The organism is Vreelandella mediterranea, assembly GCF_970647075.1.
On sequence record NZ_OZ310198.1, the window covers coordinates 2781005 to 2896347 of the forward strand.

Genomic DNA, 115343 nt, shown 5'->3' on the forward strand with positions numbered 1-115343 from the left:
ACCCGCAAGCGGCGCATCGATCCCCTCGCCGCTGGGCGCGGCGGGTTGGCTGGCAGGCTGCTCGGCTGGCGCGCCGCTGGCTGGCGTTTCGCTGACCTGGCTGATATCGCCACCTTCGGCGACCTCGACCACGTAGGCCTTGCCGTTGAGCTTGACGGTGTAGGTCTCGGGCCCTTGGGCGGGGGCGGCTTTGGCCGGCGCTTTGGTTTTTTCTTCGCTTACGGCCACGCTTTGCGGGTCGGCCTGGGGCGCGGGCTCGAAGACGTCCGGGTTGTCGCGGTTTTTCAAAAACTTGAGGCCGATCTGCGGGAACAGCGCATAGGTCAACACGTCGTCGATGCGCGACTCACCTTCGGCCAGGCGGATGTTCTCGGCCTGGGCTTTTTCTTCAAGCTCACTGTCCAGGCGCTCCATCTCCGGGGCGAGGTTGTCCGCCGGGCGGCAGGTGATCGGCTCACCGCCGTCCAATACGCGCTTTTGAAGCTCCGAGCTAAACGGTGCGGGGGCAGCACCGTACTCGCCTTTCAGTAGCGCCTGTACCTCTTTGGAGATCGACTTGTAGCGCTCTCCCATCATTACGTTCATCACCGCCTGGGTGCCCACGATCTGCGAGGTCGGGGTAACCAGCGGAATGAAACCGAGATCCTCGCGCACCCGCGGAATTTCGCTGAGCACGTCGTCGAGCTTGTCGCCGGCGCCCTGCTCTTTTAGCTGGCCTTCCATATTGGTCAGCATACCGCCGGGCACCTGGGCGACCAGAATCCGCGAGTCGATACCCCGGAGCGAGCCCTCGAACGCCGCGTACTTTTTGCGCACTTGGCGGAAATAGCCCGCGATATCCTCGAGCGCTTCCAAATCCAGGCCCGTGTCGCGGTCGGTATCCTTGAGCATGGCGACCACGGACTCTGTCGGACTATGGCCATAGGTCATCGACATCGACGAGATCGCGGTATCCACGTTATCCACGCCCGCTTCGACCGCCTTCAAAATGGTCGACGTCGAAAGCCCGGTGGTCGCGTGGCAGTGCAAATGCACGGGAATCGAGAGCCTCTTTTTGAGTCGCGTGACCAAATCAAAAGCGGTATAGGGCGTCAAAAGCCCGGCCATGTCCTTGATCGCCAGCGAGTCAGCGCCCATGTCCGCGATGGTGCTGGCAAGCTCGACCCAGCTGTCCAGGGTGTGTACCGGGCTCACCGTGTAGGAGATGGTACCCTGGGCGTGGCCGCCGACCTGGCGCACGGCCTTGATCGCGCGTTCCAGGTTGCGCGGGTCGTTCATCGCATCGAAAACGCGAAACACGTCGACGCCGTTGGTTTTGGCGCGCTCGACGAATTTGTCGACCACGTCATCGGCGTAGTGGCGATAGCCCAGCAGGTTCTGGCCGCGCAACAGCATTGCCTGAGGCGTGTTGGGCATCGCCTCTTTCAGCGCGCGAATGCGCTCCCAGGGGTCTTCCCCCAGGTAGCGGATACACGAATCAAACGTCGCCCCACCCCAGGTTTCGAGCGACCAGAAGCCGATGTTGTCGAGTTTTTCGGCGATAGGGAGCATGTCGTCCAGGCGCAGGCGGGTAGCGAACAGCGACTGGTGGGCATCGCGAAGGACGACATCGGTAACTCCTAGAGGGCGTTTGTTCTCGTTCATGCTCTATTCTCAAAAATAGGTGTTGTATTAGTAAACTTAACAAAATACAGCGCTGGGCTTTTGTAAAGTTCGCTAGGGCTTCCTGTCGTTACCGAGTACTTGATGTGCGGTAACGATGCACGGCAGCCGAGATGATGGCCATGGTTTCGTCATCCTGACCCGCAGGCTCCGGTGGGGCTGCTCGCCCGGCGGGTTGGGTGGCGGCTTGCGGGGTGGGCTGAAAGCGCCGTATGACCGTCGACATCAGCGTGACGCTGATCACCAGGATGGTAAGAAAAACAAAGACGAACCCCATCCCCATCGCCATTAGGGCCAGTCCTTCCTGGAGTAATTCTCCTTCTTGCATACTTCCCCCGCCTGGTCATGTCATTGAGTGGCACACCAAACGCCTCTAAAGGCGCTTGGCGCAGTGAGGACAATCCTCTAACCTGCCACATTCAGAATAGAATGCAATGACGCTAAAGTGGAAGCCATGGTTGTTAATTTACTACAAAAGGGGGAGATCGGCCTGGCGCCGATGGAAGGTGTGATCGACGCCCTCACCCGCGATCTACTGACGCGTCAGCCCGGTTTCGACTGGACGGTCACCGAGTTTGTCCGCGTGGTGGATGCCCGCCTGCCTCCCCGCGTGTTTTACAAGCACTGCCCCGAACTCGAGCTCGAGCACGTGACCACGCCCAGCGGCGTGCCGGTCCATCTGCAGCTTTTGGGCTCAAGCCCCGAGGCGCTGGCCGAAAACGCGCGCCAGGCGGCTTCCTTGGGCGCAGTCAGCGTGGATCTGAACTTTGGCTGCCCGGCCAAACTGGTCAACCGCCACGATGGGGGTGCGTCGCTATTGCGCCGCCCCGAGCGCGTCTACCAGGCCGTCGATGCGGTCTACCAGGCGCTCGAAGGACAAATACCGGTGACGGCGAAGATTCGTCTGGGCTTTTCGGACCGGCGCCTGGCCGTTGCCTGCGGCCAGGCCGCCGAGGCAGGTGGGGCCTCGCGGCTGGTCGTACACGGGCGCACCCGCGACGAAGGCTACCGCCCACCGGCACACTGGGAGTGGATTGGCAAAATTCGCGCACGCCTTGGCATCCCCGTCGTTGCAAACGGCGATATCTGGACGCTGGAGGATTACTGGAAAGCGCGCACACTCTCGGGCTGCCAGGATGTGATGCTGGGACGCAGCGCCCTGGCGGACCCCTGGCTTGCGCCGCGCATTCGCCACTGGCTCGACACCGGCGAGCGCCTGGGCGAGACAACCTGGGCGATGCGCGCCGGGGTCATTGCCGACTACGCCAGGCGCCAGCGCGAAGCGCTACCGGACCGTGTGGTCGTGTCGCTGGTCAAGCAGTGGCTTGCCCAAATGCGCCAGTCAAACCATGAGGCCAATCAGCACTTCCAGCGCTTAAAGCGGGTGACCGACCTCGACACGCTCTTGCGCGAGCTCGTCCCGGCGACGCCACAACCCATCACCACCACCCCCGCCTAACCCAAAAGCGCCCGGCCAAAAAAAACGCCTGACCACGTAAAGTGGCAGGCGTTTTAAACGACCGCAGAGAGCGCGAGCCGCCCTCCTGCGTCAGGTTCCATCCTTTTGAACCGACTCGATATCCGGCGCCTAAGCAGCCGCCTTACGCGTACTGACTCAGGGCACCAACGCAGAAAACCCGCCTTTGAAAAGGCGGGTTTTCCTGGAATCTGGCGCGCCCGGGAGGATTCGAACCTCCGACCCTCTGATTCGTAGTCAGATACTCTATCCAGCTGAGCTACGGGCGCTTGATCGTCGTTAATCGACGAAAAACAGTGTAACATCAATCACTTGGCAACGAAAGGCTTGTTAGATCAGACATTGAACTAAAAGCACTGAAGGCTTACAAGATGGCGCGCCCGGGAGGATTCGAACCTCCGACCCTCTGATTCGTAGTCAGATACTCTATCCAGCTGAGCTACGGGCGCTTATCTTAAAGCAACTGCTCTTCAAGCAATCATGTTACGGGTTATGCGGTTGGCGGAGAGAGAGGGATTCGAACCCTCGATAGGGCTATAAACCCTATACTCCCTTAGCAGGGGAGCGCCTTCAGCCACTCGGCCACCTCTCCTCAACGGCACGGCGCGAATATTACCGATAATACTGAGGCTTGTCCAGACTTAAGCAGAAATTTTTTCGCGCCGGCTTTGGGTTAGCGCTTAAACGCCCTTTAGTGGACGTGGTATAAGGCGCCATTTATTCGGGTTCGCTTTCAGTATCGCGCTCGCGCTGGATTCGCTGGTAAATCTCTTCACGATGTACGGCGACATCCTTGGGGGCGTTAACACCAATTCTGACTTGATTACCTTTTACACCTAACACCGTGACGGTGATCTCATCACCTATCATCAGTGTCTCGCCTACGCGGCGCGTTAGGATGAGCATGGCTGATCTCCTTCTCAGACGTTTGTACAACGGTTCGTGTCCGCCAGAGGCGTCAACGCCGCCATTATGCGGCAAAGCGGCACCAGTCACCAACGACTGATGCCTCTGGCTCCATGACACTTGAACTTCCGTTGCAAGAAAGCTCACCACCTACGGTAGCAAGTTACCTCTTAGCGTAGAAGGTTTGGAGCACAAATGTTATTCGGATTCTACATTTGCATTATCCAACCCGAACGCCTTGTGCAGTGCGTTGACCGCCAGTTCCATGTGCTTTTCGTCGATGACCACCGAAATTTTGATCTCCGAGGTGGAGACCATACGGATATTGACGTTCTCGTCGGCCAGCACACGGAACATTTTCGAGGCCACCCCAGCGTGGGAGCGCATGCCCACACCCACCAGCGACACCTTGGCGATATTGTCATCGCCGCGCAGCTCGCCGCCGCCGAGATCCGGGATCACGGTTTCTTCCAAAAGCCTTTTGGTCGCCTTGTAATCGCCCTTGGCCACGGTAAAGGTGAAATCGGTGTAGTCGCCGGCCGGCGCCACGTTCTGCACGATCATATCGACTTCGATATTGGCATCGGCAATGGGGCCTAAAATGCGCGAGGCAACACCGGGAACATCCGGGGTGTGCAAAAGGGTCAGCTTGGCTTCGTTTTTGGTAAAGGCAATACCGGAGATCAGCGGTTCTTCCATGGAATCCTCGTCTTGGTCAGCATCTGCGATAATCAGGGTACCGGGGCCATCCTCGAAGCTCGAGAGCACCCGTAGCGGAACGTTGTACTTGCCGGCAAACTCCACCGCGCGAATCTGCAGCACCTTGGAGCCCAGGCTTGCAAGCTCCAGCATCTCTTCGACGGTGATGCTTTCAAGGCGCTGAGCACGGGAGCATACACGGGGGTCGGTGGTGTAAACGCCATCGACGTCGGTATAGATCTGGCATTCGTCGGCGCCGAGTGCGGCCGCCAGCGCCACGCCGGTGGTGTCCGAGCCACCCCGGCCCAGGGTGGTAATGTTGCCGTCTTCATCCACGCCTTGAAAGCCCGCCACGACCACCACCTTGCCGGCATCGAGATCACTTTTCAGATCGTCGGTTTCGATACGCTGGATGCGCGCCTTGGTGTAGGCGTTATCGGTGTGAATACCGACCTGGGCGCCGGTGTGGGACGTCGCCGGGACACCCAACTGCTGAAGCGCCATGGCAAGCAGCGAGATAGTCACCTGCTCACCGGTGGAGAGCAGCATATCCATTTCCCGCGGCGTCGGGTCGTCGTTCAAGGCCTGGGCCATGTCGGTGAGACGGTTGGTCTCGCCGCTCATGGCAGAAACGACCACGACGATCTGGTGGCCCTGATCGCGAAAGCCTTTTACTTTTTCCGCCACGGCCTTGATACGGTCGACCGAGCCGACCGACGTACCGCCGAACTTTTGTACGTATAGTGCCATATGCCATTTTCCCTATGGGTTCGGAGTAAAAGAGTAATAGTAGACTAGCCCGGCATTGGCGTTGGAAAACCGTGCCAGTTACTACGCCGATGAATATAAAAAAAGCCGGTGGCAACGCTGCCACCGGCCTCTTGCTTAGAGCACGCTTTCCAACCAGGCCGGCACGCTCTCGAGCGCCCCCGGCAAGGCATCGGGTTGGCTGCCCCCGGCCTGAGCCATATCGGCCCGCCCGCCGCCTTTGCCGCCCACCTGGGCGGCCACGTGATTGACGAGCTCGCCGGCTTTCACGCGGTGAGTCAAATCGTCGGTGACACCGGCGATCAGGCTCACCTTGCCCGCCGCCTGGTCGGCCACCGCCAAAAGGATCACCCCGGAGCCCAGCTTGTTCTTGAGCTGGTCGAGCATACCGCGTAGATCCTTGCCGGAAACGCCTTCGAGCTGGGTGGCCAGCAGCTTCACGCCGCCGACTTCCTGCGCCTGGCTCAACATATCGCTGCCCGCCGAGCTTGCCAGCTTCGCCTTGAGCTGCTCGAGCTCTTTTTCGAGGGTGCGGTTACGCTCGAAAAGCGATTCGATGCGGGATTCGACCTGCTCGGGCTTGGTCTTGAGCCGCGCCCCCAGCCGCTCCAGGGCGGCTTCTTGCTGGTAGAAGTACGCCAGCGCGTTTTCGCCGGTGATCGCCTCGATACGGCGAACGCCGGCGGCGGTGCCCGCCTCCGTCACGATATGGAAGCAGCCGATATCGCCGCTTCGCGCCACGTGGGTGCCGCCGCAGAGCTCGATGGAGAAATCGTCAGCGCCGATGGTCAACACGCGGACATTGTCGGCGTACTTCGCCTCGAACAGAGCCGCAGCCCCTTTGGCTTTCGCCTCATCGAGGCTCATCTGCTCGGTTTTGGTCGGCGCGTTGGCCAGCACCTGCTCATTGACCAGCCGCTCGACTTCCTTGAGCTGCTCCGCTGTCAATGCCTCGAAGTGACTGAAGTCGAAGCGCAGCCGCTCGGCGTTGACCAGCGACCCCTTCTGCTGGACGTGGTCGCCCAGCACCATACGAAGCGCCTCGTGCAGCAGGTGAGTGGCCGAGTGGTTGCGCACGGTGGCAGCACGCAGGCCAGTGTCGACCTCGCCGCGCACATCCGCCCCCACGCTGAGCGTGCCTTCGACCATCACGCCCTGATGCAGATGGTGACCACTTTGCTTTTGCGTATCGTTGACCTGAAAACGTCCGCCCTCGACATGCAAGTAGCCGGTATCGCCTACCTGCCCGCCGGACTCGCCGTAAAACGGCGTGCGGTCCAGCACCACGATGCCCTTCTGACCTGCCTCGAGCGCGGCGAGCGCGTTGCCTTCGCTATCCACCAGCGCGGTGACTTTGGCGTCATCGGCCAAAAGCTCGTAGCCGGTGAAGTTCGTGGTGCCGTCGAGCTCGATATTGGCGCTGTAATCGGCGCCGAACTGGCTCGCGGCCCGGGCACGTTCGCGCTGGGCCTCCAGTGCCTGCTGAAAGCCCTCTTCGTCGAGTTTGACGCCGCGCTCGCGGCACACGTCGGCGGTCAAATCGAAGGGAAAGCCGTAGGTGTCGTAAAGCTTGAAGACCGTCTCGCCGGGCAGCGTATCGCCTTGTAAAGAATCAAGCGCCTCACTCAAGAGCCCCATACCGTGATCCAGGGTGCGCGCGAACTGCTCTTCTTCCTTGAGCAGCACCCGGGCGATTTGATCGCTGGATTCGCGAAGCTCCGGGTAGGCATCCCCCATCTCGGCGTCGAGGGCGGCGACCAGCGTATGGAAAAACGCGCCGGTCGCGCCGAGCTTGTGGCCGTGGCGCACCGCGCGGCGGATGATCCGGCGCAGTACGTAGCCGCGGCCTTCGTTGGACGGCAGTACGCCGTCAGCGATCAAAAACGCGCAGGAGCGGATATGGTCGGCGATGACGCGCAGCGACGGCGCCTCCAGGTCGCTGTAGCCGGTGGCCTGGGCCGCCGCCTTGAGCAGGTTCTGAAAAAGGTCGATCTCGTAGTTGGAGTGCACGCCCTGCATGACGGCCGCCACGCGCTCGAGGCCCATGCCGGTGTCGATCGACGGCTTGGGCAGCGGGTTTAGCGTGCCCTGGGCGTCGCGGTCGAACTGCATGAAGACCAGGTTCCAGATCTCGATGTAGCGGTCGCCGTCCTCTTCCGGGCTTCCCGGCGGGCCACCCCATACGTCAGCACCGTGATCGAAGAAGATTTCCGAGCTCGGGCCACAGGGGCCGGTATCGCCCATCTGCCAGAAGTTGTCTTCGTCGAGGCGCGAGAAACGCGCGGGGTCGATGCCGATCTCGTCTTTCCAGATCCGTTCGGCTTCTTCATCGCTTATGTGCACGGTGACCCAAAGTTTCTCTTTGGGTAGCCCCAGGGTCTCGGTCAAAAAGCGCCAGGCAAAGCGGATGGCGTCTCGCTTGAAGTAGTCGCCGAAGCTGAAGTTACCCAGCATTTCGAAAAAGGTGTGGTGGCGCGCGGTGTAGCCGACGTTATCCAGGTCGTTGTGCTTGCCGCCGGCACGCACGCAGCGCTGGGCCGAGGTGGCGCGTACGTAGGGCCGCGGGTCACGCCCCAGAAACACGTCCTTGAACGGCACCATGCCCGCGTTGGTGAACAACAGCGTCGGGTCGTTGCCCGGTACCAGCGAGCTCGAGGGAACCACGGTATGTCCGTGCTCCTCGAAATAGGTTAGAAAGGCCTGCCTGATCTCTGCGCTTTTCATAGGGGTTCCGTGACAATAAAACGTGATGCCTCGGGGCGCTGTCGCCACCACCCTGGGGCACGCAAAACATCTATTATAACGAAGTTGCCCCACGACTAAAGCCACGATGGGCGCGGCCGGGTCAAACAGAGGGAATTAGGCGAAAACCAGAGGAAATTAGGGGAAAACCAGAGAGACTGAATGCGCGCTTCAAGTGTCCAGCCGGGACAGCGCGTAGCGAATTTGATCGAAGTCGAAGCCGCGATTGGCGAGAAAACGTTCGCGTTTGGCGCGCTCTTTAGGGGGAACGAACGATTCACCGGCCGGCGCCCCGGAATCGCTGAAACGTCTTGAAAGCGTCTCGAAGGCAAGCTCGAACCAGTCGATTCGCTCCTGGGCCTGAACGGACTCGAAAGCCTCCGCTTGAAGATCGCTTTCCACACCGCGGCGCCTAAGCTCCATTTTGATACGCACCGGGCCCTGGCCGCGCAGAATGCGTGAGCGCACGAAACTCTCGGCGAAACGGCTGTCGCTTTGAAGCCCCTGCTCTTGCAGGGCGTCCAGACAGCTTTCGATCTCCACTTCATCGAAACTCTTTTGCGTGAGTTTCTCGAAAAGCTCGGCGCGAGAGTACTCGCGCCGCGCCAGAAGATCCATGGCGACCCCGCGCGGGGTCGCGTTATGAGTGCCAAACACGGACGTCTCCGAAGTTTTGCATTGCCAGCACTTAGATCAGGCTATCTTCGCCGTCGGCATCGACATCCGCCGGCGCCGCGACCTCTTCCTTTTCCTCTTTTTTAGGGTCGGGCTTGGCAAGAAGCTGCTCGCGAATCTGGCTTTCGATCTCTTCCATGATCTCCGGGTGCTCTTCCAGGTACTGGGAAGCGTTGGCTTTACCCTGGCCGATCTTGCTGCCCTTGTAGCTGTACCAGGCACCGGCTTTATCCACCAGATTACACTGCACGCCCAGGTCGATCACCTCGCCGGCGTGGTAGATCCCCTTGCCGTAAAGAATCTGGAACTCGGCCTGGCGGAAAGGCGGCGCGACCTTGTTTTTCACGACCTTGACGCGGGTTTCGTTACCGGTGACTTCGTCGCCGGACTTCACCGAGCCGGTACGGCGGATATCCAAACGCACGCTGGAGTAGAACTTCAGCGCGTTACCGCCGGTGGTGGTTTCGGGGCTACCGAACATCACGCCGATCTTCATGCGGATCTGGTTGATGAATACCACCAGGCAGTTGGCGTTTTTGATGTTGCCGGTGATCTTACGCAGCGCCTGGGACATCAAGCGCGCCTGAAGACCCACGTGGGTGTCGCCCATTTCACCTTCGATCTCGGCGCGCGGCGTAAGGGCGGCGACGGAGTCGATGATGATGACGTCGACGCCGCCGGAGCGTACCAGCATGTCGGTGATTTCGAGCGCCTGCTCACCGGTATCCGGCTGGGACACCAGCAGGTCGTCCAGGTTGATACCCAGCTTTTCCGCGTAGCTTGGGTCGAGGGCGTGCTCGGCGTCCACAAACGCACACACCTTGCCCTGTTTCTGCGCCTGCGCAATGACCGACAGCGTCAGCGTCGTTTTACCCGAGGACTCCGGCCCGAAGATTTCCACCACGCGCCCATAAGGAAGCCCGCCGATGCCGAGGGCGATATCGAGGCCGAGCGAGCCGGTTGATACCGATGGCATGACCACCCGCGGCGCATCGCCCAAACGCATGACGGTGCCCTTGCCGAACTGACGATCGATCTGGCCGAGCGCGGCGTTCAGTGCTTTTGTGCGGTTTTCATCTTGAGCCATTTAAAGCGTCCTCGTAACAACCTGTATAATTAGCCAGTATTATGCCAAATAATAGCGCTAAAACCTATCCCTGACACGCTATTTATTTACGTCAAACCAGGCCATGTTGGGTACTTCCAGCGCCTTTCGATTACCGCTTCGTTAGTCGGATAGGCGCAAAATCAGGGCCACCAGCGCCTCGCGTACCGCCTGCTCGCGCACCGCCTGACGGCTACCGGGAAAGACGAAGCGTTGGGCGTGTTGGCGGGCCTCATTGCCCACGCTAAGCCAGACGAGCCCGACGGGCTTATCGACGCTGCCTCCCCCCGGGCCTGCCACGCCGCTCACCGCCACGCCAAGGCTTGCACCGCTTTCCCGGCACGCCCCCTTGACCATTTCATTGACCACCGCCTCGCTCACCGCGCCGTGGGCGGCAAGGGTCTCTTCTGCGACGCCCAGCAGGCGGGTCTTGGCGGCGTTGGAGTAGGTGACCACGCCGGTTTCAAAGTAGCCCGAGCTACCTGGCGCGGCGGTAATCGCCGTGGCAATCCCACCGCCGGTGCAGGACTCCGCGGTGGTCAGCGTAACGTTTCGAGCAAGGCAAAGCCTGCCCAGGCGCTTCGAAAGAAGCGCCAGATCGAGATTTTTCAAACCAGACGCGTCAGCGGCCATGCAGACTCCTTCATGTAAGCGCTTCGTTCAGCGTAGAATACTGCGTTTCACTTGCCCATAGAACATGGCGCAATACGTTTGCGCCACGCTCAATCAGGACGCCCATGTCACAGGCCAGCCCCGCGCACACGCCAATGATGGCGCAATACCTCAAAATCAAACGCGAACACCCCGAGGTCCTGCTTTTTTACCGGATGGGGGATTTCTACGAGCTCTTCTTCGACGATGCCAAGCGTGCCGCCACGCTTTTGGATATCACCCTGACCGCCCGCGGCCAAAGCGGCGGTAAGCCGATTCCCATGGCCGGTGTACCCTACCACAGCGCCGAAGGCTATTTGGCCCGACTGGTCAGCGCTGGCGAATCGGTCGCGATCTGCGAGCAGATCGGCGACCCGGCCACCAGCAAGGGCCCGGTGGAGCGCCAGGTGGTGCGTATCGTCACCCCCGGCACGCTGCACGACGAAGCACTGCTCGATGCTCGCCGCGACAACGTGCTGGTGGCGCTGTGCCCGGGCAAGGAGCGCTTTGGCCTGGCCTGGCTCGAGCTCTCCAGCGGGCGCTTCAACGTGCTCGAAGTCGAAAGCGAAGCGGAGATGCTGGCCGAGTTGACCCGCCTGGCGCCGGCGGAGCTTTTGGTGCCGGAAAACCTGACCCTGCCCGAGGCGTGGTCGCAAAAGCGCAGCCTGCGCCGCCAGGGCGAGTGGCTTTTCGATCTGGAAAGCGCCACGCGCAGCCTTTGTGATCAGTTCGAGGTGCAGGATCTACGCGGCTTCGGCTGCGCCCACCTGACCACCGCGCTGGTCGCCGCCGGCGTGCTGGTCGACTACGCCCGGGACACTCAGCGCTCGCGCCTGCCCCACGTGACCGCCATTACCGTGGAAAACCGGGACGACGCGGTGGTGATCGACGCCGCCAGCCGGCGTAATCTGGAAATCGACCTCAATCTGGGCGGCAGCACCGACAATACCCTGGCAAGCGTTCTGGACACCTGCGCCACCGCCATGGGTTCGCGGCTTTTAAAGCGCTGGCTCAACCGCCCGCTGCGCCAAACCCAAATCGTTCAGGCCCGCCAAGCGGGCGTGGCACTGCTCACCCTGAACAGCGCCTATATGGCGCTGCGCGAAGCGCTTTCCGAACTGGGGGATATCGAGCGTATTTTGGCCCGCGTGGCGCTCTACAGCGCCCGCCCACGCGACCTGGCCAAGCTGCGCGACGCGCTCAATGCCCTGCCCACGCTGCAAGGGCTTTTAGAAGAAGTCGAGAGCGGCAGCGCCATCGATAGCCTCAAGCCGCATATTCGCCCCTACCCGGAGATAGCCGATACGCTGAGCCGGGCGATCATCGACAACCCACCGGTGGTGATTCGCGACGGCGGCGTCATCGCCCAGGGCTTCGATAGCGAGCTCGACGAGCACAGAGGGCTTGCCGAGAACGCCGGTGATTATTTGATCGAGCTCGAACGCCGCGAGCGAGAACGCACCGGCCTTTCCCACCTGAAGGTGGGCTACAACCGGGTTCACGGCTACTTCATCGAACTACCCCGCGCCCAAGCCCAACAGGCCCCGGCGGAGTACATTCGTCGCCAGACGCTGAAAAACGCCGAGCGCTTCATCATCCCCGAGCTCAAGGAGTTCGAGGACAAGGCGCTTTCGGCCAAGTCCCGGGCGCTCTCGCGGGAGAAGTGGCTCTACGAGCGGCTTCTGGGCGAGCTCAACACTCTGCTCCACGAGCTTCAGGGCACCTCCCAGGCGCTGGCGGAACTCGACGTGCTGTGCGCCTTTGCCGAGCGCGCCGAGGCGCTGGACTGGGTACGCCCGACGCTCACCGCCCACACCGGCATTCACGTAAGCGCCGGGCGCCACCCGGTGGTCGAGCACGTAAGCCAAACGCCCTTCGTGCCCAACGATATCGACCTCTCCCCCCAACGGCACATGCTGATCATTACCGGTCCCAACATGGGCGGTAAATCGACCTACATGCGCCAGACCGCGCTGATCGCCCTGCTCGCCCATAGCGGCAGCTTCGTGCCCGCCCAATCCGCGGAAATCGGCCCGCTGGATCGCATCTTCACACGTATCGGCTCCTCGGACGACCTGGCCGGCGGGCGCTCCACCTTCATGGTGGAGATGACCGAAACCGCCAATATCTTGCACAACGCCACCGAGCAGAGCCTGGTGTTGATGGACGAGATCGGCCGCGGCACCAGCACCTTCGACGGGCTATCCCTTGCCTGGGCGAGCGCCGAGCAGCTGGCCGCGACCAAAGCGCTGACGCTCTTTGCCACCCACTATTTCGAGATGACCGGGCTAACCGATCAGACCCAGGGCGTGGCCAACATCCACCTGACCGCCACCGAGCACGGCGACAGCATCGTATTCATGCACCGTATCGAAGCAGGCCCGGCCAGCCAAAGCTACGGCCTGCAGGTCGCCCAACTGGCCGGGGTGCCCGCCGGGGTGATTGCCCGGGCGCGGCAAAAGCTCGTGGCCCTGGAGCAGCGCGATATAGACGAGCAGCAACGCGATATAGGTGAGCCGCAACGAAGCGTACAGGGGCAACCGGTTGATGGGGGCGAGCGCCAACCCGGTGCCAGCCAAACGCCCCAGCAAAACGACCTGTTCGCCAGTGCGCCGCACCCGGTCGTGGAAGCGCTCAAGGGCATGGAGGTCGACGCGCTGTCGCCCCGCGAGGCCCTCGAGCTTTTGTATCAGTGGCGCGAGCTTCTATAAGCGGTGCAGTTGACGCTTGCCGCGGGGCATAGGCACCTCTAGAATACGGCCCATATTTTTTAGCTTCTAAAAAACGGCTGATTTATAACCATTCACGATTAACTATCATTCACGACACGCCATGGCCATACCGTGCGGTGGCCATGCAAGAGGGATAAACCGATGACGTTTGTCGTTACCGAAAACTGCATTCAGTGCAAATATACCGACTGCGTAGAAGTCTGCCCGGTCGACTGCTTTTACGAAGGTCCGAACTTTTTGGTGATTCACCCAGACGAGTGCATCGACTGCGCGCTGTGTGAGCCGGAGTGCCCCGCCGAGGCGATCTTCTCGGAAGACGAGCTTCCGGAGGGTCAGCAACCCTTCATCGAGATCAACGCCGAGCTTGCCGATGTCTGGCCCAATATCAGCGAGAAGAAAGACCCGCTGCCCGACGCCGAAGAGTGGGACGGCAAAACCGGCAAGATGGACAAGCTCGAGCGCTAGGTTCGAGTATCGCCCATAAAAAAAGCCACCCGAGGGTGGCTTTTTTTGGCCTAAAAGAAAGCGCTTTAGATCGCTTTGGGCTCGCCAAGCTCCTCGGAGTCCGCGGCGAAGACCGCGCCGTCGTGCTGCTTGAGCAGGCGGCTGGTGACCGTGCCCGCGGTCATCGAACCGTTGACGTTGATCGCCGTGCGGCCCATGTCGATCAGCGGCTCGATCGAGATCAAAAGCCCGGCCAGCGCAATGGGCAGATCCAGCGTCGAGAGCACGATGATCGCGGCAAAGGTCGCCCCGCCGCCGACCCCGGCAATGCCGAAGGAAGCAAGCGTTACCACCAGCACCAGGGTACCCAAAAACTCGAGCGAGAGTGGATCGACCCCTACCGTGGGGGCGATCATCATGGCGAGCATCGCAGGATAAAGACCCGCGCAGCCGTTCTGGCCGATGGTCGCGCCGAAGGAGGCGGCGAAGTTGGCAATCGCCGGCGGCACGCCGATGCGGTCCACCTGGGCTTCGATATTGAGCGGAATGGTCGCAGCACTCGAGCGCGAGGTGAACGCGAAGGTGAGCACCGGCCATACTTTCTTGAAGTAGCGCAGCGGATTGACGCCCGCCCCGGACAAAAAGAGCGCGTGCATGACCAGAATGAGCGCCAGGCCCACGTAGGAGGCCACCACGAAACCGAGCAAGCCCAGGATGTCGTCAAGATTCGAGGTCGCCACCACCCGGGTCATCAGCGCCATGACCCCGTAAGGCGTGAGGCGGATCACCATACGTACCAGGCGCATGATCCACTTCTGCACCACGTCGATGCCCTCGATCAGCTTGTCGCCGAGCGCGGCGTTTTCACGCTTGATGCCCAGTGCGGCCAGGCCCAAAAAGGTCGCGAAGATCACCACGCTAATGATCGAGGTGGGACGCGCGCCGGCCAAGTCCTGGAACGGGTTACTGGGAATGAACGACAGCAGCAGCTGCGGCACGGTGAGATCCGATACCTGGGCGCTGCGCTCGATGATGTCCTGGCCGCGCTCGAGTTCCCGCGCGCCCTGTACCAGACCTTCTGCGGAAAGGCCGAACAGCTGCGTCATGCCGATGCCGATCACCGCTGAAATCGCGGTGGTCAGCATCAAAATGGCCAGCACCCCGAAGCTGATCTTGCCAAGCGAGCTTGCGTCGTGAAGGCGCGTGACCGCCGAAAGGATCGTCACCAGTACCAGCGGCATGATGATCATCTTCAAAAGCTGCACGTAGCCGCCGCCGACCAGATTCACCCAGTCGAGGGTGCCGGTCAGCGTGGCGGTATCGGCGTAAAGCGCCTGCAAAATGGCGCCCAGCACGACGCCAGCGACCAGACCCACCAGCACCACGCGGGAAAGACTCGCTCCGCGGCGCTGCCAGCGCGCCAAAAACGCGATCGCTAACGCCAAAATCAATACGTTGATAACAACTAACCAGGGCATAGTAGCCGCCTCCTGATAGCGAGTGCGGTGCAAAAGCGCACCGGGAAAGCAGGCCAACTGGCTAGCCTGCTAATTCAGGCGCGCAATGGTAATTAATAGTGGAAAGGAATAACAATGCGTTTTTCTTATAACTACTGATAGATTTAGCGATTAGCCCACCGCCGGCGCCCATGCGGGCATAAAAAAGGCGGCCCATAGGCCGCCCGTTCCAAGCACTTTCTCTGACCACTCCCTGTGTCGAACTTCCTGGGTGCTTCTCCCTGCCGAGGCCACGATCGTCTGGTCACTCGGCGCACCTTCAACATTACGCTCTATACTGCCTAAAGCATCCTTGCCTCCCCTTGTCCTGATCACAGTGTGCCAGAGATCCAGCGCTGCACAAAAAGCGCCAACCGCCCAAAAAAAAGCGGGCCCGCAGGCCCGCCTTGATGACAAAAAACTTTTATTTCAAACACTTGGCGAAATACCGGTCGAAAAAACCGCTCGAATCCTAACGCTTATAAGCGGATATCGACGGCCTAAGTAAGCGATCTCTTACAAATTCTTAAGATAATGCTTACACCAGAGGCCTGGACTTTACTGTCCCTTGATCGCTTTCAAGCCCGGATACTCGACACTGCCAAGCTCGGCTTCGATCGCCAGCAGCCGGTTGTACTTGGCGACCCGGTCCGAGCGGCAAAGCGAGCCGGTCTTGATCTGGCCCGCCGCGGTGCCCACGGCCAGGTCCGCAATGGTGGTGTCTTCGGTTTCGCCAGAGCGGTGGGAGATCACAGCGGTGAAGCCGGCATCCTGAGCCATCTGGATCGCATCGAGGGTCTCGGAGAGCGAGCCGATCTGGTTGAACTTGATCAAAATCGAGTTGCCGATCTGCTCGTCGATGCCGCGCTTGAGGATACGCGTGTTGGTCACGAACAAGTCGTCGCCCACCAGTTGGATTTTGTCGCCGAGCTTGTCGGTCAGCGCTTTCCAGCCGTCCCAGTCGGACTCGTCCATACCGTCTTCGATCGAGACGATCGGGTAGTCATCGCAAAGCCCTGCCAGGTAGTCGGTGAAGCCCTGGGCGTCGAAGCTTTTGCCTTCGCCGGAAAGATTGTACTGGCCATCCTTGTAAAACTCGGAGGAGGCGCAGTCCAGTGCCAGTGTGACGTCCTGGCCCAGGGTGTAGCCGGCATCACTCACCGCCTGCTTGATCACCGCCAGCGCCTCGGCGTTGGAGGAAAGATTCGGCGCGAAGCCGCCTTCGTCGCCAACGGAGGTGGAGAGCCCCTTGGCGGCGAGCACCTTTTTCAGCGCGTGGAAGATTTCCGCGCCGACCCGCAGCCCCTCGGAGAAGCTGGAAGCCCCCACCGGCTGAACCATGAACTCCTGGATATCGACGTTGTTATCCGCGTGCTCGCCGCCATTGAGAATGTTCATCATCGGCACGGGCATGCTGTAGTGGCCAGGCTTGCCGTAAAGCTCGGCAATGTGGGCGTAAAGGGCCACACCCTTGGCGTTCGCCGCCGCCTTGGCCGCCGCCAGCGATACCGCAAGAATCGCATTGGCGCCCAGGTTCGCCTTGTTGTCGGTGCCATCGAGTTTCAGCATGGCGTTGTCCAGACCGCGCTGATCCCGGGCGTCCATACCGACGAGTGCCTCGCGGATACTGCCATTGACCGCACCCACGGCTTTCAAAACGCCCTTGCCCAGGTAGCGCGTCTTGTCGCCGTCGCGAAGCTCGAGCGCCTCGCGGGAGCCGGTCGAAGCGCCACTGGGGGCGCACGCCTGGCCTACCGCGCCGCTTTCCAAACGTACCGTGGCGCTTACGGTGGGGTTACCGCGGGAATCCAGCACTTCAAGCGCGGTGATATCCACAATTTTGGTCATGACAGCGTCCTTTGATTGTCGGTTTACTGAATAGCGATGTTTCCCGTTGACGCACGCGTGCGTCAGTTCAGGTCCTCGAACCTGATATCAGGGCCTGGCCGGCCGGTTAGCGAATGGCGAGCGGCTCGAAGCCCTTCACCAGTGCATCGAGCTTTGAAAGCTGGGTCAAAAACGGCGCGAGTTGATCCAGCGGCAGCGCGCAGGGCCCGTCGCACTTGGCGTTGTCCGGGTCCGGGTGCGCTTCCAAAAAGAGCCCGGCCAAGCCTACGGCAACGCCGGCCCGGGCGAGTTCCGCCACCTGGGCGCGGCGCCCGTCGGCGCTGTCAGCACGCCCGCCCGGGCGCTGCAGCGCGTGGGTGACATCGAAAAAGAGCGGGTAGCCGGTCTGTTTCATGTCGCCAAAGCCGAGCATGTCCACCACGAGGTTGTTGTAGCCAAAGCTCGAACCACGCTCGCAAAGCATCAGGCGGTCGTTCCCGGCCTCCTGAAACTTGGTGATGATATGGCGCATCTCGTGCGGGGCGAGAAACTGCGGCTTTTTGATATTGATCGCCGCCCCGGTTTCGGCCATGGCCACGACCAGATCGGTCTGGCGGGCCAAAAACGCGGGCAGCTGGATGATATCGGCCACTTGTGCAGCGGCGGCGGCCTGGTACGGCTCGTGCACGTCGGTAATGATTGGCACGTTATAGCGCGCCTTGATATCGGCCAGGATCTGGAGGCCCTTCTCGAGCCCCGGCCCACGATAGGAGTGCACGGAGCTACGGTTGGCCTTGTCGAAGCTGGCCTTGAACACGTAGGGCATGGCAAGTGCCGTGGTGGCCTCGACGTAGGCGGCGGCCACCTCATCGGCAAGCTCGGCAGACTCCAGCACGTTCATGCCGCCCAACAGCATCAGCGGCAAAGAATTGCCGGCGGTTAGGCCGGCAACGGAAATATGACGCTCGCTGGAAGTGGACGGCGAAGAGTCGTGTGAGGTCATGATCGTCCCCTTAATCGTGGTCGTGGGGCGCGGCGTGAGCGCGCGTACGTTGCGCCTTGTGTTCGACCGCGGCGTTCACGAAGCCCGAGAACAGCGGATGGCCGTCCCGCGGGGTGGAGGTGAATTCCGGGTGGAACTGACACGCCACGTACCAGGGGTGGTCAGAAAGCTCGACCATCTCGACCAGCGACTGATCCACGCTCTTGCCAGAGATCACAAGCCCCGCTTTTTCCAGCTCGTCGATGAACTGGTTGTTCACCTCGAAACGGTGGCGGTGGCGCTCGACGATTTCATCCGAGCCGTAAGCTTCGCGGGCACGGCTATTGGGTGCCAGGTGGCAGACCTGCCCACCCAGGCGCATGGTGCCGCCAAGATCAGAGGCCGCATCGCGCAGCTCGATCTTACCCTCGGCGTTGATCCACTCGGTAATCAAGCCCACCACCGGGTGCTGGGTGTCGTGGGTGAACTCGGTCGAGTTGGCATCCGTCCAGCCTGCCACGTTGCGCGCGAATTCGATGACCGCAACCTGCATCCCCAGACAAATCCCCAAGTACGGCACGTTGTTTTCGCGGGCGAACTGGGCGGTCTTGATCTTGCCTTCCACACCGCGCTCGCCAAAGCCGCCGGGCACCAGAATGGCGTCTTTACCCGCCAGACGCTCGGTGCCGTGGCGCTCGATGTCTTCGGAGTCGATGTAGTCGATATTGACCTTGATACGCCCCTGGATACCGGCGTGAATCAGCGCTTCGTTGAGCGACTTGTAGGCGTCCAGCAGCTCCATATACTTGCCGACCATGGCAATGCTGACCGACTTCAGCGGGTTGAGCTTGGAGTCCAGCACTTTCACCCACTCGGTGAGATCGGCGGGCCCGGCTTCCAAGCGCAGCTTGTCGCAGACGATATCGTCGAGGCCATGCTCGTGAAGCATCAGCGGAATACGATAGATGGTATCGGCATCCTGAAGCGGCACCACCGCGCGCTCTTCGACGTTGGTGAACAGCGCGATCTTGCGCCGCTCGCTCTCTTCGAGCTCGACTTCGCTACGACAAATCAGGATATCCGGCTGGATACCGATGGAGCGCAGCTCTTTCACGCTGTGTTGGGTCGGCTTGGTCTTGGTCTCGCCGGCGGTCTTGATGTAGGGCACCAGCGTCAGGTGCATGAACAGCGCGCGGTTGGCGCCCTGCTCGCTACGGATCTGGCGGATCGACTCCAAAAACGGCAGCGACTCGATATCGCCGACGGTGCCGCCGATCTCGACCAGCGCCACGTCGAAGCCTTTACCGCCGTCATAGACGCGCTGCTTGATTTCGTCGGTGATATGCGGAATCACCTGCACCGTACCGCCCAGGTAGTCGCCGCGGCGCTCCTTGCGCAGCACGTGCTCGTAGACCCGGCCGGTGGTGAAGTTGTTGCCCTGGGTCATCCTAGTCCGAATGAAGCGCTCGTAGTGGCCAAGGTCCAGATCGGTTTCAGCGCCATCCTCGGTGACGAACACCTCGCCGTGCTGGAAGGGACTCATGGTGCCCGGATCCACGTTAATGTACGGGTCGAGCTTGAGCATGGTGACCTTAAGGCCGCGGGCCTCTAGAATCGCCGCCAGCGAGGCCGACGCGATGCCCTTGCCAAGAGAGGACACAACGCCGCCGGTCACGAAGATATATCGTGTCATGGAAAACCTGTAAGAACGTGATCAATGGGTGTTGCAGAAAGCCACACCAGGATGGGATGGCAGAATAACAGAGTACGCCTAAAGGCTCAATTTGAACTGTCGGGTCAGCGGGGCGCCTGCCTCCTCAAACAGGCCGCTGACCAAAGCCTGCTCCTACAACAGCATTGCCACTGCCACCCTTGTAGGAGCCCAATTCCATTGGGCGATGGAAGGCGCCAGCCTTCCCCGGCCCAGCCACCCTTTTCCAGGCACCATTTCCAAAACACCATAAAAAAGCGGGCCGTGTCGCCACGGCCCGCTTTTGTCACACTAAAACGTCAAACTCAAACGCCCAGGTAATCCAGCATCCCCTCGGCGGCCTGGCGGCCTTCATAGATCGCGGTGACGACCAGATCGGAGCCGCGCACCATATCGCCGCCAGCGAAGATCTTTTCGTTGCTGGTCTGGAAGGCGTAGTGGCCGTGCTCCGGGGCCTTGACCAGACGGCGCTCGTCGACATCGACGCTCGCACCTTCGAACCAGGGGATGGAACTTGCCTGGAAGCCAAACGCGATGACCACCGCGTCCGCAGGAATCACCTCTTCGGAGCCGGGCACGATCTCCGGACGGCGGCGGCCGTTTTCGTCCGGCTCACCCAGTCGCGTGCGCGCCACCTTCACGCCTTCCACCTTCTCCTCGCCCACCACGGCGACGGGCTGGCGGTTGAAAAGAAACTCCACGCCCTCTTCCCGAGCGTTGGCCACTTCGCGGCGCGAGCCCGGCATGTTCTCTTCGTCACGGCGGTAGGCGCAGGTCACACTGGCCGCGTTCTGGCGAATCGAGCTGCGGTTACAGTCCATCGCGGTGTCGCCACCGCCGAGCACCACCACGCGCCTGCCTTCCATGGAGATGTAGTCGTTGGCGTCCTTCTCGAAACCCAGCCGGCGATTGACGTTGGCAATCAGAAAATCGAGCGCCTTGTACACGCCGGGCAGGTCTTCGCCAGGAAAGCCCCCTTCCATGTACTGGTAGGTGCCCATGCCCAAAAAGACCGCGTCATACTCTTGCACCAGGGTATCGAACTCGATGTCCACGCCGATTTCGACGTTCAGGCGAAACTCGATGCCCATTTCCTCGAATACCGAGCGACGGCGCTCCATGACGTTCTTTTCGAGCTTGAATTCGGGGATACCGAAGGTCAAAAGCCCACCGATTTCCGGGTGGCGATCGAATACCACGGGTTTGACGCCGTTACGCGCCAGGATGTCCGCCGCACCGAGGCCCGCTGGGCCGGCGCCGATGATCGCGACCTTTTTATCGGTCCATACCACCTTGGACATGTCCGGGCGCCAGCCCATGGCAAAGGCGGTATCGGTGATGTACTTCTCGATCGAGCCGATGGTCACCGCACCAAAGCCGTCGTTGAGCGTGCAATCACCTTCGCAGAGCCGGTCCTGGGGGCAGACCCGCCCGCACACTTCCGGCAGCGAATTGGTCTTGTGGGAAAGCTCGGCGGCTTCGATGATGTTGCCTTCCACCACCAGCTGCAGCCAGTTGGGAATATAGTTGTGCACCGGGCACTTCCACTCGCAGTACGGGTTACCGCAGTGCAGACAGCGGTGTGCCTGGCTTGCCGCGTCCGTTGGCTTGAACGGCTCGTAGATTTCGGCGAACTCTTTGGCGCGGGTGTACGCCTTTTTTTTCTGCGGGTCTTTACGACCCACATCGATAAACTGGAAATCGTTGTTCAAACGGTTGGGCATGATCTCTCTCCTCTCGGCGATGGACACATTGGATTACTGCGGCTGACGCCGAGATTGATCCAGCAAACTCCCCAGGCTCGCCGCCTTCGGCTTCACCAGCCAGAAGTGGCGCGCATAGTCGCTGAAGTCTTCCAAAATGGCCGCGCCGCGTTTTGAACCGGTCTCGGCAACGTAGGCCTCGATCATTTCACGCAGGTGGCGGCGGTACGCTTCCATCGCTTCGGTGTTCACGCGGTGGATTTCCACCAGCTCATGGTTGTACTTATCCACGAAGTTGCGCTCTTCGTCGATCACATAGGCGAAGCCGCCGGTCATGCCCGCGCCAAAGTTCACGCCGGTTTCACCCAGTACGCAGACGATACCGCCGGTCATGTATTCGCAGCAGTGATCCCCCGCGCCCTCGATGACCGCCATGGCGCCGGAGTTGCGCACACCAAAGCGCTCGCCGGCCACGCCCGCGGCATACAGCGTGCCGCCGGTGGCGCCATAAAGGCAGGTATTGCCGACGATCGAGGTCTTGTGGCTTTCGAACTCGCTCACCCTGGGTGGCACGATCACGATGCGCCCGCCGTTCATACCCTTGCCGACGTAGTCGTTGGCGTCGCCCTCGAGATATAGATTCAAGCCCCGCGCATTCCAGACGCCGAAACTCTGGCCGGCCACCCCGGTAAAGCGCGCGGTAATCGGTGCCTCCTCGAGGCCCTCTTCGCCGTAACGCTTGGCAATAGCGCCAGAGCTGAGTGCGCCCACGCTTCTATCGCAGTTGGTGATATCGAAGCTGAAGTCGCCGCCAGCGCGGTTTTCGATGGCATCTTTAAGAGCGCCCAATACCTCCTGGTTCTTGGCACCGGGGTCGTGGGGTACGTTACGGCTCACCGTGCAAAACTGCGGCGCGTCCGCGGGCACGTAATCGTTTTCCAGAAGCGGCGTCAGGTCCAGCCGCCGCTGGGCGGCGGTGTTGCCTTCGATCACTTCCAAAAGGTCCGTACGGCCGATCAGGTCGGTCAACTGGCGCACGCCGATCAGTGCCATCAGCTCGCGCACCTCTTCGGCGATAAAGCGGAAGTAGTTTTTGACCATGTCGACGGTGCCGCGAAAGTGTTCGCCGCGCAGGTAGTCGTCCTGGGTGGCGACACCGGTGGCGCAGTTATTGAGATGGCAAATACGCAGGTATTTGCACCCCAGCGCGACCATCGGCGCGGTGCCAAAGCCAAAGCTCTCGGCGCCCAAAATCGCCGCCTTGACCACGTCCAGGCCGGTTTTCAGGCCGCCGTCGGTCTGCAGGCGAATCTTGTCGCGCAGCCCGTTGATGCGCAGTGCCTGGTGGACTTCGGGAAGGCCCAGCTCCCAGGGGGAGCCCGCGTGCTTGATCGAGGTCATCGGGCTTGCCGCGGTGCCGCCGTCATAGCCCGAGACGGTGATCAGGTCCGCGTAGGCCTTGGCCACCCCGGTGGCGATGGTGCCGATGCCAGGTTCGGAGACGAGCTTCACCGAGACCTGGGCGTCCGGGTTGACCTGTTTGAGATCGAAAATCAGCTGCGCCAGATCCTCGATCGAGTAGATATCGTGGTGCGGCGGCGGTGAAATCAGCGTCACGCCGGGAACGGCGTAGCGCAGCCGGGCGATGAGTTCGTTCACCTTGCCGCCGGGTAGCTGGCCACCCTCACCGGGCTTGGCGCCCTGGGCCACCTTGATCTGTAGCACCTCGGCGTTGACCAAATACGAGGGCGTGACGCCGAAGCGCCCCGAGGCGATCTGCTTGATTTTGGAGCTTCGGATCGTGCCGTAGCGGGCGTGATCTTCGCCGCCTTCGCCGGAGTTGGAGCGCCCGCCGGCTTCGTTCATCGCCTGGGCCAGCGCCTCGTGGGCTTCCGGCGAGAGCGCGCCGAGGGACATGCCGGCGCTATCGAAGCGCGGCAGCAGATCCTCGACGGACTCCACCTCGTCGAGTTCGATCGAATCGCCGGTGAGCTTGAGCTTCAACAGATCGCGGATGGTCGCCACCGGACGCTCGTTGACGTGCTGGGCGAACTTCTTCCACTTGGCGTAGCTGCCCTCCTGCACCGCCGCCTGCAAGGTCATGACCACGTCCGGGTTGTAGGCGTGGTATTCAAACCCGTGCACGTACTTGAGCTGGCCGCCCTGGGAGATGCCCTTGCGCGGCGTCCAGGCGTCTTTGGCAATCAGCGTCTGCTGCATCTGTAGCTCGCTGAAACCCGCCCCCTGAATGCGCGAGGCCATGCCGATAAAGCAGATCTCCATGATCTCGTCATTGAGCCCGACGGCCTCAAACAGCATGGAGCCGCGGTAAGAGGCGAGCGTGGAAATTCCCATTTTGGAGAGAATTTTGAAAAGCCCTTTCTGCAGGCCCTTGCGGTAGTTCTCGCGGGAGTCGGCGGGGTTGCCGGTCAACTCGCCCACGCGGTGCATGTCCGCCATGACCTGGTAGGCAAGCCAGGGGTAAACCGCGGTGGCGCCCACCCCAAAGAGCACCGCCATCTGATGGGCATCCCGGGCGTAGCCGGTTTCCACGATGATGTTGGCGTTGGGGCGCAGCGCCAGCCTTCCCAGGTGACTGTGCACCGCGCCGACGGCCAACGCGGCCTGGATCGGCACTTCGCCTTTGGGTAACTCGGCGTCCGAGAGCACCAACAGCACGCAGCCCGCCTTGACCTGCTCTTCGGCCTTTTGGCAAAGCGCGGTCACGGCCTGCTTGAGACTCGTTTCATCCGGGTTATAGCCAAGGGGCAGCGGGCAGCTGGCAAACGCCGGATCATCCTGACTGACCAACGCGGTGAACTTGCGCGGCGAGAGGACCGGCGTGGTCAGAATCAGACGGTGCGCGTGTTCGGGGGTGGCCTTGAACACGTTGAGCTCCGCGCCGCAACAGGTCTCCAGCGACATCACGATCGCCTCACGCAGCGGATCGATCGGCGGATTGGTCACCTGGGCAAACTTCTGACGGAAGTAGTCGGTGAGCAGGCGCGGGCGACTGGAAAGCACCGCCATCGGCGTATCGTCGCCCATGGAGCCCACTGCCTCCTGGCCGCTTTCAGCCAGCGGGCGCAGCAACTGGTCGCGCTCCTCGAAGGTGACCTGGAACATCTTTTGCTGCACGTTGAGCGCATCTGAGTCCATGCTCTGAAAACGTGCAAGCTCGGTCAGCGCCGACTCCAGGTAGCTGGCCTGCTCTTTGAGCCAGCGCTTGTAGGGAAAGGCGGACTTCAGGCGGTTGTCGATATCGTCGGTGTGCAGTACTTCACCGGTTTGGGTATCCACGGCGAGCATCTGCCCCGGGCCCACGCGCCCCTTGGCGACCACGTCTTCGGGTTTGTAGCCATAGGTGCCGGTTTCGGAGGCCAGCGTAATGTAGCCGTTTTTGGTCATCACCCAGCGTGCCGGGCGCAGGCCGTTACGGTCGAGCATACACACGGCCTGGCGGCCATCGGTCATGACTACGCCCGCCGGGCCGTCCCAGGGCTCCATGTGCATGGAGTTGTATTCGTAGAAGGCGCGCAGTTCCGCGTCCATGGTCTCGACGTTCTGCCAGGCCGGCGGCACCATCATACGCACGGCGCGGTGAAGTTCCATGCCGCCGGTGAGCAGCACTTCGAGCATGTTGTCCATGCTCGAGGAGTCGGAACCGGTCGTGTTGACGACTTCGTCGAGCTCGGCGATGTCCGGCAGGTGCTCGCTTGCGAAGTTGGCCTTGCGCGAGTTGGCCCAGCCGCGGTTGGCCTCGATGGTGTTGATCTCGCCGTTGTGAGCGAGCAGGCGAAACGGCTGAGCCAGCGGCCAGCGCGGCGCGGTGTTGGTCGAAAAGCGCTGGTGAAAGACGCAGATGGCGGTTTCCAGGCGCGGGTCGTTCAGGTCCTTGTAGAACGCCGGCAGATCCTCCGGCATTACCAGACCTTTATAGGAGACCACCTCGGAGGAGAGCGAGGAGACGTAAAAGTCCTCGTCATCCTTGAGCGTCTGCTCGGCGTAGCGCCGAGCCATGAAGAGATCCACGGCGAAATTGCCGCTATCGCCGGGCTCGATGAAAACCTGCTCGATGCGCGGCAGACAATCCAGCGCCATGGGACCGCATACGCTGGAGTCGGTGGGTACTTCGCGCCAGCCAATACGCTTGAGTCCGCGCTTGTCGAGTTCACGCTCCAGGGTTTCGCGGGCACGCTGGGCGCGCGCCTCGTCAACGGGTAGAAAGATCACGCCCACGGCAAAGTGTTCGCCAAGCTCGACGTCCAGCGCCTCTTTGGCGGTTTCACGCATGAACCGAGTGGGCATTTTTAAAAGCAGCCCACAGCCATCGCCGGTTTTGCCGTCAGCGGCGATACCGCCGCGGTGCGTCATGCACGTCAGCGACTCGATGGCCGTCTTTAAAAGATCGTGACTGGCGTCCCCTTGCATATGAGCAATAAGCCCAAAGCCGCAGTTATCACGAAACTCGCCAGGCTGATGAAGACCTTTGTTCATGGGCGTGCCTCTAGTCAAGGTGTTTTACTGGCAGCGACTCTATGCTTTAATAGCGGGTTTTCTTTTTATTATGCTACGTATTTCCCGCCCGAGCCCCCTGTTCTGATGCGTTCGCTGCCGCAGGAAAATGGCCGATCAGCATAGCCACTCGCCCCTACCTGGCGCAATCGCCCGACCGCCTGAAATTTCTCAAAATCCTTGCCAAATCCTGCATTTGCATTAACCCTTGGGTAAAAAATATAGTCGGGTCAATCACTTAACCCAAAAAGCAGCGTCGCTTTTGCCGCCCCAACGGGCGCATAGACTTTAGTCTAACGATGACACAAAACCCCATGCCGATAGCGCATACCGCATACCGATTAACATAGGTGATGCAGGTTCCTGCGCCCTGAAACGACAAGACCCGCCATCGTGGCGGGTCTTGTCGTTTCAGGGCGCAGACGACTAACGCGGGTCGACGACACCTTTATTGACGGCTCTGGGGTAGCGCTGGAGCAGCGCTTCGAGCGTCGCGGGGGGTGTCTGGTCGCTGATCACCGCCTGCCCCAGGGCCTCAAGCAGTATCAGGCGAAGCCGGGAATCGATGTTTTTCTTGTCCAAGCGCATACGGCTCAAAAAATCTTCGACCTGCATGCCTTCGGGGGCGGCCAGCGGCAGCCCGGCGCTTTCGATCACCGCTCTGGTACGAGCCAGATCATCGGTACTGAGCATGCCGAGCGCGTGAGAAAGCGTGGCGGCCATGGCCATGCCGGCGCCTACTGCCTCGCCGTGAAGCCAGTTACCGTAGCCCTGGTGTGCCTCGATGGCGTGGCCAAAGGTGTGCCCCAGGTTCAAAAGCGCCCGCACGCCCTGCTCGGTTTCGTCATCGGCGACGATATCCGCCTTGGTCTGACAGCTTCGCGCGATCGCCTCGCTAATGGCCTCGGGCTCGACGCGGCGAAGCGCCTCCATGTGCGCTTCGAGCCAGCTCAAAAATGCCTCGTCGCGAATCAGGCCGTACTTGATCACCTCGGCAAGCCCGGCGGAAAGCTCGCGGCCAGGCAGTGTCGTCAGCGTATCGGTATCGACCAGTACCGCTTTGGGTTGCCAGAACGCGCCGATCATGTTCTTGCCAAGCGGATGATTGACGCCGGTTTTGCCGCCCACCGAGGAGTCCACCTGGGAGAGCAGCGTGGTGGGCACCTGAATGAACGCGACGCCCCGCTGGTAGGCGGCGGCGGCGAAGCCGACCATGTCGCCGATCACCCCGCCGCCAAGCGCCACCAGCGTGCAGCGCCGGTTGAAACCAGCGCCGAGCAGCGCATCCCAAATGCGCTCGACCTGCTCGATACTTTTATACTGCTCGCCGTCGGGTAGTACCAGCGTGCGTACGCTACACGCCTCGGGCAAGGCCTGGCAGAGCGTGTCGAGATATAAAGGCGCGATGGTCTCGTTGGTCACCACGAGGACCTGGCTACCCGCAATATAAGGGGCGAGCAGACCCGGCTCGGCGATCAAGCCAGCGCCGATGTGAATTGGGTAGCTGCGCTCGGCAAGGGCTACGTTCAGGGTGCGCTTGGCACGTGACGTCATGACGATACCTTGGAGTCGGTCGGGTAGGCGCTTTCGAGCGGGTCGTTGAGACGCTGAGCACGACGGAGAATATCGTTGACCACCGACCGCGGGCTTCGTCGGTCGGTGCGCACGGTCACATCCGAGGTGGCGCGGTAGAGCGGATCGCGGGCCGTGAACATGTCCCGCAGCACCTGTTCGCGGTTGGTGCACTGCAAAAGTGGGCGGTTTTTGTCCCGGCGGGTGCGCCTTAGCTGCTGCTCGACGGTCGTGAGCAGATAGACCACGGTGCCGCGTTCTCGCAGCGCCTGACGGTTCTCTTCGCGCAGTACCGCGCCGCCGCCTGTGGCCAGCACCACGCCTTGCAAGCGGGTCAGCTCGTCGATCATCTGCATTTCGCGCTGGCGAAAGCCAAGCTCGCCCTCGACATCGAAAATCCAGGGAATATCCGCCCCGCAGCGATCCTGTATGACATGGTCACTGTCATAAAAGGTGCGCGAAAGCTCTGCGGCCAACAAGCGGCCGATCGTACTTTTGCCGGCGCCCATGGGGCCGACCAAAAAAAGGCTGGGTAAATCCTGCATCAGCGAACCGCCAAACCATCATCTAGTAGTCGTGGAGTAATAAACACTAACAGCTCTACCTTTTCATTGCTCTCCTGGGTGTAGCGAAATAGCCGCCCGAGGACGGGTAGATCACCCAATAACGGGGTTTTGGCAATTTGGCTGAGCTGCTCAGTGGTTAAGATACCGCCAAGCACGACGGTTTGGCCATTGTCGACCAGCACCTGGGTTTCGATCTGATTGGTATCGATGGGCGGCTCCCCGCCGAATTCGCTTTCCCGGAAGCTGTCGTTTTTGATCACGAGATCCATGATGATGCGATTATCCGGGGTGATCTGCGGGGTGACCTCCAGCGAAAGCTCGGCCTCCTTGAACTGGGTATCCGGATTGCCCTGCACATCCACACTCTGAAACGCGCGCTCCTCGCCCTGGCGGATGGTGGCGGTGCGCTGGTTGGCGGTGATGATGCGCGGCTGGGAGATCGTCTGACTCTTGCCTTCGCTCTCGAGCGCCCTGAGTTCGAGATCCAGCAGCACGTCGCCGGAGAGATAACCAAAGCTAAACCCGGTGCCGGCCACCGCACCGGCCCCCAAATCGACGGCGAGCCCGCCCTGGGCACGGTTGATGCCAGCCGGGTTGATATTGCGCCGGCCGTAGGTCGTGCCATCTTCGTTGAGCTGAAAACCGCGGGTGCTCGAAGCGCCCCAGTTGATGCCTAGCTCGCGCGAGGCGGTGTCCCGGGCGATGACGATGCGCGCCTCGATCTGCACCTGGCGCACGGCGATATCCAGCCGGTCGAGGGTGGCGAGTATTTCGCGAATCTGCTCGGCGGTGTCCTGAACCAGCAGCGTATTGGTGCGCTGGTCGACGGTGACCCGGCCACGGTCGGTCAAAAGCCCGAAGCCGTCGCCGCCGCGCAAAAGCTGGGCAAAATCCTCGGCGCGGGCGTAGCGCACTTCGATGAACTCGGTCACCAGCGGCGTGAGGGTCTGGCGCTGATTACGCGACTCGATCTCCTGGCGCTCGATATCGGCAAGCTCCCCCGCCGGCGCGATGACGATCACGTTGCCCTTTTCGCGACTCGAGAGCCCTTGGCTTTGCAAAATCAGCGCCAGCGCCTGGTCCCAGGGCACGTCGTTCAGGTTGAGCGTTACCCGCCCGGTCACGCTGTCGCTGGCCACCAGGTTCAAACCGGTAAACTCGGCAAGCGTGGCCAGTACCGAACGCACCTCGATATCCTGAAAGTTAAGGCTCAGCCGGTCGCCGGTGAAACTCTCCTCGCCCCGCTGGGCAAGCGAGTCGGATTCGGCGACGGGCTCCACGTCCACGGTCAGCACCCGCCCACTCTGCGAAGAGAGCATCGCAAAAGCCCCCTGGGTTTGAAGCTCCAACTGCACCCCCCGGGCGGTGGCGCGCGGCGTGATGCGGTTGATCGGCGTGGCGAAGTCGGTGACATCGAGGATCTGGTCGAGTGAATCCGGCAAGGTCACGCCCTCCAGATTGGCAAGCACGACGCCGCGGTCGGCCTCTTCGACACTGGCGCTTACGCCGCTTTGGCTAAACGTGACCAGCAGCCGCCCGGCGCCGTTGGCGCCGCGGCGAAAATCGATGTTCTCGACCTGAGGCCCGCTGGCACTGGCGGGGGTGGAAGCGCTGGCAACGGACGCCGACGGCGTTGCCGCAACCGGGGCAGTAGAGGTGGAAGCAGATGCAGACGCCGTCGCGGCCGGGGGAGTACCGCCGGTTGGGGTAAGAAAAACGCTTAGCCGGCTGGGGGACGGCGCCGAGCGAAACGTATGCGCACCCTGCAGCTCGACGATCAAGCGCGTGCGCCCCCCGCCTTCGATGGTCGTGATCCGCTCGACGCCCGCCTGGTCGACCACCAGGTTACGGTTTTCAAGCCCGCTTTGGGTATCCGGCAAATCCAGCGCCAAACGCGGCGGCGACTCCAGCGCGTAGCCGGTGAGCTCGGCGGGAGGGCCGTCGAAGGAGAGCAAAAGCTCCACCTCCCCTTGGGATGCCTCGCGCACCTGAAGATCGGTCAAAAGCACGGCATTGGCCATGGCAGGCCAAAGGGCGAGCAAAAAAAGCGCGGTATAGCGGGCAGTGATGAGCATAAACAACGGGTCCCGGATCAACGTCTATCAAGCGATAAGTAGTAACAGCCGGCTAGGGGTCGAGTGACAGCGCGGCCGGGCTCTCCTGCCAGCCCTCCTGCTCGCTGAATACGCGCTCAAGCAGAGTGACTTCCTCTAGCGAAATACGGGTGACCTCCCCGTAGTTGGATCCCATGTGATTACCTTCTCGCACGTTCACGACGCTGCCGTCGGGCGTGGCGATCAGCGCCACGCGCTGGCCCCCCATTTGCAGCGTACCCACCAGGCGCAGCGAGGCAAGCGCAAAGGCCTCCAGCGGCTCCAGGGGGCGCTGGGTATCCGGGGCCAGGGCGCTGTTTCGTGGCGAGATTGTCTCACTTCGCGCCAACTGCTCAGGCGCCAAAAACGGGCTGCGCGACTCGCTATATTGGTAGTTTAAATATGCCGCCTCGGGAAAAGGCGCGCTTGCAAGGGAAGCCTGACCACTAGGGGCGCGGCGGATATCGGCAAGCGTGGCGTCCAGCTCGTCCAGCCGTGCATCGCTGCAGCCGGTCAGGGTCGCCACCAGGGCCATCATGCACACGCGGCGTTGTCTCATGGCGCCGCCTCCTCGTGGCTGGGGTCGTCGATATAGCTGTAGGTGCGCGCCACCAAAGAGAGCCTGAGCACGTCGCTTTGCGGCTCGACCGGTGTAATGGTCAAGTCGTGCTGGGTGACGATACGCGCGAGCTGGCTGATGTCGGCCACGAAGCGGCCGAGCTGGTGATATCCCCCGCGCACCTGAATATCCAGCGGATGCTCGATGTAGTGTTCGTTGCTAACGGTCGCACGCAACCGGACGACTTCGATGGTCAGCCGATTATCCACCGCGGCGTCGCTGATGCTGTCCAAAAGCGAGGGAATCTCAGCGCTGGTGGGCAGCATGGCGCGCATCCGGTCCATCTGTCCGCCGAGCGTCGTCAACTGGTTCTGCACGTTGGGCAAAAGCGCCACTTCCGAGGCCTTGACCCGGTATTCGCTCAAAAGTCGCACCTCTTCGCGCTGCGCCTCGGACAATCGGGCGCGTTTGTCGCTGACCTGCCACGCCATTAGCCCACCAAAGGCAAGCGCAAATACCAGCACCACGCAAAGCGCCTTCAAAAAAACCGGCCAACTGCCCGCCTCCTTGAGATCCAGACTTTGTACGTCGACTTCTTTGAGACGCTGCCATTCGTGGCGCGCCCGGGCTCGCGTCATCACTGGGCGGCCTCCCCTTGACCGGCGTCAGGGCTTGTATCGTGCAGCGTCTGGACGACCTCGAAGCCAAACCGCCGCCCTTGCTGGTTCGGGGCGCTGGTCACCTCGGAAAGTACCGGCACGGCAAAGCCTTGCATACTTGCAATGCGGCGCAGCTGCTCTGAGACCTGGCGCTCGTCGTTGGCCGTCGCGGTGAGGCGAACCCGCTCCCCTTCCCGGCTTAACTGCTCGTAGACCACGCCGTCGGCCAGGCTAGCGGCCAGCGCGTTGAAAAGCTCGACGGTATCGGTGCGCTCGCTTTGCAGGGTTTTGAAAAGCTCGAGCTGGGTGCTGAGCTGTGCCGCGTCTTCCTGATAGCGCTTCACGTCGGCAATCTGGTGCTCCAACTGCTCGACATGGCGGGTGATGTAGGCGTTGCGCATCTCTTGCCCATCGAGTTCTTGCTGATACACAAGCCCCACGGCCAGCGCCATCAACACCCCCACGACCAGCGCCAAAGCCAGCATTTTATAGAACTGCCGGGTGCGCTTTTCCCGGCGCGCATCCCGCCAGGCCAACAGGTTGATGTTGATATTCATTGGCCTACCTTCATGGCAAGCCCACAGGCGGTGAGCATGGCTGGCGCGTCGTTGGTCAGGCCCTCGACGTTCAGCCGCTTATAGATGTGCATCCGGTGAAAGGGGTTGGCCAGCGTCACCGCCAGACCGTTCTCTTCGGCGATACGCTCGGCAAGCCCTGGGATCACGCTCGACCCGCCGGCCAGTACCAGGTGCTCGACCCGCTGTTTGCGCCCGGCGGTATAGTAAAGCTGAAGCGAGCGGCCCACCTGCTGCACCACGGTTTCGATAAAAGGCGTTAGCACGTTGGCCTGATAATCCTCGGGCAGGCCGCCGCGCTTTTTGGCAAGGCCGGCCTCTTCGTTGCTCAGGTCGAACCGTTCGCGAATGGCATCGGTCAACTGGCGCCCGCCAAATACCGTGTCGCGGCTGTAGGTAATGCGCCCGTCGCGCAGCACGTGGAACGCGTTCATATTAGCGCCCAGATCCACCAGGGCCACGCACGCCCTGGGGTCGTCACTGACGTTGAGCGCCCGCCTGAGCTCGCCAAACGAGCGTTCGACGGCGAAGGTTTCGACATCCACCGCGGCGGGTTCGAGCCCGGCCTGCACCAGCGTATCGGTCAGCTGGCTGACGTCGCGCTGACGACACGCCACCAGCGCCACCTGCTGCTGGCTTTCGTCATCGGGCACCACCCCCAAACGCTGAAAGTCGAAGGCCACCTCGTTGAACGGAAAAGGAATGTGGCGGTCGTACTCCTCGATTATCCGCGCCTCAATCTCGTCTTCGCCCAGCGAAGCGGGAAAGCTCAGGGTTTTGCTAATGGCGGCGCTGGCGGGAACGGCGACCGCGGCTTTACGGGTCGAGGGATTGGCGTGTTCGACGGCGTTTCGAAGCACCCGGGCGACATCGCTGATATCGCGTATCCGGCGCTCCACCACGGCCCCCTCTTTGAGCGGGCGCACGGCGTAGCTCTGAACCTGAAAATTGCCGTCCAGTTGCTTGAGCTCTAAAAGCTTAACGGTGGCCGAGGTGATATCGACCCCGATCAACCCCTTTCCAGACTTTGGTAGGCGCATGTGGTCCCGTTGATTTTGTCGTCTTGTCGAGCGTCGTCCGAGGTTACCTTATTTTGGGCGCCGCCACACGTTGAGGCAATCATGGCATATCAACACTGGTGGCCGAGGGCCTGGCTTCTTATAATGGTCGCCAATTGCGCAATACGGCCAGTTGGACGCCGTACTTATCTTATCTCCACGGGTGCCCTCTGTTCATGACGTTTTTTCGAACCCTTATCCTGTCACTGGTTTCGATGGCTGCCGCCCTGGTGGGCGCCGCCGTGCTGGCCGTGGTAGGTGCTGCCATCTACTTTTCTCCGGGGCTTCCCGACGTTCGCCAGCTGCAAAATTTCGAACTGCATACCCCGCTGCGTATCTTCACCAACGACGGCCGGCTGATCGGCGAGTTCGGTGAAGAGCGGCGCATGGTGGTCGATTTCGACGAAATCCCCCAGGACATGATCAACGCGCTGGTCGCCGCGGAGGACTCGAGCTATTTCGAACACGCCGGGGTCGACCCGCGCGGGCTTGCCCGCGCGGCGGTGGAGCTTGCCCGAAGCGGCGGCTCGATCCAGTCCGGGGGCTCGACCATCACCATGCAGGTCGCGCGTAACTATATGCTGACGCTGGACCAGACCTTCACGCGTAAAATTCGTGAAATCCTGCTGGCGCTGCAGATGGAGCAGGTGCTCTCCAAAGAGCAAATCTTCGAGCTTTATGTCAACAAGATCTTTTTGGGTAACCGCGCCTACGGCATCGCCACCGCCGCGGAAACCTACTACGACCGCCCCCTTGCCGAGCTAACGCTTGCCGAAACCGCAATGATCGCGGGGCTTCCCAAGGCACCGTCGGCGTTCAATCCGCTGGCCAACTCCGAGCGCTCACTGATTCGCCGCAACTGGATTTTGTTCCGTATGCGCGAGCTTGGCTATATCGATAACGATACCTACCAGGCCTCGGTGCAGGACCCGGTGACCGCGCGTCGCCACTACACCCAAACCGAAGTGGATGCCTCCTACGTCTCGGAAATGGCTCGCCAGTATGCGGTCGAACGCTTTGGTGACACCGCCTACACCGGCGGCTATCGGATCTACACCACCATCGACAGCGAGCTTCAACCCGCCGCCCGCAACGCCCTGGCCAACGGCTTGATCGAGTACGACCGGCGCCACGGCTGGCGCGGCGCGGAGCAGCGCGACATCGCCGCCAGCCTCGTCGAAGCCCAAGAGCAAACGAATACTCAAGGCCTTGAAGAGGAGCTTTCCGAGTCGCCGGAAATCCGCCAGACCGCGCGCCAGGCCGCGGAGCGCAGCCAGACCGAGATCGAAGGCATCGACGGCGACGTCTCCAACTGGCTACAGGTGCTCGAGCGCACGCCCAACTACGGCCTTTTGCAACCGGCCATCGTGGTCCAGAGCAGCGGCCGAGAAATGCAGGTGCTGACCCGCGACCGCGAACTTAGAACCATCGCCTGGGACGGCCTGAACTGGGCACGCGCCTACCAAAGCCCGCGCAGCCGCGGCGGCGAGCCGTCAAGCGCCGATCAGATCGCCGTGCGCGGAGACCTGATCCGCGTGGTGGAGAACGACGATGAATCGCTAAGACTTTCTCAGCGCCCGGACGTCGAAGGTTCGCTGGTGGTTCAAGACCCGCGCACCGGCGCGATTCTGGCGCTGCAGGGCGGCTTCGACTTCAACGCCAGCAAGTTCAACCGCGCCATTCAGGCCCAGCGCCAATCGGGCTCGATCTTCAAGCCCTTCATCTACCTGGCCGCCCTCGACGACGGCGATATGACGGCGGCGAGCGTGGTCAACGACTCGCCCCTGGTGGTAGACGACGGCAGCAACTCGCTGTGGCGGCCGATGAACTCCAGCCGCGACTTCCAGGGGCCGATGCGCCTACGCCCGGCGCTGGCACGTTCGCGCAACCTGGTCACCATTCGCGTACTCCAAACGATGGGCGTCAACCCGACCATCAACTACCTGGAAGGCTTCGGCTTCTCGGTCGACCGGCTGCCCCGCGGGCTTTCCCTGGCGCTGGGTAGCGCGAGCCTCACGCCCATGGAAATGACCAACGCTTACGCGGTGATCGCCAACGGCGGCTTCCAGGTCTCGCCCTGGTTCATCGAGCGCGTCACCCGCGACGACGACCGGGAGATCCTCGATGAGGCCACGCCGCAGATCGCCTGCCCGAGCTGCGCCGAAGGCCAGGAGAGCGTCGAGATCGACGGCAAGGAGTATCCGGTCGCCCGGCGCGTCGCCGACGCCGGCGCGGTGTATATTCTGCGCGACATGCTGCGCGACGTGATCACCTCGGGCACCGGGCGCGCCGCGCTCAGCCTGAACCGCGACGACATCGTGGGTAAAACCGGTACCACCAACAACCAGCGCGATGCCTGGTTCGCCGGCTTCAACAGCGACCTGGTCACGACGGTCTGGGTGGGTAAGGACAGCAACGAAACCACCGCGGAATACGGCGCCAGCGCCGCACTGCCGATCTGGATCGACTTCATGGGCGGCGCCCTGGAAGGCACGCCTTCGGCCCTGCCGGAGCGCCCCGCCTCCATCGTCACCGCGCGGGTCGACCCGGACAGCGGCCGCCGCTTGTACGACAGCCAGTCCGGCGGGCTCGTGGAGCTTTTCCGTGAGGGCCATCTGCCCTCCTACCAGGCGCGCACCATTAGCCGCGAGCTCGAGGAGGCCAGCGGCTCCCAGGGTTCGGGCGCGGCGGAATCGATCTTCTAAAGCGCGCTGCCCGGCGCTGATGAAAGGCGCTAACGAAAAAGCCCGGAACACTGTTCCGGGCTTTTTTTATACGCGGTGGTTCTACGCTTGGGTTACGCCGTGACGGCGGGCGTTTCGCGCAGGCTGGCACGGTAGTTGACGCCGATTACCGCCGCGATCACCACCACGCCGGCTATTTCGGTCCAAAGGCTTGGGTAGAAGACGCCGAAGATCGCCGCCCCAATCGCCAGGCGCGGTAGCCATGACATGCGCGTAAACAGATACCCCTCGAGCGAGGCGGCAAAGGCGCACAGCGCGAAGATCGCGATCACCGCGTTCCAGACCACGACCAGCACCGGCCCGCCCACGATGATCTCCGGGTTGAACACCATGAACAGCGGGATCAGGTAGAGCCCTTTGGCAAACTTCCAGGCCTGGAAGCCGGTTTCCATGGGTTTACTGCCGGCAATCGCCGCCCCGGCAAACCCGGCCAGCGCGATCGGCGGAGTCACGTTGGAGTCCTGGGAGTACCAGAACACCACCAGATGCGCGATCAAAAGCGGCACGCCGAATTCACTGGTGAGCGCCGGCCCGACCAGCACGATCAGTACGATATAACTCGCCGTGACCGGCAGCCCCATACCCAGCACCAGGCTCGCCAGCAGCACCATGACCAGCGCAAGCACCAGGTTGCCGCCGGAGAAAGCGAGCATCATCGAGGAGAACTTGAGCCCCAGCCCGGTCAGGCCCACCACGCCAACGATGATACCCGCCACCGCGCAGGCCATGGACACCGCCACGGCGTTGCGCGCGCCAAGCTCCAGCCCTTCGACCAGCTTAACAAGCCCCGCCCACACCACGTTTTTGGTGCGCTCGAAGGTCACCGGATGGCCCTGGCCGGGGGCGACGAAGAAGTACCAAAGCGCGTAGCGAATCACCGCCACGGCGACCATGGTTACCACCGCGTAGTAGCCCACTCGCATGGGCGAAAGGTTCATGACCAGCAGCCAGACCAGTACCGCCAGCGGCAGTAAGAAGTGCCAGCCATCCTTCATCACTTGGCGCATTTTGGGCAGCTCGCTTCTCGGCATGCCCTGCATGCCTTGCTTTAGCGCGATGATATGCACGAAGAGATACACCGTGGCGAAGTACATGATGGCCGGCAGGATACTGATCTTGACGATGTCCAGGTACGGCGTATTGGTGTACTCGGCGATCAAAAACGCCCCGGCCCCCATCAGCGGCGGCATGATTTGCCCGCCGGTCGACGCCGCGGCCTCGATGCCGCCGGCCTGTTTGGGCTGATAGCCGAGCTTTTTCATGAGCGGAATGGTAAAGGCGCCGGTGGTCACCACATTGGCAATGGCGCTGCCGGAGATCGAGCCCATGCCCGCCGAGGCGAGTACCGCCGCCTTGGCCGGGCCGCCGCGCTGGCGCCCGGTGGCGGCGTAAGCCATATCGATGAAAAACCGCCCCGCGCCGGTGCTCTCCAAAAAGGCGCCGAACAGCACGAAAATGAAGATGTAGGTGGCCGCCACCCCGAGCGGCAGGCCGAAAATACCCTCCTGACCAAGATAAAGCTGTCCCGCTACGCGGTCGAGGGTATAGCCGCGGTGAGACAAAATACCCGGCAACCAATCGCCAAGCCAAGCCAGTTCCCCCCGGGGCCCGGCCAGCGCGTAGACGATCGCGATCAGACCGATGATGGTCATGCCAAACCCCACCGCCCGGCGGCTGGCTTCCAGCACCGTGACCGTGGCGATGATCGCCACGGTTATATCGGTCTGGTTCCAGAACCCGGCACGGTTGATGATCTCATCCAAAAAGAAGACCAGGTAGCCGCCGGTGATCAACGCGCCGGCAAAGAAGATCGCGTCGAGCGCCCAGCCAAGTACGCCGCGTGCTCGGGTCGGGCCGAACACGGGAAACATCAAAAACGCCAGCAACATGATCAGCGCCAGGTGGATACTGCGCTGATAGAAAAGCCCCAACGGCTGAATGCCCGCCGAGTAGAGCTGGAAAAGCGAAAGGGCAACCGCCACGATCGTGATGGCCCAAAGTGCCTGGCGGGGCTGCACCGCGTTTGCCCCCGGCATGACCACCGCAGGTTGAGTGGATTCGCTCATGGAGTCCTCGAAAGGGTTAGCAAGCAAAGAGTTTTAACGTCAAGGGATAGCCGCGGACACCGGCTCACGGCGCGGTGAGTTCGACGATCACCCGCTCACCGGGGGCGCGCTCGCTCAGGCTCACCGTTTCATGGCCGCTATCGGGCCAGGTGATGCGATGGCTCACCGAGAGCGCCCCTACGCGTAGCCGGTAGCGATTACCAGGCACGGCCTCGTCGATGGCATTGATCCAATAGCCGCCTTCGCCGTCGGAAACCTGCACCCCGCGCCCGGCAATATGGCCAAGGCCCGCGGCGAAGTCCGGCTGGTGGCTACGCTCCAGCACCATCTGCCCGCCGCGGTTCTGGTAACAGTCGAGCACGGTAAAGTGCGCCACCGAGTGGTTCCAGGCCATACACCAGCGGCTTTCATCGGGGATGGGGTGATCGAGCAGCACGGCGCCGGCGTCGCTGGTCACCGTCAAACGCGCCGGCGCCTGTCCCCAGGCACCGGCGCTTTGTAGCGCCGTCAATGAAAGCGCTATCAGCGACGCCGCTAGCCACTGCATGACCGAACGCCTCGGGTAGGCTTACGGACGCAGGCGATCGGGGATCTCAGCGCCGGTTTCTTCGAAGTAGCGGATGGCGCCCGGGTGTAGCGGCACCGGCGTGGACTCCATCGTGAACTCGACGGTGGTGTCGTTGGCCGCCGGATGAACGGCGATCAGCTCGTCGGTGTGTTCGAAAAGCACCTGGGTAAGTTGGTAGGCAAGCTCTTCGTCCATATCGGCGTTGACCACCAGGACGTTGGGAATACCGATGGTCTGCACCGCTTCGTCCATACCGTCGTAAAGACCGGCCGCCAGCTCGTAGGGGGCGAACACCTCTTCGTCTTCACGGGCGTTGGCAATCTCTTCCTCGGAAAGGCTTATCAAGCGGATATCGCGCGTAGCCGCCAGGTTCATGATCGAGCTGGTGGGCGGGCCCACGCTCCAAAAACCAGCGTCGATATCGCCATCGCGGATGGCATCGGCGGTTTCGTTGAAATTCAGCCGCTGCGGATCAAAGTCATCGTAACTGATACCGTTGGACTCGAGCAGCGCACTGACGTTGAGCTCGGTGCCGCTACCCGGCGCGCCTACCGACACCCGTTTACCGGCCAAGTCACTAATACTCTGGATATCGGACTCCGCAAGCGTGACCAGCTGTACGGCGTTGGGGTAGAGGGAGGCCAGCGCCCGGGTGTTTTCGACCTGACGGCCTTCGAAGTCGCCGGTGCCGGTGTAGGCCTGATAGACGGTGTCCGCCAAAGCGGTGGCCATATCCGCGTCGCCACGCATGATCAGCCCCATGTTCTCGACCGAGGCGCCAGTAACTTCCGCGGTCGCCTGCGCCCCTTCGATATGGTCGTTGATCATTTCGGCCAGACCGCCACCAATTGGATAGTAGACGCCGCCGGTGCCCCCGGTGGCAATCGAGAGCTGCTGTGCACTGGCGGGTAGCGCCAGCGCTAACATGGTCGTGGCGGCAGCGTATTTTAGCGTTCGCATGGGCGTTGTCTCTCTCATGGGTGCTTTATTGATATTGGAGTCGCAAGGTCGCGCAATGCGGCTTTGTGGTTTTTGAAAGCCGCTTTAATGACGTTAGCACGGTTTCAAAACAAACGTTAATGGGACGATAGTGCCATAGCCACGGCATCGTAAAAGCATTCGCCCCCGCTGCGCTCACCGGCCGACGCCTGGCGGCGCCCTTTCACGAAATAGCGTCACTTGAGATAAATTTTCAAAATTACGCAATAATGACGCCTATTTTGACCGCCACCCCAGGAGATTCGATGGAACCGCCCCTACCCCGGCCCAACCTGGCCATTAGCGCCTACCGCGATTTGAAGCGGGATATCATTCGCGGGCGCTACCCGCCGGGTGAGAAACTCTTGATGAGCCTTCTGAAAACTCATTACGGGGTGAGCACCGGCCCGCTGCGAGAAGCGCTTTCCCAGCTGGTGGCCGACCGGTTGGTGGTCGCCATTAGCCAGCGCGGCTACCGCGTCGCGCCCATGTCGCTTGCCGAACTGGGCGATATTTACGATGCCCGCGCCCAGCTCGAAGGCCTGGTGCTGGGGTTGGCCATCGAGCGTGGCGACGATGACTGGGAAGCCGACGTGCTGGCCACCGCCCACCGGCTGGGCAAGGTCACCGACGTCAGCAGCCCGGATGAGCTTCTCGATAACTGGGACCAGCGCCACCAGGCTTTCCATACCGCTATTGCCAGCGGCTGCAACTCCCCCCACCTGCTACAAATGCGCGATGCGCTGTTCAACCAGGTCGAGCGTTACCGCCACCTTTGGTTGCAGGAAACCGTGATGTCGACCAGTGCGCTGGCCCAAAAGCACCAGGAGCACAGCGCGCTGGTCGAGGTGATTCTGGCCCGGGATGGCGAACGCGCCGCGGGCATGATGCGCGAGCACCTGATGACCCCGGTACCGGTCATTACCGAGGTGCTACGGGCACGAGGCATCGACTAAAGTCGACGTTTTATAAAAATGTAGATATTTCTTTGAAACGGCGATACATTGCAAGTACTCAACAAGAGGGCTTTCGCCATGTCACGCTTTAACTGGGATGACCCGCTGCTGCTCGAGCAGCAACTTACCGACGAAGAACGCCAGATCCGCGACGCCGCGCGGGACTACTGCCAGCAAAATCTTCAGCCACGCGTGCTCAGCGCGTTTCGTGAGGAGCGCTTCGATCGCGAGATCATGTCCGAGATGGGCGAGCTGGGACTTCTAGGTGCCACCGTTGCCGAGGAGTACGGCGGCGCGGGGGTCAACAACGTGGCCTATGGGTTGATCGCCCGCGAGGTAGAGCGGGTCGACTCCGGCTACCGTTCGGCGATGAGCGTGCAGTCGTCGCTGGTGATGTACCCGATCGAGGCCTACGGCTCTGAGGAGCAAAAGCAGAAGTATCTGCCCAAGCTCGCCAGCGGCGAAATGGTCGGCTGCTTTGGCCTGACCGAGCCGGATCACGGCTCCGACCCGGGTTCGATGATCACCCGCGCCGAGCAGGTCGACGGCGGCTACCGCTTGTCCGGTGCCAAGACGTGGATCACCAACAGTCCGATCGCCGATATCGCCGTGGTCTGGGCAAAATCCGCCGCTCACGACGACCAGATCAAGGGCTTCATCGTCGAGCGCGGGTTCGAGGGCTTCTCCACCCCGAAAATCGAAGGCAAGGTGTCGCTGCGCGCCTCGATCACCGGCGAGATCGTGCTCGACGGCGTCTTCGTTCCCGAAGAGAACCTGTTGCCTAACGTCAGTGGGCTGAAAGGTCCGTTCGGCTGTTTGAACAAGGCGCGTTACGGCATTGCCTGGGGCGTGATGGGCACCGCGGAGTTTTGCTGGCACGCCGCCCGCCAATACACCCTGGACCGCAAGCAGTTCAACCGCCCGCTTGCCGCCAACCAGCTGATTCAGAAAAAGCTCGCCGACATGCAAACCGAGATCGCGCTTGGCTTGCAAGCCGCGCTACAGGTCGGCCGTTTGATGGATACAGGTAACTGGACGCCGGAAATGGTCTCGCTGATCAAGCGTAACAACTGCGGCAAGGCGCTGGATATCGCGCGGGTATCCCGGGACATGCACGGCGGCAACGGCGTCTCCGATGAATACGGCGTCATTCGCCACATGGTGAACCTGGAATCGGTGAACACCTACGAAGGAACCCACGATGTCCATGCCCTTATTCTGGGCCGCGCCCAGACCGGCCTACAGGCGTTTTTCTAATCCATCGCCCCGCGCAAGGAGCCCCCATGAGCGATACGCCAACGCCGCTTAAGGGCATTAAGGTGCTCGACCTTTCCCGCGTGCTGGCCGGCCCCTGGTGCGGCCAGACCCTGGCCGACATGGGCGCCGATGTGATCAAGATCGAGCGCCCAGGCCAAGGCGACGACACCCGTCACTGGGGCCCGCCCTGGCTTGGCGAAAGTTTCGAGTCCGCCTATTACCTGTGCGCCAACCGCGGCAAGCGCTCGGTCACGGTGGATATGGCAAAACCCGAAGGCCAGGCGCTGATCAAGACCCTGGCCGGCGACGCCGACGTGGTGCTCGAGAACTTCAAGGTCGGGGGGCTGAAGCGCTACGGGCTCGACTTCGAGAGCCTGCAAGCGATCAACCCGGGGCTCGTTTACTGCTCGATCACAGGCTTCGGTCAAGAAAGCCCCTACGCCCACCGGGCCGGCTACGACTTCATGATCCAGGCCATGGGCGGCTTGATGAGCCTGACCGGCCAACCCGACGAAGTGCCCGGTGGCGGCCCGGTGAAAGTGGGCGTGGCGATCACCGATATTTTCACCGGCCTTTACGCCACCAACGCCATCCTCGCCGCGCTGTATGCACGCCGCGAAAGCGGCGAAGGCTGCCATATAGACCTTTCGCTGATGGATGTTCAGGTGGGCGTTTTGGCTAACCAGGCCACCAACTACCTGACCTCCCACCAGGTACCCAAGCGGCTGGGTAACGCTCACCCCAATATCGTGCCCTACCAGGCGTTTGCCACCCAGGATGGACATATCATCGTCGCGGTGGGTAACGACGCCCAGTTCAAGCGCTTTTGCGCGGCGATCGGCCAGCCTGCGCTTTGTGAAGATGCCCGTTTCGCCACCAACGGTGCCCGGGTCGCCCACCGCGAGGCGCTCGTGCCGCTTTTAGAGGCAGCGATTGCACTCAGGCCCATCGACCATTGGCTTGCGACGCTGGAAAACGCCGGCGTGCCCTGCGGGCCGATCAATACCCTGGACCGGGTCTTCGAGGATGCTCACGTCAAGGCACGGGGGCTCAAGCAGACGCTGCCCCACCCCATGGCGGGCAGCGTCGACCTGGTGGCCAACCCGGTTCGTATCGACGGTCACGCGGTATCCGCCCAAACCGCCCCACCGCTTTTAGGCCAGCATACCGACAGCGTGCTGGAAGAAATCGGCATCACCACCGCCCAGCGCGAAGCGCTCTATAAGGCGGGTATCATCTAGCGCAGCCTCGAGCGCCAGCACCGGGCGCTTAAGCCAACTTCGCCCCTCCTGAAAGCTTGTTCAACATAAATTAAAAGGGTGTGTGGACCTTAACGCCCGTCATGTACGCAACCCCCCTCTGCGACTAAACTGCTACGATTCACATTGAAGTCACGCGTCATAAAACGCGCCAAGACGTGTTGAACACCCAAAACACCAAGGGCTTAACAGAGGATTTTTCATGAGTAACTGCGCTCGGGTAGAGGGTCGGTGTAATCGTTGCGATGGAGAACTTCCCTTTGATTTCACCATGGCGTTTCAACCTATCGTGGATCTATCGAAAGCGCAGGTCACCACGTATGAAGCGCTCGTGCGCGGTGTGAACGGCGAGTCCGCCTGGAGCATTATTTCCAAAGTCACCGACGACTTGCTCTACCGCTTCGATCAGGCCTGCCGGGTCAAAGCCATCGAGATGGCAAGCGCGCTGGGGATGCAGACCGACCTTTCGATCAACTTTCTCCCCAACGCGGTATACGAACCCCACGCCTGCATACAGGCGACCCTGGAAGTTTCCCGGCGCGTTGGCTGGCCCACCAGTCGCCTGGTGTTCGAGATCACCGAAACCGAGCGCGTCGAGGACCGTCATCACCTGGCCAATATCATCGATGCGTATCACAACATGGGGTTCAAGACCGCCCTGGACGACTTCGGCAACGGCTACGCCAATCTGGATCTACTCACAGACTTGAACCCCGACACGCTTAAAATCGATCGTGAAATCGTCATGAACTGCGACAGCGACCCGCGCCGCCAGGCCCTGCTCAAAGCGGTCGTTTCGCTGGCCCAGGAGCTCGACACCATGGTAATTGCCGAAGGCATCGAAACGCACAGTGAAGCGCTTTGGTTGGCCCGCGCTGGTATTATGCGCCAGCAAGGCTACTTTTATGCCAAGCCCGCTATCGACTCGTTGGGTGAGGACCTTACGCCACGGCTCGTGGCACTGCGAGACGAAGCGCTCGCGCATTTAAATCCCGGAGTGGTGAATGCCTGACATTTCGGCCCAGCAATTACAAGAAATGGTAAAACGCTCCAAACGCAATGCGTGGAGCGTACTGACTAGCGCGCCCATAGGAATCTGCGTCACCGATAACCGGGGCTGTTTCGAGCTCGTCAATCCAGCTTACTGCAACTTTTACGGTTACACCCAGGAAGAGCTCATCGGCCAGCACTTCACTGTCATGGTATCGCCGGAGTACCGCGAAAAGGCTGGCGCCATGCACGATGAGTTCCTTCAAGGTACGCAACCGACCGAGATGCGCCAGGAGTGGCAGGTTTTTTGTAAAAACGGCGACTTGCGCACCATCATTGCCGAAGCCGCTCGGGTAGAAGGCGATGATGGCACCCCGCGCAAAGTGACCTTCGTGATCGACATCACCGAACGAAAACAGCTGGAAGAGCGGCTGCGAGAGGCGAACGACCGCCTGGACCACCTGGCCAGCCACGATGGCCTTACCGGGCTTTTGAACCGGCGGGCTGGAATTTGCCATCTCAGCGAAGAACTCAAGCGCTGCCGGCGCTATGGTGGCGATCTCAGCGTCATGATGTTCGATCTGGATCGCTTCAAAACCATCAACGACACCTATGGCCACGCGACCGGCGATACGGTGCTGACCGAGCTTTCCGCCGCGATCAACAACAGGCTTCGCGCCACCGACGTGCAGGTGCGCTTAGGGGGCGAAGAGTTTCTGGTCATCATGCCCGAAACCAGCAGTAGCGAAGCCCAAACCGCCGCCGAGCGTCTTCGCGCCCACATAGAAGAACAGACCTTCACCGAGCATGCACTGACGATCACGCTCTCCGCCGGTGTCGCCAGCACCCCGGCCTCCTGCGCCGAGGATTTGATCGAGCGCGGCGACCAAGGCATGTACCGTGCCAAGGCGCAGGGGCGTAATCGGATCGTGGTGGCTCAGCCAGAGGCACCCGCAGAATTTTAATAGCGGCGTAGGCGTACTATGCTAATGCCCTACCCGTGATTCATGCCCAATGCTAAAGGAACCCGCCATGACCAATGCCGAGCTTAACGCGCTAAAGCAAAAATACGTGGCCGCCGGCGCGGCAAGCCCCGCCACGGCCTTTGCCGCCCGTGCCGAGAACGCCGAGATTTGGGATGCCGACGGCCACCGCTTCATCGATTTTGCCGGTGGCATTGGCGTACTCAACATTGGCCACCGCCACCCGAAGGTCGTCGCGGCGGTCAAGGAACAGCTCGACAAGGTAATGCACACCTGCCAGACCGTCATGCCCTATGAAGGCTACGTGAAGGTAGCCGAAAAGCTCAGCCAGGTCGTGCCGGTACGCGGCCATGCCAAGGTAATGCTGGCCAACTCCGGTGCCGAGGCGCTGGAAAATGCCGTGAAGATCGCCCGTGCGGCCACCGGCCGCCCCAACGTGATCTGCTTCGACGGCGGCTATCACGGGCGTACCTTCTACACCATGGCGATGAACGGCAAGGTTGCGCCCTACCAGACCGACTTCGGCCCGATGCCGGGCACCGTCTTCCGTGCGCCCTATCCGGTGCCTTATCACGGCATCAGCGAAGACGAGGCGATTCGTGGCTTGATGATGGCGCTGAAAACCGACGCCGGCCCGACCAACACCGCTGCCATCGTACTCGAACCCGTGCTCGGCGAAGGCGGCTTCTACGCCGCCCCTGCCTCCTTTCTCAAACGCGTTCGCGACATCTGCGACGAGCTCGGCATCTTGATGATCGTCGACGAAGTGCAGTCGGGTTTCGGGCGTACCGGCAAGCTCTTTGCCATCGAACACAGCGACGTCGAGCCCGACATCATGACCATGGCGAAAAGCATGGCCGATGGCATGCCGATCTCCGCCATCGTCGGTACCGATAAAATCATGGACGCCTCTGGCCCCAACTCGCTGGGCGGCACCTACACCGGCAGCCCCACCGCCTGCGCCGCCGCCCTGGCGGTACTCGAAGTGTTCGAGGAGGAAAACATTCTCGAGCAGAGCCTGGCGCTGGGTAACAAACTGGTCAAACGTTTCCACGAGTGGCAGAACAAGTTCGACTGCATCGATAACGTGCGCAACCTGGGCGCCATGGCCGCTTTCGAGCTGGTCACCGAGAAAGAAGGCAAAAAGGCGCCGAACCCGGACCTGGCCGGAGCGCTTTGCAAAAAAGCCCGCGAAAAAGGCCTGATCCTGCTCTCCTGCGGCATGTACGGCAACACCATCCGCTTTTTGATGCCGATCACCATCGAAGACGACGTGCTCAACGAAGGCCTGGACATCATCGAATCCTGCCTGGATTCGCTGACCTGATCGCCGAGCCAAACGCCGCCTGAACGCAAAAACGCCGCCCTACCGGGCGGCGTTTTTTTTAATACTCTAATCTCTGGGTCGGCGATCCCCTTCGAGAAAATTCGCCGTGAATACCGCTTTGCCGTGGGTCTCGAAGGACCATTTCATGACATCGTTAAGGGCGGCCATGACCGCGTCGAATTCGCCGAACACCTGGGTGCTCATGCGGTTGGGGTGAACCTCGAGCCCGCTTTGCTCCAGGCGCTGGACGACTTCCTTGACCACCGGTTTGAAGTCGTCGGTCAGCGGGTAGTAGCTTAGCTGTACGGAAAGATACATGGTCGCTCTCCTGGTCGTTATCGATAGGGCTTGGGGTAAGGCGCCTCAATGGGCCTGGATACGCTGCCAGGCATCGAGAATCGCCGTGCGGGTCTCCTCCGGGTGCTCCATGGGGAACATATGCCCGCCCGGCACCTGGTTGACCGACATTCCCTTACGCTGCAGGCGGCCAATGCGCTTGGGTGTCAGCAGGTCAGAGCCCGCGCCGGCGACGATTTCCACCGGCACCTGAACCCGGGCCAGCCGGAACGAAAGGTGATCCGGCAGATTGCGAAAGATGGCGACCTCGACGCCGGGTTCGAACACCAGCTCGGCCTGGCCGTCCTCGAGTAGCCGGGTGCCTGTTTCAACATAGTCGCTAAGCGCCTGTGGGGTAAAGGTGCGAAAAAGCCCACGGCTTTTGAGCGAGGTGGTCATCGCCTCGCGGCTGGGCCAAACGCTTCGCCGGTTGCGCGTTTTGCCGGCCGGGGTGATCCGGTCGACGAAACCAAAGCGCTTGGCCGCTTTCAACGCCCAAGCATCGACGCCCATCATCAAGGGCGGGTCGAGCATGACCACGCCGTAAAAGCGCTTGGGCTCGCGAAGTGCGGCCATGGCCATCAGCGTGCCACCCAGCGAGTGGCCCACGCCCAGCACCTTCGTGTGCGTAGGCAGGTAATGTAAAAGCTCATCGACCAGGTTGGACCAATTGCGATTCACCGGGAAGCGCGGGTGGTGCCCGACCCGGTCGATAGGCTGAAGATCGAAGTGCTCGGCCAAGGGGGCCAGCAGGCTTTTGTAACTGTCGCCGGTAAAGCCGTTGGCGTGGGCAAAGACCAGGGGAGGACGTGAAAGTGTCATAAGGGCTCTGTCATAAGGGCTCTGGCGGTATAAGAAATAGTACGGTCCGGCGATCCGGGGCGCAGCAGCCATTAGGCCGCTATCGGTCATACAGCTGTTTTAATCAAAGCCTGAACCGGCGTCAAGGCCAAGCCCTTGGGGCCCTTAAAACAGCGAAAGCTGGGTGTCCGGGGCGCCGTCGGCCAAACGGTAGCCCACCCCCAGCAGGCGAACCGGGCGCGCCCCGCGGGCCCAGCCAACGTTCAAAAGCGATTCGAACTGCGCCATGTTCGGCGCGGGGTCGGCGTGCTCGACCGTGGTTTGGGTAAAGTCGTTGAACTTCACCTTGACTATTAGCCCCTTCACCGCCGGGGGCGGGTCCAGTCTTGCGTAGCGCCGCTCCAAATCGCTCAAAAGCTCGGGAAGCTCGCCCCGGCAGGCCTCGAGCGTGGGCAAATCCTGGGAGTAGGTTTGTTCGGTGCTGATCGACTTGCGCTCGCGGTGGGTCTTGACCGGGCGCTCGTCATGGCCGCGGCTTAGATCAAACAAACGTTTACCAAAGCGCCCGAAGTGCTCGATCAGCTCGGTGAGCGCTCGGGTGCGCAGGTCCGCGCAGGTGTGGATATCGAGGCTGGCCATTTTTTCCGCCGTGCGCGGGCCGACGCCGTGAATCTTTTTGACCGGCAACGCCTCGACGAAGCGCTCGACGTCGTCGGGCGGAATCACGCACAGGCCATCGGGCTTGTTCCAGTCGCTGGCGATCTTGGCCAGAAACTTGTTGGGGGCAACGCCGGCGGAGACGGTAATGCCCACCTCCCGGCGCACTTTCTCGCGAATGGCCTGGGCCATCAGCGTGGCGCTGCCTTTGAACTGGGTCACCTGGGAGACGTCCAGAAACGCCTCGTCCAGTGACAGCGGTTCGATCAGCTCGGTCATCTCGCGGTAGATGGCAAACACCTGGCGAGCCACGTCCTTGTACTTGGCCATGTCGCCACGAATGATGGTGAGGTGCGGGCAGCGTTTGAGCGCCTGGCCCATGGGCATGGCGGAGTGGATGCCGTATTCCCGCGCGGGGTAGTTGCACGTGGCAACCACGCCGCGCTGCTCCACGGAACCGCCAATGGCGATAGGAATATCCGCAAGCGCCGGGTTATCGCGCATTTCGACCGCTGCGTAGAAGCAGTCGCAGTCACAGTGAATAATCTTGCGCACGGGCCCCTGCTTACCTCCGTGTCGAAAAGCAGCGCCACGTGAAAAGCCACCGCCTTAACTGTAAAAAATCACAGTATAGCATAGCCATGACGCGCTCCCGCCATACCATGGCGTGTAGCGGCTAGGTACCGCAGAAGGTGCGCAGTACCTGTTCGCTGCTGGTGGCCGGCGCGGCCAGCCGGCGCGCGCTGGACGACTCATCGAACGGGTGGGTTACCGCCGCCAGCAGTGTATGAAACGGCGCAAAATCCCCCTGAAGGGCGGCGTCGATGACCTCTTTCACGCGGTGGTTACGGGGAATGACCACCGGGTTGGCACGGCGCATGGTGTGCTGACGCGTGGCGTGCTCGGCCAGTTCGCTGCCCCGCCATGTCTCGAGCCATACGTCTAACGCTTTGGGCGTTTGGGAGAGCGCCAACAGCGCCTCACGGCTGGCGTCGTCGAAGTCGATGGCGTAATGGGTCAGCGCATCGAAGGTGGCGGTCATATCCATGCGCCCTTGCTGCATCAGCGTTTCGAGCTCGTCCATCAGGGTGTCGGCGAGCTCCGGCGCATCCTCTTCGAGCCCCAGCTTGGCAATGCGCAACTGCCGCCGGACATGATCGAAGTGCGTGTCGAAACCGCGAATCACCTCTACCGCGCGCTCGACACCCTCTTCGCCCTGCACGTTCATCAAGGGCAGCAAGGTTTCGGCAAAGCGCGCCAGGTTCCACTGGGCCGCCGCGGGCTGGTTACTAAACGCGTAGCGCCCGCCTTCGTCGATCGAGCTGTACACCTTGCTCGGGTCGAACTGCTCCATGAAGGCGCAGGGGCCGTAGTCGATGGTCTCGCCACTGATACTGGTGTTGTCGGTATTCATCACGCCGTGGATAAACCCGACGCTCATCCAGCGGGCGACGAGCTCGGCCTGACGGCGGGTCACGCACTCGAGCAGCGCCAGGTAAGGGTCGTCTTCGGTCATGACCTCGGGGTAGTGGCGCTTGATGACGTAGTCCGCCAGCGCTTTTAAAGTGGCCTGGTCCTGACGCGCGGCAAACTGGAAGGTGCCCACGCGAACGTGGCTCGAGGCGACCCGAGTGAACACCGCGCCGGGCTCGGGCATTTGGCGCACTACGCGCTCGCCTGCGGCCACCGCCGCCAGTGCCCGGGTGGTGGGCACGCCGATAGCGGCCATGAACTCGCTGACCAGGTATTCGCGCAGCACCGGCCCAAGTGGCGAGCGACCGTCGCCGCCGCGGGAGAACGGCGTTCGCCCGCTGCCCTTGAGCTGGACATCCCAGCGTTTGCCCTCGCTATCCACCACCTCGCCCAACAGCAGCGCGCGGCCATCGCCCAGCTGAGGCACGAAGTTGCCAAACTGATGCCCGGCGTAGCCAAGCGCGACGGGGCTTGCGCCGTCAGGGATAGCGTTGCCGCTAAACCACTGCGCAAGCGTGGCGTCATCCGGCACGGCGCGGGCGCCAAGCGTTGCGGCGAGCGCCTCATTAAAGGCGATCAAGCTGGGCGATGCCACGCCCGAAGGCTCGCAGGCACGCCACAGTGGCTCGGGAAGCGTTTGGTACTCGTGATCGAAGTTCAGCACTAAGGCCTCCACTTTCAATAGTCGGGCTGGGGTAATACCCTAGCACCTGACTCAAGTTTATGGCGATATCATGGGTTTTCCTAATATTTCCGAATCCTCGCTCAATACTCCCCTGCCCCGGCCGTTTTATAACCGCGATACCCTGCTGGTCGCACGCGAGCTTCTGGGCTGCCAGTTGGTGCGCCGGGTGGGCGATGAGCTGGTCGCCGCCACCATCGTGGAAACCGAAGCGTACCGGGGTGCTGCGGACTCCGCCTGCCACGCCCACCGGTGCAAAACGCCGCGCACCGAGGCGATGTTCGGCCCGCCCGGCCACGCCTACGTGTACCTGGTGTACGGCATGCACTGGCTTTTGAATATCGTCACCCAGCCCGAAGGCAACCCCTGCGCGGTGCTGGTGCGTGCGGTCGAGCCTGCCGTCAACGAAGAGGCCATGCGCTACTACCGCCCCATGCAGGGCAAGGCGCTCTGCAACGGCCCGGGCAAGCTCACCCGGGCACTGCAAATCGACAAATCGCTTTACGGTGAAGACATGACCCGGCCGGAACAGCTTTGGGTCGCCCGGGGTGAGGCCGTTGAGCGTATTTCGAGCGGACCGCGTGTGGGTATCGACTACGCCGCCCCGGCGGATCGCGACGCGCCCTGGCGGCTTTGGGTGGCGGATAACCCCTGGGTCTCTAAAGCGCGTTAGTGCCCGCTTGCTCCAGGCAGGTCAACGCGTGAGCCAGTACCGGGGTGAGCGGCGCGCGCCACTGGTGGGTGAGCAGGTGATCGGCCCGGGTCACGCCCAGCGAAAGTGACGCCACCGGCAGGCCCCGGGCGTGGGCCTCGCGGCAGAAGCGGTAGCCGGAGAACACCATCAACGAGGTACCCACGGCCAGCACCGCACTGGAGCGGGCCAGCGCCGCCTCGGCTTCGAGCCGGCGCGCCATGGGCACCACATCACCGTAATAGACCACGTCGGGCTTCAATATCCCGCTACAGCGTGGGCAGTCGTACACCTTGAAGCTCGAGAAATCGGTTTCCAGATCCGCGTCGCCGTCCGGGGCGTGGGCGGCATCCATTGCCGCAAAGCGGGGATTCATGCGCGCCATTTCCGCGTGCATGGCGTAGCGCATGATGCTGTAACCGCAGCGCATACAGCTCACCGTATCCGCCCGGCCGTGCAGGTCGACCACGCGCTTCGAGCCCGCCCGCTGATGAAGCCGGTCGACGTTTTGCGTCACCAGCATCTCCACCATGCCCTTGGCTTCGAGTGCGGCCAGAACCCGGTGCGAGCCCCCCACTTGGGCGCTGCCCAGCGCCTTGAAGCCGATCAGCGCCCGCGCCCAGTAACGCTTGCGCACACTGGCACTTCCCATGAAGTCACCGTGCTGCACCGGCGGCGAGCGTTTCCACTGGCCGTTGGCATCGCGGTAATCGGGAATGCCGCTATCGGTGCTGACCCCGGCACCGGTAATAATGAAAAGCCGCGGGTGGCGAAGTATGAACGCCGCCAATTCCTCGCCCGCCTGCTCGACTTCAGTCAGGTTTTTTATCTGCGTCAATACTTCACCCCAGGAAAGCGGTTAACATCTCAACGATACTGTAAGACAGTGGCGGTGCATACAACGTGCCCGCCCCGGCCTAACAAGGAGCCCTTTCATGCAGCGAGATCACGATATCATCATCATTGGCGGCGGCATGGTGGGCGCGGCACTGGCCGCGCGGCTGGGGCAAGCCGGCCGCCGCGTGGCGCTGATCGAACACAGCACGCCCCCCAAGGCCCCCGAGGGCGACTATGACCTGCGTATCTCGTCGCTGAACAAACGCTCGCTCGGCTTCATCGAGGCAAGCCACACTAACCTTCCGCTAGAGCGCACCTCGTCGTTTCGCCATATCGAAGTGTGGAACCAGGAAGGCGCCGGGCACAGCCTGTTTTCGGCCGAGGACAGCGATATGGAGCGCTTTGGCCTGTTCATCGAGAACATCGCGCTTCAGCACGCCTTGTGGCAGCGCCTGGAAAGCATGGCCTGCGTGACGCTTTATACCGAAACCACGCTGGTGGCGACCTACGCAAGCGGAAGCACCCGCTTGGTGGAGCTGGATAACGGCCAGACGCTCAGCGCCGAACTGGTGGTCGGTGCCGACGGCGCGAACTCCAAACTTCGTGAGCTGGCCGGTATCGAGATCGCCACCCACGACTACCACCAGCGCGCGATGATCATCAACGTGGAGACGGTACTACCCCAGCAGGATGTGAGCTGGCAGTGCTTCACGCCCACCGGGCCCCTTGCCATGCTGCCGCTGCCCGGCCACCGCGCCTCCCTTGTGTGGTACGACCAGGAAGGCGCCACCCAAGCCCGCGAAGCCATGGACGACGACGCTCTTAAAACCGCCATTGAAGCGGCGTACCCCAAGCGGCTGGGCGGCATTACCCGCGTGGTCGCCCATGCAAGCTTCCCCATCAAACGCCAGCACGCCAGAAGCTACACCGCCAAACGCCTGGCGCTAATGGGCGACGCCGCCCACGTGGTACACCCGCTGGCAGGTCAGGGGCTCAACATTGGCCTGCACGACGCCGACGCCCTGGCCGAGCTGATTCTGGGCCATACCGATGCCGGTGACAGCGCCGCGCTCAAGCGCTACGAGTGGCAGCGCCGCTTGGCCAACCAGGCGATGATTGCCGCCACAGACAGCTTCCACCACCTATTCACCGGCGCCAAGCCGCTGCGCCAGCTGGGCGATTTTAGCCTGCACCTGGCCGAGCGCCTGCCTTTTGCCAAGCGCATGATGATGATGCAGGCCAATGGGTTGAATCCGTTCAAACGGCGATAACACGGACGCTAGCGATAGCCACGGGTTTTAGCTTGACTCGCTGGCGCTTGATTGAGCGCCAGCGCTGTTTAGGTCACCTCGAAATCGAACGGGTGAACATCGTCAAGACTGACCGTGCTGCGATAGCACGCCTTCCTTATCCAAACTGAACTCGGCGAAATCCCGCGCCAGATAAAGCGTGCCCGAATAGGCGCGCCTGGCCTCCTCGCGGATCTCCTCGATCGAAGACGAGCCTTGCGTATGCGACTGGTAGCGCGGGCTAAAGTGCGTCAGCACCAAATTAGGCAGCGCCGCCGCCTCGGCCAACGCAGCCACCTGTTGTGCATAGCTGTGCCCTACCTCGGCCGCCTTTTCGGCCATCGCGGCAGTGTAGGTGGCTTCGTGCACCAGCACCTGAGCATCCGCGCACGCTTTTGTGAGAAGCTCGGGGCTGTCGTTGTCACCGGCAATCACTATCTTGCCGGGCGGGTTTTTGAAGACTCGATAATCTGCGCTTTTCAGCGTCTCGCCGCCCCACTCGATATCCACGCCCTGCTGAATTTGGCCCCACAGCGGGCCGCGCGGAATGCCCCGCGCGGTTAATGCTTCGACGTTCAAATCCTGCTTGGGCTTTTCGGTAAAGCCATAGGCATACGAGGCCACCCCATGAGAAAGCCGTGAGGTGGCGACCGCCATGTTCTCGAACTCGACGTTTGGCAGCGCGTCGGCGTCCATGAACGTCACGGCGAAAGGCAGCGAGAGCGACGTGGTCTCGAAAGTTGCTTTCATCCACGCCTGGATGCCAGCGGGCGCCACCACGGTGAGCGGCGCCTGGCGGCCGTTCATCGCCGCGCTCGCCAAAAGCCCCGGCAGCCCGTAGCAGTGGTCGCCGTGCACGTGGGTGATGAAGATAGCGCGCAGCGCATTCAGCGAAAGGCGGGTGTAAAGGATCTGCTGCTGGGTGCCCTCGCCGCAGTCGATCAGATACCAGCCCTTGCCCTTACGCTCGCAAAGGGCAACGGCGGAGACGTTTCGCTGCTTGGTGGGGACGCCGGCAGAGGTGCCAAGAAAAAGCAGGTTCATGGTGAGCCCGTGTGATGGTTAGCGTTCTCGAACATTGCCAGGGTGTCCTGAGCCTCGGGTATGCCGGAAGCGGCCGCTTTCTCGAGCCATTCGGCCCCCGCCGCATAATCTTCGTAGCCCGCCCAGCCATCGATCAAGGCCAATCCCCAATTATACTGGGCGGCCGGATGTCCTTTATTGGCTGCTTTCTCGAAGTACTGGCCGGCCTTTACATCGTTCACTGGAACGAACTGCCCCGCCATGTGCATACAACCAAGGTTGAACTCTGCATACATCAACCACTTGCCGTTCAAGGCCGCCGCTTTCTCGAAACATTGATAGGCTCTTTCATGGTCCTCCTTCACCCCTATGCCATCCAAGCACCTGGACCCTAGATCGATAAGGCCTCTTTCACCTTCCAGCGTTTCCAGCACTTCAAGGTGGCGAACCGCTCTTGCTTCGTCATTATTCTCAAAGCTCGCCGCCAGGAACTGGTGATGAGAGATTCTGATCTTTCTTAACCATTTGGCAGGCATCAATCCTGCAACGATACCCGTATCAATGGCGACGTGAATGCGCCGCCAACAGGGAATGTTGTTCAATAAACCGGGGATACGCCGGTACCGCGACCACGCCAACTTTTCGTCAGCAATAGGTGCCCCGCAACGCTTGCAAACCAATCGTGTTCTGTAGAACCTTCTGGTCTGGTCAAAGAAGGTAAATAAAAGCGCCGCCCCCAGAACATATAAAAGAGTACTGGATACGTGCAGCATTAACGTACCGAATCCACCGACCAAAAGCGCCCACCGCAGCAACATAATGACGATGTTTTTAAACGTCCACGGCAGTACCCAGGCAGCACTTCCTCGGCAGCCCAAGCAACATAGAATGTCCTCCACTTTTCTTTTTCCCAAGCGCCACCTTTTACCGGCTAATTGTGAGGTCGAACGGCTCTTTTCAAAGCACCACGGCGGTTAAGCCAGCAGGTTCCCGCGCTCCCATAGCGAGATCACGACGTTCATTTGCTGGTTATGCTTTTTTTGGGTGCCGCGCCGGAGCGATATTGATCGACCGCCTTTCGTGCAATCTGTGCGTATTTATTCATCGTCGTTTACCTAAACTTAATAAAGCGAGCTTATCCTGGAGCTTACCCATTCGCCATGAAATGACCCGCGTCAATCTATCGGTTTTGAATCGAAACGAAGTGGGTACATCACTGTCACAGACGATTACACTGATCATGCAACTCACTCTACGTACAGGACTATTTGCCATGGAAGCGACCAACGAGAAAGTCTTCATCAGCCCGGCCCGCTACGTTCAGGGTGAAGGTGTGACGGCCCGCGCCGGTCACTACGTCTCGGCACTGGGCAAAAAAGCCCTACTCATCGCCGACGACGTGGTCTGGAAAATTGCCGGTAAGCAATTAAGCGAGAGCCTGGAAAACGAAGGCGTGAGTTTCGAGCGCGTCGTGTTCGAAGGCGAAGCATCTACGCGCGAGATCGAGCGGATCAGTGAGCTGGGCCGCCAGCAACAAGCGCAGGTCGTCATCGGCTTCGGCGGCGGCAAGACGATCGACACCGCCAAGGGCGTGGCCGATGAGCTCAAAGCCGCTTGTGCCGTATTGCCGACCACGGCGTCCACCGATGCGCCGACCAGTGCGCTCTCGGTCATCTACAACGATGAAGGTGAATTCGACTCCTACCGCTTCTACGACAAAAACCCCAACCTGGTGCTGGTGGATACCGGCATCATCTGTAAGGCGCCGCCGCGCTTTCTGGCCTCAGGCATTGCCGATGCGCTGGCCACCTGGGTCGAAGCCCGCGCCGCCATTCGTGCCAATGCCAACAACATGGCCGGCGGCAAGTCCACGCTTCTGGGCGCGACCATTGGCGAGAAGTGCGAAGAGATCCTCTTCGAGCACGCCATGCTCGCCTACCAGGCCAACCAGGCGCAGATCGTCACGCCCTCGTTCGAGGCCGTGGTCGAAGCCAACACCCTGCTCAGCGGGCTCGGTTTTGAGAGCGGCGGCCTGGCAGGCGCCCACGCCATTCACAACGGTTTTACCGCCCTGCACGGCGAGATCCACGACCTGACCCACGGCGAAAAAGTCGCCTACGGCACCATGGCTCAGTTGATTCTCGACCAGACCCCGCAGGCAGAACTGGAAGAGTACCTGGACCTGTACCTGGCGCTGGGCCTGCCGGTTACGCTGAAGGCGCTCAAGCTCGACGAGGCCAGCGACGACGATTTGTTCCGCGTAGCCGAGGCTGCGCTGAAAGAAGGCGAATCGAGCCACAACCTGGCGTACGAACTCACGCCGCAGCAGGTCGTCAGCGCCATCAAGGCGGTGGATGTGCATGCGCGCGCGTTTATGGAGAAGGTGGGCCTGAGCGAGTAAGGCTTAAAAAGCGGGGCGCTTCGGCGCTCCGCTTTTATCCTCTCATCAACCGCGCGCTGCTCGTTTGATCATGGCCACCGCGCCGGACTCCGCTCTGCCGTTGAACTCGAAACCCAACGACTGATACAGATGGAAAGCAGGTTTGTTCGACTCAAAGACCTTGAGCGTAAACGCACTGACCTGTTGCTTTGATGCGGCCTCTTCCATCAGCGCCACGCAAAGCGCTCTACCCACGCCCTGCCCCCTCAAAGCCGGATCGACCACCAGCCGCGCCAAGTGGATAACGCCGCCTTCACGTTGCAGCATTTGACCAAACGCCACCAGTTGGCCTTCAACACCCAGAAGGACGTAAGCGTTTTGCTCGGAGGCCTCGATATCAGCCCACGCGCTGGCGGGCGTTGCCGGGTAACGCACTGCTGGCCCCGCCCACATAAGAAATGCTTGCTCCGTGGTGGGCCAGGTTAAAACCTTTGCGAGATCTGTTTGCTCTGCTGCTCGTAATGTCATGTGGGTTATCTTTTGACTATCCGTCATCCCTTATCCGCAAGACGCGCCATATGGTAGGCGTTCACATACTCGCCGCCCCTAAAGGCAAACGCGACCGACTCGCCTTCAATCTCAAAGCCGATGTTCGGCACATTTGAAGCTACCGGGTGCTAGCGGCAAGCCTTACGCCCAATGCAACGAACAAAGCCCCGAGCCCTCGATCCAGCCAAAGCCCCACCTGCCGGTTTTGCTTTAAAAAAGCCCCCAGCCGCGCCCCGGCCAATACCAACGGTGTCTCAATGAATGCTGCAACCACGATGATAAGAGTGCCGTGGAGAAACAACTGCGCACCAGTAGACCCAGCACCGGGCACCACGAACTGAGGCAAAAAGGCGAGAAAGAAAATGGCGACTTTGGGGTTAAGCGCGGAGACCAGCACGCCTTGCCAATAGACAGAGCGACTACCTGGTTTGTTGGAATGTTCACCGGAGACAAAAGAATCACCCCGCGACAGCAGCATCTTGATACCGAGCCATATCAGATAAGCAGCGCCCAGCCATTTGACGATGGAAAACGCCAGCGCAGACGTGGCCAGTATGGCCGAAAGCCCGGCGGCTGCCATCACCACATGCACCCCGGCCCCCGTCCAGATACCCAACATGGCCGCCAGCCCCTGCCGGCGGCCGTTGCGCAGCGTCTGCCCCAGAATGAACGCGATATCCGGCCCGGGCGAGAGATTCAAAAGTACCGCTGCCGATAAGAAGCTCATCCAGTGGAGGACGGTGTACTCGAACATAACGGGACTCCCAATGGCCTTTTATCGTTAGCGCAGCGGCGATGCGGTGGGCTCTTTAATTAACAGCGACTTTACCGCCTTACCGGGCGTCAATCACGCTCTGGCTTTGCGTGAAAAGATCGCCTTCAACACTATCGCCCTGTCCGCGCCTACATGGTCAAGCAAAGCCCGGCTGGTCGATATACATTAGCGGTTAGCATTTTCTTCCGCCACCTGACGCAGCGCATCGACCAGCACATCCGCGGGCTGGGCGCCTGAAATCAGGTAGCGGCCGTCGAGGATGAAGCCCGGGACGGCGCTCACTCCGGCCTCCATGAATTTCTGCTGTGCCGCTCGCACCTCGTCCGCATACTGATCCGACCGGGCGATGGCCTCGGCGGCGTCGCCATCAAGCCCCACCTCGATCGCCTTCTCGCGTAGCACCTCCGGGTCTGCCGGATTTTTCGCCTCACCAAAGTAGGTATCGAACAGGGCCAGTTGCAGGGGCGTTTCCAGGTTCTGCGTGGCCGCCCAGGCAAGTACACGGTGCGCATCGAAGGTATTATTCGCCCGGCGCTCCACGGCGCCACGGAAATTCAAGCCGAGCTCTTCGGCCACTGCCATGATCTCACGCTGGGACTGCTCCATGGTGGCCGCATCCTTGCCGTACTTGCGGCACAGGTGCTCCAGAATGGGCTCGCCTTCGGGCGGCATGTCCCGGTTGAGTTCAATGGGCTGCCAGTGAAGTTCGACTTCGATCTCACCCTTCAAGGTTTCCAGCGCTTGCTCCAGGCGGCGGTAGCCGATGGCGCACCACGGGCAGGCGACGTCGGACACCAGGTCAATTCTCACTTTTTGCATAATGTATATCCCTTTGACATATCCCATAATTCGATCAAACTATAGGAATCATGCTACGTGCATATAGCAAGTAACGACAGTACTGAAAAGGAGGCGGCCATGGAAAAAGCAGCGGTGTTTAAAAGTAATCGTAGCCAAGCGGTGCGCATGCCTAAATCGCTCGCGCTACCGGAGGGCGTTACACGTGTTGATGTGATTGCAGTGGGTCGCGCGCGCTTGATTACGCCCGCAGGTGAAGCGTGGGACAGCTGGTTCGACGGCCCAAGCGTCACCGCAGACTTTATGGGTGAACGCGAGCAGCCCGTTGAGCAGGAACGTGAGGCGTTTTGATGCTTAAGTACATGCTCGATACGAATATCTGCATTTTTACCATCAAACATAAACCGGCTCATGTTCGCGAGACCTTTAATCAGCATAGCGAGCAGATTTGCATCAGTACCGTGACACTCATGGAGTTGGTGTATGGTGCGGAGAAATCCGCTTCTCCCGAGAAAAATTTAAGTGTGATAGAAGGATTCGCAGCCCGACTGGAAGTACTCGACTACGACCCTGGCGCCGCCTACCACAGTGGAGAGCTACGAAGCGAGCTGGCCAAAGCGGGCACCCCCATCGGCCCCTATGATCAGATGATTGCCGGGCATGCTCGCTCAAGAGGGTTGATTCTGGTCACCAATAACGTGCGTGAGTTTAATCGTGTACCCGGGCTTCGAGTAGAAGATTGGCTTTGAGGCGATAGCTACTTGGCTCGAGCCCTGCACTTCCACCTGCGCTAATGCCAACAACATGGCAGGCGTCAAGGCGACGCTACTCGGTGCGATCATCGGTTAGAAGGACAAGACAGTGGACGCCCGCGCCTTCATGGCGAAGGTAGGCTTAAGTGAGTAAGGCGTTGATCAGGAGGTTATGTACAGGATAAAGGCGTTACTCGACGGAGGGTTCCGGTAACACCGGCGGCGTACTGTCCATATAGGTCAGGAAGTCTTGCCAGATGTCGTGCGTTCGCTGTTTCGTTAAACGGGTACTGCACGTAATGCCCATGACGTTCCGAATGCTCCCCTCGCGCCACTGCGTATAGACAGCGCCGCAATGGGCAGCGGCATACGCCTGCCACTGCTTTTGAGCCACCCTGATAGCATCGACTAGCTCAGGATCAGCCGCGTTATGTTCAACGCTCGTTTCCAGATAGCGGGTGAGTACGTCTTCGGCGGCCTCTAACTCGATAGCCGCGCACCGATTGGTCTCGAGCGTGTTCATTATGTTATTGCAATCAAGCGCCTCGTCGTCCGCCACGGCGGACAGCGACAGCGAAGCAAGCACTATCAATAGCCACTTTTTCATTTTTTCCCCAAACGCACATAAGGTGCTGGCCAGGCGGGCACAACCGAGATCGCAGCGGTCTTGCGGCCCCGCCCCACGGGCAGTTCCGGTATAGGAACAGGTGTCATAGACGCGTCATGATGTCTGCTGTTGTTCGGCAGTGCGGCGCTCGAAATCCTTTGCCAAGTCTTCAACGCTTATCTTCGAGAACTGCGCTAGTAGGCTCGCTTCAGCTGCCTGTAGCGTGGTGTTCAACTGGGCATCCACCGCCTGTTCGACCAGGCATTCGGCCGACTCGGCCTTGGGTCCGATATTGAATATAGACGGCGCACCTGCCGCTTCATAAACGGTGCCCAACGTGATCTCGGAAAGCGGCTGTACCAGTTTCCAGCCACCACCATGCCCCTTCTCCGACGTGACAATCCCGCGCTCACGCAGCCCACTCATCATCCGGCGCACCACCACGGGGTTGGTAGCGATCATCCTGGATATATCATCCGACGTCGCGCGATGCACATGGCGGTCCATGTGAATAAGCACGTGCAATAAGCGGGACATGCGAAGATCGCGTGGCATAGGTGGTATCCATTTCAAGTTCGCAATCTGTAAAGCCAGGACCCTAACAGGCATCACGTAATAAATAAAGTTTCGTGTATTGCCTTGACCCCCACTCCATGTAACTCTATATGTTTCGTAAAGCATAAAGGCAGGGATTATCATGGATCATGAGGTGATCATCATCGGGGGCAGCTTTGCGGGGTTGTCGGCGGCCATGCAACTGGCCCGCGCCCGCCGCAGCGTATTAATTATCGACAACGGCGCGCCGCGCAATCGATTTGCAATGTCATCGCACGGGTTCCCGGGCCAAGACGGCCGACGCCCGGCACAGATCAAGGAGGCGTTGCGCAACGAGCTAGGCGCGTATCCAACCGTAAGCTTCCTGGATGACGAGGCCGTGGCGGCATATCAACAGGATGGCGGGTTCAGGGTCTCGCTGAGGGAGGCAGGCGATATCGTGTCGCGCCGACTGATTCTGGCTTATGGTGTTCGAGACACGCTGCCCGACCTACCGGGCCTATCAGAACGCTGGGGGGCGACGGTGCTGCACTGTCCGTATTGCCACGGTTACGAATTGAACCAACAACCTGTGGGAGTGTTGGCGAGAAACGACATAGCGATACACCAGGCGATGCTGCTTCCCGATTGGGGCCCAACAACATTATTTACTCAAGGCGCCATCACGCCGACGCCGGAACAACATCAGGCACTTTCCGCACGTGGTGTAAAAATCGAGACAACGCCGATTACGGGCCTGCTCGGACTAGCGCCCACGCTCACCGCCGCAAAGCTTGCCGACGGGCGTGAAATCCCGCTGGCGGGGTTGTTTCTTGCCACCCGAACCACCCTTGCCAGCGATATAGCAGAACAACTGGGCTGCGCGACAAAGGATGGGCCGACCGGCCCATATCTCGACGTCAACGAGACGCATACAACGACGGTACCAGGCGTTTTCGCCGCCGGTGACCTCGCAAGCCCTATGCCAAACGCGACCCTTGCTGCAGCAGCGGGCGTCAAAGCCGGCGGCGCGGCGCATCAGTCGCTGATCTTTGACCCTGACTTCACTCAAATCAAGTAAAGGGACACCACAAGACAAGTTGAAGCGTTCTGGAATGGTATTCTATTGTTGCAACGCGCCGAGGTCTGGCAAGCTCTGGGGATCTGACAGCTAACGCCGCCAGCACGCGCGGCTTTGTAGTGGAGGCGTAGCCACAACGAAAAAGCCGTCGCTGTGCCTGGCTTTGTTATGAGCCCGCATTCTGCCCCTAAAAGGTTACTAAAGCCTGAATGAGGCCAACGAATATTAATGCAAAGGTTAGCCACTTCATTGACTTTGCTTGAGAGATATTCTCGCGATGCTTTTTCTGGTCTTCTTCGTACTGAGCAATGGTAACCAATGCTTTGGAAGACAGCCTGAAGCCGTACTGAGTTTTCTCAAGGTCGCCACTGTCATGAAGTGAAGACAACAATAAATCGTTATATCTTAGTTGGCGCGACTTGTCAGGGTGAAAAAACCATTTTGCTGTGTAAAGTAGTGACGAAAGTGCTACCGAGCTAATTTCATACTGCCTTTGATCAAGCTCTTTTTCTAGAATGATTTTGAGAACTTCTATTCGCTCCGACCGTACAAGCTCTTTCTTATTAAAAAGAAACTGACTTCCTTTTCCAATCAGGATCTTTGTTTTATCAACAGGAACTATACCCTCCCATAAATATTGAGCAATAGACCCATAACGAAGGTCATGGCGTCCATAAAAATGGGTAATATCTAATTCATAGTTGCCCATCAGGCGGAAGGGAATTGATACGCGCCCAATCTCCTCACCATCGGACCAGTATTTTCCGGTAACCCCTTCAGGAAGAACTTCATCACAAAGTAGCGTCCAGCTTTTGTTTGGCGAGCGGAAGTAGACAACGTTGCAGTCAACCGAAAGCGCTTTTCTCCGCTCCTGGGTATTCTGTCAGGAGCTGGCTTACCCAGCAAGGACTTTAAAATGTACCTACTTATAAAGTTCAATATTTCCACCTACATTGAAGCTCATAACGGCCGCAGCACGCGCGGCTTTGTAGTGGAGGCGCAGCCGGAATGAAAAAGCCGTCGCTGTACCTGCGATTGTTATACATTCTCAGTCCCATGCGACATGGCAAGCTAAGTAATCATTTATAACTATCTTGACCCAATCCCCCTCGGACAGACCGATGGCATACTGATATCGACTTTCCTGCATAACTAACCAATTCTCAAAAGCGCTAGGCTTGCCAGACCATATATTTACAAATGCTCGACTACCAATCTCTGGGTAGAAATGACTTGATGGTAACGAAAAAAACATCTCTAAATGATCTTCTGGCATGGCAAGCAACGGATAAATATCTATAAACTCAGGATTCTCAACACGTCGAATACCTAGTTCATTGGCAATATGACCACGGGCAAGCTTTAGCACCACCTCGCTAACGCGCTCTCCTTCCGGCTGCCATATCAGGTTTCCATTCCCATCAACTTGCTTTCCACTCTCAATTTTACTTGCAAGAGAGGGTCTGGCCTTGAGCGTCGCAGCTATTTTTGGCCTAAAACCATCATGAGGAATGGTCGTACCATGAGTCACGCACTCGATAAGGCAGGCAAGGTATTCTTCAGCCGCCGAGAATCTTTGGTTGCAAGAGGTGCAGGATTCCGCGACGGGCAAGTTCTCAGGATACGGCTCATCCAACAAAACCTTTGACGGTACGTGGTCACGCGAATTTGGCACGCCGCCGCAATAGGCGCAAATCCCCTTCATACGGTCGTCGATAAAAAGTTTCTTAGGGTCCATATGTATAACGCCAATATTAAGCGGCGCCCGACTAGGGCGTCCGGTGTAGGCCGAAGGCCGGAACGAACTTGAATGACTGGTTAAATTCCATACTAGACTGACTTGGAGAGGGCGTGTTTATTCCTTTCGCGTGTCATGAATGACAAACCTATTCAGCTCGGCGTCCAACTCAGCAATGAACATTTCCGACAACTCCGGATTGAGGTGAGAGGTCGATTTCACAAGTTTCTTTATAGAAGAAAGCAAACATTTCGTTAGCTCTTCCAATCGCTTGTAGCGGTACTGCGCAACATGAATACTTTCTGTTGAATAGACCTCTCTCAACGCCTCTCTGGCTTGACTTACCTGAGCATATACCTCAGAAAATTTTGCTGAACTTGGATGATCCATGTCATCGATCCAATCGATCGCAGAATCAATAATAGGTGTCCCTCTGAGGTCTAGCCTGCTTTTTAAGGGTTCAAGTCTTTCAACGTTCTCAGCTGATTCGACAACGCCCTTGCATTGAAAAACTGCTTTCAGCGACGGAACTAACCCGGCCAGCTCCGAAATCACCATCGTTGAGATGTTCTCTGCTCGCCTAGATCGCTTGGCAGCATCTCTTTTCACACCGGAGATGTGCAAACCAATTGGAACTGCGAAAGCGGCAAATGTGGCCGTTCCAGAAATTGTAATAGCGATCCATTCGGGGCTCATCTTCACCTTTATCTTTGATTGAATTTAACGCTTGTGTAAATTGCGCATTGAAGCGCAGCGTAAATGCGTCGATTTGACACACTTGTTAGAATTACTAAGTATCGAGCTTAGCTGTTAATATTTTAAAACCAGCGACGCCAAATATAATGGCAAAAAATGCTTCAAACCATCGACGAAGCTTTAAATATACTCTGCGAACTTTAGATATTGAAAATACGTATGCGTAACACTGGAAAATTATTAGGCTTTCTAAGCCAACAACACCTATTACTTTAAATAGGTCCTCTGGAGCTGTATTTGCTGGTATGCCTATGGCGTATAGTGACCCATAAAATAAAATTGCTTTTGGATTAGTTAAATGAATTGCAACACCTCGAAAATATGTCTTCATTGAACTAGAGTGTTGAATACTATTTATTTCCATGTCTTTTTGGCTAATTGCTGAGCGAGCTGCCCTGTAGGCTAAAAATATTAAATAACATGCTCCAATATACCTTACAAGTTCAAACAACCATGCATTTGTGTACATAATAGCGCTAAGGCCAAATGCTGCAGAACACGACCAGAATAAAGACCCAGTTAAAATACCAGCTGCCAGAGTTGCTCCATGTAAACGACCTCGGTTCATAGATGTCCCTGTAATTGATAAAGTGGCTGGGCCAGGGCTAGCAACTACAAAGAAAGCAGCTGTGATAATTAAAATATAATTTATTTCCATTATAAATATCCGATTTAAAAGTAAATTCCAATTTCTTTATTCTAACGCCTTGCTCACCGGAAAATCAGGAGCGCAGCGAGTAATTTTTCCAAGTGCAGCAACTTGTTATGCATTGCTACGCAAAACACGCTCAATGATTTTAACTACATCATCGTTTTTATCTATTGTTACAGGAAAGCCTTTAACATTCAGAATTTTACTTTCTATGTCTATCGTTAATTTTCCACCATTAATAGAGCATTTAAATATATTAGCGCGTTCCCCAAGAATAGTTTTGGCTAATATGTTGATGTCTTGGGTTGTTGTTTTTTCATTAGCGTTTAATCTGGCAGATGCTGGTGCTGCAATGGACAGAAGAATATCTCTAAGTGATTCCGCTTCGTCAATGCGTTTACCGTCAGAGGCGTATTCAATACAGCGGACTAAATCACTTAGGTTTTCTCTAATTGCTACGATTGAAATCCGATCTAGATGCTCAATTTCATCTACAGCAGCTGTGGGCTTTCCTTCTGACGTGTAAATATCAGAAGCTTGATAGTATGACTCAATCGCCCCCTTTCTTAAGATAAAACACCCAGAACTTTCTAGTAATTGTAATACAACTGTAAGGCGCTCTTTCATGGAAGACCACTTATCAGCATTGGTTAAACCATTCAAATCCAAGTTGGCAAGTTGCATTAAAGTGCAAAAAACAGACCTCCTTTTAACTTTTTCATCGACAGGTTCTTCGGCGTTAACATAGTAAGGATGTTTTTCAGCTAGGTTAGATATATCTCCCCAGTTATTACTCACCAATGAACAAAAATCACTGTATGTTGAAGATGCAAGCTTTATAGCTGATGGCGCTCCAAGTTTCGAAGCATTTGTATCTGCAGCATGGGAGTTGGCTAAAAAACATTGAGCCAAGTCCATGTCGTCTGTAAATGAGTCAGCATCTGCAAGAACCACTGGGTTCTTGCCAATAAGCCTCATGAATTTTGCTACAACTGGCATTTGACCTTTGCCTATTACCGGTAGCAATTGAGAACCTGCCGCTTCGAGATGAAGTTCAAGTTTGTTGGAAATGAACGATGCAATCATTACATCACTTGGCCCTTCTACTAAGAGTGGCCTTCGACAAAACAATGAAAGCTTATGCTCTTGCCCTAGCCGTGCAATCAAAGCCTGAAGCTTTTTGTTTTTCAATTGTTCATCGTTGGGATTGAGCTGGACAGGAGGTTTATCTAAATCATGGCAAAATATTAGCGATGTCAAGTCACTAGGCTTGGTGATTCGGAGCATTTCTGTCGAATGTGTAGCCATAATCACTATCTTTTTATACCCACCTTCAGAAGGGTGCCCTGCTGCTACTGTAATTTCATTCAATAAAAATGACTGTAGTTGTGGGTGGAGCGATACTTCAGGCTCATCAATTAATAAGGCACCTACTTCATCGTCATATAAGGCCGCCAGAATACCGACAAGGTGAAGTAATCCTGATGCTTCTCGACCTGACGAGTAAGGTTTAGATGTGGTATCCAATCTTGCAAATACCACTTTTAAAGTTCCAGCATCCCATTCAATGATCAAATCCCGTTTGAATAGTTTTTTTAATCGCTCTTGCACCTTAATTAATATATCTGCGCGCTCAGAAAGAGTTTGGAAGTCACCATTAAGTGTTTCCGTTAGATGTCGTCGGGTTGTGTCTCTTTTTGACCCAAAGCTTGCGTTTTCATAATTTGGGTTACTTCCGCGCTGACCATCGAAATCTGAGCGATATTGCTCGAGAAGTCCCATTCTCCCAGCGGACAGAAAGCGAACCTTTTTCCCAATTGCCATGGAAGCTAGTGGCTGTTTTAAACCTCTCAGAAGGTGAGTTTTACCACTCCCATTTGGACCAATGAGAACGGTTAACCCTCCTTGAAGCTCTACATCTCTAGAAAAGTCGCCATTGTGGCTGTTTATATTTGCTTTAATTTTTATTGGAAAATTCAAGATCATTCCTTCGAGTTAATATGTGCAAAATGCTGGGGTGGCATCTGATGCATAACAGTGATTATATAGCCGGCTACATAACCCCAATAAACGTGCTGGCGCGTTCATTGGGGTTATCTAGCCACACTGATCTAATCTACCTCATTGATTCTATTGCTAGCAAAGCAAAATTTGGCTACATATCCAAAATTCGCGTGCCTTCGCGTTTTGCTGGTTTCAATCATACGGACATTCGGCATGGCGCATGCGGGGCCCCAGTTTGTAGGGTATGGTCTCACGACCAATAGATACGCAATCACTCCCCCCCAACATACCTCACCTGCCCACCAAGTCACTGCGGCTTAAGCCCTCGCTGCTTTTCCAATAGCAGTGTTAGGTACCCATGAATTAGAGGAGCACGGGGTCAGCGTAGCAAGGTGTTTACGCAACCTGCGCGGGTAGGGAAACGACTCAGCAGGCAGATGTAATGGCGTTGCTATCCATAGCTTTTACCGCTTGGGGATCGAAACTGACAACGCCGATATTTGGCCGATGAGTTTTGCGCAGCGCCTCTGCGAATAAGGCAAAACCACCGCCGTAATAACTATCGCCTAGGTAGGCGATCAGCGGATTTGAGCCACCGCTTAGCGTTAACGAAGCGGTCGTTCAGCTCATCGACCTCCTACCGGCTAGCTTGGCGGCGGTCCATCGCGGCGGCAATGTCCTCTTCGTGCGCTTCACCCCAACTACAAAGCGGCTCCATGGCACGCACCAAACTTACCCCAAAAGGCGTCAGCGAGTAGTCGACGCGCAGCGGAATCTCGCCATAGTCGGTTCGCTTGACGATGCCGTCGGACTCAAGCTCTTTCAACTGCTGGATCAACATTTTGTCACTTACCCCCCGAACGCTTCGCTTGAGCTCGCCGTAACGCGTCGGGCCCTTGTTCAAAAAGAACAAAATCAACGGCTTCCACTTACCGGTCATCACGTGCAGCGTGGCATGTAGGCCGCAAATGAAGCGTGGGTTTTCTGAGTTTTCTTTCGCCATAACCCTACTTACCAAAAGGTGCATACTTGAACATTAGTAAGTGGGTTATATATCGTTAAAGCGAATCGAGTCAACACACACGGAAACCCCAACATGAATCGGCTTAACGGCAAAATCGCACTGATCACAGGAGGGGCCAGCGGCATCGGCTTGGCCTCGGCCCAGCGCCTCATCGAGGAAGGCGCCTTCGTCTTTATTGTCGGCCGGCGCCAGGACGCCCTCGACAGCGCGGCGGCGGCACTGGGCCCCAACGCCCGGGGGCTCCAGGCGGATGTAACGAAACCGGAGGATCTCGACCGCGTATTCGAGACAGTCCAGCAAGAGAAAGGCCACCTGGACGTACTGGTAGCCAACGCGGGCGTCGGCGAGTTCGCACCCCTGGGGCAGATCACCGCCGAGCACTACGACTACATCTTCGACATCAACGTCAAAGGCACCCTCTTCACCGTGCAGAAGGCGCTGCCCCTGATGAACAATGGCGGCTCTATCATCCTGACCGGGTCCACGGTGGGCAGCATGGGCACCCCGGCCATGAGCATCTACAGCGCCTCCAAGGCGGCCGTGCGCAATTTGGCGCGCAGCTGGGCACATGATCTTAGGGGAACGGGTATTCGCGTAAACGTCATGTCGCCTGGCCCGACCCAAACAGACAAGGTGATGGAACTACTCCCTTCTGAGGCCGTGGGCGAGATGAAACGGGCCATACCGCTTGAGCGACTGGGCGACCCCAAAGAAACCGCAGCGGTGGTAGCGTTTCTAGCGTCGGAGGACAGCAGCTTTATGACAGGGAGTGAGGTGTTCGTTGACGGGGGCTATGCTCAGGTTTAGGGGCCAACTGAGGAACGAGAGGCTATGTATTAAAAAGTGGCGCCGCTTGATAAGGCTGACGCCATGCAGCCCAAGCACACAAGAGCAGGAATGTTACCCGAATGAAGGTGACACCAATTTTTAAAGCAGTGGAGCCACTGTCTAGCGATGCAAAGTAGTCTTGATGAAAGGCAAACCATGTGAACGCAAGAATGCCCCCCCCCGAACAGTCCGGCGATAGAGCAAATCAGTTTTAGTAAGATGCTGATCATTGGAGGCTAAAAATGAGTTAAGCCGCACCGCGAAGCGGCCTCGGCTTAAATGATTTTTTAGGCAGTATCAGTCACCGCCTTGCGAACCGTTGATCCTTGCAGAGCTACTTGCAAATTTCTCAAAAAGCCAGCCCGACAAAGGGGTGACAATTAAAATCCATACCACGAGTAGCGCACTCCAGTAGCCAATCTGGTTCTCTCCGAAGAGAAAAACCAATGGGATTACGAGGAGGCTACTTGCGAGGTTAGAGCAGAGCATCAGAAGCCATGCCCACCAACCGCGTTTCCAATACTTCAGATACTTATCCATGATTCTCCCAATTGCTGCCTAACACCCGCAACAGCGGAAAACTTAGCGCATAGCGATTAATTTGCCCGGCTGATTGCGTTTGTTAGAATAACTATGAATCTAACTTAGCTGTTAATATCTTAAACCCTGCCGCTCCAAAAATAACGGCGAAAAAAGCTTCAAACCAGCGGCGAAGTTTTAGATACGTACTACGAACTTTGGGCATTGAGAATATATAAGCGTAACCTTGAAATATGATTAAACTTTCTAAACCAACAACACCTATTACTTTGATTAAGTCCTGTGGGGAGGCATTAGCTGGTATACCAATGGAATACAATGACCCAAAGAACAAAATGGCTTTCGGGTTGGTTAAGTGAATGGCAACACCTCGGAGGTATGTTTTCATTAAACTTGATCTAGAGATACCATTTATTTCAATATCTTTGTGATAAATGGATGAACGAGACGCCTTGTAAGCTAAAAATATTAAGTAGCATGCTCCAACGTATCTAACCAGCTCAAATAACCATGCATTCGTATACATAATAGCACTAAGACCAAATGCTGCTGAACAAGACCAGAAAAAAGACCCTGTTAGCGTTCCGGCCGCCAAAGTCGCACCATGTAAACGCCCTTGACTCATAGATGTCCCTGCAATGGCTAGAGTCGCTGGCCCGGGGCTGGCTACTACAAAAAAAGCAGCTGCGATTATTAAAATATAATTTATTTCTATCATGGTTTTCAGCCCTTTTTTCAAGTTTGTACTATTTGTGACTTATTCTAAAAGCGATTATACGGAAGGCTACATAACCTCATTAAACGCGCTAGCACATTGATTGAGGTTATGCTGCCGCAGAAATTAACTTTATCCCATTGTTTCTGTTGAGAGAAAAGCAAAATTTGACAGGATATCCAAAATTCGCGTGCACGCACGTTTTGCCGGTTTCAATCATACTGACGCATGCGCATCACCCGGCAGTGCGCCTGAGTTTGAAGGACCCAATAGCGCGGGCCGCCCAATAAATAGATAGGCCATTACGCTAGCCTCACGCACACCTCCTCCCCCTCGAACCATTGCTGCAATAATCCCCGCTGCTGCTCCAACAGCGCCAGATAAGGCCTCAGCGGATGATCCGGCGGCAGGCTAACGTGCAGTTGCCGCAGCCGTCGTTGAAACGCCAACTGCCCGGCGGGCTGGTGCAGCGGCGTGGCGTGCTGGGTGAGCCATTCGATGTCGGGGAGCAGTAGGTGGGTGGCGCCGCTGTCGAGCGCCAGCGTTATGCCCTTGGCGTCGAAGTCGCCGGCGTAGAGATGCGGGCGGCGGGTTTTGCGCCACGCCTCAGCAAGTGAAGCAAAGCCGCCGCCGTAGTGGCTGTCGCCGCGGTAGGCGATGAGCGGTTGGGCGAAACCATCTAGCGCGGCGATGCTGGGGTCGAAGGCGTAGAAGCTGTCCAGGTTTTCGACCTGAATCAGCAGGCCGAAGGCGCCCAGGGAGAGGTCTCTCACATCGACATCGTGAATGCTGCGCGCTGCGTGGGTAATGCCGACCATAGGCTGATGGGCCATGTTGAGCAGTACGCGCCGAGCGCGGGGGCCTTCGCGGCCTTGTTTGTCTTCCGCGATACCTGCCTTTGCCTGGGCGCTGCTGGTCAAGCCGCTGAGCGAGCGGCCCAGCGGGGCCAGGTGGGCACTTTCCAGCACCGCGTCGATCTCGGCGAGCAGCGTAGCATCGAAGCGGAGCGCCTGGCTGGTCAGGCGCGGGCCCAGGTCGATGTCCTGCTCGCGGCACCAGGCGACGACGTCGTCCACCCACTGGCGGCGGGGCCGTTCCACGCGGTCCTGTTGGCGCAGCAGGCGCTGCACGTCGTTCAGCCCTGCGCGGGCGCGGCCGGGCAGGTTCATTGGGGCAGCGCCAGCTGTAGCGAGACATCGCGAATCAGGCGCACGTCGTTGTAGTCGCTGGCAGGCTCCTCGGCCTGGTCGAGAATAAAGGCTTGCTGTTCGCTGCGCGGCAGGCCCTGGAACTCGGCGATGACTTCGAATAGCCAAATCTCGTCGTTCCAGGCGAGCCCGCTTTGCTCCAGGTACGCCAGCGCGCTGACCGGCTGGGTTGAGGCGGCGTCCACCACGTTAAGGTAGAACGTCTCCACGTCTTCTTTTAGCGCCTGCTGGCGGGCGGCCACGGCGGCGTCTTCCTGGGCATGGGCGGGCCTGGCGGCGGTGGTCAGCTCGGCGGGGCGGCTGGGCGTGGGGATGGCGCTCAGCAGCGCGGCCAGCGTCGGCGTGTCCTGGGTGCGGTCAAGCGCGGCGGCACCGGCGGCCACCATGGGGGCGGCGCGGTTGAAAAGCGCGGGCACGTCGCTGCGCTGGGCGTAGTTGCCGGGGGTGAAGCCTGGGTGTTCGCGCAGAAAGGCGGCCATGCCGGACACAAGGCGGCTGCGCGCCTGCTGGTGACGAAAGCGCGCCATCAGCTCGATCAGGCGGTGCTGGACTTCGCGCAGGCTGGTGTAGTGCTGGCTGATCTGCTGCTGCAGCTGGCTGACCAGTACCTTACGCAGGGTGCCGTCGCTGCCCACCAGTTCGATCAGCTCATGGAAGTCGATCAACGCCAGGCCGTCGAGCAGACGCACCACCTGCTTCTGGGCGCGGTCGTTTTCGCGCACCTTGTCGCTTAGCTGGCTGACAAAGCCAAAGTCACTGTTGAGGCGCTGCCAGAGGCTGTCGATGGCATCGGCAAAGCGGCCGTTCATGTCGTCCACCGCCTGGCGCAGCCGGGTGAGCTGCTGTTCCTGCTGCCAGTAGTCGCCGCGGCTGCTGGATTCGCGGTAGCTGCCGATCAGGCTGCGGATCAGCTCCAGCGCTTCGGCCACGTCGGCGTTGACGTGGCGGCGAGCTTCATCCGCGGTCATCTCGGCGATCAGCTCGCGCACCTTGGGCGTCAGTTTGACCCCACCCTGCTCGTCCGGGCGCCAGACGATGCGCGCGGCCAGCAGTTTACGCAGCGCACTGGTGCTGAGCCCAGCCAGCGGTACTTCGTCCTGGGTGTAACCCTGCATCAGCACCTCGGCGTGGCGGCCGAGCAGCGCCAGACGTTCCACCCCGGTGGTCAGCTGGCGGCTTTCAAGGGCCGCGTCGCCGCGTTGCGGGTCGCGCTCGGATTCACTCACAGCAGCGTCTCCTGGGCGGCACTGGCGTCATCGGCCACCGGCAGGTGCTCCTCGTCGCGAATAAAGCGCACCAGGTCGAGCAGGTACTCCACCTTGCCGGTCACCAGATAGACCTGGCGGTCGCCGTGAGGCTGCAGCAGGTAGCCGTGCTCTTTCAAACGCTTGAACACCTGCTTCACCTGGGCGTCGAGCTGGTCGCTCTGGGAGCCAAAGAAGGCGTCACCGGCCACCCGCTCGATGCGCTCGCGAAGGCTCGGATTATCTTCGCTTTTGGCCTGTAGCTCGCCGGGTTTGAGCACGTCCCCTGGGGCGGGCACGCTGTCGCGGCCAAGCGCCTCCTGGACCAGTTGCAGCCACTCCAAAAGCGGCAGCAGGCTGTGCACGGTGTCGTTCAACTGGCGAGAGAGCTGCTCGCGCGCGGCGTCGTCGAGCTGGCGCCAGCCGAGGAAGTAGACGCTTTTATCCTCGTTGGTGGCCAGGCGCCGGTTGAGCGGGCGCAGGTAGGCATCGAAGGCCTCGCGCAGGGCTTCATCCTGCAGGCGCTGGAAGGCGGCTTCGTCGCTGACCGCGCAGACGAATTCCCCGGCCAACAGTTTCTCCAGCAGCGGGCCGTGGGGCAGCAGGTCGAGGGCACTCGAGTGCTGCGCACTCACGCTCTGGGCAGGCGACGCGGCGTTAAGTGCGGAGTCGTTACCTGCGTCGTCGTCATGTGCGCCGCTGGCTGGCGCATCGTCAAAAAGTGAGCCATCACTCATACGGTCACCTCCTCGCTGCGGGCTTTCAGGCGTTCGGCCAGGCGGCTTTGGCGCGGCTCGATGCGTTTGAGCCGGCGCACGCCGGGCCTTTGTGCGTCGCGGTCAATCAAGTAGCGGTTGTTGAACAGCAGCAGCACGTCGGACTCGGGGTTGGGGAAGGCGCCAACGATATGAATGCGGTTGCTGTCGCAGGCCTCAAAAAGCTTTTCGACGTTGTGATAGGCGAGCGTGCCGATCTCATCGATCGGCCAGTGGATGGCGATCTCGGCGCGCCCGCGCAGAAGCCGAGTAAAGGCGAGCAGAAACTTGCACAGAATCAGGTACGCCATACCGTGGCTCGAGGATTCGAGCAGCTGGCGGTCGCTGCGGATGACCAGATCCGTGCCGCCTTCGTTCAGGTGAAGCTCCAGGCGCAGCAGGCTCTCGAAGCTGTAGGGCTGGTCGTGGCGCAACAGATCCACCACGTCCGCCAGGGCGTTCAGGTAGTCGTCGCTTGGTAGCGTCTGGTCAGATTCGCGCCACGCCTTGTAGCGCTTGGCAAAGAGCTTGAGCGGCTCCCAGAAGCCCAGCTCATCGATGGTCGACTGAATGCGTACCTCGGCCTTTTTGATGCCGTCCAGGGCCAGGTCATCCGCCACTTCGTCGGAAAGCCGCTTGCTCTGGGCGCTGATACGCCGGTTAAGGTCACTAAACACGGTGAAGAACTTGTCCAGATCATCGCTCAGGTTGCGCCCCTGTTGGACGAGCTGCTGCTGCTGGTCTTCGAGCAGTTGCAGCATGCCAGCCAGTATCGGCAGCAGCGCGCGGGGCTCGTCCGAGTCGCGGAGCTTGTCGCGTTCGCTTTCCAGCGCGTCGACAAAGCTCGAACTGGCGCCTTTGATCAGCTGACTCTCGACCTCCTGGCAGCCCTTGCGCAGCGCGTCGCGCTCTTCCGCGCGCTGTTTGAGCGCCTGGCGGGTGCGGGTGATGCGCTCCTGGCTATCGCCGGGGGTGGCCTGCTGGGGGCTGGGGTCGCCGGCAAGGTTGAGATCATCAAGCTGCTTCATCAGCGGTTTGAGCTCGCCAAGCAGCTCGTTGCTTTCGCGCCGGGTGGCGTCAAAGGCGCTGATCTGGCGCTGGTGTTCGGCTTTGGTGGCCTGAAACCGCTGCTGCTTGTCGTCGCGCTGGCGTTGGGTGTCGCCGACCTCGCGGGTCAGGCGGCTCTCCTGCTCGACGAGCTCGGGCTTGCGCTGGCCCCAGCTTACGCGCATGAAGCGCTGATAGGCCTCCAACTCTTCCTGGCGGGCAGCGGTATCGCGAATATGGCTTTCAAGCTCGCCAAGCCGGGTGCGGGTCTGTTTCAGGGTGACCGGGTCGACGCCCTGCTCTTCCAGCGCCTGATCAAAGGCCTGCTCGACCTCGCGGCTCTGGCGCTTGTGCTCGTCGCGCAGCGCCTGCAGCTGCTCCTTGTACTGGGTGAGCTGACGATCGAACGTGGCCAGGCGCTGCTGGGCGTCGGCCTTGAGTTCGAGCTGCTCGGCCTGATAGGCGGCGTGCAGCGCGTCCAATGCCTCCTGGCGCTCTTCTTTCAGGGCCTGATGCAGCCCCTGCTGCTCGTCAAGCGCCGCCTTGCGGTCATTCTGACGGGCTCGCTGGGCCTCCGCGTGGCGCGCCTGGCACTGGCGGCGGGCTTCAAGAGCGTACTCGACCTCCTGATCGGCGCGCTTGATACCTTGCTGCGCCTGGCCGAACGCCTCCTCACAGGCGCTGACTCGTTCGTTGTGGCGCTTGAGCTGTTTTTCAGCGCTGGCCACGTTGGCCTCTTCCCGCAGCGCCGCCTCCTCGGCGGCTTCGATGGCGGCCAGCAGGTTGGCTTCGTCCTGGGCGTACTCCGGTAGCTCGATGGCTTGGGTATCCAGGGCAATGCCGTACAGGCTCGCGATGTCCTCCGGCGCCTCGACCAGGGTGGGCGCGAGATCGCGGCGCTCAAGCAGCGCCGGCGCAACCACCTTACCCAGACGCTGCTCCCAACCGGGAGCGTGGTAGCGCAGAAAATGGCGCAGCGTGCCCTGGGCCGGGTCGCGCTGCTGGTGTAGCGCCTGGCGGTGCTGATTGGCCGCCTGGAGTGCTTTGCGCGCATCCGCGTGGGTCTGCTCGGCGCTGTCGCGCTCGCGCTTGAGGCCCGCGAGTTCCTGGCGCAGGCTTTCGAGCTGACTACCGGCGGCGTTACGCTCGCCCTGGGCCTGGTCGACGCGCGTCTGAACCAGCGCGGCCTCTTCGCTCTCTTCAGCGGTTGGCCCGCCGTGGTCGAGGGCGGCTTTTAATACCGCCAGCTGCTCGCTGGCCTGGGTCAGCCGGGTCTGGTAGCCCGCCTCCACCGTCTGGCGCTCGCCCTGATAGCGGGCGTCGAGCTGCTGCTGGGCCTCCCACTGGGTTTCGCGGTAGCCCGCTTTCTCTTCGGCCAGGGCGTCCATTAGCGCCTGGGTCTCTTCGCTCTGGCGGGCCAACGTGTCGCCAAGCTCGCGAAGGCGCTCCTCCTTTTGCGCCTGGCTTGCCTGCACCGCTTCTTGCAGCGTGCGCAGGTGGCGCGTTAGCTGCTCGTACTGCTCGCGCTTTTGGGGCAGGCCGTTGAGCGCCTGCTCAAGGGCCGGCATGTCGGCGGCCTCGAACGCTTCGAACTGCTGCTGTAGGTCGCTCAAATCGCGCTGAGCCTGCTTGAGTTCGCTCTCCTGCTCGCTGAGCTGGTCGTTGAGCCGGTCGCGTTCGGCCTCGAAGCGCACCCGCTCGGACTCGAAGGCGCGCTGCTGCTCGGCGCGGGCGGCGTCGGCATCGGCCAGGGCGCGCTCGGCGCGGTTGAGGTCAGCGTCCAGCTGCGGCTTCAACTGCCAGAGGGTAGCGTCCAGGTGGGCGAGTTCGCGGTCGATACCGTGCAGGCGGGTTAGGGAGCGCTGTAGCGGCTCCAGGCGCATCGACTGGCGCATCTGGGCGATCCAGTCCCGGGCCTTGGCGCTGCGCACCCGTGTCACCGGCAGCTCCACGCCGTCCTCTTCGAAAATCGCCGCCAGCATGGTCTTGAGGGTGTCCATCTTGCCCTCCTTGGCGTGCACCGCCGAGACCAGCTTTTCGATATGGCGAATGCGGTGCTCCGGCGCCACCAGGCTGTACTGGGCGGCAAGCTGACGTAGCTTCAATGCCTCCTTGCGGTTGCCGTGCATCGCCATGCCGGGGGTGGGCGTGAAGTCGTTCTGAATCACCGCGCGGTACTCGGAGGTCGCCGAGAGCTTGGAGGAGACGCTGATATTGTTGCGCCTAAGACCGCTTGTCCACTGGGCGTACTCCAGCGCTTCCACGCCGTTCTCCCCCGTCACCAGATAGTCTTCAGGGCGGTAGGGTGCGGCGACGAAGCGGTACTCGACCCCGCCGTCGCTTTTGCGCGTCAATACCGCCTGGCAGATATTGCCCGCCTCCCGGCGGTACTCGTACACCAGATAGCTGTTGCGGTGGGGCAGGTAGAACGCATCGAACTTCATGCGCGTCTTGGGCACGACCTTGTTGGGCAGCTCGCCATAAAACACCGGGACCAGGCGCTGGAGCGTGGTCTTGCCCGAAGCGTTGGTGCCGCAAATATTGGTGTGGCCATCCACACTCAGCTCGACCACGCCTTCCAGGTGGCCGTGAATCATCACGATGCGTAGCAGATGCGCCATGCGTGTCCTTGAGCGGTAGAGAGTCTAAATAAAGAGTCTAAAAGGTCTATCTTGCCAGACACTTGAGCAGCTTGTCCTACTGTTGTGGGACTTAACCGCCCCGCCCTTTCTTGACGCATCGCCGGCCCAGCCTTTGTTCAGGCCTTGTCATGCCAGGCCCACTTATAGCGCGCCAATACACACTGCTGATCTTTTATAGTGCGTTATCTTAAGGCTAATTACACCGCCAGGCGCGGCGTTTCATGACACCCAGGCAGTGGCACGAAAATTGCTTTTCTATAAAAGCCTAATGAGAAAATTAATTTTCATACGTTGATCGTCTGTTCCAGCGAAACGCGCCCCTCGATAGGTCAAAAGGCAAGCTGCTCGGACGATTGATCGCTTCAACATAATGAGATCGATATGCAAACACTTCAGATTGCCGCTACCGGCCACAGCCTCAACTATTTGCCGGAATATGTCGCTGTTGAGAATGGTTACTTCAAAGAGGAAGGTCTCGATGTCAGCGCCATCGTGCCAGAGCCCTGGGACCAGGTGATCGATGAAATCGAGAACAGCACCTCGCATTTCGCGCTGGGGGGAATCTGGGTACCCACGATGTATCACGGCCACGGCAAAGCCCTGGAACCTTTCGCCCAGCTCTCGGCGCGCTGCCCCATGGCCATCGTTGGCCGTCATGATAAAGCGTTGAAATTCGAGGAGTTGGCAGGCAGTACCATCCTGGTACCCGGTGGCAACGGCTCGAGCCCGGGCATGTTTCTGGAATTGTTGCTCGAGGAGAACGGGGTCGCACTCGATAGCGTCAATATGGCGCGCAGTTTGTCGGGCAAAATGATGAAGGAGCTATTCGTCGGGGGTTTGGGCGATTATCTGATGATCGACCCTATTTCTGCTTTGAAGCTGGCGCGGGAAACCGACAACTTTATCGTGACCCATCTCAGCCAGTCCGGCGGCGACATCCCCTGGAGTGTCTACTACACCACCCCGGGCACCGCGGGCGACGACGCCGAGCAGCAGGTACGTTTCATGCGTGGGCTCCAGCGCGGCATGCAGTACGTGATCGACCACCCGGCCGAGGAAATGCGCCCGCTGCTGACCCGGCTTTTCCCCCACAATGATATCGAGGATCTGGTCACCCTGGTCGATGACTACCGCCGCTGGGGCATGTGGACGACGCCGCGCATCGATGAGCCCTCTTATCAGCGCTGGCAGCGTGGCATTGCGGCGGGCAACCTGACGGCTTCGCCGATCCCCCATGAAACGCTGGTCAACACGGGCATCGCTGATCGAGCAAGTGTTTGACAGCCATAAAGCGTTACTTCTCCGGCACCTGCTCAACGGTGTCGGAGAAATCCGCTTCGCCCTAATGGGCGACCACTAGCGGCTTTTTGTGCCGAGCTCACCCAGTTGGTAGTGGTAGGCGTCGCTCTCGGCCAGGCGCTGGCGCTCAGCCTGACCCGCCTGGACGAACGCCATATCGATCAAAAGATGACAAAGCGCCATGGCCGAGGCGTGGTTGTCGAGCGGCCCAGGGCTCTGGCAAATACATTTCAGATGCCAAGTGGCATCCGGGTCGGTCGCCATGTTGTCGTCGGTGATCACCAGTATATTGGCCCCAGTGCCACTGCAAAGCTCCAAAAGCGCGTGCCACTGGGTGGGCCTTCGCCGCATTCCGAACAGCACCACCACGTCGTTTGCGCCAATCGCGCTCAGGTGCTCGCCAAGGCTTCCATCCATGCCGGAAACGAAGCGGACATCGTCCTTCAATTGATAAAGCTGCCATTGAAAGTACGCGGCTAACGACTGGCTCGCCCTGGCACCCGACACCCATATTCTGCGCGCCTTGAGCAGCGCCTTGACGATGGCCAGCACCTCCTGCTCATGAAGGCGGCCAAGGGTCGCTTTTATGTTGTTCTGGCCGAGCGTTGCGTAGGTTTCAAGAGCGACGCCCTGGGCGGCCGCCCCACGGCCGGCCAGAAACAGGGCCGACCCGGACTGCTGCTCTTCTCTTACATGGCGCCGGGCCGCCTCGAAACTTTCGTATCCCAGCCGCCTGATAAACCGGGAGACGGTGGAGTTGGACACCTGCGCAAGACCCGCAAGCTCCGTGGCCGAGTAGCTGGCGAGTTCACCCGGAAAATCCAGAATAAAGTCCGCCAGCTTTTTTTCCGCCGGGTGCAGCGCCGCCAGGCTTCGCTTAACACGGGCGAGAAACGAAGCGTCTGGCGTATCTTGTGTCGTTTGATTGGATTGCTTCGCCATGACGTCTCCCCGTGGCGCAACGAATTAATCGGCGGCTTTTAAGGCCATTCACTCCGCCACTATGGTGACGGAGTAGAAGGACAGAAGCACTTCTCCGATGGATTCTTTACGACAGGGCAACAGGCTCGCCCGCCGGTCGATCAATGGCTTGCCCGTGCGGGTCCAGCATCCTCTCACCACTTTCAGCGTCAAACCAGTAAGCATCAGCCGCCTGATAGCTCAAGGAACAAGGCTCGCCCACTGCGCAGCGTACATTGCCCTGTATGCGTGCGAACACCATATCCCGCTCGATCAGCGCCGCCCCTTCCTCTTCAGTGCCCAACTGGACACCGACGATCGTTTCCGCCCCAAGCCTTTCGATAACCGCCACCCGGCCATGGAGCAAGCCGTTTTCGCGGCTGACCATCTCGAGCTTTTCGGGTCGGATGCCAAGCGTCACCTGCTTTTTTGACGGCACAACGCCTGGATGCACCCAGCCGTGATGGCAAGACGACGTGAGCCGATTACCTTCAACATCAACCGTGACGAGATTCATGGCGGGTGAACCGATAAACCGGGCAACGAAGATATTGCACGGGTTATCGTAGATCTCCTCCGGAGTACCGACCTGCTGTATGACGCCCTGATTCATGATGATGATGCGGGTCGCCATGGTCATCGCCTCGACCTGGTCGTGGGTAACATAGATGAAGGTTTTACCCACTTTCTGGTGGAGCGCCGATATTTCGGAGCGCATTTGCGTGCGCAGCTTGGCATCCAAATTGGAGAGCGGCTCATCGAGCAGGTAGATCGACGGGTCACGCACCAGCGCCCGCACCAGCGCCCGCGCCAGCGCGACTCGCTGGCGCTGACCGCCTGATAACGCCGACGGGCGCCGATCCAACATCGGCGTCAGTTCCAACTGCTCGGCCATCTCTTGGGTCTTACGCGCGATCTTAGGGTCGCGCATTAGCTTCCAGCGGTAAAAGGCGTTCACGATGGGCAGGTGCTGCCAAGTGCGAAAGCGATTCATGATCAGCGGAAACGCAATATTGGCGCGCACGCTCATGTGCGGATAAAGCGCATAGCTTTGGAAAACGAACGCGATTCCACGCTCGCGCGGGCCCCACTCATTGGCGCGTTGGCCATCAAACAAGAGCTCTCCGGAAGAGATCTCGCCGAGCCCGGCAATCATGCGCAGTAAGGTCGATTTACCGCAGCCCGAAGGCCCCAGCAGCACGAGAAACTCGCTATCTTTTACATCGGCGGTAAAGCTGTCGACCACCGTCTGGGTGCCGAAGGATTTCGAAACATCGCGAAAGGCTAGTTCAGGCATACTTACCCCTTGACCGCACCGGCGGTAAGCCCGGTGACAATGCGCCGTTGAATGAGCAGGAAGAAAACGATAGCGGGAACGCTGAAAATCAGTGCAGACGCCATCACGGTAGGTAGCGGTGTTTCGTACTGGCCGATGAAGGAGGCCAGGCCAACGCTTGCGGGCCACAGATCGCGGTCGGTAAGAAACGTGGAGGCGAACAGAAACTCGTTCCATCCGGAGAAAAACGAGATGACCGCCGCCGCCGAAAGGCTGGGCGCAATCAGCGGCAGCACGATGAGCGAGAAGGTCCCGAAACGCGGGCAGTTATCGATGGCAGCGGACTCTTCGATTTCATAGGGGACCTTGTCGACCGCGCCCTTGATCACGAAGGCGGCGACCGGCAAGGAGAAGCCAACGTTGGCGAGTACCAATCCGAACAAGCTATTGAGCAGCCCCAACGAGATAAACATGGTATAGAGCGGCACCACGACCAGCGCCTCGGGCACTACCTGGGTGGTAAATAGCAGAAAGCCGATCGACCCGCGGCCGCGAAACTGCATCCGGCTCAATGCGTACCCCACCAGCGCCCCCAGGGCGAGGCTCAGCACCGTGGTACCCGCCGCGATAAAGAAGGTATTGAATAGCCAACCTAACGCGGGCACATCGCTCAACGAGAGGAAAAGCTCGGGCAGATTCATCAGGTTGAGAAGCAGCGCCTGCCCGCTGCCGTAAAGCTGTTCGCTGTCGGCGAGCGCCGTATTGAGCATCCAGTAAAGCGGGAACCCCGCAAAGAGCACCAACAGGCAAATCAGTAGCGTACGTAGAATATTGAGCGGTTTGATAGGGTTCATGCTCGCCTCTCGGCCGCCGTCTGGCGACGTTCGACTATTTGATGAAAGGCCGCAACCAGTAGCGCCAACCCAAGCCCCACGACGCCGTAGGCGCTGGCAAGCCCCAGGTCGTACTCCTCGAACGCGATCTTTCTAAGCTCGACGACCAGGGTGCCGGTGCTCTGTAGCGGGCCGCCTCCGGTCAATAGATAGATGATGTCGTAACGGCGTATCGACCAGACAGCGATCAACAGTGCCACCAACTGCACGGCGGGCCGGATATGGGGCCAAGTGACGAAACGAAAGACATTGAGCGCATCCGCGCCGTCGATTCTTGCGGCCTCGCGCACCTCTTCTGGTACCGACTGAAGGGCCGCCAGCACCACCAGCATGACGAAGGGGGTCGCCTGCCAGATCGTAACGAGCAAAACACCACCCAGCGCCAGGTCGGGATCCGAAAGCCAGGACTGCGCCGAGAACCCGGCCATTTCGACCAACTGGTTAAGAACGCCGGACTGCTCGTTGTACATCCAAAGCCAGATCAGCGCGGCCGCCACGTTCGGCACCGCCCAGCCAAATAGCAGGATGGCCCTGACCACAGAGCGCCCTGGAAAGGGCCGGTTGATCGCCAGCGCCGAAATGACCCCAAGCGTGACGCTTGCCAGTACCGCCACCAACGAGTAAACGACCGTGACTCGCAGCGTCATAAAGAAGCCAGGGTCATTCAACAGAAGCTGATAATTACCTAACCCAATGAACTGGCCACCACTAGGGTTGGTCAACCGCGCGGTGGTCAGGCTGGTGAACATCTGCGACACCAGCGGCCAGAACATGAAGATGCCCAGATAAATCAGCGGAACCGCGATAAAGAGATAGGGAAGCAGGGACGCTTTCGCTTCTCTTGTCAGTCGTATCGTCATGAAATGCTCCCTCGTTATCACCGGGTATCAGAATCTCACGTCGATACGGCGCTGAGCCGCTTCCAGCGCGTCGGCTGGGTCCTCATCACCCACGATCACTCTTTCGACGGCCCCCATGACGGTGCGCATGATCGCAGGGGTTTGCAGCTCGTAACCGGGGATCAATGTACTGCGCGAGTGACGCCCCAGCTCGATAAAGGCCTCGGCCCAGGGGTTATCGGCAAGGAACGCATCGGTAACGGGAATATCGGTGGCCAGCGTGTCCGGGCCCGAGGCTTCACGAAGCGCCTGCTGGCCCGGCTCGGAAACGAGCCACGCCAAAAACGCTAATGCCTCTTCTTTATGTTCGCTTTGAGCATTGACGCCAATGAACAGTTGCTGATGGGCGCCGGGGTGCGGAAACGGTAGCGAGGCCGCGCTAAGGTCACGAGAGTCCAAAGCGCCGCCGTTGGCGATATTCAACGTGCCGCCGCTGTTGTCGATACTGAAGGCCACCTGGTTGCGTTTGAAACGTACGCGCTGGGTGGGGAAATCATCCCCCTGGGGCATGATGCTCGCGTCGTAAGCCTGCTTGAACGCGCCAATGGCCTCAACGGCTTCCGGTGTGTTGATGGTCAGCTCGCCTTCATCGTTCACCCAGTGAACGTCATAACCGTACGCCCAGTTCTGGAAGTCCATGTACCAGCCCACGTAGTCCGCCATGCTATGGCGAGCGGTGAAGCCGATCACGTCCGTGTCATCGCGCATCTGACTGGCAGACGCGATCAGCTCGTCCACGGATTCAGGCGTTGAGACGCCCGCCTGCTCGATCAGCGGCTGATTATAGATCAACGCGTAGGGGGCGCGCTGCCAGGCAACGCCGTAGCGCACACCATCGACAACGGCGCTGTCGTTCGTCGCGTTCAGGTTATCCACACCGGCGACCGCCGTTTCGGCGTCAGCCAGAAAACCGGCTTCCGCGGCGGTGTGAAAAAGCCCCTCCTGCATGATCATCAGGTCGGCTGCTTGGCCTCCCGACAGCTCCGTCATCAGCTTCGTATTGATTTCCGCCGATGGAATCATCTGCCGCTCCAGGGCGACACCCACCTCCTGGCCCGGGTACTCCAACATCGCATTCCATAGCGCCTCACCGCGCAAGGCATCCAGCCACTGCGAGTTGACAAGCGTCAGGGTGGTGGATTCTTCCTGGGCGAAGGCGACCGGTAGGGACGCAAGCGATACCATAAGCACGCTGCTCTTAAGGAGCTTCGGGACAACGGGGAGATTACGCATGGTGTTTCCTCTTTATAATGAAAATGTCCGGGAAATAGCCGCTTCGTTACTCCGCCCAGTTCCACGCTTTCTCGGGCGCAAACCGCTGAGCAAAGTCGGTCGCAATATCGTTTCGTTTAGCGATCCAGACGTCGTCGTACTGGCTGATGTATTCGAGAAACTTGCGCACGCCCTCGATTCGCCCGGGCCGCATGATTCGCGCATGTAGCCCGATCGACATCATTTTTCCCGTGGAACCCGACTCGCGATAAAGGGTGTCGAACGTGCTGCGCAGGTAGTCATAAAAATCTGCCGAACTGGTATAACCAGGCCCGGTCTGGCCGCCCCAGAATCGCGCGTCGTTGGTATCCAGAGCGTAGGGCACGACCAGCATGGGTCGACCGGCTACATCGGCGTAGTAAGGCAAGTCGTCATTGCTCGTCGCACAGTCGTAGAGAAGGCCCTCTTCCGCCATGATCTGGCGTGTATTCTCGGTAATCGGCGGACGCGGGAAGGCCCCCATGATTTGCTTCCCGGTCAGTTGCTTGACTTGATCGATACAGTGGCGCAGTTCTGCTCTTTCTTCGGCTTCACAAACCCCCACACGAGAGATCGAGCGCGCCCCGTGAGACACGAAATCACAGTCGCTACGCTTAAGCTTTTCGACAAGCTCGGGTAGAAGCGGTAGCGATTCGGAAGAGACGAACATGGAGAAAGGTGCGTCGAACTCCTCGAAAAGCCGCAGCAAGCGCCAAATCCCCGCCCGGGTGCCATATTCGTACTCGCCTTCCTGAATCAGATCCCGTTCGGAGGGAGGAAGCGAGCTGATGTTCCACGTCCTGGAATCACGCTCTTCATCACCCAGCAGGGGGCTGCGCTCGGTGCCTTCTTCGTAATTGATGGCCAGATTGACCGCTACTCGTGCTCGGTTTTGCCACTGAAACGTGGGCGGTGTTTCGCCATACCCTTTGAAATCCCGCTCCCGTCGGCCCGCCCTTGTCGTCCAATCCAGCATTGTTTTTTACCTCACCATGTTATTTTCGACCCAAGCCTCTAACCGCGGATGACACCTGCTCATGCAGCGCTGAAAAGCCTTGGTTGAGATCGTCATTATGAAAAACAAAAATCTTTTACTTGTTTTCATGAAATGCAGTTTTCATGCCAATCGATCCGCTGCGCTAGACACAGGCCCGCCCGCGATATTTTTTGTAAAGCGAATAGCTGGACAGGCACTGCTGGCCTGCACCACGGCAAGGCGTAATAAAAGTACGCTTGGTGAAGATGGTGCGCTTCGAGAAAAGATCTGGCTGAGGAAGAGAGTCAGCGAAGGAGTGGCGCAATCATCACCGCCAAGCGCCTCTACGCAGCCCGCTTTTACTCGCCTGATGGCTTAACGAGTGCGGCTTGAATGCCAAGGCTTTATGTATCCGCTGAACTTTTGGATACTAGATACTCGCTTCGCCAGCGCCGTAGCACTTTGTCGTGTCGGCGCACGTGTCATTTGAACTGCAGGAAATCATCATGCCCCGCTACCCCGAGCACCTGACCGGCGAAGGCCCGGTCAATCCCTTCCCCGGTATCAAGGCCCTGGAGCGCCGTCTTGGGCGGGCCATTCCTCATCAGTTGGGCTCCAACGAAGGGCTGGATATGCCGCATCGGGCGCTGCGTGCGCACTTTGGTGATGCCCTGGCCGAGCACGCTTACCGCTACGGCGATGCCGAAGCCATGGGCGTGCGTACCCGCTTGAGCGAGCAGCTGGGGACGCCGCTGGAGCACCTGCTGGTGGACGCCGGGGCGGATAGCCTGATTGCGCTGGCCCTGCGCACCACCTGCGAGGCCGGGGAAACGGTGATTGCGACGGCGGGCACCTACCCGACCTTTGGCTATTTTGCCCGAGGCCAGGACTGCCGGCTGGTCGAGCCGGACTATCGCGAGGCCCCAGGCGTGCTGGCCCCCGACCTAAAAGCGCTGGCCGCCGCCGCCCACCGGGAAGAGGCGCAACTGGTCTACCTGGCCAACCCGGATAACCCCGGCGGCCACCTGCACGACGACGAGGCGATTCTCACCCTCCGCGAAGCGCTGCCGGCTACCTGCTGGCTGTTGCTGGATGAAGCCTACGGCGATTTTCGCGACGATGCGGGCAGCGACTTTGCCACCCGCGCCCTGCCGGGGGTGATTCGCCTGCGTACGCTCTCCAAGGCCCACGGCATGGCCGGGCTTCGTATCGGCTACGCGATTGCCGAGCCCGAGGTACTTTCGATGATGATGAAAGTGCGTATTCACTACGCGGTCTCGTCGGTCGCGATGGCCGCCGCCGAGGTCGTGCTGGACAACCTTGATGAGGTGCACACGCACGTAGCGGATGTCAAAGCGCGCCGCGAGCAACTGGCCGAGCACTTTCGCGCCCTGGGGGCAGATGTACTCCCGAGTGCCACCAACTTTGTCGGCATTCGTCTACCGAGCGCCGAGTTGGCCGCCACCGTCCACCAGCAGCTATTGGAAGAAGGCGTGCTGGTCGCGCGCCTGGCCCATCCAAAGCTTAATAACGTAATCCGCATTACCGCGGTGGCGGATGCGCTGGTGCCGGGGCGGCTGGCAACACTGGAACGGGCCATCGAAGCGCCTGGATAGAAAGCGAGCGGCCTTTACGCCCTGACCCCGACCTCCTGAATCGGGGTTATCTGGACAAGACCGATTCACGCGCGATTATCCGCCTGCCCAGCGCCTTACTCTTCGCACTAAAAACACCCATCAAAGTTAAAGAAAGAAACGCACTTGCCGATATTACACTGTCTCAAATCATTAGCGGCCTAATAAATGGCATGCTTCCCTCCAAGAGTTTATAAATGAAAATCGAAAAGGCAGTTTCGGTCAGAACCGTGTTTCTCGCGCTTTTTGCGGTCGTCGCCATGGTATCGCTGCTCGTCTTGTTGGCGTCTTACATGACCAAACAGCAAAGTTTGAAAGTCGATGCGGCGAATCATGACCGCTATGCATCCTATCTGCTAGCCAGCGAATTACGTCTGAACTCTCTCATGCTGACAAGGCTTGCCAGAAGTTATGTGGTGACCGGTGAAGAAAAATGGGCAAACCAGTATCGGGAAATTATTGATATCGCTAATGGAGAGGCGCCCCGCCCCGCGCACTACAATCGAATTTATTGGGAACTTCGTGGTGCCGGTATCACCCCGCCCGGTGGCTTCGAAGAACCGGCGGCGTTGCTCAACCTCATGCGCCAACAGGGCTTTACCGATGAGGAGCTTGCGCTACTCGCCGAATCTCAACAGCGCTCCCAGGATCTCGTACTCATGGAAACACGTGCCATGGAGTTGACCGAACAAGCCAATTCCCTGGACGGCGTGGCCAGCCAAACGGCACAGCGGCAAGCCATCGAATTGATGTTCGACGATGAGTACAACACGAACGCCGCTCATATCATGGAGCCCATCGATCAATTCTATGCCATGCTCGATACGCGCACCGATAACGCCATCGTGGCGGCCGAAGCGTCGCGAGATTTCTGGTCAAGTGCGATGCTTGTGTTGTCGGCGCTACTTAGCGTCACGGTCGCTTTGATGCTTTGGTGGGGCTACCGCGCCATCATCGGACAGCTTGGCGCTGAACCGGCCGAGGTAAGAACGCTGGTAGACCAGGTAGCAAAGGGTGACTTGTCCGAAGACTTCACTGCACGAAACACCCGGGCGAACAGTCTGATGGCCTCTCTGGCGGTCATGCAGCGTTCGTTGAGCGATGTGGTGAGCACGGTTCGTAGCAGTAGTGAAAACGTGGCGACCGGTTCCAGCCAGATCGCCTCGGGCAATACGGATCTCTCTCAGCGTACCGAAGAGCAGGCGAGCAACTTGCAGCAGACTGCCGCGGCGATGGATGAAATTTCCAGCGTTGTGAGCAGCACGGAAGAGACGGCTAAAGAGGCCGTCAGGTTGGCCATAGGCGCCAGCCATGTCGCCACTCAGGGTGGCGAAGTGGTCGGGCGTGTCGAGACCATGATGAATGAAATACAGGCCTCCTCGCGCAAGATTTCCGACATTATTGGCGTCATCGATGAAATTGCCTTCCAAACCAACATTCTGGCTCTGAACGCATCGGTCGAAGCCGCTCGTGCCGGGGAACAAGGGCGAGGCTTTGCGGTAGTCGCCAGTGAAGTCAGAAGCCTGGCGCAGCGCAGTGCCTCGTCCGCCCAGGAAATTAGAACGTTAATCACCGATAGCGTCACGAAAGTCGAATCGGGCGGGAAGCTGGTTAACGAAGCCGGGGTGACCATGCAGGATATCGTGGCACACGTTCAAAACGTGACCAGCATGATGAACGAGATTAGCGCGGCGGCTACCGAGCAGACCACAGGTATTCGTCAGATCAGTGATGCCATTGTGCAGCTCGATGCGGTGACTCAGCAGAACGCTTCGCTTGTAGAAGAGGCGACGACGGCGGCAGACAGTCTGGATAGTCAGGCAAACAGGCTGGTTAAGGCAGTGAGTATATTCAAATTGAAAAAAGACCCTCACGAAGCTCCCACTCCCGCCAACTCAGGCCTATTCCTGAACTGAGTTAACTACCCCAAAAAAAGCGGCCACCCTCAGGTGGCCGCTTTTTTCATTTCGGCATCTATTGAAAACGTCGCAGGCGCTATGAAAAGCGACGTTGGGATAGTACATGAAACGGTGGATGGCGTGGGACACGCGCGCCGCGGTGGCCGACGCGTGGGTTGCGTAAAGGCTGTAAGTTCAGGGCATAAAAAAGAGCCTGACGAAAAACGTCAGGCCCTCAAAAGATGGTACCGGTGGCCAGACTCGAACTGGCACGCCTTTTACAGCGGCGGATTTTGAATCCGCTGCGTCTACCAATTCCGCCACACCGGCAATGGCTGGGCATTATACGGAGAATCGCCGCCAGGTCAATCACATCGACTGACTTTATGATGCGAAAGCGCTATCCTATGGCGCCTGTTTGATCACTGAAAAGAGCTTGCCCATGCAGCGCGCGGACTTCCATTTCGAGCTACCCGATGAGCTGATTGCTCGCTACCCCTCCGAGCAGCGAAGCGACTGCCGTTTGCTGTGCGTCGATGCCGAAAACGGCGCGCTCGCGCATCGCCAGTTCACGGAGCTGACCGAGCTTTTGGCGCCGGGCGATCTACTGGTCTTCAACGACACCCGCGTGATCCCTGCCCGCCTGCATGGCCACAAGGCCAGCGGCGGCAAGGTGGAAATGCTTTTAGAGCGCCCGCTGGATAGCCACCGGGGGCTTGCCCATCTGCGCTCGAGCAAGTCACCGAAGCCTGGAACCGAGCTGATCTTCGAGGGCGACATTCACGCCGTGGTGGAAGCCCGCCATGATGCGCTGTTCGAGCTGCGCTTTTTGGGCGAGACGCCGATGATCGCGCTTCTGGAGCGCCACGGCCACATGCCGCTGCCGCCCTATATCACGCGCGAAGACGAGCTAAGTGATCGCGAGCGCTACCAGACCGTGTACGCCCGCCGCGAAGGCGCGGTGGCCGCCCCCACGGCGGGGCTGCATTTTGATCAGCCGCTATTGGACGCGCTGGCCGAAAAAGGCGTGGACAGCGCCTTCGTCACGCTGCACGTGGGCGCGGGCACTTTCCAGCCGGTGCGGGTGGACAACATCCTCGAGCACCACATGCACAGCGAGTGGATCGAGGTGTCCGAGGCGACCTGCCAGAAAGTGCGCGACACCCGCGCAGCGGGCAACCGGGTCATCGCCGTGGGCACCACCAGCGTTCGCTGCCTGGAAAGCGCTTGCCAGAAAAGCGACGATGGCCAGATCGCCCCTTACAGCGGCGAAACCGATATCTTCATCTACCCGGGTTACGAGTGGCGCTGCGTGGATGCGCTGATCACCAACTTCCACCTGCCGGAATCGACGCTTTTGATGCTGGTCTCCGCGTTTGTGGGGTACGCCAACACCCTGCACGCCTACCAGGCAGCGGTGGACGAGCGCTACGCCTTTTTCAGCTACGGCGACGCCATGCTGCTGACCCGCTGAGCACGCCTTCTTTTATTAGCGCTTCACCGACGATTATTGACGAGTACGACAATGCGAAACGAATGCTTTATGCGCTTCGAGCGACTGGCGGAAGATGGCCGCGCTCGGCGCGGACGCCTGCACTTTCCCCGCGGCACGGTCGAAACCCCGGCGTTCATGCCGGTCGGCACCTACGGCACCGTGAAAGGCATGACGCCGGAAGCGGTCAAGGAGATCGGTGCGGAGATCATCCTGGGCAACACCTTCCACCTATGGCTGCGCCCGGGCACGGAAGTGATCGAAGGCCACGGCGACCTGCACGATTTCGCCCAATGGGATAAGCCGATTCTCACCGACTCCGGCGGCTTCCAGGTCTTTTCACTGGGCGAGACCCGCAAGATCACCGAGCAGGGGGTGCACTTTCGCTCGCCGGTGGATGGCAGCAAGGTCTTCATGGGCCCGGAAGAGTCGATGGCCGTGCAGCGCTCGCTGGGCTCGGACGTGGTGATGATTTTTGACGAGTGCACGCCCTACCCGGCCACTTTTGATGAAGCCGAGAAGTCCATGGAGCTGTCGCTTCGCTGGGCCCAGCGCTCCCGGGATGCGCACGGCGATTCGCCTTCGGCGCTTTTTGGTATCATCCAGGGCGGTATGCACCCCGATCTTCGCGAGCGCTCGTTGAAGGGCCTTTTGGAGATCGGCTTCGATGGCCTGGCGATCGGTGGGCTTTCCGTCGGCGAGCCCAAGGAAGAGATGATCAAGGTGCTGGACTACCTGCCCACCTGGATGCCGGACGACACCCCCCGCTACTTGATGGGCGTGGGTAAGCCCGAGGATTTGGTAGAAGGCGTGCGCCGCGGTGTGGATATGTTCGACTGCGTAATGCCGACCCGCAACGCGCGTAATGGCCATCTTTTCGTCTCCACGGGGACGGTCAAGATTCGCAATGCCACGCACCGTCATGACACGCGCCCCCTCGATGACGAGTGCGATTGCTATACGTGTAAAAACTTCTCGCGCGCCTATCTGCACCACCTGGATCGTTGCAACGAAATGCTGGGTTCGATGCTCAATACGATCCACAACCTGCGGTTCTATCAGCGCGTCATGGCGGATTTGCGCGCGGCAATCGAAGCGGGTACATTGACCGCCTTTGTGGAAGGGTTTTATGCCCAGCGCGGCCTGCCCGTGCCACCGCTTGCGAATTGATCGCCACGCGCTTTGGCGCGTGGTTTAACCGCTTCACCCATTAACGTCTAACCCAGGAGTTCGCTCGATGCTGGATTTCTTTATCTCCCCGGCCCATGCCGAAGGAGCCGTCGGCGGCGGCGGCGGGATCGCCCAAATCGTCATGTTGGTCGGTTTCGTACTGATTTTCTACTTCCTGCTATGGCGTCCCCAGGCCAAGCGTGCCAAGCAGCACAAGCAGCTGGTGACCAGCCTGGACAAGGGCGATGAAGTCGTCATCGGCGGCGGCCTGGTGGGCCGTGTGACCAAGGTGTCGGATGAGTTTCTCACCCTGGAAGTGTCCGAAGGCACCGAAGTGAACGTGCAGAAAAATGCCGTGGCCGCGGTGCTGCCCAAAGGTACTATCAAGTCCATCTAATCATTGCCCCACCCTGCCGAACGTGCCAGCCACCCCGGCACGGGTGACATGGTCGATGATGGTAAACGTTGCCGTACGCGGTTCGACCGCGTACGGCAATTCCGTATGTCATTGAAGGCAGGGCTTACATGCTCAACCGTTACCCCCTGTGGAAGTATCTACTGATACTGGTCGTCTTGATCGTTGGCCTTATCTACTCGCTTCCCAATTTATTTCCCGCCGACCCCGCCATTCAGGTAAGCAGCGCCCAAGGCGATACCCTCGACGAGCGCGAGATTTCGCGCATCCAGCAGGCGCTGGCCGATAACGACATCGACGTGACCGGCACCGAACTGCAAAACGGCCAGTGGCTGATTCGTTTGCAAAGCGACGACGACCAGCTCAACGCCCGGGATGTAGCGTCTGAGGTACTCGGGCCCGACGCGACCGTGGCGCTGAACCTGGCCGACGCGACGCCCGGCTGGCTGCAGGCGTTTTCCGCCTCGCCCATGACCCTGGGTCTGGATTTGCGTGGCGGCGTGCACTTTTTGCTGGAAGTGGACATGGACGCGGCCATTACCCAGCGCCTGGAAGTCAACGCCAGCGCCATGCGCGAGCTTCTGCGCGATGAGCGTATTCGCTACCGCAATACCGAGATCGACGGCCAGTCGCTCTCGCTGGACTTTGCAAGCTCGGATGACCGGGACGCCGCAAGACGCCTGATCAGCCGCGAATTCCCCGACTTTGACTACGCAAGTGAAGGCAGCGGCCGCTCTTCGACACTGGTGATGTCGATGAGCGACCAGACCGTCAGCGAGATCCAGGACTACGCGGTCAACCAGAACCTGACCACCCTGCGCAACCGGGTGGACGAGCTGGGCGTAGCGGAGCCCATGGTGCAGCGCCAGGGGCCGAGTCAGATCGTGGTCGAACTGCCCGGCATTCAGGATACCGTGGCCGCCAAGCGCATCGTGGGTGCGACGGCGAACCTGGAGTTTCGCCTGGAAGCGCGCAACGACACCCCGGACATGGAAACCGAAACCCACGTGTTTCGTAACCAGCCGGGGCGCTCGGCAGAGCTGATGCGCGATGTGATCATCACCGGCGACAGCGTTTCGAGCGCGAGCAACAGCTTCGATGAAAACGGCCGCCCCCAGGTCAACATCAACCTGGACGGCACCGGCGGTACGCTCATGAACCGCGCCACGCGCACCAATATCGGGCGCAACATGGCGGTGCTGTTCATCGAGCACAAAAGCGAAGACACCGTGGTCACCGACCCGGACACCGGCGAAGAGACCATCGAGCGCGAGCCCTACGTGGAGCGCGGCCTGATCAGTCTGGCCACCATCCAGAGCGCGCTGGGCAATAGCTTCCGCATCACCGGGCTGGACTCCCCCACCGAAGCCGCCGAGCTTGCGCTGCTGCTGCGCTCCGGCTCGCTGGCCGCGCCCATCTACTTTGCGCAAGAGCGTACCATTGGGCCAAGCCTGGGCGCCGAGAACATCGAGCGCGGCCTGCTATCGGTACAGATCGGCCTGCTGTTGGTGGTGCTGTTCATGCTGGCCCGCTACAAGGTGTTCGGCGTATTCGCGACCGTTGCACTGGGTTTGAACCTGACCATGCTGGTCGCGGTGATGTCGATGCTGGGCGCCACGCTTACGCTTCCCGGCATTGCGGGTATCGTACTGACCCTGGGGATGGCGGTGGACGCCAACGTGTTGATCTTCGAGCGCATCCGCGAAGAGCTTAGAAACGGGCTGTCGATTCCCCAGGCGATTCACGCCGGCTACGAGCGCGCCTTTACCTCGATCGTCGATGCCAACATCACCACGCTATTGGTGGCGGTGATTCTGTTCTCGATCGGCACCGGTCCGGTGAAAGGCTTTGCCGTAACGCTCTCAATCGGCATTTTGACGTCGATGTTCACCGCGCTGATGGTGACGCGCGCCATGGTCAACCTGACCTACGGCAGCAAACCCGTCAAAAAGCTATGGATCTAATCACCATGTTCCGGATCCCTGCGCTTCGCCCCGACTTCAAGAGGTGGTCATGAAACCCCTATCACACCTGCAAATCGACTTCATGGGTCGGCGGAAGTTAGCGTTTATCGCCTCCGCCATCATGCTGGTCGTCTCGATCATCGCCATCGCCGTTTTCAACCTGAACCTGGGGCTGGATTTCACCGGCGGCACGCTGATCGAAGTGCGCTACGGCGCAGCGCCGTCGTTGGATGCCGTGCGCCAACTACTGGAAAGCAACGGCTTCCAGGATGTGTCGGTACAAACCTTCGGTGCCTCCACCGAGGTGCTGATTCGCCTACAGCAGGCGTTCGACCCGGACGTCGGTACCGAAGTGGTCGGCCTTTTACGCGAAAGCGGCGACAGCGTTAACCTGATTCGCGCCGAGTTCGTCGGCGCCCAGGTGGGCGATCAGCTGCGCGATCAAAGCGGGATGGGCCTGATGGTAGCGCTTGGCGTGGTCATGCTCTACGTCGCCCTGCGCTTTCAGTACAAGTTCGCCATCGGTGCGCTGCTGGCCTTGGTGCACGACGTCATCATCGTGGTCGGCATGTTCGCGCTGTTCCAACTCGACTTTAACCTGACCGTGCTAGCGGCGATTCTGGCGGTCATCGGCTACTCGCTCAATGACACCATCGTGGTTTACGATCGCATCCGCGAGGCGATCCGCACCTCGCAGATCGACGACATGCCGCAGATCTTCAATGAAGCGATCAACGCCACGCTGTCACGCACGCTCGCCACCTCCGGTACCACGGTGCTGGTACTGTTGGCACTGCTGATTCTGGGCGGCGACATGATCCAGAACTTCGCCGTGGCGCTGCTCATCGGCATCGTGGTGGGTACGTTCTCCTCGATCTACATTTCCGGGGCGCTGCTGCTGCCGCTGAAACTCTCGCGGGAAGATTTGATCCCGACGAAGAAAGTGATCGACGAAGAGGAAGAAGAGCTGCCTTAATAGCGCTATAGGCAAGAACGCGGTGCTTCTTGAACGAGCCCCTATGGTTGAAAAACCGTAGGGGCTTTTTCAATGCCGGGTCCCTAAAGGAATCAAAATAAACGTCGATACACGTTTGAAGATCTACAAAAATCACCAACTTCCCCCTATCCGCCTTCCCCCAGGCGAACATTCTGGAGAATTAGATGAAGTGGTTAACCACTCATAGGGACCAAGAGGCCGTCTCTCGCTTACTGACGCAGATCGAGCGCGGGGAAACGCCCTCTTTCGACAACGAACGCCAAGCGCGCCGCTTGCGACCAGTCGCCCAGCGGCTTGATGAACTTCTGAACCAAGCGACCCCAGCAAGCGACCCTGTAGCCGAAGAGGCGCTGGCAGAGCTTCAGCAGCGCTTCGAGCTGATTTGCGACGTTACCCGAGACGGCGTCTGGGACATGCGGGTGTACGATGGCGATACGTCGAACCCGAACAACAATTTGCGGTTTTCGCAGCAGGTGCGCCGGCTACTGGGCTTTCGCGACACCACCGATTTTCCCGACGTGCTGGGTAGCTGGTCGGATCGGCTGCACCCCGAGGACAAGGAGTGGGTACTCGAGGCCTTTGGGGCGCACCTGCTGGACACGACCGGGCGCACACCCTTTGACATCGAGTACCGGATCGCGCACCGCAATGGCGAGTACCGCTGGTTCAATGCCCAGGGTGACACGCTGCGCAACGACGATGGCTCGCCGCTCATAGTGGCCGGCTCCCTGCGCGATATTCACGAACAGGTGCTACGAGAAGCCGAACTCGACAAGGTGGTGACCCGGTTCGAACTGTCGCGAGAACTGCTCAGTGACGGGTTGTGGGATATGGAAGTCATTGCCGGGGACCCCGTCAACCCCCGCAACCCCTTCTGGTGGTCACCCCAGTTTCGCCGCCTGCTGGGCTTTGAAACCGTCGAGGAGTTTCCGGATGTACTGGAGAGCTGGTCAGGACGGCTGCACCCCGAGGACAAGGAGGGCGCGCTTCAGGCCTTTGCCGACCACCTAAACGACTACAGCGGCCGTACGCCCTACGACCTGCCTTTTCGGCTGAAATGCAAAAACGGCGAGTACCGCTGGTTTCGCGGCCGCGGTCAGACCCGCCGGGACGACCAAGGGCGCCCCCTGCGGGTAGTCGGCGCGCTGGTGGATATTCATGTACAGCACGAACAGCATGAACTGCAGGAAGCGCAAAAGACCCAGCAGGCGCGGCTAGAGCGCACCATCGAGAGCGTCGATGAGATCGTTTCGACTATCCAGCGTATTGCCGACCAGACCAATATCCTGTCGCTCAATGCCACCATCGAGGCGGCCCGAGCCGGGCAGAGCGGTCGCGGCTTTGCCGTGGTGGCCAGCGAAGTGCGAAAGCTTTCCAACGAGATCCAGGATGCCACCCGGCACGCCCGGGAATTGGTGAACCGGGCCACGAATGAAGAGCACGCCGTTGTTCAGGAGGGCAAGGCTTTAAAGGCTTAGTTATTAAAAACCAAGTCGTTAAAAACCAAGTCGTTAAAAACTTAGCCATTAAAAACCAAGTCGTTAAAAACCAAGTCATTAAAGGTGCGCACACATTGAACAAAAGGGCCGGCCTCCTGAGGCCGGCCCTTTTTATAGCATCCGGGCTAGCGTAACCCGCGTAGCAGCATCTTGCCGAGTCCCTGCCAAGTCACCTACACCCTTCTCCCCGCCACTCACGCAAAAAGGTTTCGAACCAGGATCTCAAACATGCGGCGCCAGCTGCTTGATCAACGCCTTGTAGAGGCGCGGGCCGGCGGCCATTAGCTGGCCTTCGGGCTTGATCGAGGGCTGGCCTTGAAGCGTACCGGTCAAGGCACCCGCTTCTTTTAGCAGCAACGAGCCGACGTGCAGATCCTGCTCTTCGAGACCGAGCACAAAGAGACTATCCACACGACCGCAGGCAAGCTCGCAGATATCCAGCAGGCCGCTACCGGTGGCAATCAGCGTGTCGGTTTGCGGGGCCACGTGCTGGGCCACGCTCAGATAAGCGGGAAGGTGAGTATCGCGCAGCCAGGAAGGCGGCAGGCTCATCGCCATGCGGGTACCGGGAAGCGCGGTCGGTTTGCTGACGCGCATACGCTTGTCGTTGTGCTGGGCGCCGCTTCCGCGGCTGGCGATGTACTCGTCATCGCCGAAGGGGGAAATCACCACTGCGTGCTCCGGGCGGCCTTTTTTAAGACACACCACGGAAAGTGCAAAGCCTTTACCCGCCACGGACAAGTTGGAGTAGCCGTGAAGCGGTTCGATGTTCCAGACGATGTCGGCGCCGTCGCCTTCGCCCGCCTTGTGCGGGGTATAGCGGCCGCTTACGCCGTGCTGCGGGTAGCCGCGCTGGAGCTGGTGGACCACGGTGGCTTCCGCCTTGCGCGCGGTGTCTTCCAAAAGCCGCTCGAGGTTGGACTCCTCATGAGCGTTTTCGATACGCTCGCGAACGCGTAAAAATTGTTCAACGGCGCTACGCGCAGCGCGCAGCGTAAACTGGACCATCGGATTCATGATCAAACCTTGCACAGTGATGTTAAAGAACGGCGGCACAGAAAAGGTGAACGTGCCTTTGGCGCGCAATTCTAACAGAGCCCCCTCGGGCTTGCTATCGACTCATGATAAACTGCGCGTTTAACGTCACTACCGAGCCCTTTCATGCTTGAGCGCATCCGCATTGTTCTTATTGGCACCAGTCACCCCGGCAATATCGGCGCCGTTGCCCGCGCCATGCACAATATGGGACTTAAAGACCTCCGCCTGGTCGCGCCGCGCTGCGAGGTCATCACCCAGGACAGTATCTCCCGCGCCTCGGGGGCGGACCATCTGCTGCACAGCGCCCAGGTGGTGGGCACCCTCGAAGAGGCGGTCGCGGACTGCACGTTGGCCGTCGGCGCTAGCGCCCGCTCGCGCACCCTCCCCTGGCCAATGCTCTCGCCGCGCGAGCTGGGCGATACGCTTTCCACCGAGTGCCGGGCGGACAACGCCCAGGTAGCGCTGGTATTTGGCCGCGAGGACAGCGGCCTGACCAACTCAGAGCTTCAGCGCTGCCACGCCCACGTGCATATCCCCACCAATGCGGACTTTAGCTCGCTGAATTTGGCCGCCGCCGTGCAGGTGATTAGCTACGAGTGCCGCGTGGCCTGGCTTGCGGACCAGGAGGCATCACCGGTCGAAAGCGACGATACGCTGGCCACTCATGAGGAACTCGAGCGCTACTTCGAGCACCTGGAGCGCACGCTGATCACCATCGATTTTCACGACCCGGAAAAGCCCCGCCAGCTCATGGCCAGGTTAAGGCGGCTTTACCTGCGCGCGCGGGTCGAAAAATTCGAGATGAACATTCTGCGCGGCGTGCTCACCGCCACGGAAAAAGCGGCGGGCGAAAAGGCGCGCTAAACTGACGCCACGAACTCAAAGGCCGGAGCCCAGGGCGCGACTCTCGCGTGCGCCCGGCGCCCTGGCCTAACGAAAAATGCGCTGTTGCCTGAACGAAGGACCCCCCATGTTTGAACGTTTGCGTGAAGATATTAATAGCGTGTTCGACCGCGACCCGGCGGCGCGCAACTTCCTCGAGGTACTCACCAACTACCCGGGCCTTCACGCGCTGCTGCTTCACCGCGGCGCTCACTGGCTCTGGAAGAAAAACCTCAAGTGGCTGGCGCGCACGATTTCTACCTTTGGCCGGGCGTTAACGGGCATCGAGATCCACCCAGGTGCGACCATCGGGCGGCGCTTTTTCATCGACCACGGCATGGGCGTGGTGATCGGTGAAACCGCGCTGGTCGGCGACAACGTGACCCTCTACCAGGGCGTGACCTTGGGCGGCACCAGCTGGAACAAGGGCAAACGCCACCCGACGCTAGGCGACGGCGTCATCGTCGGTGCCGGGGCAAAGATTTTGGGGCCGTTCACCGTAGGCGCCGGGGCGAAAGTAGGCTCCAATGCGGTGGTCACCAAGGAAGTGCCCGCTGGGGCGACCGTCGTGGGGATTCCCGGTAAGGTCGTTCAGCGCCCGGACCCGGACGTGGACGCCACGCCCGAGGTCGACCCGGCCCGGCGCGAGGCCATGTGCCAGAAATTCGGCTTCGACGCCTACGGCGTGAGCCAGGACATGCCCGACCCGGTGGCGCGCTCCATACAGGCAATACTCGATCACATGCACGCCGTCGACGGACGCATGGAGCGCATGTGCGCAACCCTTGGCAAGCTCGACGCTAGCTACCGCGAAGGCCGCCTGCCCGAGCTCAAAGATGAGGATTTTGCCGGCGTGTTGGACGAACACGAAACCGGCTGCGAAGGCCTCGAGCCCGGACCCACGACGCCGACGCCCGCATCAAAGACGGACGACACCCAGCGCTAGCCTGACTCCCCCCACCCAATAGGCACCCGGAAAGTCGCTGACCATAATAGTTGACCAAAGTACTCGGGATTTCCCATAATGGTCCTCTATTTTTGTCAGTGCGCCCAAGGTTGGCACCGGGATTTCCTATGCGTTTGACCACCAAAGGCCGTTACGCCGTGACGGCGATGCTCGATTTGGCGCTTCACGCCGAGCAAGGCCCCACGTGTCTGAACGATATTTCAAAGCGTCAGGAGATTTCGCTTTCGTACCTGGAGCAGCTTTTTGCACGGCTACGACGGGCGGGGCTCGTCAAAAGCGTGCGCGGCCCCGGCGGCGGCTATCTGCTGGTCCGCGAACTCGACGATATCAGCGTCGCCCAGGTGATCGACGCGGTGAACGAAAGCGTCGATGCCACGCGCTGTCAGGGCATGTCGGATTGCCAGCAGGGTGACATCTGCCTGACCCACTACTTATGGTGCGAGCTCTCCGGTCAGATTCGCCAGTTTCTTGATGACGTCACCCTGGGCCAGCTCGCCAAGCGCCCGGACGTCTTACAAACGGCGACCCGTCAGCGCCACCGCGTCGATGCGAGCATCCTCGCCTCTTCCCAATGATTTAAAACGCCGCTGGAACCCATGACGACGACTTCCACCCCCTCGCTTCCCATTTATCTGGACTACGCCGCCACCACACCGGTGGATGAACGCGTGGCCGCTGTCATGCAGCGCTACTTGACGGTGGATCAGCTCTTCGCCAACCCGGCCTCGCGCAGCCATATGCTGGGCTGGCAGGCCGAGCAGGCCGTCGAGCAGGCGCGCCGCCAGGTAGCGGATACGATTGGCGCAGACCCTAGGGAAATCGTCTGGACCAGCGGCGCAACGGAAGCCGACAACCTGGCGCTGACCGGTTTCATGCGCGCCAACCGCGAGCGCGGCATGCACCTGGTGACCTCGACCATCGAGCACAAGGCGGTGATCGATACCGCTAGGGCCCTGGAGTTCGAGGGCTTCGAGGTCACCTGGATCACCCCGGGGAGCGATGGCCGCACCACGCCAGAACAGCTCAAAGCGGCGCTTCGCGACGACACCACCCTGGTCTCGCTAATGGCGGTGAACAACGAGCTGGGCGCGGTCAACGACATCGCCGCACTTGCCAAAACGGCCCACGAATTCGGCGCGGCGTTTCACACCGATGCCGCCCAGGCGGTGGGGCGTATTACGCTCGACGCCGCCGCCCAGGAAGTCGACCTGATGTCGCTTTCCGCGCATAAAACGTATGGGCCGAAAGGGATAGGCGCGCTTTACGTGAAACGCCACCCGGATATTCGTGTCGAAGCGCTTATCCACGGCGGTGGACACGAGCGCGGCATGCGCTCGGGCACGCTGCCCACCCATCAGATTGCCGGTATGGGCGAAGCTTTTGCATTGATGCGCGAGGTCGGCGAGGCCGACCAGGTCAACATCGCGCGCCTGAACGCACGGTTTTTGAAAGGCCTTGAAGGGCTGGGCGGCGTGCACGTCAACGCGGCAAGCGAGCACGCCGTGCCCAACATCGTCAACGTGGCGTTCGAAGGCGTGGACGGTGAGCCGCTTTTGATGGCGCTGCGCGATCTGGCGATATCCACCGGCTCGGCCTGCAACTCTGCAAGCGTCGAGCCCTCTTATGTATTACTGGGCACCGGTATCCCGCGAGAACTCGCCCACTCATCGCTGCGCTTTAGTTTTGGGCGCTTTACGACCGAACACGAGATCGATCATGCGCTTGGCCTGATCCACCATGCGGTGAGCGGTTTACGCACACCGCCGCGCTAAGGCCGAAACGTTCAAGGAGCATGCCAATGGCAACACTAACGATTACTCAGGACGCCGCTAAACAGATCCGTCACGTGCTCGATGAGCGCGGTCAGGGCCTGGGGCTTCGCGTCGCCGTCAAACCAAGCGGTTGCTCGGGCTATAGCTACGTACTGGACTTCGCCGACGAAGCGAAAGACGACGAAGTGCGCTTTGAAGAGCATGGCGCCAGCGTCTATGTCGACCCGCAGGCACTGGAAATGCTCGACGGCAGCGAAGTCGATTACGTCAGCGAAGGCCTCAACCGCTACTTTCGCTTCAATAACCCCAACGTCAAGGATGAGTGCGGCTGCGGCGAGAGCTTCACCGTTTAGCCGAACCGGTATTCATCCCCGCTGGGAGGCGCTATAATCGCGCCCACTTGGTATGGCGCTTGGCGCCTGCCACTAGATTTTTGCGCCGCTTCATGATGAAGCGGCACTTTCTGTTATATACCCTCTAAGGAGCTACACCATGGCGACCGAACGCACTCTTTCCATCATCAAGCCCGATGCCGTTGCAAAAAACGCGATTGGCGACATCATCGCGCGTTTTGAAAGCGCCGGTCTGCGCGTCGTTGCCGCCAAGATGCTCCATCTTTCCGAAGAGAAAGCGGGCGGTTTCTACGCCGAGCACAAAGAGCGCCCCTTCTTTAAAGATCTGGTCGGCTTCATGACCTCTGGCCCGGTCGTCGTTCAAGTACTGGAAGGCGAAGGCGCCGTTGCCAAAAACCGCGACCTGATGGGTGCGACCAACCCGAAAGAAGCTGAAGCGGGCACTATCCGCGCCGACTTCGCTGAAACCATCGACGCCAACGCCGTTCACGGTTCCGACTCCGCTGAAAGCGCCGAGCGCGAAATCTCTTACTTCTTCGGCAACGACGAAATCTGCCCGCGCTAATCACGCACTGGCGTTTCACACGCGTTGCTGGCCATTTTTGCGGGGGTTCGCCCCCGCCCTTTCCAAGCGCTGAGCCATGACCACCACCGTAGCCCAACATACGCCGGATGCGACCGTCGCCTCCAAACCCTCCTCTGATGCATCCGCCACACCGGCGCTGCAAAATCTGCTGGGGCTTTCCCGCGCGCAGATGGAAGCTTTCTTTCTCTCGATTGGCGAGAAAAAATTCCGCGCCGCCCAGATGATGAAGTGGATTCACCAGGAGGGCGTCGACGATTTTGCCGCGATGACCAACCTTTCCAAAGCGCTGCGCGAAAAGCTCGCCCAGGTGGCGGAAGTTCGCGGGCCGGCGGTGGTGTATGAAGGCACCTCGACGGATGGCACTCGCAAGTGGGTGCTCGAGGTGGAAGATGGCAGCTACGTGGAAACGGTGCTGATCCCGGCGGAAAACGGCAAGCGCCGTACGCTCTGCGTCTCCTCCCAGGTGGGGTGCTCGCTGGACTGCAGTTTCTGCTCCACGGGTAAGCAGGGCTTTCAGCGTAACCTGACCGCCGCCGAGATCATCGGCCAGGTGTGGGTCGCGCAACGCAGCGTCGGCCCGCGCCGCGACACGGCCAACCGCCCGGTGACCAACGTGGTCATGATGGGTATGGGTGAGCCGCTTCTGAATTTCGACAACGTCGTGCCAGCCATGAAGCTGATGCTCGACGACAGCGGTTACGGCCTCTCCAAGCGCCGGGTGACGCTCTCCACCTCCGGCGTGGTGCCCATGCTCGATAAGCTCGGCGACGAGATCGACGTAAGCCTGGCGATCTCGCTGCACGCCGCCAATGACGAGCTCAGAAACGAGCTGGTGCCGATCAACCGCAAGTACAACATCCGCGCGCTTCTGGATGCCTGCCACCGCTACCTGGCCAAGTGCCCGGAAAACCGGCAGGTGACGATCGAGTACACCCTGATCAAGGATGTCAACGACCAGCAGGAGCACGCCGAGCAGCTCGCCGATCTGCTCAAGGAACTTGCCTGCAAGATCAATTTGATTCCGTTCAACCCGTTTCCCAACTCCGGCTACGAGAAGCCCTCGCGCAATCAGGTCATGCGCTTTCAGCAGTGGCTTTACGACTTGGGTTACAACGCCACCGTGCGCATGACGCGCGGCGACGATATCGACGCCGCCTGCGGGCAGCTCGTGGGGCGTGTGAAGGACCGTACCAAGCGTAGTGCGCGCCATATTCAGTCGGTACAGCTCGACGCTGACTAACGCGCCTTGACTTCCATCCGGCACAGCGCTTTGATGGACCCTGTTTCGACCTGGCATAATGGTCTGATAAACATCGGCGTTTGATAAACATCGGCGTTTGGTTAACATCGACGTTTGATAAAGGCCGTCACCCGACACAGACCGGCGTCGAGCAGGTAGCGGTTTAACATTCACCCACGAGGGCGTACATGATTGACGGTAGGCGCGCGACCCCCTTTAGAGTATCGATACTGCCCGTGCTACTGGGTAGCCTGATGCTCGCCGGGTGCGCGACGACCAGCACGCCTTCCTCGCAGCGCACCGGTCAGGACGCTGCCACCGCCTACAGTGAACTCGGCATTGCCTACCTCGAGCGCGGCAACCTTCCCCGCGCGCTTAACGCCCTCGACCGCGCCCTAGAGGCCGACCCGCAAAACGCCGAGGCACTTCAAGGCATGGCGCTGGTCTATCAGCAACAGGGCGAGAACGCGTTGGCCCAGCGCTATTTCCAACAGGCCGTCGAGGCGGCGCCCTCTTTTACCCGCGCGCGTAACAACTACGCGGCATTTTTATACCAGCAGGCCCGTTTCAACGAGGCCTGCGAGCAATTGGAGATCGCCTCCCAGGACGCTCAGTACGCCAACCGCGCCCAGCTTTTTACCAATTTAGGGCAGTGCTACGTAGCGTTGAACCATATCAACCGCGCCCGCGAGCGGTTCGCGCGTGCCCAAAGTATCGACCCGCGGAGTCCGCGCGGGTATTTAATGTTAGCCGAATTGGAAGCTTCTCAGGGCAATTTTGAGCGCGCCTGGGCGCCACTGCAAAGTTACCTGCAGTTGGCCGGCCCCGACCCACAGGCGCTAACGCTGGCCGCCACGATTGCCCGCGCCCGCGGCGATGAACAAGCTGCCGCGGATTATCAGCGTCGGTCACTGGACGGCGCAGCGCCCTGATCACCTAATTATTGAAGGATGCTCAGCCATGAGCGACACACATTTAAACGAGAATACGACGACCTCAACCGCCTCTCCCGGCGAGCTGCTCAGCAGCCAGCGTGAACAGCTTGGCGTACCGCTCACGGACGCCGCCCTGGCGCTGAATTTACGCCCCGCCGTGGTCGAAGGGCTCGAGCGCGACCACTACGATGAGATCCCCGTGGTCACCTACCGGCGCGGCTACCTGCGGGCCTACGCCAAATACCTGGGGATGGATGAGCGGGTCGTGCTGGAGGCGTATCAGGCACGCTTTGGCACCGCCGATGCCGAGCGCAAGGTGACGCCAGTGACGACCTCGCGGCCCCCGTCGCGGGCCGGCGCCTGGCTTTTCAAGCTGGTGACGCTATTAGTGATTGCCGGGCTGATCGGCGTGACGGTGATGTGGTGGCAAAGCCGTGGCGGCAGCGAGCCGCCGAGCATGGGCGCCACGCCCTCGTCCGAAGAAGAGAGCCAGTTCGCCACGCCGGAAAACGACGCGGCCGCGGACCTTCCTGACACGCCGGTCTCCTCCCCCGCGCCAAGCGATGCCCAGAACGGCGCAGACGAAGAAAGCGCCGAGCAAGCACCGGTCAGCGAGCCCGAGCCGGTGCAGCCGTCCGAGGCTGCGATCGCATCGGCCCAGACGATTGCCGCAACGCAAGCCGAGGGCGGCGAAGAGCAGGCCCAGACAGACGCCAGGACGATGGCACTGACCTTTAACGAGCAGTCCTGGACCGAAATTTTCGATGCCACCAATCAGCGCGTTTTCGTGGGCCTGCAAACTCCGGGCACCACGGCTACAGTTGAAGGCGAACCGCCTTTTCGACTCACCATCGGTAACGCCACCGGCGTGGAATTGATCTACCTGGGCGAGAGTGTCGATCTTGGCCAGCGCGCCGGTGCCAATAACGTTGCCCGATTTACTCTAGGAGAGTGATCCGTCTTATGCACGCCCCTTCTCCAATCAAACGCCGAGTGTCCCGCCAGATCCACGTTGGCAAGGTTCCGGTAGGCGGCGATGCACCGATTGCGGTGCAGAGCATGACCAATACCGACACCCTTGACGTGGACGCCACCGTCGGCCAGATCCAGCAGTTGGAAAACGCCGGCGCGGATATAGTCCGCGTCTCGGTGCCGGACATGGACGCCGCCGAAGCCTTTGGCCGCATCAAGCAACGTGTCGACGTGCCGCTGGTGGCGGACATCCACTTCGACTACAAGATCGCCCTGCGCGTCGCCGAGCTGGGGGTGGACTGTCTGCGCATCAACCCAGGCAACATTGGCCGGGAAGATCGCGTCAAGGCAGTGGTCAACGCCGCCCGGGATAACGGTATTCCGATTCGTATCGGCGTCAACGCGGGCTCGCTCGAGAAAGACCTGCAGAAGAAGTACGGCGAGCCGACCCCGGAAGCGCTGGTGGAATCCGCCATGCGCCACATCGATTACCTCGACCGGCTCGATTTCCACGATTTCAAGGTCAGCGTCAAGGCCTCGGACGTGTTCATGGCGGTGGCCGCCTACCGGGACTTGGCCAGCCGCATCGAACAGCCCCTGCACTTGGGGATTACCGAAGCCGGCGGGCTGCGCTCGGGCACGGTAAAATCGTCGATCGGCCTTGGGATGCTGTTGATGGATGGCATCGGCGATACCATTCGCGTGTCGCTGGCCGCCGACCCGGTCGAGGAGATCAAGGTCGGTTTCGACATGCTCAAGAGCTTGAAGCTGCGCGCCAAGGGGATCAACTTCATCGCCTGCCCCAGCTGCTCGCGCCAGAACTTCGACGTCATCGACACCATGAACCAGCTCGAAGAGCGCCTGGAAGACGTAATGACGCCGCTCAACGTCTCGGTGATCGGCTGCGTGGTCAACGGACCCGGCGAAGCCAAAGAGACCGATATCGGTCTGACCGGCGGCTCACCGGCCAATTTGGTCTATATCGACGGTAAACCGGCCAGCAAACTACGCAACGACCACCTGGTCGACGACCTGGAAGCGATGATCCGCGAAAAAGTCCGTCTCAAACAGCAGCAACAAGACGACGTCATCACGCGTAGCGTGTAACGCCGTAAAAGACGGGCAGCCCCGCAAGAGGCTGCCCGTGCTTATAAGGAGTCCTCATTGAGCAAGTCCGGTGCTAAAAAGATTCAAGCCATTCGTGGTATGAACGATCTATTGCCCAGCGAGAGCCCTCGCTGGCAATTTTTTGAGGCGAAGGTGCGCAACCTGATGCAGCGCTACGCCTTCGACGAAATCCGCATGCCGATCGTCGAGCAAACCGCGCTGTTCGCCCGTTCGATCGGTGAAGTGACCGACATCGTCGAAAAAGAGATGTACACCTTCGAGGACCGAAACGGCGACAGCCTCACGCTGCGCCCGGAAGGCACCGCCAGCTGCGTGCGCGCCGCCATGGAACACGGCCTGCTCTACAACCAGACCCAGCGGCTCTGGTACCAGGGCCCGATGTTTCGCCACGAGCGCCCGCAAAAGGGCCGCTACCGCCAGTTCCACCAGGTCGGCGTAGAAGCCTACGGCTTCGAAGGCCCGGATATCGACGCCGAGGTGATTTTACTCTCGGCGCGCCTTTGGCAGGAACTAGGCCTAAGCGAGCACGTGACGCTGGAGCTCAACTCGCTGGGCTCGCTCGACGCCCGTGCGGCCTACCGTGACAAGCTCGTCGCCTACTTCAACGAGCATCAGGACGTTCTCGACGAGGACTCCAAACGGCGCCTGGAAAGCAACCCGCTGCGTATTCTGGATTCCAAGAACCCGGCAATGGCGGACATGCTCGACGGCGCGCCGCAGCTGATGGATCACCTGGACAAAGAGTCGCTCGAGCACTTCGAGCAGTTGACGGCGCTATTGGAAGCCGCGGGTATCAAGTATGTGGTCAACCCGCGCCTGGTGCGCGGGCTGGACTACTACTCACGCACGGTATTCGAGTGGACCACCACCGCACTGGGAAGCCAGGGCACCGTGTGTGCCGGCGGGCGCTACGATGGCCTGGTCGAGCAGTTGGGCGGCAAGCCCACCCCGGCGGTGGGGTTTGCCATGGGCATCGAGCGGCTGATTTTGCTGCTGGAAACGCTCGATTTGGTCCCCGCACAAGCCCTGGGCGGGTGCGATGTCTACCTGCTGGCGATGGACGATAGCACCACCACCGCCGCACTGACGCTAGCCGAGCGGCTACGCAATGAGCTGCCGGGCCTTGGCCTGCAACTTCACTGCGGTGGCGGCAGTTTCAAAAGCCGCATGAAAAAGGCCGATAAAAGCGCCGCCCGCGTGGCGCTGTTGCTGGGCGAAGACGAAGTGGCCAATCAAACGGTCACACTCAAGTTCCTGCGCGAAGAGCGCGAGCAGCAAACCCTCGAGCAGAGCGCGCTGGTCGACACGCTCGACGCACTCATCGCCCGCTAAGCGCTTGACCATTCAAGGGCCGCAAGGCCCGGTGGGCCAAACCGGCCTACCCACTATGCCAGAACAAGGAGGCCGCCCGTGGCGGAGCTGAGAAGCGAAGAAGAACAGCTTGATGTCATCAAGCGCTGGTGGAAAGAGAACGGCACCTCGCTGCTCGCCGGCGCTGTGATCGCGGCGGCCGGGGTATTCGGCTGGCATGCCTGGCAGAACTACCAGGAAGGCCAGGCGGCGGCGGCCTCCGTGCGCTACCAGCAGTTGATGACCATCAGCAACGCGCCGGAGCAGAGCACCGAGCAGTTCGAAACCGCCCGTAGTCTGGTCGACGAGATCAACGATGACCACGGTGGCACGCTCTACGCCGAGCTTGCGCTTTTGATCGAAGCGCGCCTGGCCGTCGACCAGAACGACCTGGACGGCGCCCGGGAAGCGCTCGAGCGCGTGGCGGACAACGCCTCGCGGGATTACGTGAAAAGCCTGGCCCGGCTGCGTCTGGCCCGGGTGGAAATCGCCCAGGGCAACCCGGACCGGGCGCTGTCGCTGCTGGACGAGCCGATGGCCGACTCGTTGGCCGCGCAGCGCCTTGACGCCCGCGGCGACGCCTATGCAGCCCTTGACGATACCGATAACGCCCGCACGGCCTGGCAAGAGGCGCTGGCCGCAGATGGTCAGAACCAGTCGCTTTACGGCATTCAGTTTAAGCTAGACGACCTTGGCGCCGAGGAGGCGACCTCCTGATGACGATCAGCCTTTCCAAACCGTTATTCAATAAAGCGCTTCTGCGCGCCACGCTAGGCGCGGCAGCGCTGGTAATGCTTGCCGGCTGCGCCAGCAAGAGCGAACCCGCTTTCACGCCGAAGGAGCTCACCAGCTTCAACGAAACCACGAACGTGGAGAACGTGTGGCGGCAAAGCGTCGGCGACGGCCTGGGGCGCGCTCGCTACCCCATCGAGCCCACTCGCGAAGGCAACACCGTTTTCGCCGCCGACGCCCAGGGCGTGGTCATGGCGTTCAACGCCAATAATGGCAACCGCCAATGGCGTATCGAGCTCGACACGCCGCTTTCCAGTGCACTGAACGCCATTGCCGGCCAGCTATATCTTGCTACGCGTAACGGCGAAGTGATCGCGATCGACCAGTCTGATGGCAGCATCAACTGGCGCTCGCGGGTCTCCAGCGAAGTGCTCGCCGCGCCCCAGGCCAATCAGCAGCTGCTGGTCGTGCAAAGCGTCGACGGCCAAATTACCGCGCTTGACCGCCAAACCGGCCAGGAGCGCTGGGTCTACACCAGCTCCCAACCCGCGCTTACGCTGCGGGGTACCGGCACACCGATGGTAATCGACCCGGTTACGTTCGTGGGCCTGGCCAACGGCCGCCTGGCTACGCTGGATAACCGCAGTGGCCAGCCGCTTTGGGACATGCAGATCGCCACGCCCCGCGGGCGCAGCGAAGTCGAGCGCCTGGTGGATCTTGCCGGCCAGCCGGTCCTAAGCCAGGACGGACGCCTGTTCGTCACCAGCTATAACGGCCGTGTCGTGGCCCTCGAGGCGACCCAGGGCGGCACGCTTTGGGAGACCAGCCTCTCTAGCCGCCACACGCCGGTACTCGTCGGCAATACGCTGTTCGTCGTCACCGACGACAGTCAGGTCGTGGCGCTGGATGCCAACAGCGGCCAGGAAATCTGGCGCAACGACGACCTGGAAGATCGCTGGCTGACCGCCCCCGCCTTTGCCGATGGTCGCCTGGTCGTGGGTGACTTCGAAGGCTACGTGCATCTCATCGATGCCCGCGAAGGCAACATCGTCGGCCGTACCCGGGTGCACAAGTCGGGCATCACCCTGCGCCCGGTCACCGAAGGCAGCACCATTCATGTACAGGCCAACAATGGCCGGCTGCAAACGTTGGAACTCACTCCATGACACCCGTCATCGCTCTAGTCGGTCGGCCCAATGTGGGCAAATCGACGCTGTTTAACCGCCTGACACGCTCGCGCGATGCTCTCGTGGCCGATTTCCCCGGCCTGACGCGCGATCGTAAATACGGCAACGGCCTGCTGGGTAACAAGACCTACACGGTCATCGACACCGGCGGCATTAGCGGGGACGAGGAAGGCATCGACGCGGCCATGGCCGAGCAGTCCCTGGCCGCGATCGACGAAGCCGATATCGTGCTGTTTCTGGTCGATGGCCGCTCGGGGCTGAACGTCGCCGACGAGGCGATCGCCAACCACCTGCGCGTCAACCAGAAGAAAACCTGGCTGGTGGTCAATAAAACCGACGGGCTCGAAGAGCACTCGGCGATGGGGGATTTTTGGGGTCTGGGCCTTGGCGATCCATGGCCGATCGCCGCCGCCCACGGGCGCAACGTGTCGCTTTTGATGGACACCGTGCTCGAGCCCTTCCCCGCCCGCGACGAAAGCATTCCGGCGGATACCGGCAGCAAGGGTATTCGTATCGGCGTGATCGGCCGGCCCAACGTGGGGAAATCCACCCTGGTCAACCGTCTGCTCGGCGAAGACCGGGTGGTGGTGTTCGACGAAGCCGGCACCACCCGCGATGCCATCGAGATCCCCTTCGAGCGCCGCGGCAAGCCGTTCGTGCTGGTGGATACCGCAGGGGTCAGGCGGCGCAAGAACGTCAGCGAGATCGCCGAGAAGTTCTCGATCATCAAGACCCTCGATGCCATCAAGGAGTGCCACGTAGCGGTGATGGTGCTGGATGCGCGCAGCGGCCTGGTCGAGCAAGACCTGCACCTGCTGGACTACGTGCTGACCACCGGCCGGGCGCTGGTGCTTGCGGTCAACAAGTGGGACGGCCTGGAGAGCGACGCCAAAGAGAAGATGCGCAGCCAGATCAAGCGCCGCCTGGGCTTTGCCGACTACGCCGAGATGCACTTTATCTCTGCACTACACGGCACCGCGGTGGGGGATCTCTACCCGTCCATCGAGCGCGCTTTCGAGGCGGCCAACGCCCACTGGTCGACCAACCGCCTGACCACGCTCTTGCAAGATGCCACCAGCCAGCATCCGCCGCCCATGATCAACGGCCGGCGTATCAAGCTGCGCATGGCCCACCAGGGCGGCAGCAACCCGCCGATCATCGTGGTCCACGGCAACCAGACAAGCTCCTTGCCCGAAGCCTACCGGCGCTACCTGACCAACACCTTCCGCAAGGTGTTGAAAGTCCGCGGCACGCCCATGCGTTTCGAGTTCCGCTCCGGCGACAACCCCTATGATCACATGGCCGGCGCCAGCGACAAGGAAAAAGCCAAAAAGCGCGAGCTGGACCGCACCAAGGAAGCACGCCAGAAACGCCGCTAATACGAGCCTGACGCTTCTCTAAAAACGCCTGCTGAGCTATTCAGCGGGCGTTTTTTTATGGTGGCCGCCCACCACTGCAGCGCGTTGCGCTGCATCGCTGGCTGAAGCCTGCCCTACCACCCCCTCCGCTCGAGCCCACCGTAGGAGCTGAATTCATTCGGCGATGGCGGCGTTAGCCGCCCTTACTGGATGGGTTGCGTTCGCCCGCTTAGGGGCCATGTGATAAACCAGTTGACAAACATCACCGCTCTACCTCAAATGGCCTGGCTTTTCATTGCTGGCCCTACCACCTTTCGCCCTTCACAGGAGGGACTCATGGCTCATCTCGCGCGCCGTTGGCGCTGGCTAACGCTTCTAAGCCTGGCAAGCCTACTCACCGGCTGTCTGGCGCTTCCTCAAACCAGCCTTTTTGCTTTTCGCTTGGCGGTCACGTCCTTGGGTGTCGAGAACGTCAAGGTGGGGCCTTATGATCTGAACGCGGGGTTCGACACTACTAACTTATCGAGCCTGATCGCGTCCAGCCTGGGCTCGGGTAGTTTGCCGATTCAGGCAACCATGGCGCTGGGGCTTGGCCTGCCGGCGGGAATGCCGGCGGTCAATATGTCGGGGTTCAACTGGACGCTGGATATGCCCGGTGCGGATCCGGTCTCCGGGCGCTACGCCGAGGAGGTCTCGCTAACGCCGGGGGACGGGGCGAATTTGCGCCTGCCGGTGTCCTTCGACGTGCTGGCCACCGACCCGCAGCGTCTTCGCCCGATGCTCAACCTGGCGCAGCAGTTGGCCTCCCACGGCTCGCTCCCCGCGGGCAGCGAGCTGGCGATTACGCCGGGGAACCTGCGCGGGCTTGGCATGACCCTGCCATCGGGGCTGTTTACGCCGACCATTCGCCTGAACGTGGGCCAGGACGGCCAGCTCACACCGGTACGTTAAAGCCCCAGGCGCCCGACCCAGTGGGCGGCAAACTGCCAGGCGGCGCGCCCGCTGCGCCCGCCGCGCAGCGTGGCGAAACGAACCGCCTCTTCGCGGGCGGCGTCGTTCCAGGCGTCTTCGCCGCCCAGCTTTACGACCCAGTGAGCGCAGACGTCCAGGTAGGTCGCCTGGTTGAAAGGATGAAACCCAAGCCACAAGCCAAAGCGATCCGAAAGCGAGATTTTCTCTTCGACGGCGTCGCCGTGGTGAAGCTCTTCCCCCACCAGCTGCGAGCTTTGGTTATCCGCCATCGATTCCGGCAGCAGGTGGCGACGGTTGGAAGTCGCGTAGATCAGCACGTTCTCCGGCGGGCCGGTCAGCGCGCCGTCCAGCACGCTTTTGAGCGCCTTGTAGGCGTCGTCGTTGCCCTCGAAGGAAAGGTCGTCGCAGTAGACCACGAAGCGGTGCGGAACGTGACGAAGCTCCTCGACCAGCTGCGGCAGGCTTGCCAGGTCATAGCGGTCGACCTGGATCAGGCGCAGGCCGTCCGCCGCCAGCGTATTGATCAGCGCGCGAACGATCGACGATTTGCCGCTCCCCCGAGAGCCCCACAAAAGCGCGTGATTGGCGGGCAAGCCCTTCAAAAACGCCCGGGTGTTATCGAGGAGCGCCTTTTTTTGCCGCTCGATGCCGAGCAAATCATCCAGCGTCGTGGTATCGCGTGGCGGTACCGGCACCAGCCGCCCACCCAGCGGATGGCGCTGCCACAAAGCGGCGCTTTGAGTGGACCAGTCCACCGGTGCCGGCGCCGGAGGCAGCCAGTGCTCGGCGCGCTCTAAAAGGCGTGTAAGGCGCCTGGTTAATTCGTCATCCATACTTGCCCTCCCAATACGTTATGATAAAACTACCGTCATCGAACCGTTCATACCATTTACCCACAAGGAATCTTTCATGCGTTGGCTTCGCCCTTTCGCCGTTACGGCTTTGTGCGCTTCACTTGCGGCCTGTAGCACCTCGCCGACCGGCCGCTCGCAGCTTCTGCTGCTCTCGGATGCCGAGCTCAATCAGATGGGCCAGCAGGCCTTCGCTCAGTACCAGCAGGATGTGCCCATGGGGGATCAGGCAAGCCTTCGCTACGTACAGTGCATCACTAACGCCATCGTCGATGTGCTGCCCAGCGAACAGCGTAATTCGGACTGGCAGGTGCGCGTGTTCGAATCGGAGCAGCCCAACGCCTTCGCGCTGCCCGGCGGCTACATGGGCGTGAATACCGGCATGCTCGATTTGGCCACAAGCCAGGACCAGCTCGCCTCGGTCGTGGGTCACGAGATCGGCCACGTGCTGGCCAACCACGCCAACGAGCGCGCCTCGACCAAGAGCGCGACCTCGCTAGGCCTTTCGATGATTTCGAGCACCTCGGGCATGCAGTCCGCGGGCGGCCAGCAACTGATGGGCGTGCTGGGTATGGGCGCCGAGTACGGCATCGCGCTGCCCTTCTCCCGCCGTCATGAAAGCGAAGCGGACATCATCGGCCAGGACCTGATGGCCCAGGCTGGGTTCGACCCGCGGGAAAGCGTCACCCTTTGGGAAAACATGCAGGCGGCCTCCAGCGGCGGCGCGCCGCCGGCCTGGATGTCGACCCACCCAAGTCAGGATCAACGTATCAGTGGGCTCCAGTCCGGCATGGGCCAGGCCATGGCCACCTATGAGCAGGCCAGAAGCCAGGGCCGCACGCCGAACTGCTCGCGCCCGTAGTCCCTATCGCGGCGTGCCCAGGGCGCGCCGCGTTCAGCCGGCAAGCGATTGCCTAAGCATCTCGCGCACCGACGCGGTATCCGGGCGCACGTTGCGCCAGAGGAAAAACGCCTCTGCGGCCTGCTCGACCAGCATGCCCAGGCCGTCTACCGTGGTGGCACCGCGTGTATCAGCCCACTGCATGAATACCGTAGGCTCTGCCCCGTACATCATGTCGTAGGCGTAACCCCCCGGGTTGAACAGCCCGTCTGGTAACGGCGGTAAATCGCCGGCCAGGCTTGCGCTGGTGCCGTTGATCACCAGATCGAACGTGCCGAAAAGCGCGTGATACCCGCCCCCGCTTGTCTTGCCTAAATCCGCGAAATCCCGGCCCAGCGCTTCGGCCTTGTCGGCCGTGCGGTTGGCGACCACGATTTCCTGCGGGCCTTCGCTCAACAGCGGCTCGAGCACGCCGCGCACCGCGCCACCGGCGCCCAGCACCAGAATGCGCGCATCGCGCAGCGCCACCCCTTGGGCCTTTAGATCCCGCAGCAGGCCAACGCCGTCGGTATTGTCGCCATAGACGCGGCCGTTTTGGCCATTGATCAGGGTATTCACCGCACCGGCGCGCCGAGCGCGCAGGCTGAGCGTATCGCACAGCGCAAAGGCATCCTGTTTGAACGGCACGGTCACGTTGGCACCATACCCACCCTGGTGGCAGAACTGCTGCCAGGCGGCGGTGAAACCGTCGAGCGGGGCAAGCTCGGCGGTGTAGCGCAGGGCCTGACCGGTTTGCTCGGCGAAGGCCTGATGAATCATCGGTGATTTGGAGTGTTTGACCGGGTTACCGAGCACACAGTAGTGATCGCTCACGGGCTCACTCCCAGGTTCTCGGCCTCGGTCAGCCAATCGCGCGGGGTCAGGTAGTCGTCCAGGTGCGCCTCGGGGCTGCCAGCACCTGGGGTATAGCCATACTCCCAGCGGGCCAGCGGCGGCATCGACATCAAGATGGACTCGGTGCGCCCGCCGCTTTGCAAACCAAACAGCGTCCCCCGGTCCCACACCAGGTTGAACTCCACGTAGCGCCCACGCCGATAGAGCTGGAATTCGCGCTCGCGCTCGCCCCAGGGCGTGTCACGGCGACGCTCGATAATCGGCAGGTAAGCCTCTAAAAAGCTATCGCCCACGGCGCGCTGAAAGGCGAAGGCGTGCTCGAAATCCGGCGCGTTCAGGTCGTCGAAGAAGAGCCCTCCCACCCCGCGGGTTTCATCGCGATGCTTGAGGTAGAAATACTCGTCGCACCACGCCTTGTAGCGGGGATAAACCTCATCGCCAAAGGGCGCGCAGGCGTTTTTGGCCACCTGGTGCCAGTGCACCACGTCTTCGAACACCGGGTAGTACGGGGTGAGATCGATGCCGCCGCCAAACCACCAAACCGGTGCCTCGCCCTCTTTTTCGGCGATGAAAAAGCGCACGTTGCCGTGGCTTGTGGGCACATGCGGGTTCTCCGGATGCAGCACCCAGGACACCCCCACCGCGTGGAAGCTGCGCCCGGCCAACTCCGGGCGCGAGGCGGTCGCCGAAGGCGGCAGCGTTTCACCAAACACGTGGGAGTAGTTGACTCCGCCCTTTTCGAAAATCGCGCCGTTTTCGATCACCCGCGAGCGCCCGCCGCCGCCGGCTTCCCGCTCCCAGCTCTCTTCTCTGAACGTGCCGCGGCCATCGGCCTCGGCAAGACCTTCGCAGAGCCGGTCCTGCAGGTTCATCAGGTACGTTTTAACGTCGTCAAGGTGCTCGTGGGCCACAGTATCTCCAAAGCCGTGCCTGAAAGGGTAGACGCTTATGGTAAGCGGTAAGGCGCAAGGGGTGAAGGGGCAATCAAATGGCTCAGGTGCGGCCCTGAAACCGCGTCAGCGCCCGGCGGTAGGCACCGCTTCGCACCGCGCGGCTGATCAGGGGCATCGCGCCTTTGATGCTAGCGCGAACGAGCCGGCGCTGAAGTTTCGGCATATCGAGCTCGAGCTGGCGCGCGGCCCACTCGGGCAGAAGATCGATCCCCGCGCGCATAAAAAGCGCCCCGCCCGGGCGCAATATCAGATGCCGCGGCGGCGCGGCCAGCAGCACCTTGACTACATCGCGGGTGCGCTCGTCGAAGACCAGCTCGCTTCGTTTGGCTTCGAGGTACGTCTCGACCGCCGCCTTACTGTCGGGCACGTCGCGCGCCCCCAGCGCCTCGGCGATGCAGGCGGTTTCGAAAAAGTAGCGGTCCTGATCGGCCGCGCTCAGGTTCGGGTTACGATACAGCAGGTGACCGGCCATGAAGCGGCTCATTTCCGCAACGTGCACCCAGGTGAGCAGGTCCGGGTCATCGGCGGCGTACGGGCGGCCGTCGGCGGCCTGGCCGCGTACATGGGCATGCACCCGGCGCACCCGAGCAATTGCCTCTTCGGCCTGCTCGAACGTACCGAAACTGGTGGTGGCGATAAAGTCGCTGGTACGCCGCAGCCGGCCCACCATGTCGTGGCGAAAGTTGGAGTGGTCCCACACGCCGGCCAGCGCCAGCGGGTGCAGCATCTGGAGTAAAAGCGCGCTGATGCCGCCGCACATCATCGGCGTGAAGTCGCCGTGGATGTTGCGCACCAGACCGTCCTGGGGAAAAGGTCCCGGCGCCTGGCCGGCCCGCGCCGCGCCCAGCCGCGCTACCATAGCGTCCATCAGAAAGGTGCTCATATCAAAAGCGCAGCACCTTGCCGGAGGCCAGGTCGCGAATAGTGCTGGGGCGCGCCTGGGCGCCCAGCTCGCCGGGCAGGATGGCACCAAGCTCCGTGCCAAA

Annotated in this window: 103 protein-coding genes and 4 tRNA genes (2 of these 107 running past the window's edge); 43 read left to right on the forward strand and 64 right to left on the reverse strand. The window is 60.3% G+C overall.

Features of this window, described 5'->3' with window-relative positions; all coding sequences use genetic code 11:
- Both oadA and ACWFVE_RS12735 read right to left on the reverse strand, forming a co-directional pair.
- Positions 1–1644: the 5' portion of a sodium-extruding oxaloacetate decarboxylase subunit alpha gene (oadA, locus tag ACWFVE_RS12730; protein ID WP_447529638.1), read on the reverse strand. 180 nt of this gene lie to the left of the window's left edge; 1644 of the gene's 1824 nt are visible here — the first part of the coding sequence; it begins with the start codon at positions 1642–1644; its stop codon lies off the left edge, out of view.
- An 88-nt stretch (positions 1645–1732) separates the two neighbouring features.
- A complete protein-coding gene (locus tag ACWFVE_RS12735; RefSeq protein ID WP_447529639.1) occupies positions 1733–1990 on the reverse strand; it encodes an OadG family protein in 258 nt (85 codons plus the stop codon).
- A 126-nt stretch (positions 1991–2116) separates the two neighbouring features.
- On the opposite strand from ACWFVE_RS12735, the gene ACWFVE_RS12740 reads away from it, so the two are divergent.
- The gene (locus ACWFVE_RS12740) at positions 2117–3121 is read left to right on the forward strand and encodes a tRNA dihydrouridine synthase (RefSeq protein ID WP_447529640.1); all 1005 of its coding nucleotides are present in this window, start codon (positions 2117–2119) and stop codon (positions 3119–3121) included.
- A gap of 210 nt (positions 3122–3331) precedes the next feature.
- Here ACWFVE_RS12740 and ACWFVE_RS12745 read toward each other — a convergent pair.
- The 9 genes from ACWFVE_RS12745 to ACWFVE_RS12785 all read right to left on the reverse strand — a co-directional run bounded on the left by ACWFVE_RS12745 (position 3332) and on the right by ACWFVE_RS12785 (position 10667).
- Positions 3332–3408 (reverse strand) — tRNA-Arg (locus ACWFVE_RS12745).
- Positions 3409–3511: 103 nt separating this feature from the next.
- A tRNA-Arg gene (locus ACWFVE_RS12750) sits at positions 3512–3588 on the reverse strand.
- A gap of 50 nt (positions 3589–3638) precedes the next feature.
- Positions 3639–3731 (reverse strand) — tRNA-Ser (locus ACWFVE_RS12755).
- Between the two features lie 125 nt (positions 3732–3856).
- Positions 3857–4045, reverse strand: a complete 189-nt coding sequence (csrA, locus tag ACWFVE_RS12760; RefSeq protein WP_252106858.1) for a carbon storage regulator CsrA — start codon at positions 4043–4045, stop codon at positions 3857–3859.
- A gap of 198 nt (positions 4046–4243) precedes the next feature.
- Positions 4244–5494, reverse strand: a complete 1251-nt coding sequence (locus tag ACWFVE_RS12765) for an aspartate kinase (RefSeq protein ID WP_447529641.1) — start codon at positions 5492–5494, stop codon at positions 4244–4246.
- 135 nt (positions 5495–5629) lie between these two features.
- Positions 5630–8236 carry an alanine--tRNA ligase gene (alaS, locus tag ACWFVE_RS12770; protein ID WP_447529642.1) on the reverse strand — a complete coding sequence of 869 codons (2607 nt, stop codon included), beginning with the start codon at positions 8234–8236 and terminating at the stop codon, positions 5630–5632.
- A 189-nt stretch (positions 8237–8425) separates the two neighbouring features.
- Positions 8426–8872: a regulatory protein RecX gene (locus ACWFVE_RS12775; RefSeq protein ID WP_447530542.1), complete on the reverse strand. Its 447-nt coding sequence runs from the start codon at positions 8870–8872 to the stop codon at positions 8426–8428.
- Positions 8873–8942: 70 nt separating this feature from the next.
- Positions 8943–10016, reverse strand: coding sequence for a recombinase RecA (recA, locus tag ACWFVE_RS12780; RefSeq protein ID WP_447529643.1), 1074 nt, complete (start codon positions 10014–10016; stop codon positions 8943–8945).
- 141 nt (positions 10017–10157) lie between these two features.
- Positions 10158–10667 (reverse strand): CinA family protein, encoded by a 510-nt coding sequence (locus ACWFVE_RS12785; protein WP_447529644.1) that lies wholly within the window; start codon positions 10665–10667, stop codon positions 10158–10160.
- Positions 10668–10771: 104 nt separating this feature from the next.
- Here ACWFVE_RS12785 and mutS point away from each other — a divergent pair, with 104 nt between their 5' ends.
- Together mutS and fdxA are read left to right on the forward strand one after the other, a co-directional pair.
- Positions 10772–13396: a DNA mismatch repair protein MutS gene (gene mutS / locus ACWFVE_RS12790; RefSeq protein WP_447529645.1), complete on the forward strand. Its 2625-nt coding sequence runs from the start codon at positions 10772–10774 to the stop codon at positions 13394–13396.
- Positions 13397–13558: 162 nt separating this feature from the next.
- On the forward strand, positions 13559–13882 hold the full coding sequence (gene fdxA, locus ACWFVE_RS12795; protein WP_447529646.1) for a ferredoxin FdxA: 324 nt from the start codon (positions 13559–13561) through the stop codon (positions 13880–13882).
- A gap of 65 nt (positions 13883–13947) precedes the next feature.
- Here fdxA and ACWFVE_RS12800 read toward each other — a convergent pair whose 3' ends face one another.
- The 13 genes from ACWFVE_RS12800 to pilM all read right to left on the reverse strand — a co-directional run bounded on the left by ACWFVE_RS12800 (position 13948) and on the right by pilM (position 33159).
- Positions 13948–15339, reverse strand: a complete 1392-nt coding sequence (locus ACWFVE_RS12800) for an L-cystine transporter (protein WP_447529647.1) — start codon at positions 15337–15339, stop codon at positions 13948–13950.
- 576 nt (positions 15340–15915) lie between these two features.
- Positions 15916–17205, reverse strand: coding sequence for a phosphopyruvate hydratase (gene eno, locus ACWFVE_RS12805; RefSeq protein ID WP_447529648.1), 1290 nt, complete (start codon positions 17203–17205; stop codon positions 15916–15918).
- Positions 17206–17311: 106 nt separating this feature from the next.
- A complete protein-coding gene (gene kdsA, locus ACWFVE_RS12810; protein WP_447529649.1) occupies positions 17312–18187 on the reverse strand; it encodes a 3-deoxy-8-phosphooctulonate synthase in 876 nt (291 codons plus the stop codon).
- Between the two features lie 10 nt (positions 18188–18197).
- On the reverse strand, positions 18198–19859 hold the full coding sequence (locus ACWFVE_RS12815) for a CTP synthase (protein ID WP_447529650.1): 1662 nt from the start codon (positions 19857–19859) through the stop codon (positions 18198–18200).
- Between the two features lie 323 nt (positions 19860–20182).
- Entirely contained in the window at positions 20183–21601 is a 1419-nt protein-coding gene (locus ACWFVE_RS12820; protein WP_447529651.1) for an FAD-dependent oxidoreductase, read from the reverse strand.
- A 33-nt stretch (positions 21602–21634) separates the two neighbouring features.
- Entirely contained in the window at positions 21635–26077 is a 4443-nt protein-coding gene (gltB, locus tag ACWFVE_RS12825; RefSeq protein WP_447529652.1) for a glutamate synthase large subunit, read from the reverse strand.
- Between the two features lie 444 nt (positions 26078–26521).
- Complete coding sequence (gene aroB, locus ACWFVE_RS12830; protein ID WP_447529653.1) at positions 26522–27649, reverse strand: 3-dehydroquinate synthase; 1128 nt, start codon at positions 27647–27649, stop codon at positions 26522–26524.
- Entirely contained in the window at positions 27646–28212 is a 567-nt protein-coding gene (gene aroK / locus ACWFVE_RS12835; RefSeq protein ID WP_447529654.1) for a shikimate kinase AroK, read from the reverse strand. The genes aroB and aroK overlap by 4 nt, the downstream gene beginning before the upstream one ends.
- Positions 28212–30308 carry a type IV pilus secretin PilQ gene (gene pilQ / locus ACWFVE_RS12840; RefSeq protein ID WP_447529655.1) on the reverse strand — a complete coding sequence of 699 codons (2097 nt, stop codon included), beginning with the start codon at positions 30306–30308 and terminating at the stop codon, positions 28212–28214. Before pilQ ends, aroK begins: the two co-directional genes overlap by 1 nt.
- Positions 30309–30360: 52 nt before the next feature.
- Complete coding sequence (locus ACWFVE_RS12845; RefSeq protein ID WP_447529656.1) at positions 30361–30885, reverse strand: pilus assembly protein PilP; 525 nt, start codon at positions 30883–30885, stop codon at positions 30361–30363.
- Positions 30882–31523 carry a type 4a pilus biogenesis protein PilO gene (locus ACWFVE_RS12850; RefSeq protein ID WP_447529657.1) on the reverse strand — a complete coding sequence of 214 codons (642 nt, stop codon included), beginning with the start codon at positions 31521–31523 and terminating at the stop codon, positions 30882–30884. The genes ACWFVE_RS12845 and ACWFVE_RS12850 overlap by 4 nt, the downstream gene beginning before the upstream one ends.
- Positions 31523–32101: a PilN domain-containing protein gene (locus ACWFVE_RS12855; protein WP_447529658.1), complete on the reverse strand. Its 579-nt coding sequence runs from the start codon at positions 32099–32101 to the stop codon at positions 31523–31525. The genes ACWFVE_RS12850 and ACWFVE_RS12855 overlap by 1 nt, the downstream gene beginning before the upstream one ends.
- Positions 32098–33159: a type IV pilus assembly protein PilM gene (gene pilM / locus ACWFVE_RS12860; RefSeq protein ID WP_447529659.1), complete on the reverse strand. Its 1062-nt coding sequence runs from the start codon at positions 33157–33159 to the stop codon at positions 32098–32100. The genes ACWFVE_RS12855 and pilM overlap by 4 nt, the downstream gene beginning before the upstream one ends.
- Before the next feature lie 194 nt (positions 33160–33353).
- Between pilM and ACWFVE_RS12865 the strand changes: the two genes are divergently transcribed.
- Positions 33354–35882: a penicillin-binding protein 1A gene (locus tag ACWFVE_RS12865; RefSeq protein WP_447529660.1), complete on the forward strand. Its 2529-nt coding sequence runs from the start codon at positions 33354–33356 to the stop codon at positions 35880–35882.
- Positions 35883–35974: 92 nt separating this feature from the next.
- Here ACWFVE_RS12865 and ACWFVE_RS12870 read toward each other — a convergent pair whose 3' ends face one another.
- The 3 genes from ACWFVE_RS12870 to ACWFVE_RS12880 form a co-directional block, all read right to left on the reverse strand.
- On the reverse strand, positions 35975–37987 hold the full coding sequence (locus ACWFVE_RS12870; protein ID WP_447529661.1) for a TRAP transporter permease: 2013 nt from the start codon (positions 37985–37987) through the stop codon (positions 35975–35977).
- Between the two features lie 64 nt (positions 37988–38051).
- Complete coding sequence (locus ACWFVE_RS12875) at positions 38052–38534, reverse strand: DUF1850 domain-containing protein (protein ID WP_447529662.1); 483 nt, start codon at positions 38532–38534, stop codon at positions 38052–38054.
- Between the two features lie 21 nt (positions 38535–38555).
- The gene (locus tag ACWFVE_RS12880; protein ID WP_447529663.1) at positions 38556–39515 is read right to left on the reverse strand and encodes a TAXI family TRAP transporter solute-binding subunit; all 960 of its coding nucleotides are present in this window, start codon (positions 39513–39515) and stop codon (positions 38556–38558) included.
- 284 nt (positions 39516–39799) lie between these two features.
- Here ACWFVE_RS12880 and csiR point away from each other — a divergent pair, with 284 nt between their 5' ends.
- The 6 genes from csiR to gabT all read left to right on the forward strand — a co-directional run bounded on the left by csiR (position 39800) and on the right by gabT (position 46305).
- Positions 39800–40489 (forward strand): DNA-binding transcriptional regulator CsiR, encoded by a 690-nt coding sequence (gene csiR / locus ACWFVE_RS12885; protein WP_447529664.1) that lies wholly within the window; start codon positions 39800–39802, stop codon positions 40487–40489.
- Positions 40490–40567: 78 nt separating this feature from the next.
- Positions 40568–41746, forward strand: a complete 1179-nt coding sequence (locus tag ACWFVE_RS12890) for an acyl-CoA dehydrogenase (protein WP_447529665.1) — start codon at positions 40568–40570, stop codon at positions 41744–41746.
- A gap of 26 nt (positions 41747–41772) precedes the next feature.
- Positions 41773–42987, forward strand: coding sequence for a CaiB/BaiF CoA transferase family protein (locus ACWFVE_RS12895; RefSeq protein ID WP_447529666.1), 1215 nt, complete (start codon positions 41773–41775; stop codon positions 42985–42987).
- A 220-nt stretch (positions 42988–43207) separates the two neighbouring features.
- Entirely contained in the window at positions 43208–44017 is an 810-nt protein-coding gene (locus tag ACWFVE_RS12900; protein ID WP_447529667.1) for an EAL domain-containing protein, read from the forward strand.
- Positions 44010–44960, forward strand: coding sequence for a sensor domain-containing diguanylate cyclase (locus ACWFVE_RS12905; protein WP_447529668.1), 951 nt, complete (start codon positions 44010–44012; stop codon positions 44958–44960). Before ACWFVE_RS12900 ends, ACWFVE_RS12905 begins: the two co-directional genes overlap by 8 nt.
- 67 nt (positions 44961–45027) lie before the next feature.
- A complete protein-coding gene (gabT, locus tag ACWFVE_RS12910; RefSeq protein ID WP_447529669.1) occupies positions 45028–46305 on the forward strand; it encodes a 4-aminobutyrate--2-oxoglutarate transaminase in 1278 nt (425 codons plus the stop codon).
- A 66-nt stretch (positions 46306–46371) separates the two neighbouring features.
- Here the strand turns inward: gabT and ACWFVE_RS12915 are convergent, their stop codons facing one another.
- From ACWFVE_RS12915 to ACWFVE_RS12930, 4 genes are all read right to left on the reverse strand, one after another.
- Positions 46372–46623, reverse strand: a complete 252-nt coding sequence (locus ACWFVE_RS12915) for a YkoF family thiamine/hydroxymethylpyrimidine-binding protein (protein WP_447529670.1) — start codon at positions 46621–46623, stop codon at positions 46372–46374.
- A 45-nt stretch (positions 46624–46668) separates the two neighbouring features.
- A complete protein-coding gene (locus ACWFVE_RS12920) occupies positions 46669–47463 on the reverse strand; it encodes an alpha/beta fold hydrolase (RefSeq protein WP_447529671.1) in 795 nt (264 codons plus the stop codon).
- Between the two features lie 144 nt (positions 47464–47607).
- Entirely contained in the window at positions 47608–48654 is a 1047-nt protein-coding gene (gene dinB, locus ACWFVE_RS12925) for a DNA polymerase IV (RefSeq protein ID WP_447529672.1), read from the reverse strand.
- Positions 48655–48775: 121 nt separating this feature from the next.
- Positions 48776–50236 (reverse strand): protein adenylyltransferase SelO, encoded by a 1461-nt coding sequence (locus tag ACWFVE_RS12930; protein WP_447529673.1) that lies wholly within the window; start codon positions 50234–50236, stop codon positions 48776–48778.
- Between the two features lie 70 nt (positions 50237–50306).
- Here ACWFVE_RS12930 and ACWFVE_RS12935 point away from each other — a divergent pair, with 70 nt between their 5' ends.
- Positions 50307–50927 (forward strand): DNA-3-methyladenine glycosylase, encoded by a 621-nt coding sequence (locus tag ACWFVE_RS12935; RefSeq protein WP_447529674.1) that lies wholly within the window; start codon positions 50307–50309, stop codon positions 50925–50927.
- Here the strand turns inward: ACWFVE_RS12935 and ACWFVE_RS12940 are convergent.
- The gene (locus ACWFVE_RS12940; protein WP_447529675.1) at positions 50914–51783 is read right to left on the reverse strand and encodes an NAD-dependent protein deacetylase; all 870 of its coding nucleotides are present in this window, start codon (positions 51781–51783) and stop codon (positions 50914–50916) included. The two genes, ACWFVE_RS12935 and ACWFVE_RS12940, sit on opposite strands and share 14 nt — an antisense overlap.
- 97 nt (positions 51784–51880) lie before the next feature.
- Between ACWFVE_RS12940 and ACWFVE_RS12945 the strand changes: the two genes are divergently transcribed.
- On the forward strand, positions 51881–53053 hold the full coding sequence (locus ACWFVE_RS12945; RefSeq protein ID WP_447529676.1) for an FAD-dependent monooxygenase: 1173 nt from the start codon (positions 51881–51883) through the stop codon (positions 53051–53053).
- 102 nt (positions 53054–53155) lie between these two features.
- Here ACWFVE_RS12945 and ACWFVE_RS12950 read toward each other — a convergent pair whose 3' ends face one another.
- Both ACWFVE_RS12950 and ACWFVE_RS12955 read right to left on the reverse strand, forming a co-directional pair.
- A complete protein-coding gene (locus ACWFVE_RS12950; RefSeq protein WP_447529677.1) occupies positions 53156–54115 on the reverse strand; it encodes a ribonuclease Z in 960 nt (319 codons plus the stop codon).
- The gene (locus ACWFVE_RS12955; protein WP_447529678.1) at positions 54112–54993 is read right to left on the reverse strand and encodes a tetratricopeptide repeat protein; all 882 of its coding nucleotides are present in this window, start codon (positions 54991–54993) and stop codon (positions 54112–54114) included. Before ACWFVE_RS12955 ends, ACWFVE_RS12950 begins: the two co-directional genes overlap by 4 nt.
- Positions 54994–55334: 341 nt before the next feature.
- On the opposite strand from ACWFVE_RS12955, the gene ACWFVE_RS12960 reads away from it, so the two are divergent.
- Complete coding sequence (locus ACWFVE_RS12960) at positions 55335–56495, forward strand: glycerol dehydrogenase (protein WP_447529679.1); 1161 nt, start codon at positions 55335–55337, stop codon at positions 56493–56495.
- Between the two features lie 45 nt (positions 56496–56540).
- Here ACWFVE_RS12960 and ACWFVE_RS12965 read toward each other — a convergent pair whose 3' ends face one another.
- The 3 genes from ACWFVE_RS12965 to ACWFVE_RS12975 all read right to left on the reverse strand — a co-directional run bounded on the left by ACWFVE_RS12965 (position 56541) and on the right by ACWFVE_RS12975 (position 58617).
- Entirely contained in the window at positions 56541–57029 is a 489-nt protein-coding gene (locus ACWFVE_RS12965) for a GNAT family N-acetyltransferase (protein ID WP_447529680.1), read from the reverse strand.
- Between the two features lie 112 nt (positions 57030–57141).
- Positions 57142–57777, reverse strand: a complete 636-nt coding sequence (locus tag ACWFVE_RS12970; protein WP_447529681.1) for a LysE family translocator — start codon at positions 57775–57777, stop codon at positions 57142–57144.
- A 186-nt stretch (positions 57778–57963) separates the two neighbouring features.
- Positions 57964–58617: a DsbA family oxidoreductase gene (locus ACWFVE_RS12975; protein WP_447529682.1), complete on the reverse strand. Its 654-nt coding sequence runs from the start codon at positions 58615–58617 to the stop codon at positions 57964–57966.
- A 99-nt stretch (positions 58618–58716) separates the two neighbouring features.
- Between ACWFVE_RS12975 and vapB the strand changes: the two genes are divergently transcribed.
- Together vapB and vapC are read left to right on the forward strand one after the other, a co-directional pair.
- On the forward strand, positions 58717–58947 hold the full coding sequence (gene vapB / locus ACWFVE_RS12980) for a type II toxin-antitoxin system VapB family antitoxin (protein ID WP_447529683.1): 231 nt from the start codon (positions 58717–58719) through the stop codon (positions 58945–58947).
- A complete protein-coding gene (gene vapC / locus ACWFVE_RS12985) occupies positions 58947–59345 on the forward strand; it encodes a type II toxin-antitoxin system tRNA(fMet)-specific endonuclease VapC (RefSeq protein ID WP_447529684.1) in 399 nt (132 codons plus the stop codon). The genes vapB and vapC overlap by 1 nt, the downstream gene beginning before the upstream one ends.
- A 193-nt stretch (positions 59346–59538) precedes the next feature.
- Here the strand turns inward: vapC and ACWFVE_RS12990 are convergent, their stop codons facing one another.
- On the reverse strand, positions 59539–59955 hold the full coding sequence (locus ACWFVE_RS12990) for a lysozyme inhibitor LprI family protein (protein ID WP_447529685.1): 417 nt from the start codon (positions 59953–59955) through the stop codon (positions 59539–59541).
- Between the two features lie 114 nt (positions 59956–60069).
- The gene (locus ACWFVE_RS12995; RefSeq protein ID WP_447529686.1) at positions 60070–60510 is read right to left on the reverse strand and encodes an RrF2 family transcriptional regulator; all 441 of its coding nucleotides are present in this window, start codon (positions 60508–60510) and stop codon (positions 60070–60072) included.
- Between the two features lie 142 nt (positions 60511–60652).
- Here ACWFVE_RS12995 and ACWFVE_RS13000 point away from each other — a divergent pair, with 142 nt between their 5' ends.
- Positions 60653–61570, forward strand: coding sequence for an NAD(P)/FAD-dependent oxidoreductase (locus ACWFVE_RS13000; RefSeq protein ID WP_447529687.1), 918 nt, complete (start codon positions 60653–60655; stop codon positions 61568–61570).
- Positions 61571–61757: 187 nt separating this feature from the next.
- On the opposite strand, the gene ACWFVE_RS13005 is transcribed toward ACWFVE_RS13000, so the two are convergent.
- The 6 genes from ACWFVE_RS13005 to ACWFVE_RS13030 all read right to left on the reverse strand — a co-directional run bounded on the left by ACWFVE_RS13005 (position 61758) and on the right by ACWFVE_RS13030 (position 67723).
- The gene (locus ACWFVE_RS13005) at positions 61758–62279 is read right to left on the reverse strand and encodes a hypothetical protein (protein WP_447529688.1); all 522 of its coding nucleotides are present in this window, start codon (positions 62277–62279) and stop codon (positions 61758–61760) included.
- A gap of 339 nt (positions 62280–62618) precedes the next feature.
- Positions 62619–63308, reverse strand: coding sequence for a hypothetical protein (locus ACWFVE_RS13010; protein ID WP_447529689.1), 690 nt, complete (start codon positions 63306–63308; stop codon positions 62619–62621).
- Between the two features lie 117 nt (positions 63309–63425).
- Positions 63426–64004: a hypothetical protein gene (locus tag ACWFVE_RS13015; protein ID WP_447529690.1), complete on the reverse strand. Its 579-nt coding sequence runs from the start codon at positions 64002–64004 to the stop codon at positions 63426–63428.
- A gap of 94 nt (positions 64005–64098) precedes the next feature.
- Positions 64099–64722: a LysE family translocator gene (locus tag ACWFVE_RS13020; RefSeq protein ID WP_447529691.1), complete on the reverse strand. Its 624-nt coding sequence runs from the start codon at positions 64720–64722 to the stop codon at positions 64099–64101.
- A 105-nt stretch (positions 64723–64827) separates the two neighbouring features.
- The gene (locus ACWFVE_RS13025) at positions 64828–66696 is read right to left on the reverse strand and encodes an ATP-dependent nuclease (protein WP_447529692.1); all 1869 of its coding nucleotides are present in this window, start codon (positions 66694–66696) and stop codon (positions 64828–64830) included.
- A gap of 661 nt (positions 66697–67357) precedes the next feature.
- Entirely contained in the window at positions 67358–67723 is a 366-nt protein-coding gene (locus tag ACWFVE_RS13030) for a winged helix-turn-helix transcriptional regulator (protein WP_447529693.1), read from the reverse strand.
- Between the two features lie 93 nt (positions 67724–67816).
- Here ACWFVE_RS13030 and ACWFVE_RS13035 point away from each other — a divergent pair, with 93 nt between their 5' ends.
- Positions 67817–68551, forward strand: a complete 735-nt coding sequence (locus ACWFVE_RS13035) for an SDR family NAD(P)-dependent oxidoreductase (protein WP_447529694.1) — start codon at positions 67817–67819, stop codon at positions 68549–68551.
- Between the two features lie 318 nt (positions 68552–68869).
- Here the strand turns inward: ACWFVE_RS13035 and ACWFVE_RS13040 are convergent, their stop codons facing one another.
- From ACWFVE_RS13040 to ACWFVE_RS13065, 6 genes are all read right to left on the reverse strand, one after another.
- Entirely contained in the window at positions 68870–69112 is a 243-nt protein-coding gene (locus ACWFVE_RS13040) for a hypothetical protein (RefSeq protein ID WP_447529695.1), read from the reverse strand.
- A 91-nt stretch (positions 69113–69203) separates the two neighbouring features.
- The gene (locus ACWFVE_RS13045; RefSeq protein WP_447529696.1) at positions 69204–69851 is read right to left on the reverse strand and encodes a LysE family translocator; all 648 of its coding nucleotides are present in this window, start codon (positions 69849–69851) and stop codon (positions 69204–69206) included.
- Between the two features lie 278 nt (positions 69852–70129).
- Positions 70130–70996, reverse strand: coding sequence for a DUF7281 domain-containing protein (locus ACWFVE_RS13050; protein ID WP_447529697.1), 867 nt, complete (start codon positions 70994–70996; stop codon positions 70130–70132).
- On the reverse strand, positions 70993–72261 hold the full coding sequence (locus ACWFVE_RS13055; RefSeq protein WP_447529698.1) for a hypothetical protein: 1269 nt from the start codon (positions 72259–72261) through the stop codon (positions 70993–70995). Before ACWFVE_RS13055 ends, ACWFVE_RS13050 begins: the two co-directional genes overlap by 4 nt.
- The gene (locus ACWFVE_RS13060) at positions 72258–72884 is read right to left on the reverse strand and encodes a condensin complex protein MksE (RefSeq protein ID WP_447530543.1); all 627 of its coding nucleotides are present in this window, start codon (positions 72882–72884) and stop codon (positions 72258–72260) included. Before ACWFVE_RS13060 ends, ACWFVE_RS13055 begins: the two co-directional genes overlap by 4 nt.
- Before the next feature lie 128 nt (positions 72885–73012).
- Positions 73013–76702 (reverse strand): ATP-binding protein, encoded by a 3690-nt coding sequence (locus ACWFVE_RS13065; RefSeq protein ID WP_447529699.1) that lies wholly within the window; start codon positions 76700–76702, stop codon positions 73013–73015.
- A 402-nt stretch (positions 76703–77104) separates the two neighbouring features.
- Between ACWFVE_RS13065 and ACWFVE_RS13070 the strand changes: the two genes are divergently transcribed.
- A complete protein-coding gene (locus ACWFVE_RS13070) occupies positions 77105–78004 on the forward strand; it encodes an ABC transporter substrate-binding protein (protein ID WP_447529700.1) in 900 nt (299 codons plus the stop codon).
- A 75-nt stretch (positions 78005–78079) separates the two neighbouring features.
- Here ACWFVE_RS13070 and ACWFVE_RS13075 read toward each other — a convergent pair whose 3' ends face one another.
- From ACWFVE_RS13075 to ACWFVE_RS13100, 6 genes are all read right to left on the reverse strand, one after another.
- Positions 78080–78964: a MurR/RpiR family transcriptional regulator gene (locus ACWFVE_RS13075; RefSeq protein WP_447529701.1), complete on the reverse strand. Its 885-nt coding sequence runs from the start codon at positions 78962–78964 to the stop codon at positions 78080–78082.
- Positions 78965–79070: 106 nt separating this feature from the next.
- Entirely contained in the window at positions 79071–80279 is a 1209-nt protein-coding gene (locus ACWFVE_RS13080) for an ABC transporter ATP-binding protein (RefSeq protein ID WP_447529702.1), read from the reverse strand.
- A gap of 2 nt (positions 80280–80281) precedes the next feature.
- Positions 80282–81112: a carbohydrate ABC transporter permease gene (locus ACWFVE_RS13085; protein ID WP_447529703.1), complete on the reverse strand. Its 831-nt coding sequence runs from the start codon at positions 81110–81112 to the stop codon at positions 80282–80284.
- Complete coding sequence (locus tag ACWFVE_RS13090) at positions 81109–82011, reverse strand: carbohydrate ABC transporter permease (RefSeq protein ID WP_447529704.1); 903 nt, start codon at positions 82009–82011, stop codon at positions 81109–81111. Before ACWFVE_RS13090 ends, ACWFVE_RS13085 begins: the two co-directional genes overlap by 4 nt.
- Before the next feature lie 27 nt (positions 82012–82038).
- Positions 82039–83235: an ABC transporter substrate-binding protein gene (locus tag ACWFVE_RS13095; RefSeq protein ID WP_447529705.1), complete on the reverse strand. Its 1197-nt coding sequence runs from the start codon at positions 83233–83235 to the stop codon at positions 82039–82041.
- A gap of 94 nt (positions 83236–83329) precedes the next feature.
- Positions 83330–84277, reverse strand: coding sequence for a polysaccharide deacetylase family protein (locus tag ACWFVE_RS13100; protein ID WP_447529706.1), 948 nt, complete (start codon positions 84275–84277; stop codon positions 83330–83332).
- Positions 84278–84374: 97 nt separating this feature from the next.
- On the opposite strand from ACWFVE_RS13100, the gene ACWFVE_RS13105 reads away from it, so the two are divergent.
- The 3 genes from ACWFVE_RS13105 to ACWFVE_RS13115 all read left to right on the forward strand — a co-directional run bounded on the left by ACWFVE_RS13105 (position 84375) and on the right by ACWFVE_RS13115 (position 87827).
- Positions 84375–84656: a hypothetical protein gene (locus ACWFVE_RS13105; RefSeq protein ID WP_447529707.1), complete on the forward strand. Its 282-nt coding sequence runs from the start codon at positions 84375–84377 to the stop codon at positions 84654–84656.
- Between the two features lie 127 nt (positions 84657–84783).
- Positions 84784–85893: a pyridoxal phosphate-dependent aminotransferase gene (locus tag ACWFVE_RS13110; RefSeq protein ID WP_447529708.1), complete on the forward strand. Its 1110-nt coding sequence runs from the start codon at positions 84784–84786 to the stop codon at positions 85891–85893.
- A 215-nt stretch (positions 85894–86108) separates the two neighbouring features.
- The gene (locus ACWFVE_RS13115; protein WP_447529709.1) at positions 86109–87827 is read left to right on the forward strand and encodes a methyl-accepting chemotaxis protein; all 1719 of its coding nucleotides are present in this window, start codon (positions 86109–86111) and stop codon (positions 87825–87827) included.
- Positions 87828–88052: 225 nt separating this feature from the next.
- Here ACWFVE_RS13115 and ACWFVE_RS13120 read toward each other — a convergent pair.
- A tRNA-Leu gene (locus tag ACWFVE_RS13120) sits at positions 88053–88139 on the reverse strand.
- Between the two features lie 112 nt (positions 88140–88251).
- On the opposite strand from ACWFVE_RS13120, the gene queA reads away from it, so the two are divergent.
- The 6 genes from queA (at position 88252) to ACWFVE_RS13150 (ending at position 95325) form a co-directional block, all read left to right on the forward strand.
- Positions 88252–89283 carry a tRNA preQ1(34) S-adenosylmethionine ribosyltransferase-isomerase QueA gene (gene queA, locus ACWFVE_RS13125; RefSeq protein ID WP_447529710.1) on the forward strand — a complete coding sequence of 344 codons (1032 nt, stop codon included), beginning with the start codon at positions 88252–88254 and terminating at the stop codon, positions 89281–89283.
- Positions 89284–89352: 69 nt separating this feature from the next.
- Positions 89353–90471, forward strand: coding sequence for a tRNA guanosine(34) transglycosylase Tgt (tgt, locus tag ACWFVE_RS13130; protein WP_447529711.1), 1119 nt, complete (start codon positions 89353–89355; stop codon positions 90469–90471).
- Positions 90472–90538: 67 nt separating this feature from the next.
- Positions 90539–90868, forward strand: a complete 330-nt coding sequence (yajC, locus tag ACWFVE_RS13135) for a preprotein translocase subunit YajC (protein ID WP_447529712.1) — start codon at positions 90539–90541, stop codon at positions 90866–90868.
- 128 nt (positions 90869–90996) lie between these two features.
- On the forward strand, positions 90997–92850 hold the full coding sequence (gene secD, locus ACWFVE_RS13140) for a protein translocase subunit SecD (protein WP_447529713.1): 1854 nt from the start codon (positions 90997–90999) through the stop codon (positions 92848–92850).
- 49 nt (positions 92851–92899) lie between these two features.
- Positions 92900–93826, forward strand: a complete 927-nt coding sequence (gene secF, locus ACWFVE_RS13145; RefSeq protein ID WP_447529714.1) for a protein translocase subunit SecF — start codon at positions 92900–92902, stop codon at positions 93824–93826.
- A 185-nt stretch (positions 93827–94011) separates the two neighbouring features.
- Positions 94012–95325, forward strand: coding sequence for a PAS domain-containing protein (locus ACWFVE_RS13150; protein ID WP_447529715.1), 1314 nt, complete (start codon positions 94012–94014; stop codon positions 95323–95325).
- A gap of 243 nt (positions 95326–95568) precedes the next feature.
- On the opposite strand, the gene ACWFVE_RS13155 is transcribed toward ACWFVE_RS13150, so the two are convergent.
- Complete coding sequence (locus tag ACWFVE_RS13155; protein ID WP_447529716.1) at positions 95569–96363, reverse strand: inositol monophosphatase family protein; 795 nt, start codon at positions 96361–96363, stop codon at positions 95569–95571.
- A 144-nt stretch (positions 96364–96507) separates the two neighbouring features.
- Between ACWFVE_RS13155 and trmJ the strand changes: the two genes are divergently transcribed.
- The 15 genes from trmJ to ACWFVE_RS13230 all read left to right on the forward strand — a co-directional run bounded on the left by trmJ (position 96508) and on the right by ACWFVE_RS13230 (position 110797).
- Entirely contained in the window at positions 96508–97248 is a 741-nt protein-coding gene (trmJ, locus tag ACWFVE_RS13160) for a tRNA (cytosine(32)/uridine(32)-2'-O)-methyltransferase TrmJ (RefSeq protein WP_447529717.1), read from the forward strand.
- A gap of 106 nt (positions 97249–97354) precedes the next feature.
- A complete protein-coding gene (gene cysE / locus ACWFVE_RS13165; protein WP_447529718.1) occupies positions 97355–98212 on the forward strand; it encodes a serine O-acetyltransferase in 858 nt (285 codons plus the stop codon).
- A 128-nt stretch (positions 98213–98340) separates the two neighbouring features.
- Positions 98341–98808, forward strand: coding sequence for a Fe-S cluster assembly transcriptional regulator IscR (gene iscR, locus ACWFVE_RS13170; protein WP_447529719.1), 468 nt, complete (start codon positions 98341–98343; stop codon positions 98806–98808).
- 21 nt (positions 98809–98829) lie between these two features.
- The gene (locus tag ACWFVE_RS13175; protein WP_447529720.1) at positions 98830–100005 is read left to right on the forward strand and encodes an aminotransferase class V-fold PLP-dependent enzyme; all 1176 of its coding nucleotides are present in this window, start codon (positions 98830–98832) and stop codon (positions 100003–100005) included.
- A 26-nt stretch (positions 100006–100031) separates the two neighbouring features.
- Complete coding sequence (locus ACWFVE_RS13180; RefSeq protein WP_447529721.1) at positions 100032–100358, forward strand: HesB/IscA family protein; 327 nt, start codon at positions 100032–100034, stop codon at positions 100356–100358.
- 139 nt (positions 100359–100497) lie between these two features.
- The gene (ndk, locus tag ACWFVE_RS13185) at positions 100498–100923 is read left to right on the forward strand and encodes a nucleoside-diphosphate kinase (protein WP_447529722.1); all 426 of its coding nucleotides are present in this window, start codon (positions 100498–100500) and stop codon (positions 100921–100923) included.
- A gap of 76 nt (positions 100924–100999) precedes the next feature.
- Positions 101000–102184: a 23S rRNA (adenine(2503)-C(2))-methyltransferase RlmN gene (gene rlmN / locus ACWFVE_RS13190; RefSeq protein WP_447529723.1), complete on the forward strand. Its 1185-nt coding sequence runs from the start codon at positions 101000–101002 to the stop codon at positions 102182–102184.
- Between the two features lie 188 nt (positions 102185–102372).
- Positions 102373–103116: a type IV pilus biogenesis/stability protein PilW gene (gene pilW / locus ACWFVE_RS13195; RefSeq protein WP_447529724.1), complete on the forward strand. Its 744-nt coding sequence runs from the start codon at positions 102373–102375 to the stop codon at positions 103114–103116.
- Between the two features lie 28 nt (positions 103117–103144).
- Complete coding sequence (locus ACWFVE_RS13200) at positions 103145–104074, forward strand: RodZ domain-containing protein (protein WP_447529725.1); 930 nt, start codon at positions 103145–103147, stop codon at positions 104072–104074.
- A gap of 8 nt (positions 104075–104082) precedes the next feature.
- A complete protein-coding gene (ispG, locus tag ACWFVE_RS13205; RefSeq protein ID WP_447529726.1) occupies positions 104083–105198 on the forward strand; it encodes a flavodoxin-dependent (E)-4-hydroxy-3-methylbut-2-enyl-diphosphate synthase in 1116 nt (371 codons plus the stop codon).
- A gap of 57 nt (positions 105199–105255) precedes the next feature.
- Positions 105256–106551, forward strand: coding sequence for a histidine--tRNA ligase (gene hisS, locus ACWFVE_RS13210; protein WP_447529727.1), 1296 nt, complete (start codon positions 105256–105258; stop codon positions 106549–106551).
- A gap of 78 nt (positions 106552–106629) precedes the next feature.
- Positions 106630–107286: a YfgM family protein gene (locus ACWFVE_RS13215; protein WP_447529728.1), complete on the forward strand. Its 657-nt coding sequence runs from the start codon at positions 106630–106632 to the stop codon at positions 107284–107286.
- The gene (gene bamB / locus ACWFVE_RS13220) at positions 107286–108467 is read left to right on the forward strand and encodes an outer membrane protein assembly factor BamB (protein ID WP_447529729.1); all 1182 of its coding nucleotides are present in this window, start codon (positions 107286–107288) and stop codon (positions 108465–108467) included. The genes ACWFVE_RS13215 and bamB overlap by 1 nt, the downstream gene beginning before the upstream one ends.
- Entirely contained in the window at positions 108464–109867 is a 1404-nt protein-coding gene (gene der / locus ACWFVE_RS13225; protein ID WP_447529730.1) for a ribosome biogenesis GTPase Der, read from the forward strand. The genes bamB and der overlap by 4 nt, the downstream gene beginning before the upstream one ends.
- A 315-nt stretch (positions 109868–110182) precedes the next feature.
- Positions 110183–110797 (forward strand): hypothetical protein, encoded by a 615-nt coding sequence (locus ACWFVE_RS13230; RefSeq protein ID WP_447529731.1) that lies wholly within the window; start codon positions 110183–110185, stop codon positions 110795–110797.
- On the opposite strand, the gene ACWFVE_RS13235 is transcribed toward ACWFVE_RS13230, so the two are convergent.
- Entirely contained in the window at positions 110794–111651 is an 858-nt protein-coding gene (locus ACWFVE_RS13235; RefSeq protein WP_447529732.1) for an ATP-binding protein, read from the reverse strand. The genes ACWFVE_RS13230 and ACWFVE_RS13235 overlap by 4 nt on opposite strands.
- A 76-nt stretch (positions 111652–111727) precedes the next feature.
- Between ACWFVE_RS13235 and ACWFVE_RS13240 the strand changes: the two genes are divergently transcribed.
- Positions 111728–112531 (forward strand): M48 family metallopeptidase, encoded by an 804-nt coding sequence (locus tag ACWFVE_RS13240; protein WP_447529733.1) that lies wholly within the window; start codon positions 111728–111730, stop codon positions 112529–112531.
- Positions 112532–112564: 33 nt separating this feature from the next.
- Here the strand turns inward: ACWFVE_RS13240 and aroE are convergent, their stop codons facing one another.
- The 4 genes from aroE to ACWFVE_RS13260 form a co-directional block, all read right to left on the reverse strand.
- Positions 112565–113383, reverse strand: a complete 819-nt coding sequence (gene aroE, locus ACWFVE_RS13245; protein WP_447529734.1) for a shikimate dehydrogenase — start codon at positions 113381–113383, stop codon at positions 112565–112567.
- Positions 113380–114315: an oxygen-dependent coproporphyrinogen oxidase gene (gene hemF, locus ACWFVE_RS13250; protein ID WP_447529735.1), complete on the reverse strand. Its 936-nt coding sequence runs from the start codon at positions 114313–114315 to the stop codon at positions 113380–113382. Before hemF ends, aroE begins: the two co-directional genes overlap by 4 nt.
- An 82-nt stretch (positions 114316–114397) precedes the next feature.
- Complete coding sequence (locus ACWFVE_RS13255; protein WP_447529736.1) at positions 114398–115240, reverse strand: oxygenase MpaB family protein; 843 nt, start codon at positions 115238–115240, stop codon at positions 114398–114400.
- A gap of 1 nt (position 115241) precedes the next feature.
- Positions 115242–115343 carry the 3' end of an L-threonylcarbamoyladenylate synthase gene (locus ACWFVE_RS13260; RefSeq protein WP_447529737.1) on the reverse strand. 456 nt of this gene lie beyond the right edge of the window, so the window shows 102 of its 558 coding nt (coding positions 457–558); its start codon lies beyond the right edge, outside the window; it ends in the stop codon at positions 115242–115244.

Bases quoted from the DNA above. Each gene is read 5' to 3' on its own strand.
- ispG (WP_447529726.1), top strand. From the start codon at position 104,083: ATGCACGCCCCTTCTCCAATCAAACGCCGAGTGTCCCGCCAGATCCAC.
- ACWFVE_RS12965 (WP_447529680.1), bottom strand. From the start codon at position 57,029: ATGACGGATAGTCAAAAGATAACCCACATGACATTACGAGCAGCAGAG.
- ACWFVE_RS13100 (WP_447529706.1), bottom strand. From the start codon at position 84,277: ATGCTGGATTGGACGACAAGGGCGGGCCGACGGGAGCGGGATTTCAAA.
- alaS (WP_447529642.1), bottom strand. From the start codon at position 8,236: ATGAAAAGCGCAGAGATCAGGCAGGCCTTTCTAACCTATTTCGAGGAG.
- ACWFVE_RS12800 (WP_447529647.1), bottom strand. From the start codon at position 15,339: ATGCCCTGGTTAGTTGTTATCAACGTATTGATTTTGGCGTTAGCGATC.
- gltB (WP_447529652.1), bottom strand. From the start codon at position 26,077: ATGAACAAAGGTCTTCATCAGCCTGGCGAGTTTCGTGATAACTGCGGC.
- ACWFVE_RS12820 (WP_447529651.1), bottom strand. From the start codon at position 21,601: ATGCCCAACCGTTTGAACAACGATTTCCAGTTTATCGATGTGGGTCGT.
- pilQ (WP_447529655.1), bottom strand. From the start codon at position 30,308: ATGCTCATCACTGCCCGCTATACCGCGCTTTTTTTGCTCGCCCTTTGG.
- ACWFVE_RS12890 (WP_447529665.1), top strand. From the start codon at position 40,568: ATGTCACGCTTTAACTGGGATGACCCGCTGCTGCTCGAGCAGCAACTT.
- ACWFVE_RS13075 (WP_447529701.1), bottom strand. From the start codon at position 78,964: ATGGCGAAGCAATCCAATCAAACGACACAAGATACGCCAGACGCTTCG.
- kdsA (WP_447529649.1), bottom strand. From the start codon at position 18,187: ATGACCTCACACGACTCTTCGCCGTCCACTTCCAGCGAGCGTCATATT.
- vapB (WP_447529683.1), top strand. From the start codon at position 58,717: ATGGAAAAAGCAGCGGTGTTTAAAAGTAATCGTAGCCAAGCGGTGCGC.
- recA (WP_447529643.1), bottom strand. From the start codon at position 10,016: ATGGCTCAAGATGAAAACCGCACAAAAGCACTGAACGCCGCGCTCGGC.
- mutS (WP_447529645.1), top strand. From the start codon at position 10,772: ATGTCACAGGCCAGCCCCGCGCACACGCCAATGATGGCGCAATACCTC.
- tgt (WP_447529711.1), top strand. From the start codon at position 89,353: ATGCGCTTCGAGCGACTGGCGGAAGATGGCCGCGCTCGGCGCGGACGC.
- ACWFVE_RS12845 (WP_447529656.1), bottom strand. From the start codon at position 30,885: ATGAGACAACGCCGCGTGTGCATGATGGCCCTGGTGGCGACCCTGACC.
- ACWFVE_RS12740 (WP_447529640.1), top strand. From the start codon at position 2,117: ATGGTTGTTAATTTACTACAAAAGGGGGAGATCGGCCTGGCGCCGATG.
- ACWFVE_RS12865 (WP_447529660.1), top strand. From the start codon at position 33,354: ATGACGTTTTTTCGAACCCTTATCCTGTCACTGGTTTCGATGGCTGCC.
- ACWFVE_RS12975 (WP_447529682.1), bottom strand. From the start codon at position 58,617: ATGCAAAAAGTGAGAATTGACCTGGTGTCCGACGTCGCCTGCCCGTGG.
- pilM (WP_447529659.1), bottom strand. From the start codon at position 33,159: ATGCGCCTACCAAAGTCTGGAAAGGGGTTGATCGGGGTCGATATCACC.
- ACWFVE_RS13155 (WP_447529716.1), bottom strand. From the start codon at position 96,363: ATGAATCCGATGGTCCAGTTTACGCTGCGCGCTGCGCGTAGCGCCGTT.
- ACWFVE_RS13200 (WP_447529725.1), top strand. From the start codon at position 103,145: ATGAGCGACACACATTTAAACGAGAATACGACGACCTCAACCGCCTCT.
- ACWFVE_RS13000 (WP_447529687.1), top strand. From the start codon at position 60,653: ATGGATCATGAGGTGATCATCATCGGGGGCAGCTTTGCGGGGTTGTCG.
- ACWFVE_RS12995 (WP_447529686.1), bottom strand. From the start codon at position 60,510: ATGCCACGCGATCTTCGCATGTCCCGCTTATTGCACGTGCTTATTCAC.
- ACWFVE_RS13020 (WP_447529691.1), bottom strand. From the start codon at position 64,722: ATGGAAATAAATTATATTTTAATTATCACAGCTGCTTTCTTTGTAGTT.
- secD (WP_447529713.1), top strand. From the start codon at position 90,997: ATGCTCAACCGTTACCCCCTGTGGAAGTATCTACTGATACTGGTCGTC.
- ACWFVE_RS12935 (WP_447529674.1), top strand. From the start codon at position 50,307: ATGGGTTTTCCTAATATTTCCGAATCCTCGCTCAATACTCCCCTGCCC.
- ACWFVE_RS13095 (WP_447529705.1), bottom strand. From the start codon at position 83,235: ATGGTATCGCTTGCGTCCCTACCGGTCGCCTTCGCCCAGGAAGAATCC.
- fdxA (WP_447529646.1), top strand. From the start codon at position 13,559: ATGACGTTTGTCGTTACCGAAAACTGCATTCAGTGCAAATATACCGAC.
- ACWFVE_RS12950 (WP_447529677.1), bottom strand. From the start codon at position 54,115: ATGAACCTGCTTTTTCTTGGCACCTCTGCCGGCGTCCCCACCAAGCAG.
- pilW (WP_447529724.1), top strand. From the start codon at position 102,373: ATGATTGACGGTAGGCGCGCGACCCCCTTTAGAGTATCGATACTGCCC.
- ACWFVE_RS13110 (WP_447529708.1), top strand. From the start codon at position 84,784: ATGCCCCGCTACCCCGAGCACCTGACCGGCGAAGGCCCGGTCAATCCC.
- secF (WP_447529714.1), top strand. From the start codon at position 92,900: ATGAAACCCCTATCACACCTGCAAATCGACTTCATGGGTCGGCGGAAG.
- ACWFVE_RS12990 (WP_447529685.1), bottom strand. From the start codon at position 59,955: ATGAAAAAGTGGCTATTGATAGTGCTTGCTTCGCTGTCGCTGTCCGCC.
- ACWFVE_RS13050 (WP_447529697.1), bottom strand. From the start codon at position 70,996: ATGAACCTGCCCGGCCGCGCCCGCGCAGGGCTGAACGACGTGCAGCGC.
- ACWFVE_RS12945 (WP_447529676.1), top strand. From the start codon at position 51,881: ATGCAGCGAGATCACGATATCATCATCATTGGCGGCGGCATGGTGGGC.
- ndk (WP_447529722.1), top strand. From the start codon at position 100,498: ATGGCGACCGAACGCACTCTTTCCATCATCAAGCCCGATGCCGTTGCA.
- ACWFVE_RS13080 (WP_447529702.1), bottom strand. From the start codon at position 80,279: ATGCCTGAACTAGCCTTTCGCGATGTTTCGAAATCCTTCGGCACCCAG.
- ACWFVE_RS13030 (WP_447529693.1), bottom strand. From the start codon at position 67,723: ATGGCGAAAGAAAACTCAGAAAACCCACGCTTCATTTGCGGCCTACAT.
- der (WP_447529730.1), top strand. From the start codon at position 108,464: ATGACACCCGTCATCGCTCTAGTCGGTCGGCCCAATGTGGGCAAATCG.
- csrA (WP_252106858.1), bottom strand. From the start codon at position 4,045: ATGCTCATCCTAACGCGCCGCGTAGGCGAGACACTGATGATAGGTGAT.
- ACWFVE_RS13105 (WP_447529707.1), top strand. From the start codon at position 84,375: ATGAAAAACAAAAATCTTTTACTTGTTTTCATGAAATGCAGTTTTCAT.
- trmJ (WP_447529717.1), top strand. From the start codon at position 96,508: ATGCTTGAGCGCATCCGCATTGTTCTTATTGGCACCAGTCACCCCGGC.
- ACWFVE_RS13115 (WP_447529709.1), top strand. From the start codon at position 86,109: ATGAAAATCGAAAAGGCAGTTTCGGTCAGAACCGTGTTTCTCGCGCTT.
- ACWFVE_RS12875 (WP_447529662.1), bottom strand. From the start codon at position 38,534: ATGCAGTGGCTAGCGGCGTCGCTGATAGCGCTTTCATTGACGGCGCTA.
- ACWFVE_RS12785 (WP_447529644.1), bottom strand. From the start codon at position 10,667: ATGGCCGCTGACGCGTCTGGTTTGAAAAATCTCGATCTGGCGCTTCTT.
- ACWFVE_RS13085 (WP_447529703.1), bottom strand. From the start codon at position 81,112: ATGAACCCTATCAAACCGCTCAATATTCTACGTACGCTACTGATTTGC.
- ACWFVE_RS12775 (WP_447530542.1), bottom strand. From the start codon at position 8,872: ATGGATCTTCTGGCGCGGCGCGAGTACTCTCGCGCCGAGCTTTTCGAG.
- ACWFVE_RS12880 (WP_447529663.1), bottom strand. From the start codon at position 39,515: ATGCGAACGCTAAAATACGCTGCCGCCACGACCATGTTAGCGCTGGCG.
- ACWFVE_RS13005 (WP_447529688.1), bottom strand. From the start codon at position 62,279: ATGGGCAACTATGAATTAGATATTACCCATTTTTATGGACGCCATGAC.
- ACWFVE_RS13255 (WP_447529736.1), bottom strand. From the start codon at position 115,240: ATGAGCACCTTTCTGATGGACGCTATGGTAGCGCGGCTGGGCGCGGCG.
- aroB (WP_447529653.1), bottom strand. From the start codon at position 27,649: ATGACGTCACGTGCCAAGCGCACCCTGAACGTAGCCCTTGCCGAGCGC.
- ACWFVE_RS13175 (WP_447529720.1), top strand. From the start codon at position 98,830: ATGACGACGACTTCCACCCCCTCGCTTCCCATTTATCTGGACTACGCC.
- aroK (WP_447529654.1), bottom strand. From the start codon at position 28,212: ATGCAGGATTTACCCAGCCTTTTTTTGGTCGGCCCCATGGGCGCCGGC.
- vapC (WP_447529684.1), top strand. From the start codon at position 58,947: ATGCTTAAGTACATGCTCGATACGAATATCTGCATTTTTACCATCAAA.
- ACWFVE_RS12765 (WP_447529641.1), bottom strand. From the start codon at position 5,494: ATGGCACTATACGTACAAAAGTTCGGCGGTACGTCGGTCGGCTCGGTC.
- ACWFVE_RS13090 (WP_447529704.1), bottom strand. From the start codon at position 82,011: ATGACGATACGACTGACAAGAGAAGCGAAAGCGTCCCTGCTTCCCTAT.
- ACWFVE_RS12735 (WP_447529639.1), bottom strand. From the start codon at position 1,990: ATGCAAGAAGGAGAATTACTCCAGGAAGGACTGGCCCTAATGGCGATG.
- rlmN (WP_447529723.1), top strand. From the start codon at position 101,000: ATGACCACCACCGTAGCCCAACATACGCCGGATGCGACCGTCGCCTCC.
- ACWFVE_RS12870 (WP_447529661.1), bottom strand. From the start codon at position 37,987: ATGAGCGAATCCACTCAACCTGCGGTGGTCATGCCGGGGGCAAACGCG.
- csiR (WP_447529664.1), top strand. From the start codon at position 39,800: ATGGAACCGCCCCTACCCCGGCCCAACCTGGCCATTAGCGCCTACCGC.
- ACWFVE_RS12815 (WP_447529650.1), bottom strand. From the start codon at position 19,859: ATGACACGATATATCTTCGTGACCGGCGGCGTTGTGTCCTCTCTTGGC.
- yajC (WP_447529712.1), top strand. From the start codon at position 90,539: ATGCTGGATTTCTTTATCTCCCCGGCCCATGCCGAAGGAGCCGTCGGC.
- cysE (WP_447529718.1), top strand. From the start codon at position 97,355: ATGTTTGAACGTTTGCGTGAAGATATTAATAGCGTGTTCGACCGCGAC.
- ACWFVE_RS12900 (WP_447529667.1), top strand. From the start codon at position 43,208: ATGAGTAACTGCGCTCGGGTAGAGGGTCGGTGTAATCGTTGCGATGGA.
- ACWFVE_RS12905 (WP_447529668.1), top strand. From the start codon at position 44,010: ATGCCTGACATTTCGGCCCAGCAATTACAAGAAATGGTAAAACGCTCC.
- bamB (WP_447529729.1), top strand. From the start codon at position 107,286: ATGACGATCAGCCTTTCCAAACCGTTATTCAATAAAGCGCTTCTGCGC.
- ACWFVE_RS13070 (WP_447529700.1), top strand. From the start codon at position 77,105: ATGCAAACACTTCAGATTGCCGCTACCGGCCACAGCCTCAACTATTTG.
- ACWFVE_RS13150 (WP_447529715.1), top strand. From the start codon at position 94,012: ATGAAGTGGTTAACCACTCATAGGGACCAAGAGGCCGTCTCTCGCTTA.
- ACWFVE_RS13035 (WP_447529694.1), top strand. From the start codon at position 67,817: ATGAATCGGCTTAACGGCAAAATCGCACTGATCACAGGAGGGGCCAGC.
- ACWFVE_RS13240 (WP_447529733.1), top strand. From the start codon at position 111,728: ATGCGTTGGCTTCGCCCTTTCGCCGTTACGGCTTTGTGCGCTTCACTT.
- ACWFVE_RS12920 (WP_447529671.1), bottom strand. From the start codon at position 47,463: ATGACACTTTCACGTCCTCCCCTGGTCTTTGCCCACGCCAACGGCTTT.
- ACWFVE_RS12895 (WP_447529666.1), top strand. From the start codon at position 41,773: ATGAGCGATACGCCAACGCCGCTTAAGGGCATTAAGGTGCTCGACCTT.
- ACWFVE_RS13015 (WP_447529690.1), bottom strand. From the start codon at position 64,004: ATGAGCCCCGAATGGATCGCTATTACAATTTCTGGAACGGCCACATTT.
- ACWFVE_RS13235 (WP_447529732.1), bottom strand. From the start codon at position 111,651: ATGGATGACGAATTAACCAGGCGCCTTACACGCCTTTTAGAGCGCGCC.
- ACWFVE_RS13010 (WP_447529689.1), bottom strand. From the start codon at position 63,308: ATGGACCCTAAGAAACTTTTTATCGACGACCGTATGAAGGGGATTTGC.
- ACWFVE_RS13230 (WP_447529731.1), top strand. From the start codon at position 110,183: ATGGCTCATCTCGCGCGCCGTTGGCGCTGGCTAACGCTTCTAAGCCTG.
- iscR (WP_447529719.1), top strand. From the start codon at position 98,341: ATGCGTTTGACCACCAAAGGCCGTTACGCCGTGACGGCGATGCTCGAT.
- ACWFVE_RS13180 (WP_447529721.1), top strand. From the start codon at position 100,032: ATGGCAACACTAACGATTACTCAGGACGCCGCTAAACAGATCCGTCAC.
- ACWFVE_RS12970 (WP_447529681.1), bottom strand. From the start codon at position 57,777: ATGTTCGAGTACACCGTCCTCCACTGGATGAGCTTCTTATCGGCAGCG.
- gabT (WP_447529669.1), top strand. From the start codon at position 45,028: ATGACCAATGCCGAGCTTAACGCGCTAAAGCAAAAATACGTGGCCGCC.
- queA (WP_447529710.1), top strand. From the start codon at position 88,252: ATGCAGCGCGCGGACTTCCATTTCGAGCTACCCGATGAGCTGATTGCT.
- eno (WP_447529648.1), bottom strand. From the start codon at position 17,205: ATGACCAAAATTGTGGATATCACCGCGCTTGAAGTGCTGGATTCCCGC.
- ACWFVE_RS13040 (WP_447529695.1), bottom strand. From the start codon at position 69,112: ATGGATAAGTATCTGAAGTATTGGAAACGCGGTTGGTGGGCATGGCTT.
- ACWFVE_RS12850 (WP_447529657.1), bottom strand. From the start codon at position 31,523: ATGACGCGAGCCCGGGCGCGCCACGAATGGCAGCGTCTCAAAGAAGTC.
- ACWFVE_RS13065 (WP_447529699.1), bottom strand. From the start codon at position 76,702: ATGGCGCATCTGCTACGCATCGTGATGATTCACGGCCACCTGGAAGGC.
- ACWFVE_RS12915 (WP_447529670.1), bottom strand. From the start codon at position 46,623: ATGTATCTTTCCGTACAGCTAAGCTACTACCCGCTGACCGACGACTTC.
- ACWFVE_RS12960 (WP_447529679.1), top strand. From the start codon at position 55,335: ATGCAACTCACTCTACGTACAGGACTATTTGCCATGGAAGCGACCAAC.
- ACWFVE_RS12855 (WP_447529658.1), bottom strand. From the start codon at position 32,101: ATGAATATCAACATCAACCTGTTGGCCTGGCGGGATGCGCGCCGGGAA.